The following is a 114,882-nucleotide window of genomic DNA, read 5'->3' on the forward strand; positions in this document are numbered from 1 at the left end:
GGGGCGGGCCGGGCGGGCGCCGAGAAGCGTCGGGTCGGCCTGCTTGCGCACCCGGGGTGCGGAGGGCGTGAAGCCGGGAGCGGGGGCAGCGGGAGGAGCGGGTGTTGCCTCGGTCGCGGCAGCCGGATGGGGGCCGCGGACCGGGGCCGGTGCGAAGCCGGGGGCCGGTGTCGTCCGGTCGACGTGCGTCGGTGCGAAGCCGGGCGCCGCAGCGACCTCGTGGGTGGGCACGAAGCCTGGCGACGGAGCGGTCGAGGCGCTGACCGAGGCGCCGAGGTCGCGTGAGGCGCCGACGGCCTGGCTCGGACCACCGGCGACACCGACACCGACTCCGAGCACGAACGCCGCGACGCGCCGCGCCAGGGCCGGGGTGAGGCGGTCGGCCCACCGACCGGCCGCGGCGCCTGTCCGGCCCGGCAGGTGGGAGCAGACCTCGAGGACGACGCCGAGGCAGAGCCATGCGGCGAGGGCGATCGCTGCCGACGCCGCCACGAGGGTCAGGAGCTCGGCGGTCGAGGCGGGTCCGGTCGCGTCGACGCGGGTCCAGGCCGAGAGCCAGGCGAGCCACAGCATCCACGCCGCTGCCGTGGCGACCGCGACCGCGAGGAAGCCGACGAGGACAGGTCGAGCCGACCTCCCGACCCGCGCCGTGACCGTCGGAAGAGCGTCTTTGGTGTTGTTTGATGCCGTTTGCATGTTTTTGACGATAGATGATGTGCATCGGTGTCGCAACGGGAAGGGTGCCGTCGACGGCTCTAGGCTCCCGCTCATGCGGTGGGACCGGCTCTTCGACGACCTCGAGGCACAGCTCGGAGCCGAGGAGCGCCGCGAGCGCGACTCCGAGGTGGCCGACCGCACCCGTCGCGAGCGGGCCTCTGTCGAGCTGGGTGCCCGGTTCGCCGCCGCCGTCGGTCAGGCCGTCCGGCTGCGCCTCGTCACCGGCGCCCATCTGGAGGGGGAGCTGCTCGACCTCGGTGAGGACTGGCTCCTGCTCCGGATGAGGACCGGCCGCGAGGCGGTCGTCCCCCTCGCTGCCGTCGTCGGGGCTCTCGGTCTCGCACCGCGCGCCACGGGTGCGCGGACGGCGCGCCGGTTCACCCTCGGCTACGCGCTCCGAGGACTGTCTCGGGACCGCGCGCACGTCGCGCTCACCGACACGAGCGGTCAGGTCGTCACGGGAACGATCGACGCCGTGGGCGCGGACCACCTCGACCTCGCCGAGCACGCGCTGGGGGAGGACCGCCGGCCCGAGAACGTGCGCGGACGGCATACGGTGCCGTTCCGAGCCGTCGTGCTCGTCGAGGCGCGCTGACCCGCGAGGGCGGTCCGGGAGACGCGGACGGGCTCGTCAGTCGTCGCCCTGCGCGCGAACGAAGTCGCGGGTCTGCGAGTACATCCGCTGGATGTAGTCCTCCAGCTCGGAGGTCTCGACGCGCCACTGGCCGCGGCCGCCGACCTTGATGGCGGGGAGCTCGCCGGAGCGCACGAGGGCATAGGCCTGCGCCGAGGAGATGTCGAGGATCTCGGACACCTCGGTGAGCGGGATGAACCGCTTGGCCACGGGCGTGCTCCTCGGGGCTGGTCGGACGGGGACGGGATCGCCGCTCCAGTCTGCCACGCAGGGCCACGGCCGCCTCGGCGCTCATCCACACGACACGACACCGTCGTTCGGGTTGGTCGACGCGGCGCCGGTTGTCCACAGGCGCACGATCTCGTCGCGCGTCGGGGCGCTGCGTGGGACACAATCGTCGGCGGGGGAAGAGCACGGCGATCCCTCATCCCTGCCCGACTGCCGAGTTCGACGATCCGGAGTCCTTGATGAGCGAGACCTCCACGCCCACCGCCCAGCGCCTTCGCCGACCCTCGTGGCGCGACAGCCGGCTCGTCGTCGGCGTCCTCCTCGTGCTCGCGTCCACCGCGATCGGTGCCTACGTCATGAGCCGCGCCGACGACCGCGTCCCCATGTATGCCGCGAAGTCCGGTCTCATGGCCGGCCAGCCGCTCACGGCCGACGACGTCGTCCGGGTCGACGTGCAGCTGGGGGACGCCGGGAGCGGCTACGTCAGCGCTGCCGGTGACCTGCCGGCGGACCAGGTGGCGTTGCGGGAGGTGCGTGCGGGCGAGCTCATCCCCGCCTCGGCCGTGGGTCCGCGGGACAAGGCGACGAGCCAGCCGCTGGCGCTCCAGGTCGACGCGACGGCGGCCTCGACGCTCCAGCCGGGTTCCGTCGTCGACGTCTACGTCAACCGGCCGACGGCACCCACCAAGGGCAGTGTCGGGACCGAGACGTTCGAAGGACCCGAGCTCACCCTCGAGGGAGTGACCGTCGTCGCGCTGTCGAAGGACGACGGGATGATGGGCTCCTCGGGCGACACCAGGCCGGTGCAGGTCATGGTCCCCAAGGAGACCGTGCAGTCGCTCGTCGGCGACGTCGACCTCGGCGCCAAGATCACCCTCGTCGCGGTTCCCGGCGCGATCGCGGCCCCCACGTCATGACGGTCGGCGTCGTCACCGGGGTCTCGCACCACCACGAGCAGGAGCTCGTGTCCGCGCTCGAGATCGCGTCGGGCGTGAGCGTCGTCCGTCGCTGTGCGGACGTCGCCGAGCTGCTGTCGACCGGCGCGTCCGGCGTGGCGGACCTCGCGGTCGTCTCCGCCGACTTCCGCGGCCTCGACCGCGATGCGCTGCGGCACCTCGCGGGTCACGGCGTGCGCGTGGCGGGGCTCGTCGCGACCGGCGACGACGCGGGCGAGGCGCGGCTGCGCCAGCTCGGGGTGCGGGTCCTCCTGCGTCCGGGAACCGAGCCCGAGGAGGTCGCCCGGACCCTCGTGGACCTCGCCGAGGGTGGGTTCGCGCCCGGTGTCGGTGGCGCCGCGGGGAGGGCCGGCGTGGCGGGAACGGGTGGCCGTGCGAGTGCCGCTGGCCCCTCGGCCGCCGATGGGGCGACCGGGGGGTCGGTGGTGAGCGACGACGAGCTCGCCGCGTGGCTCGGCGGCTCCGCCGGTGAGGGCGAACCGCACCCGTCCGGCGGGGCCGTGCCCAACCGCGGCGGGACCTCCGACGGACCCGGCTCTTGGGGTGACGACGGGGACGGCATCCCCCGACGCACCCGCATCACCGCCGTCTGGGGGCCGACCGGCGCCCCGGGGCGCACCACCCTCGCGGTGACGATGGCCGCGACGCTCGCCGCGCGTGGCGTCAGCACCCTGCTCGTCGACCTCGACACATGGGGCGCGAGCGTCGCCCAGGCGCTTGCGCTCATCGACGAGGCGCCGGGCGTGGCCGCGGCCGCTCGCGCCTCGGAGCAGGGCACCCTCGACCGGGCGTCCCTGTCGCGGGTCGCGCCCGAGGTGACGCCCGGGCTGCGGGTGCTCACCGGCATACCCAAGCCCGACCGGTGGCCCGAGCTGCGGGCCGCGGCGGTCGAGGACGTCCTCGAGAAGTCGCGTACGCTCGTCGGCCACGTCGTCGTCGACTGCGGGTTCGCGATCGAGGACGACGAGGAGCTCAGCTACGACACCGCTGCGCCGCGGCGCAACGCGACGACCCTCACCGCGCTCGAGTGCGCCGACGACCTCGTCGTCGTCGGGTCGGCCGACCCGGTCGGTCTCCAGCGACTCGTGCGTGCGGTGCAGGACGTCGGCGTCGTGCCGTCGCCGGAGCCGGTCGTCGTCGTCAACAAGGTGCGCGCGTCGGCCGCCGGGTCCGCCCCGGAGAAGGCGATCACCGAGGTCCTCGGCCGGTTCGCCGGGCTCGAGGACCCGCACTTCGTGCCGTGGGCGCCGGACGAGTGCGACGTCGCGTTGCTCGCCGGCCGCAGCCTCGTCGAGCAGCCCGGTGGCGGGCTCGTCGCCGCAGCCGTCGCCCGGGTCGTTGACGCGGTGTGTCCCGAGCACGCGGCACCCGACACCCGCGCCGGTCGCCGGAGCCGGGTGCGTCTCGGGAGGCGGGCCCGCCGCTCGGCCTGACGGGTCGGGAGCGTGAGGCCAGCACGCTCATGACGGTCCCCACAGTCCTCGTGGGCCGCACGACCGGACCTCGCGCATCTGACACGATGGGCTCGTGGCCGACCGGATGAGCACCCTCGACAGCAGCTTCCTCACGCTCGAGAACTCGTCGACGCCGATGCACGTGGGGTCGGTCATGGTCTTCGACGCCCCCGACGAGGGGTTCGACTACGACCGCCTCGTCGGCATCATCTCGCGCCGGATCGCCTACGTCCCGCGCTACCGCCAGCGCGTCCGCTTCGTCCCGGGACGTCTCGCGAACCCGGTCTGGATCGACGACGAGCGATTCGACGTCACCTACCACGTGCGCCGATCGGCCCTGCCGCGTCCGGGCGGCGACGAGCAGCTCGAGGAGCTCATCGCGCGGATCCAGCCGCGCCAGCTCGACCGCAGCCGACCGCTGTGGGAGGTCTACCTCGTCGAGGGCCTCGCCGACGACCGGTTCGCGATCGTCACCAAGACCCACCAGGCGCTCGTCGACGGCGTCAACGCGGTCGACATCGCCCACCTCATCCTCGAGGACTCCGAGACCCCGAGCACCGAGAGCATCGACGACACATGGCGCCCGAGCCGCGAGCCGTCGCACACCGAGCTCATCGTCAGCGCGCTCGCCGACACCGTGCGCGCCCCCAGCCAGATCATCGACACGGTCCAGTCCGGGATCACCGACGTCAAGGAGACGGCCGGGCGGGTCCTCGGCGCCGCCGGCGAGGTCGTCTCGGCCGTCGCCCGGGCCTCGACCAGCCCGGCCCCCGAGTCACCGCTCAACGCCCGCGTCGGGCGCGCCCGCCGGTTCGTCATGGTCGGCACCGACCTCGACGACTACAAGAAGGTCCGGTCCCGTCTCACCAAGGGCGCCTTCGCCGACGACGTCTCGATCAACGACGTCATCCTCGCGACCGTGACCGGCGCCTTCCGCACCTGGCTCATGACCCGGGGCGAGAGCGTGCACGGCGCGACCACGGTCCGGGCGATGGTGCCGGTGAGCACGCACGACGCCGAGAGCGAGATGGCTCCCGGCCGGCACCTCACCGCGTGCTTCGTCGACCTGCCCGTCGGCGAGCCCGGGGCGTCGATGCGCCTGCACCAGATCGCCTTCGCCATGCGCCAGCAGATGGAGGCAGGCCGGGCGGTCGACGCCGACACCCTGTCAGGACTGGGTGGCTTCGCCCCGCCGACGATGCACACGCTTGCCGCCCGCCTCGGGGGTGCGGTCTCGCGGCGGCTCTTCAACGTCGCCATCACCAACGTCCCCGGGCCGCAGCACCCGCTCTACATCGCGGGCGCACAGATGGCCTCGACCTACCCGGTCATGCCGCTCGGCCCGTCGAAGGCGCTCTCGATCGGCCTCACGTCCTACGACGGCGGCGTCTACTACGGCCTCTACGCCGACCGTGACGCCCTCCCGGACACCGACGTCCTCGGCCAGTCGATCGTCGACGCCCTGCAGGAGCTCCTCGAGGCCCCGCGCAGCCGAGCCCGCTGAAAGGACCCGCCATGCCCCTCGTTCGCGTCTACCTCCCGCTCGACGCCGGTGCGCTCGACACCCTGCGCCGCACCGGAGAGGTCGGACCGGCGCCGGTTGCCGGGCACACGGCGGTCGCGCCGAGCGCGCGTCCGGGCCTCGGCAACGACGACGAGGAACGCGAGTATGCCGCGTGGTCGGCTGCCGCCACCGACGCCGCCGCGCTCGCGCAGCGCGGGGAGCGGCGGGGCGTCGCGTCGGCGGACGTCGACGCCGCCGTCGTCAACGCGACAACCGAGGACGGCACAACCGTCGAGCTCGACAGCGTCGTCGCGCTGCCGCGCATCGCCTCCTTCCACATCGACGAGGAGCCGGGCGGCGAGGTCGCCGACCTCCTCTGGTACGACGTCACCGAGCTCGACGACGTCATCCGCCTCGTCCGCGGCGACGAGCCCACCACCTAGCGTCCGCAACTCTGGTGGCCAGGGCGTCATCCCTGCGGACGCAAGCGGAGGTGCCCGGCACGGCATACGCAGCGTCCGCAGATCTGGGGGTCAGGGCGCCAGACCTGCGGACGCAAGCGGAGGCGCGCGGCACGGCAGACGCGAGAGGGGGCGGCACGGCCCACCGCGCCACCGTGGGACGATGGGCCGACCCCCAGAACCCCACGAATCGAGGAAGACACCGATGGACGCTGTGACCCACGTCCCTGCCCCGATCAACGAGCCGGTCCGTGACTACGCGCCGGGCAGCCCCGAGCGCGCGGCCCTCGAGGTCGCGCTCGCCGAGGTCGGCAGCACGAAGTGGGACCTGCCGCATACGATCGACGGCGAGCGCGTCGAGGGACGTGGCGCGAAGATCGACGTGCGCCAGCCGCACGCGCACCGCTCGGTGCTCGGAACCCTCCGGGACGCCACGAAGGCCGACGCGCGCGCCGCCGTCGACGCCGCGAACGCCGCCGCCCCCGCCTGGCGCGACATGTCCTTCGACGACCGGGCCTCGATCCTGCTCAAGGCCGCCGACCTGCTCGCCGGCCCGTGGCGCGCGAAGGTCAACGCCGCGACGATGCTGGGACAGAGCAAGACGGCATACCAGGCCGAGATCGACAGCGCGTGCGAGCTCATCGACTTCTGGCGCTTCAACGTCCACTTCGCCCGCCAGATCCTCGAGGAGCAGCCGCCGGCCAACGCCCCGGGCATCTGGAACCGCACGGACTACCGCTCGCTCGAGGGCTTCGTCTACGCGATCACGCCGTTCAACTTCACCGCGATCGCCGGCAACCTGCCGACCGCGCCGGCGCTCATGGGCAACACCGTCGTCTGGAAGGCGTCGCACACGCAGGCGCTCGCGGCCCAGTTCGTCCTCGAGATCCTCGAGGAGGCCGGCATGCCGCCCGGCGTCATCAACCTCGTCACCGGTCACGGCACCGAGGTCTCGGACGTCGTCCTCAAGCACCCCGAGTTCGCGGGTCTGCACTTCACCGGCTCGACGCGCGTCTTCCAGCACCTGTGGCAGGAGATCGGCTCGAACCTCACGACCTACCGGCACTACCCCCGGATCGTCGGGGAGACCGGTGGCAAGGACTTCATCCTCGCCCATCCGAGCGCCGACCCCGACGTCGTCCGGACCGCCATGATCCGCGGCGCCTTCGAGTACCAGGGCCAGAAGTGCTCGGCCGCGTCGCGCGCGTTCATCCCGCGCAGCATCTGGAAGGTCATCAAGAAGGACCTCGTCGAGCTCACCGAGGGCCTGACGATGGGCAACGTCACCGACCTGTCGAACTTCATGGGGGCCGTCATCGACGACCGTGCGTTCGCCAAGCACAAGGCCGCGATCGACCGGGCCCGGGCGACGAGCGGCATCGAGATCGTCGCCGGTGGCACCTACGACGACTCCGAGGGCTGGTTCGTCCGCCCGACGATCATGGTCGGTGAGGACCCGAACGACGAGATCTTCACGACCGAGTACTTCGGTCCGCTGCTCTCGGTCCACGTCTACCCGGACCGCCAGTTCGGCAAGGTCATGGACACCATCGACTCGGCCTCGGCCTACGCGCTCACCGGCTCGATCATCGCCCAGGACCGCGCCGCCGTCGCCGAGGCCACCCAGCGCCTGCGCTTCGCGGCGGGCAACTTCTACGTCAACGACAAGCCGACCGGTGCCGTCGTCGGCCAGCAGCCCTTCGGTGGCGGGCGTGCCTCGGGCACGAACGACAAGGCCGGTTCGGCGCAGAACCTCCTGCGCTGGACGAGCCCGCGCTCGATCAAGGAGACGTTCGTGCCACCGACGAACCACACCTACCCGCACATGGGCGTCTGACGCCTCGGGGAAGCAGTCGAGAGTAGACGGATCCCCGCCTGGCGACGCGCCGGGCGGGGATCTGTCTACTCTCGACTGCTTCGGACGGGTGGGGCGGGGCGGGGGCGGGTCAGCCCACGCGGCTGTGGAGCAGGTCCGTCTCGGTCCGGGCGGCGTGCAGCAGCGGGTCGGCGGCGGCCTTCTCGAGCTTGCCACCGATGAGCGGCACGCCGGCCTTGAGCTCCCCGACGAGCTCGTGCACGGTGCCGGAACCCTTGGGAGAGAGGCGCACCGCTCCCTTGAGAGTCATCGGCGCTCCCTTGACATGGAGGTTGAGGTCGCCGGTGCGCGACCCGTCCGCGGCAGCCTGACCCCACGTCTGGACCTCGACCACCGTGAGCGTCTCGCCGACGAACGACCGTGCGATGTCGGGCAGGCCGTCGGTCGGCAGGACCCGCTCGGTCGAGATGACGGTGCGGTCACCGCTCGTCGACACGTCGGCCTTCCACGTCCCTGTCGTCGTCGCGTCGCACTTGGCGTCCTGGAACTCCTGCTCGCACATCTGCGCGAAGACGACGTCGGGCGCTGCGGGGTACTCGGCGCGGTGGGTGAACTTCACGTGCTCCTCCTTGGCGTGGTCCGGCCCGCCGATCCTCTCACCGCGGACCCGTCACCGACGCGCCACCGCCCGAACGCCGGCCCCTCAGGACACACGCAGGCTGCGGGCGAGGGCCTCGAGCTCGGTCGTCGACGCCGCCACCTCGGCGAGGAACCGGTCGCGTCGGCGGCGGTGCTGCGCGGCCACGGCGTCGAGCTCGGCCTGCACCTTCGCGACCGTGTCGGCGCGGCCGCGGGTCGTCGCGGCGTCGGCCTCGCCGGTGACGCCCCACGCCAGCCGGGCCCTCCCGGCCTCGACCGTGATGCCCGCAGCCGACGCCTCGTCGAGGACCGCGCGGGCGCGCGCCTGCAACGCACTCAGCTCGACGGCATACGACTGGAGGGCGGCACCGACCGCCTCGGTGTGACGCCCGCCGACGGTGAGCGCGTCGAGGGCCCGGCGGCCCTCCTTGCGCACGCGGACCGACGTCGAGGTGCCCCACACGTCCTTGAGCGAGGCGTATGCCGTCCCGCTGGCCTCGCAGGCAGCCGCCAGCTCGCGCGAGGCGCGGGTGGCCGAGGCGCCGAGGGCGGAGAGCGAGGCCGGGTCACCCGGCACGAGCCCCCTCACGGTGGGTCCCGCCGGGAGGAGTCGACGGTGGCCCGGACCTCGTCGCTCGCGGCGTCCTCCGGCGCGGAGCCGCCGCGGGCAGTGGCGCGGGAGTGGGCCAGGGCGAGCGTCGTGCGGTGCTGCGCGGCCACCTCGTCGACCGCACGGAGGAGGTCGACGACCTGGTCGACCCATCCGTCGACGGAGCGCTGCGGGTCGCTCTCGCCGAGGACGACGAGGCTCGCGAGGAGGTCGTCCTCGACGCTCGCGATGGTGGCGGACAGGCCCTCGAGGACGGTGCTCACCCCAGGCAGCGAGGGAGCTTCCGGGAGCCTGCGCACCTCGTCACTCTAGTGCTCACGTGCCCCACCTCCGACCCCTCATCCACAGGGTGCGGCAAGTGAGTAGTCTCGGTGCTGGACACAGTGCAGTGTCCCGCCGTGGCCATCGGCGAAGCCGCAACTCAAAGGATCTGCAGCGCACCATGACTGAGTCATCGGTCCACCCCCGATCGACCACACTGGACGCCATCGTCTCGGCTTTCGCCGGTCTCGACCCACGACCGGACGGCGCGGAGATCGTCGGACGCTACTTCCGCCACGTGCCCGACGAGGAGCTGAGCGCACGCCCTGCGCGCATCCTCGCCGGAGCGGTGAAGTCGCACCTCGACCTCGCCGAGAGCCGCACGCCCGGCACCGCCGCGGTGCGGGTCTTCAACCCGACGACCGACACCGACGGGTGGTCGAGCGCCCGCACCGTCATCCAGGTCGTCACCGACGACATGCCCTTCCTCGTCGACTCGGTCACCGGCGCCCTCGTGCAGCGCGACATCGACATCCACCTCGTCATCCACCCGCAGTTCCGCGTCCGTCGCGACGAGTCCGGACACCTCCTCGAGACCTGCGACGCCGACGACCCCGGCGTGCGCGAGGGCGACGCCGACGTCCACAACGAGTCGTGGATCCTGCTCACCGTCGACCGCGAGAGCGAGCAGACCGCGCGCGACCAGCTCACCGCCGTCCTCGAGAACGTGCTGCTCGACGTGCGCGAGGCCGTCACCGACTGGCCCTCGATGCGGACCCGCTGCCTCGTCATCGCCGCCGAGCTCGAGGGCACGCCGCCGCGTGGCGTCGACCCCGCGGAGGTCAGCCAGGCGGCCGCCTTCCTCCGGTGGATGGCCGACAACCACTTCACCTTCCTCGGCTACCGCGAGTACGCCCTCGAGGACACCGCCGAGGGAGACGTCATCCGGCCGCTGAGCGGCACCGGCCTCGGCATGCTCAAGCAGGACCCGCCGGCCGACAAGAAGATCGTGCCGCTCTCGCCCGAGTCGAGCCGCAAGGCCCGCGAGCGGGGCGTCCTCGTCCTCACCAAGGCGAACTCGCGCTCGACGGTGCACCGCCCGACCTACCTCGACTACGTCGGCATCCGCACCTACGCTCCGGACGGCAGCACGGCGGGGGAGAAGCGCTTTCTCGGCCTCTATGCGTCGACGGCCTACACCGAGTCGGTGCTGCGACTGCCCGTCGTCGCCGAGAAGGTCCAGTCGGTGCTCGAGCAGTCCGGGCTCGCGCCCGACTCGCACACCGGCAAGGACCTCCTCGAGGTCCTCGAGACCTATCCGCGCGACGAGCTCATCCAGGCGACGCCGGAGGACCTCTACGAGACGGCGATGGCCGTCACCCAGCTCCAGGAGCGGCGTCGCACCAAGCTCTTCCTGCGCGAGGACGACTTCGGCCGGTTCGTCTCGTGCCAGGTCTACATCCCGCGCGACCGCTACAACACCGGCGTCCGGACCCGCATGGCGGCGATCCTCAAGGACGCCTTCGGTGGCGAGAGCGTCGAGTTCACCGCACGCGTGAGCGAGCGCGCGCTCTCCCGGTTGCAGTTCGTCGTCCGGGTCCCCGTCGGAGAGCGCGTCCGACACCTCGACGAGGACGAGCGGGAGCGGCTCGAGCGCCGGCTCGTCGAGGTCAGCCGGACGTGGGCGGACCGCCTCGGTGACGGCCTGCGCGACCGCCTCGGCGAGGTCGAGGGCGACCGGCTGCTCGACCGGTTCGGGCGCGGCTTTCCCACGGCATACGAGGAGACGTTCTCCGTCGTCCAGGGTGTGGCCGACCTGCACCACCTCGACGGGCTGAGCGACGAGCGCCGCACGAGCGTCGCGCTATACCGCCCCGCCGACTCGCCCGAGGGGCTGCGCCGCTTCAAGCTCTTCCGCGTGGACCCGTTGTCGCTCACCGACATCCTGCCGATCTTCACCGACATGGGGGTCGAGGTCGTCGACGAGCAGCCCTACGAGGTGAACCGGTCCGACGGTGCGCAGCTGCACGTCTACGACTTCGGTCTGCGGGTGCAGGACCAGGAGATCTGGTCGGGCATCGCGCACGAGGACCTGCGCGAGCTCTTCGAGGGTGCCGTCCTCGCCGTGTGGGACGGGCGTGCCGAGTCCGACGGGTTCAACCAGCTCGTCCTCGCGGCGCGCCTCAGCTGGCGGCAGGTCGTCGTGCTGCGGACGGTCGCGAAGTACCTCCGCCAGACGCAGGCGACGTTCAGCCAGTCCTACTTCGAGGACGCACTCGTCGGGAACCCGTCGATCGCGGCCGACCTCGTCGCCTTCTTCGAGGCACGCTTCGACCCAGAGGCCTTCCGCGCCGACGAGGACGAGCAGCGCCAGGAGCGACAGGACGAGATCGCCGCGCGGATCACCGCCGCCCTCGACGACGTGAGCTCGCTCGACGAGGACCGCATCATCCGGTCCTTCCTCGCCGTCATGCGCGCGACGCTGCGCACGAACTTCTTCCAGCCCGCCGCCGACGGCGAGCCCCGCGCCTACGTCTCGCTCAAGCTCGACCCGACGGCGATCCCCGACCTGCCGGCGCCGCGACCGGCATACGAGATCTGGGTCTACAGCCCGCAGGTCGAGGGCGTGCACCTCCGGTTCGGGTCGGTGGCCCGCGGTGGTCTGCGCTGGAGCGACCGGCGCGAGGACTTCCGCACGGAGATCCTCGGACTCGTCAAGGCGCAGATGGTCAAGAACGCCGTCATCGTGCCGACCGGCTCCAAGGGCGGCTTCTATGCCAAGAAGCTGCCCGACCCGGCCGTCTCGCGCGAAGCGTGGCTCGAGGAGGGCCAGTCGGCCTACCGGACCTTCATCTCCGGCCTGCTCGACATCACCGACAACCGCGTCGGCTCCGAGATCGTCCCCCCGGAGCGCGTCGTGCGCCACGACGGCGACGACCCCTACCTCGTCGTCGCCGCAGACAAGGGCACGGCGACCTTCTCGGACATCGCCAACGGCGTCGCCCAGTCCTACGGTTTCTGGCTCGACGACGCGTTCGCGTCCGGTGGCTCGGCCGGCTACGACCACAAGGCGATGGGCATCACGGCCCGAGGTGCCTGGGAGTCGGTCAAGCGGCACTTCCGCGAGATGGGCGTCGACACCCAGACCGAGGACTTCACCGCGGTCGGCGTCGGCGACATGAGCGGCGACGTCTTCGGCAACGGCATGCTGCTCTCCGAGCACATCCGCCTCGTCGCGGCGTTCGACCACCGTCACGTCTTCATCGACCCCGAACCCGTTGCGGCACAGTCGTTCCGGGAGCGCAAGCGCCTCTTCGAGCTGCCGCGCTCGTCATGGGACGACTACGACCGCTCGCTCATCTCCGCCGGCGGCGGCGTCTTCCCCCGCTCTCTCAAGTCGGTGACGGTCACGCCCGAGATGCGGGCGGCCCTCGGGCTCGACGACGGCGTCACGACGATGACCCCGACCGAGCTCATCCACGCGATCCTGCTCGCGCCGGTCGACCTGCTGTGGAACGGCGGCATCGGCACCTACGTCAAGGCGGCGAGCGAGGACCACCTGTCGATCGGCGACCGTGCCAACGACGCCATTCGCGTCAACGGCAACGAGCTGCGCGTCAAGGTCGTCGGCGAGGGCGGCAACCTCGGCCTCTCCCAGCTCGGCCGCATCGAGGCCTCGCTGTCCGGCGTCCGGGTCAACACCGACGCCATCGACAACAGCGCGGGCGTCGACACCTCCGACCACGAGGTCAACATCAAGATCCTCCTCGGCGACGTCGTGCGCCGCGGCGACCTCACGACCGAGGAGCGCAACACCCTCCTCGCGTCGATGACCGACGACGTCGCCGAGCACGTGCTGCGCGACAACTACGAGCAGAACGTCCTCCTCGGCAACGCCCGTGCGCAGGACCTCTCGATGGTGCCGGTCCACCAGCGCCTCATGAGCTGGCTCGAGGAGCGCGGCGAGCTCGACAGGTCGCTCGAGTTCCTCCCGACGGACGCCGAGATCGCCAAGCGCGCCTCCGAGGGGCTCGGGCTCAAGTCGCCCGAGTTCTCGGTCCTCGTCGCCTACGCCAAGCTCGCGCTCAAGAAGGACATCCTCGCGAGTGACCTGCCGGACGACCCGTACTTCGCGGCGACCCTCGCTCACTACTTCCCGAAGGCACTGCGCGAGCCGTATGCCGCGGAGCTGGGTGAGCACCCGCTGCGCCGCGAGATCATCACGAACTCGGTCGTCAACTCGATGGTCAACCGAGGTGGCATCACGTTCGCCTTCCGCGCGGCGGAGGAGGTAACGTGCACGCCCGACCAGGTGGCCCGCGCGTTCATCGTCTGCCGTGAGGTCTTCGACCTGCGGGGCTACGTCAAGGCGGTCGAGGAGCTCGACAACAAGCTGCCGACCAAGGTGCAGACGGGTCTCTACCTCGAGTTCCGGCGCCTGCTCGACCGTGCGGTGCGCTGGCTGCTCGGTGCCCGGCCCAGCGGTCTCGACATCACGACCGAGGTCGAGCGGTTCGCCCCGGTCGTCGCGGACCTCGTGCCGCGCATCCCCGAGCTGCTCCAGGGCGGCGAGCGCGAGCGAGTCCTCGCGCAGACCGCCGCGTGGGAGGAGGCCGGGGTGCCGAGCGAGCTCGCGGCCCGCGCCGCCTCGCTGCTCGACAGCTACTCGCTGCTCGACGTGGTCGAGATCGCCTCGGACGTCGACCACACCGCCCACGAGGTGGCCGAGGTGTACTTCCGGCTCTCCGAGCGGTTCGGGATCGACGGGATGCTCAACCGGGTCGCCGGCCTGCCGCGCGACGACCGCTGGGACGCGCTCGCTCGCGGCGCCCTGCGCGACGACCTCTACTCCGTCCTCGAGTCGTTCACCCGCAACGCGTTCGAGTTCGCCAAGGACCTCGACGGCGACGGCGTCGTCACGGCCGACGAGCGGATCGAGGCGTGGGACGCGGCCGGCGACGGAGCCGTGGAGCGGGTCAGCAGCCAGCTGGCCGGCATACGGTCGCTCGAGAAGCCCAACATCGCTGCGCTCTCGGTGGCCCTGCGGACGCTTCGGTCCGTGGTCCGGCAGGGAGGCTGACGAGGTCACGCCCTAGGCTCGCCGCGTGAGCACCCTCGCAGAGTCCCTCCGGGCGTCGACGACCCTCGAGGACCACGACATCGAATGGGTCCACCTCGTCGTGGGGGACTGGCAGCTCATCGCGGACCTGTCCTTCGCGGACCTCGTGCTGTGGGTGCCGACCGGCCTCGACGGATGGCGCGCGGTCGCGCACGTGCGCCCCAACACCGGCCCGATGGTCTTCTACGAGGACATCGTCGGACGGTCGTCGGGGCGGTGGCGCGAACCCATCCTGTCCGAGGCCTACCGTCACCGGCGGATCGTCAACGGGCGCGAACCCGAGAGCCAGGGCGAGACGGCGGTGCGCGAGCAGGCGATCCCCGTCGTGCGCGAGGGACGGTCGCTCGCGGTCATCACGAAGCACAGCAACGTCGTCACTGGTCGCACGCCGAGCCGTCTCGAGCTGACCTACCGGCTGCTCGCCGAGTCGATGACGACGATGATCGCTGCTGGGGAGTTCCCGAGCACGGCGGCGCCGACGGGTGCGCGTCGAGGGGCGCCGCGTGTGGGTGACGGTGTCGTGCACCTCGACCTCGAGGGCACGGTCCTCTATGCGAGCCCCAACGCGATCAGCGCCATCCACCGGCTAGGCCACCGCGGTGACGTCATCGGCGAGGTGCTCGCGACGGTCGTGGCCGACCTGCTCCAGGCCTCGGGCTCGACGGTCGACGAGTCGCTGGCGGTCGTCATCACGGGCCGGGCCCCCTGGTGGACCGAGGTCTCGACGCAGTCGGCGAGCGTGAGCCTGCGCGCCATCCCGCTGACGCAGAACGGCACGCGGACGAGTGCCCTGCTGCTCCTGCGCGACGTGAGCGAGCTGCGGCGCCGCGAGCAGGAGCTCATCACCAAGGACGCGACGATCCGGGAGATCCACCACCGGGTCAAGAACAACCTCCAGACCGTGGCCGCGCTGCTGCGCCTCCAGTCACGCAGGGTCCCGGACCAGACGGCGCGCAACGCCCTCGACGAGGCCGTGCGTCGGGTGGGCACGATCGCCCTCGTCCACGAGACCCTGAGCCAGGGGATCGACGAGACGGTGAACTTCGACGAGATCGCACTGCGCGGGCTCCGAGCGGTCGTCGACGTCGCGGTCACCGAGCACCGCGTGGACTCCTCGGTCACCGGCTCGTTCGGCCGGATGCGCGCCGAGGACGCGACGTCGCTGGCGATGATCGTCTCCGAGCTCGTCCAGAACGCCGTCGAGCACGGGCTCGCGTCGCGCGGCGGGACGATCAACGTCCACGTCGACCGGGCGGAGGTCGATCCGGGTGTCGACGGCCTCACCGTGGCGATCACCGACGACGGCACGGGACTGCCCGCCGGCTTCCGTCCCGTCCTCGCCGGACTCGGCACGCGCATCGTCACCTCGCTCGTGCAGGACCTCCAGGGCAGGATCCGCTGGGAGCCGGCCACGCCACACGGCACGCGGGTGGAGTTCACCGCACGACTGCGCCCGCTCACGCGCTGAGCGGGCGGGCAAAGCAAACGGCCCCGCCGGGAGGCGGGGCCGTCATGTCCGGGCTGCGGTCAGCCTGCGCGGCGGGCTCGGGCGTTGCGACGCTTGAGAGCGCGGCGCTCGTCCTCGGAGAGTCCGCCCCAGACGCCGGCGTCCTGACCGGACTCGAGCGCCCACTTGAGGCAGGTGTCGACGACGTCGCAGCGGCGGCAGACGGCCTTGGCCTCCTCGATCTGCATGATCGCCGGGCCGGTGTTCCCGATGGGGAAGAACAGCTCGGGATCCTCATCGAGGCAGGCAGCGCGGTCGCGCCAATCCATGGGTGGTGCTCCTTGTCCGTGGAGTTCAGTGGTGCTGGCCGCTAGCGGGGGTGGAGCAGGGCCAACAGGAGGTTGCGCCCTTGCAAACCATCGGACGTCAACACGCAGACGTCCGAAGTGCCAGTCTAGACCCCGCTACCCAATTTGGACAGGGTCAGAACCGCAGAATCTGGGACGCCGCTGCGCCGCGAACGGCTTCCGTCAGGGGCAACGAGCGGCCTGCCGCAGACGTTCCGGCACGTGCGGTCCGCAGTCCGGAGCGAGACCGTGCCGACCTGGAGCTCCCGAGCCTCGCGGCCGCTCACGTGGAGGGCGCGCCCCGGCACGGGTGCCGTCCCACGCGGTGCGCTGATGCCGAACACCTCGCCGTCTCCCGGTGTGCGCGGCGCGAGGAGCAGACCACTCTGGGCCCGGGCCACCGCGGGGACGACGCCGCGGAACTGGGCCGCGACGGAGGTGATGGTGCAGGAGGCGACGACGAGCCCGCCGACGCGGTCCACGAGCGAGGTCAGCTCGAGCAGGGGCGCCTCGACGGGGGTGCCCTCGAGGCGGTCGGCGTCGTCGACGAGGACGACGAGGTCGGGGTGCGTGCGTCGCGCCGCGACGAGGGACCGCGGGTCCCACGGGTCGATGCGGAGGCAGCGGCCCTCTCCGAGAGCGCCCGCATTCGCCGTGCCCGCCTCCGTGGCCGTCTCCGTGCCCGACTCCATGCCCGTCTCCGTGCCGGCCGCCGTGCCCGACCCCGTGCCCGTCTCCATGGCGCCCGCCGCACCTCCACTCACGTCCGCCGCTGACTCGATGGCGGAAGCCACCGACCCGCCAGGCCCCTCGACGACGGCGACGACGCGCCCGGCCTCCACGGCTGCGACACCAATCGTCGCGAGGGTCGTCGAACGGCCCGTCCGCGGGTGGCCGGCGACGAGGATCCGGCGCCCGTCCCGGGCCGGGTCGAGGAGGGCGGCACCGCCGGTGTCCGCCGAGAGACCCACCACCAGTGCCTCTGGTCCGGCGGCAGGCCAGGGCACGACGGCCAGCTCGGCGCGGTCGATGCGCGCAGGAAGCCTGGGCACGGAAAAGGGCACGTCGCTCGCTGCATCCGGCACTGCCGCGACGGATCCGACGGCCTCGGCCACCGGGTCGCGGAGCGCGAGCTGGACCTCGACCCGGTCGCGCAGCCGCAGTGCCCGTCCGGGCGCACGGCTGGAGGGAAGGTCGCGCCGGGAGAGGCCGGCATACGTCGCGTCGGCCGGGTCGGCGAGGGGAAGCAGCAGCGTCTCCGTGACGACGGAGCCGAGCCGGCTCGAGAGGGCGCTGCGGTCCCCGGTGACGACGACGCGCAGGGTCGGATCGCCACCGCGCAGCAGGTCGAGGAGGTCGTCCTGCAGCCCACCGAGTCCGAGGTCCGGTGTGGGGTCGAGGCGCTCCCACCCGTCGACGAGGAGCAGCCCGGGCGGGGTCGCGTCCCCGGCCGAAGAACCTCGAGCACGCAATGCGGTGAGAAGGCGGCGCACGCGAGAGCCGTCGGCGGCGTGGACGACCGCCCCGACCTGGTGCAGAGCCTCGAGGTCGGCGAGCTCCCCCGTCGTGTCGAGGACCCAGGCGTGCCTCGGGCCGGGCTCGGCGAGGTGGGCGGCGAGCACCGTCCGCAGCGCCGCTGTCCGGCCCGACCGCGGACCTCCGACGACGAGCCAGTGCCCTTCGCCCGTGTGCGTCAGGACCTCCTGTCGCTGCTTCGAGGGCAGGTCCACGAGCCCGAGGCGGTCCGCTCCGACCCGGGCCAGGTCGACGCACTCGGGCAGCGGGGGCAGCCAGGGGCGGTGCGGAGAGGGCATGCCGGTCGTGGAGGCGGCGGTCCGCAGGAGTCGCACGAGTGGTGCCAGACCCGAGTCGGGCTCGTCGTCCACGTCGGATCCGTCGGCGGCACGGCGCCGACCGACCAGCCCGTCGGCCTCCCCGGCGCCCGGACCGCGCACGACGAGCCCCGTCGGCTCCCCGTCGGCGCCAAGGACACAGACCTGTATCCCTGCGTGCTCACTCGCGCCCCCGACCCGAGCGGCCTGGAACTCGACGAGGTAGCCGTCGCCGCCACGGGCGAGGCCCCGACCGGGCGTCTGGGGCGAGATGAGGGCGGCGTCGGCGGCGCCGACGACGTCGTGGGAGTCGGCCGCGTCCCGCACCCGCATGGCGATGCGAAGGTTGACGTTGGCGGCGATGTCGGGGGTGACAGCACCCGCCGGACGCTGCGTCGCGAGGACGAGGTGGACGCCGAGCGACCGCCCGACTGCGGCGAGGGCGACGACGCCGTCGACGAAGTCGGGGAGCTCCTCGGCCAACAGCCGGAACTCGTCGACGACGATGACGAGCCGCGGGAGCGGCGCCCTCGAGCCCGAGCCCGAGCCCGAGCCCGAGCACGACCTCGAACCCGAGTCCGAGCCGGCCGTCCGGTGGTAGTCGTCGTAGTCGCGCGCACCGGCCTCGGCGAGGACCCGTTCGCGCCGCGTGATCTCGGCCTCGAGGCTGACGAGCGCCCGGGCCGCCAGCCCCTCGTCGAGGTTCGTCACCGACCCCACGGTGTGCGGCAGGTCGGCGCACTCGCCGAACGCCGAACCGCCCTTGTAGTCGACGAGGACGAACGACATGTCCTCGGGCGAGCACTCGAGGGCGAGCGACGTGACGAGGGTCCGAAGCAGCTCGGACTTGCCCGACCCGGTCGTGCCACCGACGAGCACGTGGGGGCCGTCGCTCGCGAGGTCCACGACCCACTCGCCACCCGCCCGACGACCCAGCCGGGCCACCGGTCGGCCGTTGCCGGAGCGCCAGTGCGCCACGACGTCGTCGACCGCGTCGAGGGACCCTGCCCGTGCCGAGCCGCCGTCCAGCCAGCCGACGAGGTCGAGCAGGTCGACGACGTCGGGCAGCGCCTCGCCACCGCCGGAGGTGTCGACGAGGGGCGCCAGCGCCCGCCCGATGCGCTCGCCCCACCACGATCCAACGAGGTCGGGGACGAACGAGAGTACGGGCTCGGCCCCGTCGACGTCGAGCCGTGCGGACCCGTCGACACCCTGCCCGAGCCCGACCACCGCGTGGCACGAGCCGGGAAGGGCGCCGACGTGCCCGGCCCCGACGAGACAGCGCACGCCCAGGTCGCGGCCACGCTCGAGGAGGTCGAGCAGCTCGGGGTCGGCGTCGTCGGCACCGGAGAGCACGACGACCACCCGCGGACCGGCCACGGACCCCCCGCGCTCGCGCTCCTCCTCGCGTCTCGCCACGAGCTCCCGAACCACGCCGACGCACCTCTCGACCGACCCGTATGCCGTGGTGTGCGGCAGCCATCTCGCCCAACCGAGGGCGGTGGCGCCGGTCGGTTCGTGGACGACGAGCCGGAGGTCGCGAGGCGAGTGCAGGGTGGCGAGCTGGCCCACGAGGTGCCGCAGGACGGCCTCGACCTCTCGGGCGGGGCCGGCGACGCCGAGACCTCCGACACCGTCGAGGTCGACCTCGACGGGCAGGTCCCGCAGCAGCGGGTGCTCCAGGTCGCCCTGTGCCGGAGCCCATGCCGTGCGGGCCGGCAGCTCGCCGACCCCGACCCGCATGCGGCCGAAGTCGGAGGCGTTCGGCCTCCGCTCCCACAGCCGCGTGCCGGGGCCACCGGCGACCGCGAGAAGAAGGGCGGGGTCCAGCCCGGAGTGCCAGCGCTGCCGCCGTTCGAGGGCGAGGAAGCGGTCGAGCTCCGACCGTCGCTCGGCCAGGAGACGTTCGTGCGCCGCGACGTCTCGGGCGTGGTCGCGTCGGGAACCGAACCTGTCGGTGACGACGGACCCGACCACCATGAGCGGCGAGAGGAGGGCGAAGGCGAGCATCTGCGGACCGACGACGACCGCGAGCAGCACCGCGAACGGCAGGGGCAGCAGGGCCGCCAGCCACGGGATGCGCACGCGACGCGGGGCGCTCGGCGGGGTGGGGGAGCGGACGGTCGACGCGACCTCGGGCGGGAGCGTGCGCGGAGCCCGGTTGACGGCGAGCCGGCCGGCGCCGTCCGGGCGCGTGGGGGCGCACGCTCCGCCCGCGCGGTCGAGGCGGAGCAGCGACGACCCGACCGAGACGAGGTCGCTGCCGTCGACGAGGGCCTCGTCCGACTCGGTGCTCAGTGTCGTGTCACCGCAGCGTGTGCCGTTCGTCGAGCCGAGGTCGGTGATGCGAAAACCGTTGTCAGAAGGCGTGATCGACACATGGCGACGGCTGAGACGCTCGTCGTCGAGGCTGAGCCCGAGGCCGGCCGCGCGCCCGACGACGAGCCCGTCCCGGGGCAGCGCGTGGCGCCTCCCGGCGTCGGGGCCGCCGACGACGACGAGGTCGGTGGGGGTGGCCGGGGTCGTCGCCGGGCCGGGTGGCTCCCCGAGGACGAGGGTCGCGCCGTGCAGCAGCGGGGGAACGCCGAGGAGCGACGTCGCCGCAACCTCGACGCCCCGCGAGGTCACCCGCCCGACGTCGGTCCCGAGGGTGTCCGCGAGCAGCGGCAGGACCTCCGCGAGCGTCGTCCCGGCCGGCACCGCCACCCTGACGTCGACGGCGTCGCCACGACGTGTGGGCAGCAGGACGGTCAGGTCGAGCTCGACGGCGGTCTCCATGCCGAGAGGCTAGGAAGAAGCCGAGAAACCGCCGCAGGCTTTTCCACAGCCACCGCGCGACGACGCGAACGCGAGCAGCCTCAGGTCGGGTCGGTCACGGCATACACGCGCATGCTCAAGGGCGCCATGGCGACCTCCTCGCCGGCCGGGGTCGGCTCGGTGTGCTCGGGTCGCTTCCAGACGCTGTCCCAGAGCAGGCGGTACGCGGAGAGCCCCGGCGCCTTCGGCAGCACGACCGGCTGCTCCTCGCGTCCGCCGTGCAGGACGACGAGCACCGACTCGTGCCCGAGCCACGCGCCGTTGACGAGCATCTGGAGCGTTCGCTGGCCGGGGGCCGACCAGTCGCGCATCGCTTCACCGTCGGCGGCGTACCACGCGAGGTCGATCGACCCGTCCGCGTGGACCTCCTTGCCCTCGGCCCAGGTTCGCTGGCGCAGCGCCGGGTGCTCGCGGCGGATCGCGATGAGGTGCTTGGTGGTCGCGAGCAGGTCCTCCTGCCACGGCTCGAGGTCCCAGTCGAACCATGTCGTCGGGTTGTCCTGGTTGTAGGGGTTGTTGTTGCCGCCCTGGCTGCGCCCGAGCTCGTCGCCGGCGTTGATCATCGGGATCCCCGACGACAGCAGGAGCGTCCCGAGCAGGTTGCGCATCGACCGCCGCCGCAGCGCCAGCAGGTCCTCGTCGTCGGTCGGCCCCTCGACCCCGTGGTTCCACGACCGGTTCCCGTTCGAGCCGTCGCGGTTCTCCTCGCCGTTGGCCTCGTTGTGCTTCTCGTCGTATGCCGTGAGGTCGGCGAGCGTGAACCCGTCGTGGGCGGCGACGAAGTTCACCGAGGCTGTGGGGCCGCGGTCGCGGGTGCCGAAGAGGTCACGCGACCCGGCGAGCCGGGTGGCGAGGTCCTGCACGCCGTGCGCGACCTGGCCCGGCCCCGACGACCGGTGGTCGCCGAGCCAGAAGTCACGCACGGAGTCCCGGAAGCGGTCGTTCCACTCCGAGAAGGGCGGCGGGAACTGGCCGGTGCGCCAGCCGTGCATGCCGACGTCCCACGGCTCGACGATGAGCTTGGTGCGGGAGAGGACCGGGTCGGTGCGCATGCCGACGAGGAAGGGGTGGTCGGGGTCGAACTCGTCGGTGCGGCCGCGGCCGAGCGCGACGGCCAGGTCGAACCGGAAGCCGTCGACGTGGCACTCCTGCACCCAGTAGCGCAGCGAGTCCAGCGCGAGCCGGCACATCACGGGGTGGCGCAGGTCGAGCGTGTTGCCCGTGCCGGTGACGTCGATGTCGCGCCCGCGCTCGTCGAGGCGGTAGTAGGCCCGGTTGTCGAGCCCGCGGAACGAGAGCGTCGGACCGGTGCCGTCGGCCTCGGCGGTGTGGTTGTAGACGACGTCGAGGAGGACCTCGAGGCCGGCGGCGTGGAGCAGCTTGACCATGCCCTTGAACTCGTCCACGACGCCCTGCGGGTCGGTCGCCGCGGCATAGGGCGCGTGCGGGGCGAAGAAGCCGAGGGTGTTGTAGCCCCAGTGGTTGGCCAGCCCCTTGCGCACGAGGAACGGCTCCGAGGCGAAGGCGTGCACCGGCAGCAGCTCGATGGCCGTGACGCCCAGCCCGACGAGGTACTCGACGGTCGCTGGGTGGGCGAGACCGGCATACGTCCCCCGAAGCTCCTCGGGCACCCCCGGGAGGGTCTTCGTGAGGTTGACGACATGGGTCTCGTAGATGACCGTCTCGCTGCGGGTCGTGGCCGGCGGCACGTCGTCGCCCCAGTCGAAGGACGGGTCGACGACGACCGAGCGCGGCATGTCGGGGGCCGAGTCCGTGTCCGACGGCGCCGTGCCGTCGCCGCGCCACTCCTCGTCGTCGACGACGTGGCCGAAGACCGACGGGCCCCAACGGACCTCACCCTCGATGGCGCGCGCGTAGGGGTCCATGAGCAGCTGGGCCGGGTTGTGCCGCATGCCCTGCTCGGGATCCCAGGCGCCACCGACCCGGAAGCCGTAGCGCTGGCCGACCCCGACGTCGGGCACGAACCCGAACCACCATCCGTGGGCATGGTCGACGAGCGGCACTCGACGCTCGCTCGCGCCCTCGGAGTCCCCGGTGTCGAAGAGGCACAGCTCGACGGAGTCGGCGTGCCCGGCGTAGACGCAGACCTCGATCCCGCCGTCGTGGAGGGTGACGCCCGGGGCCGGCGGCAGGTCGGGGGCGACCCGCAGCGAGGGGGCGGCGGCAGCGGACGTCACGGGCGTCATGCCCGGCAGCCTATTGACCACCACCACCCGGCCGCAGCGTCCAGTCCTCCCGCGCGAGTCGTCCGCAGGCCGTGACAAGGTGGACCCATGAGTGATCCCACCTCCCTCCCGAACTTCCCGCCGCCGGCGAACGAGCACCCCCTGCGCGGTCGCGTCCTCGACGTCCTCGTCGACGCCGGCGCCCAGCCCAACATCGACACCGACGGCGACGTGGCCTACCAGGCCAACGACCAGACGATCTTCGTGCGCGTCACCGAGGGCGACCTGCCCGTCATGCGCGTCTTCGGCCAGTGGACCCTGCCCGAGGAGGTGGCGAGCGACGCCGAGAAGGTGTCCGCGACGTGCAACGAGGTCAACCTCTCGCTCAACTGCGTCAAGACCGGCGTCGCCAACAACACCCTCGTCGTCACGAGCGAGCACCTCGTCGTCCAGGGCGCCGACGTCGCCACGCTCGTGCAGGTGAGCACGTCGATCATCCTCTCGGCGGTCCAGCTGTGGCACGAGCGCGCGCTCGGCCTCGAGCCCGGACAGGGCTCCCAGACGCAGGCCGACCAGGACGGCGGTCAGTCCGGCCCCGACGCCAACGGCTCCACCCCCGGCCAGGGCAGCTGATGTCGTCGGCGGCCCCGGTCGTGCGCCTCGAGGTCGAGGACGGCATCGGCGTCATCCGGCTCGACCGCCCGCCGATGAACGCGCTCGACGCCGACGTCCAGCGCGGCATCATCGCCGCCGCGGAGGAGGCCACCGAGCGCAAGGACGTCTCCGCCGTCATCGTCTACGGCGGCGAGAAGGTCTTCGCCGCCGGCGTCGACATCAAGCAGATGGCCGACTGGTCCTACACCGACATGGTCGACCACTCGCAACTCTTCCAGGACTTCACCCGCGCGCTCGCGCGGATCCCGAAGCCGACGGTCGCCGCGATCACCGGCTATGCCCTCGGCGGGGGCTGCGAGGTCACCCTGGCGTGCGACTTCCGCATCACGGCGAGCAACGCCAAGCTCGGCCAGCCTGAGGTGCTCCTCGGCGTCATCCCCGGCGCCGGCGGCACCCAGCGCCTCGCCCGTCTCGTCGGCCCGGCCAAGGCCAAGGACCTCATCTTCACCGGCCGCTTCGTCGACGCCGACGAGGCGCTCGCGATTGGCCTCGTCGACGCGGTCGTCGATCCCGGTGAGCGGGGCTCGGAGGCCGTCCTCGCTGCCGCCAAGGACATGATGAAGAAGTATGCCGGCGGGCCGGCCTACGCGATCCGCGCGGCCAAGGAGGCGATCGACTCCGGTCTCGAGGTGGACCTGCAGAGCGGGCTCGAGATCGAGCGGCTGCTCTTCGCCTCGGTCTTCGCGACGAAGGACCGTGACGCCGGCATGCGCTCGTTCATCGAGAACGGACCCGGCAAGGCGACCTTCGAGGGAGCCTGACCCACCACCGACGGGCAGCGACGTGCCCGGGGCGTCCTGACGGGCGTTCCGGGCACGTCCTTCGTGCGGGGCTCGGCCGGATGGGTCAGCAGTGCACCTTGGTCGACTGGACGATCTCCTCGACGAACTCCTCGAGGCCCTCGACGCCCTCGTAGAGGTGCGCGCGGATCCCGAGGATCTCGGCCGACGCGATGCTCGCGCGCGAGGTGTCGACGTAGGCCATCTGGCTGAAGAGGAGCTGCGTCCGCAGGGCGGCCCGGCTGAAGACGTCGGGGTCGGGCTTGGCGAGGCCGATGTCCGCGCTGCACACCCACCCGTCGACCTCGTCGGTGAGGCCGAGCCGCTCGAGGTCCGCCTCGAGCCGGCTCGTCGCGTTGACGAGGAGGATGACCCGCACCCGCGACCGGGCCCGGCGCACGACGGCGAGGGCCTCGGCGTCGACGCTCCCGGACGGGCTCATCCACTCCTCGACGGCGGCCCTCGCCTGCTCCCCGTGGCCGCTGACGATCTCGTCGGCGACCGAGTCGCGCCACGCCCGGTCGTCGAGGTCGCCGGTGAGCGCGCGGTCGAGCCCTCCGTGCGCGCTGGCCGCCGCGGCGAGGGCACCCGCAGGCAACCCGTATGCCGTCTCGACCGAGGGGGTGAGCGCGGAGTCCCAGATCCGCAGCACGCCGTCGAGGTCGAGAAGCAACGCGGTGATCACCGTCTCGCCTCCCGGCTTCTTCGGGTACCTGACGAGTCGATGGTCTCTCACTCCCCCGGTCGGGAGGGCTTTCGGCGTCGGGCAATCTCCCGGGCAGTCCGTGGTGGGGCTGTGCCCACCATCACGCCGGGAGGATTCTTCGGAGGGCGAGCACCCGGCATACGCTCGGACCTGGACCAGTAACCAGTCCGGAAGCCATCCCAGAGAAGAGGACGAGGCACGCATGAACATCGTCGTCTGCGTCAAGTACGTGCCCGACGCACAGTCCGACCGCACCTTCAACGAGGCCGACAACACGACCGACCGCGAAGGCGTCGAGGGCCTCCTGTCGGAGCTCGACGAGTACGCCGTCGAGGAGGCGCTCAAGCTCGCCGAGGCCGGTGAGGGCGAGGTCACCGTCGTCACCGTGGGCCCGGAGCAGGCCGTCGCCGCCGTCAAGAAGGCGCTGCAGATGGGTGCCGACAAGGCCGTCCACGTGAGCGACGAGGCCATCCACGGCTCCGACGCCGCCGCGACGTCGCTCATCCTCGCCGAGGCCGTCAAGAAGGCGGCGGGCGGCGAGACGCCCCAGCTCGTCCTCACCGGCATGTCATCGACGGACGGCGTCATGGGCGTCGTGCCCGCGATGCTCGCCGAGCGCCTCGGCCTCCCGCAGGTCACCTACGCCTCCGAGCTGACCATCGACGGCGACAAGGTCTCGATCCGCCGCGACGGCGACGCCGCGTCCGAGACCATCGAGTCGACCCTGCCGGCTCTGGTCTCGGTCACCGACCAGATCAACGAGCCGCGCTACCCCTCGTTCAAGGGGATCATGGCCGCGAAGAAGAAGCCGGTCGAGACGTGGACCCTCGCCGACCTCGGTGTCGACGCCGGCCAGGTCGGCCTCGACGCCGCCTGGACCAAGGTGACCGCGTTCGCCAAGCGCCCGCCGCGCGAGCAGGGCCAGCTCGTCACCGACGAGGGCGACGGTGGCACCAAGCTCGCCGAGTTCCTGTCCGCCCAGAAGTTCCTCTGAGGAGTACGCACCCATGGCTGAAGTTCTCGTCCTCGTCGACCACGCCAGCGGCAAGATCCGCAAGGCGACCGCCGAGCTCCTGACCCTCGCCCGCCGCCTCGGCGAGCCCTCCGCGGTCTACGTCGGCCCCAACGCCGAGACCGCGCAGGTCACCCTCGCCAAGTACGGCGCCCACAAGGTCTACGTCTACGACGCGGCCGACGCCCTCGAGTACCTCGTCGCCCCCCAGGTCGAGATCCTCACCGCGGTCGTCGAGAAGACCTCCCCGCTCGCCGTGCTCATCCCGAGCAACGCGGCCGGCAAGGAGATCGCTGCCCGCCTCGCGATCCGCACGGAGTCCGGTGTCATCACGGACGCCGTCGACGTCAAGCCCGGTGGCGAGGGCGTCGAGACCACGCAGTCGGTCTTCGCCGGCTCCTACAGCGTGACGTCGACCGTCACCAAGGGCACCGCGATCGTCGCGGTCAAGCCCAACTCGGTCGCCATCGAGCCGGCCCCGGCCGCCGGTGAGGTCGAGAAGGTCGACGTCACCCTCTCCGACGCCGCCAAGGCCGTTCGGATCGTCGAGTCCAAGCCCAAGGCCGCGACCGGTCGTCCCGAGCTCACCGAGGCGGCGATCGTCGTCTCCGGTGGCCGCGGCACCGGTGGCGACTTCGGCCCGGTCGAGCAGTTCGCCGACAGCCTCGGCGCCGCCGTCGGCGCCTCGCGCGCCGCGGTCGACGCCGGCTGGTACCCGCACAGCAACCAGGTCGGCCAGACCGGCAAGCAGGTGTCGCCGCAGCTCTACGTCGCCGCGGGCATCTCCGGTGCCATCCAGCACCGCGCCGGCATGCAGACGTCGAAGACGATCGTCGCCGTCAACAAGGACGAGGAGGCCCCGATCTTCGAGCTCGTCGACTTCGGTGTCGTCGGTGATCTCTTCACCGTCCTGCCGCAGGCGACCGAGGCCGTGAAGAAGGCCAAGGGCTGACCCACCCCGCCTCCGACCTGTTGCCCGTTCCAGCGCGTCATCGGCACCGTCCACCGGTGCTGGGAGCCGCTGGAACGGGCAACATGTCGTTCTGGGGGGACGAACGTAGGATTTGCTCGTGAGCGCGTACTTGGACCATGCCGCGACGACCCCCATGCGGACGTCGGCGCGCGAGGCGTGGGTCGAGCAGGCGCAGCGGGGCGGCAACCCGTCCTCGCTCCACACCTCAGGCCGCGCCGCCCGTGCCGTCGTCGAGGAGTCCCGCGAGCAGATCGCCGACGCGCTCGGCGCGCGCCCGTCCGAGGTCGTCTTCACCTCGGGGGGAACCGAAGCGGACAACCTCGCCGTCAAGGGCACGTATGCCGCCCGCCACCGGTCCGTGGGTGCCACCCGTCTCGTGGCCAGCGGCATCGAGCACCACGCGGTCCTCGACCCGGTCCAGCACCTCGTGCGGCGCCAGGGCGCCGAGGTCTCGTGGCTCGAGCCCGACCGTTGCGGCCACATCGCCGTCGACGACCTCCGCGCCGCCCTCGACGGTGCCGGCCCCGACTCGGTGGCGGTCGTCAGCGTCATGTGGGCCAACAACGAGGTCGGCACCGTCCAGCCCGTGGCCGAGCTCGCGGCGGTCGCTCGTGAGGCAGGCGTGCCGTTCCACACCGACGCGGTGCAGGCCGTCGGCCAGCTGCCCGTCGACTTCGCGCAGAGCGGCGCCGACCTCCTCACGGTCTCGGCGCACAAGGTCGGCGGTCCCGTCGGCGTGGGCGCCCTGCTCGCCCGTCGCGACGCGCCCCTCGTGCCCCTCGTGCACGGTGGTGGGCAAGAGCGGCACGTGCGCTCGGGCACCCTCGACGCGGCCGGCATACGGGCGTTCGCGGTGGCCCTCACCGAGGCGGTGGCCGAGCAGGAGGTTGCGGCCGCCCGGCTCACGGCCCTGCGCGACCGGCTCGTCACCGGCGCCCTCGGCCTCGACCTCGGCATCACGGTGAGCGGCTGCTGGACCGCCGGCGACGCGACCGGGCGGCTCCCGGGCAACGCGCACCTCCTCGTGCCCGGGTGCGAGGGTGACTCGCTGCTCTACCTCCTCGACGCCGCCGGGGTCGAGTGCTCCACCGGGTCCGCCTGCCAGGCCGGCGTGCCGCGGCCCAGCCACGTGCTGCTGGCGATGGGCTACGAGGAGGCGGAGGCGCGCGGGGCGCTGCGACTCTCGCTCGGCCACACGTCGACCGAGTCCGACGTCGACGCCTTCCTTGCGGCGCTGCCGGCGGTGGTCGAGCGCGCCCGCCGCGCGAGCGGGGCGGCCTGATGCGGGTCGTCGCCGCGATGAGCGGGGGAGTCGACTCGGCCGTGGCCGCGGCCCGGATGCTCGATGCCGGTCACGAGGTCGTCGGCGTGCACCTCGCCCTGTCGCGCTCGGCGGCGACGCTGCGGGAGTCGGCCCGCGGCTGCTGCACGATCGAGGACGCAGGCGATGCCCGCCGCGTGGCCGACCGGCTCGGCATCCCGTTCTACGTCTGGGACATGGCCGAGCGGTTCCAGCGCGACGTGATGGACGACTTCGTCGCGGAGTACGCCGCAGGGCGCACGCCGAACCCCTGCCTGCGCTGCAACGAGTCGATCAAGTTCGCAGCGCTGCTCGACAAGGCGCTCGCGCTCGGGTTCGACGCGGTGGCGACCGGTCACTACGCGCAGGTCGTCGAGCGGGTGGCGCCGGACGGCGAGGTCGTGCGCGAGCTGCACCGGGCCGTCGACGCCGACAAGGACCAGTCCTACGTCCTCGGGGTTCTCGACGCAGACCAGCTCGCCAGGGCGTTCTTCCCGCTCGGCGACACGACGAAGCCGCGGATCCGCGAAGAGGCCGCCGCCCGCGGGTTCTCTGTCGCGAAGAAGCCGGACTCCTACGACATCTGCTTCATCGCCGACGGCGACACCCGCGGCTGGCTGACGAAGCACCTCGGCGAGCAGCCCGGTGAGGTCGTCGACGCCGGCAGCGGCGAGGTCGTCGGAACGCACCAGGGCGCCTACGGCTTCACCGTCGGACAGAGGCGCGGGTTGGGGCTCGACCGGTCGGCCCTCGACGGAGACCCGCGCTACGTCGTCGGCGTCGACGCCCCGACCAACCGCGTCCTCATCGGCACCTCCGACCTCCTCGGCGTCGACCTGCTCACCGCCGACCACGCCCGCTGGTGCGGGCCGGCGCCGACCGCGGAGGTCCGTGTCGGCGCGCAGGTGCGCGCGCACGGCGAGGAGGTCGCAGCGTGGGCTCGCGTCGACGACACCGACCCCGAGGTCGTCCACGTGCGGCTCGACGCACGACTGCGCGGCGTCGCGCCGGGGCAGTCGGTCGTGCTCTACGAGGGGACGCGCGTCGTCGGGTCGGCGACGATCGCCGCGACCGACCGCGCCCGGGTCACCGCCGGCTGACGCGGGCAGCTCCGAGCAGGCTGTCCGTTCGGCTGACGACGTGCGCGGGAGTCGAGTTGCGGACGCAAGCAGCGCGACGGGTCAGGGGAGACCGCAGGCGAGGGCCCGGACGGCGACGTCGGCAGCCGACTCGGGCAGGCCGGCATACCCGATGACGAGTCCGCGACGGTCCGACTCGACGGCGTAGGCCGAGAGAGGGTTGACCGCGACGCCGTGCCGCAGCAGCGACATCGCGACCTCGTGGTCGTCGACGTCGTCGCCGAGGAGCAGGACGAGATGGAGGCCGGCGTCGACGCCGCTGAGCCGGTGGTGGGGCAGGTGGCGGGAGAGGGCGTCGACGAGCCGGGCGCGACGGGCGGCGTAGGTGCGGGCGGCGCGGGCGTGGTGTGCCGCCAGGGAGCCGCCGGCGATGAACTCGGCGACCGCCTCCCCGGTCATCTCGTTGACGAGCAGGCCACGGCGCTCGAGCTCGGTGCGGATGCGGTCGCGCAGGTGGCGTGGGGGCGCGAGCCAAGAGACGCGCAGGGTCGGAACGAGGATCTTCGACGCCGTCCCCATGTAGAGGACGTGGTCGTCGGCACCCTCGAGGGAGCGCAGTGCGGGCAGCGGTGAGACGTCGTAGCGGAACTCGCCGTCGTAGTCGTCCTCGAGGATCAGGGCATCCGAGCTCCGCGCCCAGTCGAGCAGCGCCGTCCGCCGGACGACCGGCATACGGGCTCCGAGGGGGTACTGGTGCGACGGGGTGACGTAGACCGCGGCGTCGGTGCGGCGCAGCATCGCCGGGTCGAGGCCGTCGTCGTCGACGGGCAGGGCCCGCACGCGACATTCGCTGTCGGAGAACGCCGTCCACGCCTCGACGTAACCCGGGTCCTCGACGGCGACGCTGCGTCCGCGCAGGCAGAGCGCCTCGGGCAGTGCCTGGACGGTGGCGCTCACGCCGGGCGTGACGAGGAGGTCGTCGGGGTCGACGGCGATGCCACGGCTGCGCCGGATGTGGTCGGCGAGGACCGTCCGCAGCCGGGTGTGCGCGGGGCCGCTGTCCAGGTCGTTGGTCGGCACGAGCGAGGCCGCGTGCCGCCACGCCCGGCGCCACGCCGTGCGGTCGAGGAAGCCGATGTCCGGTCGCCCGGGACGCAGGTCGTGGCGCACCTCCGCACGCGCGGGCCGGGAGGGTGCTGGGCGGCACGGCGCCATCGGCTCGACCGACGAGAGCGCACCGGCACGGGCCGCCCGGTCGGCGCCCTGGGCGATCACGGCCCCCGACCCGGCGTGTGTCTCGATGAAGCCGGCCGACGCGAGCTCGTCGTAGGCCGCGACGACCGGTCCGCGCGACACCCGCAGCTCCGAGGCGAGGACCCGGGTCGAGGGCAGGGGGTCGCCCGGGCGGAGCCGTCCCTCGCGCAGCTGTGTGACGACGGCGTCGGCGATCCGGTGGCGCAGCGGCCGGTCGCCGTCGTCGAGGACGAGAGGCAGGTCGACCGGGCGGGCGGAACGCGGCATGCGAGGGACGATACTGGTCCTGTGCCGGTGGCGATAGTGGTTCTCGATGGAGGTCCACTTGCAGCCGAGGATGGCCTGCATGACGCACCTCTCCCTGCACCGGCACAAGGAGCGCGGCAGCACCGAGCGCGCCGTCCTCGACGCGATCCTCGACGACGTCCTGGCCGGAACCCTGAGCACGGTCGTCGACGGCCGGCCGTGGGTCGTGCCCATGCTCTTCGCGCGGCAGGATGACCGTGTCCTCCTCCACGGCAGCACGGGCGCGGGCGCGCTGCGGCACGTCGCCGCCGGCGCACCGGCCGCGCTCGCGGTCGTCGCCGTCGACGCGCTCGTCGTCGGCCACACGACCTTCGACTCGTCGGCGAACTACCGCTCCGTCGTCGTCCACGGACACCTCGAGCCGCTGGCCGACGACGAGCGACCGGCGGCGCTCGACGCGCTGTCCGAGCGGATCCTGCCCGGTCGCACCGCCGAGGTGCGCCCGATGACCCGGCAGGAGATGGCCAAGACCCTCGTCATGTCGCTGCCGATCACCGCCGGCGCGTACCTGACCAAGACCCGCACGGGCACGGCGAGCGCCCCGGACGAGGCGACCGAGGCGTGGCACGGGGTCGTCGAGCTGCGCACCGTCGCCCTCCCGCCGGAGCCCGCGCCGACCTCCGTCGCGGCCGAGGTCCCTGCGTCGGTCCGTGACTTCGCGGGTGCGAGAGTTCTCGCGTGACACACGTATCCGGAGTCGGCTCCTGGCCGGGGGAGTCCGCACGCGAGGCCATCGTCACGGTGCGCGACCTCCTCACCGACGCCGACGGCCTCGGCCTGCCCTACCTCCCCGAGCTGCCCGCCCGCGGTCCGGGGGCCGACGTCATCGGCCGGTCCGCGGCGCTGCTCGCCGACCTCGCCGTCGACCTCCAGCCGTCGGGCTGGCGCTTCACCGACCGACCGGGCCGCGACCACGCGCGCGCCACCTCGCTCTGGCGCCAGGACCTCGACGAGCTCGCCGAGGCCTACGACGGGTATGCCGGCCCGCTCAAGATCCAGATCGCCGGTCCGTGGACGCTCGCCGCGTCGATCGAACTCAACCGGGGCGAGCGCTCCGTCACCGACGAGGGCGCCCGGCGCGACCTCGTCGCCTCGCTCGCCGAGGGCGTGCGCCGCCATGTCGCCGAGGTGCGGCGCCTCGTGCCCGGTGCCGTCGTCACGGTGCAGGTCGACGAGCCGTCGGTCGTCGCGGTGCTGCGCGGCGAGCTGCCCACCGCCTCCGGCTACGGCCGGGTGAGGGCGGTCGAGCGCGTCGAGGTGGCGGCCGGCATACGGGAGGTCCGGGAGGCGCACGACGGTGACGTCGTCCTGCACTCGTGCCACCCGGCCGCGCCCGTCGACCTCCTTGCATCGACGGGTGTCAGCGCCGTTGCGCTGGACCTCACCGAGGCCTCGCCGCAGCGCTGGGAGCAGGTCGCCGGCGTCGTCGAGTCCGGGACGCGGCTGTGGGCCGGCGTCGTCCCGACGAGCGCGCCGGCCTCGACCGCCGACGCCGTGCGGGCGGCGACCGCACGGGTCCGCGACGGGTTCGCCCGGGTCGGGCTGCCGGTCGCGACCCTCGCCGACGTCACCGTGACCCCGGCCTGCGGACTGCCCTCGCTCACACCCCGGGGGGCCGTCGACGTTTCACGGGTGGCGGTCGCCACCGCCCGCGAGCTCACCGAGAAGGAGCAGGACTGATGTCACCCGTGCCCAAGGTTCCGTGGCAGGCGAAGTACCTCGCGCTCGTCCTCATCTGGGGCTCGAGCTTCCTCCTCATGAAGGTCGGGCTCGAGTCGCTGTCGGCGGTGCAGATCGCGGCGCTCCGGCTCGTGACGGGTGCCGCGACGATCCTCACCTTGCTGTGGATGCGCGGCGGCTCGCTGCCGCGCGAGCGGTGGGTGTGGGGGCATCTCATCGTCACCGGCCTGCTGCTCGGGACGATCCCCTTCACGCTCTTCGCACTCTCCGAGACCCGGGTCAGCTCGGCGCTCGCGGGCATCGGCAACGCGACGACGCCGATCGCGACCGTGCTCGCGACGATGGCCTTCCTGCCCGGTGCGCGCGCCACGCGCCCGAAGGTGATCGCGGTCGTCGTCGGCTTCCTGGGGGTCGTGACGATCATGCAGCCGTGGACCTCGGCCCGGCCCGACCTCGTCGGCTTCGGCATGGCCCTGGCCGGAGGTGTCTGCTACGGGCTCGGTTGGACCTACAACCGTCGCTTCCTCGCGGGCGCCGACCTCGGCGGGCTGAGCCAGCCGGCGGCGACGTTGCTCATGGGGTGCCTCCTCATGGTGCCGGTGACGCTCGTCTGGGGTGCGCTGCAGCCGGGTGGCGTCGGGTCGATCTGGGCCTACGACACCGCACGGCTCGGCACCTCGACGATCGAGGCGGGCAGCGACGGTGGCGGGTGGCCGTGGCTGCCGCTGCTCTGCATCCTCGCCCTCGGCATCATCGGCACCGGCGCGGCCTACATCCTCCAGTTCGACGTCGTCCGCGGCGCCGGGCCGGTCGTCGGCTCGACGATCACCTACCTCATCCCGATCGTCTCGGTGCTCCTCGGCGTGCTCGTCCTCGGTGAGGCGCTCGGCGTCTGGGAGGTCGTCGGCTTCGTCATCGTCCTCGCCGCGGCCGCGGTCATCAACGCCCCGGCGCGGCGGGTGGCCACGCCTGCACCGGAGGTCGCAGCGGCCGGTCGGCACGCCTGACCCGCACCGCGACCATCGGGTGTCGGGAATCCGGGGTCATGCACCTCGTGATGACCCCGGATCTCCGACACTCCCGCCGCTCCCGCCGCTCCCGCCGCTCAGGATTCTGCCGGCGCCTTCACCTCGCGCCGGAGGATCTTGCCCGTCGGGCCCTTGGGAAGCTCGTCGAGCAGCCACACCTGACGGGGGTACTTGTAGGCCGCGATCCGCTCCTTCGTGAAGGCGATGATGTCCTCGGGCGTGGCCGTCGAGCCCTCGCGCAGGGCGACCCCGGCACCGACCTGCTCACCGAGGAGCTCGTCGGGCACGGCGACGACGGCGACCTCGAGGACGTCGGGGTGCTGGTAGATGACCTCCTCGACCTCGCGCGGGTAGACGTTCATCCCCCCGCGCAGGATCATGTCCTTCTTGCGGTCGACGATGGTGAAGTAGCCCTCGTCGTCGCGGGTCGCGAGGTCGCCGGTGCGGAACCAGCCGTCTGGGATGGCCTCGGCCGTCGCCTCCGGGTTGTCCCAGTAGCCCTTCATGACGTTGTCGCCGCGGATCGCGATCTCGCCCACCTCGCCGTTCGCCACCTCGTTGCCGTCGAGGTCGACGACGCGCATCTCGCAGCCGGGGATGGCCAGGCCGATGGTGCCCGGCTTGCGCTCGCGGTCGGGCATGTTGAACGACGCGACCGGCGAGGTCTCGGAGAGGCCGTAGCCCTCGAGGATGACGCAGCCGAACTTCTCCTCGAACGCCTTCATCACCTCGAGCGGCATCGCCGACCCGCCGGAGGCGCAGGTGCGCAGGGACGAGGCGTCGAGCGAGTCCGAGTCCGGGTGGTTGAGGATCGCGGCATACATCGTCGGGACGCCCTGCATGACGGTGACCTTCTCGTCGCCGATGACCTTGATGGCGGCCGCCGGGTCGAAGCGGGGGATGAGGGCAAGCGATGCGCCGACCCGGACCGCGGCGTTGAGCCCCACGACGAGGCCGAACACGTGGAAGAGCGGGAGGCAGCCCATGATGACGTCGTCGGGGGTGATCTGCTGGATGACCTCTGCGCAGCGCATCGCGTTGAGCGAGACGTTGTCGTGCGTGAGCTCGGCGCCCTTGGGTCGGCCTGTCGTGCCCGAGGTGTAGAGGATGATCGCCGTGTCGTCACCCTCTCGCTCGGTGGGCTCGGTGATCGGCTCGCCGCCTTCGAACGAGCCCTCGACCGGCCCCATCGGCCCGCACGGGACGATCGTCGTGCCGGACGTCTGCGCTCCCTTGGTCGCCTCGTCGACGAAATCGGGCCAGACGAAGGCGACCTTGGCGCCCGAGTTCGTGAAGAAGAAGTCGATCTCACCGGCCTTGAGCAGCGGGTTCATCGGGACGACGACACCGCCCGCGAGCAGGGTCCCGAAGAAGGCGACGGGGAAGGCCGGCACGTTCGGCAGGATGAGCGCGACCCGGTCTCCGGGCTGGATTCCATTGGCGCGCAGCGCTCCTGCGAGCTTCGCCGCCATGCCGTGGAGCTGGCCGTAGGTGACGTCCTGCCCGTTGATCTTGAGCGCCGGGCGGTCCGGGCTCGACGTGGCGGTGCGGACGAGGTGCGATGCGAGGTTGGACTCTGCGCTGCCCATGGGCTGGCTCCTTTGCCGAGACGGGGTCGTCGGCCATTGTGGTCCGCGGGGCCCCCGCGTGGGGAGAGCGGCGCCTGAAAGACTCCTGAGCGTGATCACCCGCGACTCCTACCTCGCCTTCTGCGACGACGCCCTCGACGCGTATGCCGTCATCGCCCGTCAGCTGGGCGACTCCCGTGTCAACGCGGTCGCCCCCGGCGTCCCCGGCTCGAACTCGGCCTTCGCCCTCGTCGCACACGTCGTCGGCGTCATGGGCCGGTGGGGTCGCACCGTCAACCGCGGCATCGTCGTGCCTCGCGACCGCGACGCCGAGTTCACCGCGACCGGGACGGTCGAGGAGGCGCTCGCCCTGCTCGAGTCCGGCCGCGCCCGCTTCCACGAGGACGTGCGCGCCTGCGACCCGACCGCAGCGCCGGTGAACCCGCCCACGGGACGGGACGGCACGGCATACGCGACGCAGGGGGACGTCCTGCTCCACGTCTACGAGGAGCTCGCCCAGCACCTGGGCCAGCTCGAGGTGACGCGCGACGTGCTCCTCACCGACGAGGTGGACGACGCGGCGCCGTGACCTCGAAGGGGCGCGCGCGAACGCGGGTCCCCGCCGGCCTCCCGCGAACTAGGATCGGCGATCATGACGACCACGGCGCCCACGGAGGCCGCGGCGGCCTCCCTCACCGTCAACGGCACGCCGGTGCCGCTGGGCGACCGCGCGACGCCGCACACGACGACACTCGACTGGCTGCGCGACCAAGGGCTCACCGGTTCGAAGGAGGGGTGCGCCGAGGGTGAGTGCGGCGCGTGCGCCGTCCTCGTCGCCCGCCCGGCCGTCGACGGGACGAGCACCGAGTGGGTCGCGCTCAACTCGTGCCTGGTCCCGGTCGCCGCGCTCGACGGCCAGGAGGTCGTCACGGTCGAGGGGCTCGGCGAGCCCGGGCGGCTGCACCCGGTGCAGCGCGAGCTGGCGGAGCGGGGTGGGTCGCAGTGCGGCTACTGCACACCGGGTTTCGTGTGCTCGATGGCTGCCGAGTACTACCGGCCCGGCCGCGTCGACGCCGCTCACGGCGCCAATGACGGCGCCCGCGACGGCTCCTGCGGCCCGAACGGGTTCGACCTCCACGCGATCTCGGGCAACCTCTGCCGCTGCACCGGCTACCGGCCGATCCGCGACGCCGCCTGGGCCCTCGGCGCTCCCGACGAGTCCGACCCGCTCGCCGAGCGCCGCCGGACCGCCCCCACCCCCGCGCGACGCACCCACCTGCGCGCCGACGGTGCCGAGCTCGTGCGCCCAGCCGACCTCTCCGAGGCGCTGGGGCTCCTGCTGTCGCGGCCGGAGGCGGTGCTCCTCGCCGGCGCGACCGACCTCGGCGTGGACGTCAACCTCAAGGGCGCGCGGCCACCGCTCCTCGTCGCCGTGGACCGGCTGCCCGAGCTCCGTGGTCTCGACGTCGACGACGACGAGATCCGGATCGGCGCCGGGCTCACGCTCACCGAGGTCGAGCGCGGGCTCGCCGGCCGTGTGCCGCTGCTCGCGCAGCTCTTCCCGCAGTTCGCCTCGCCGCTCATCCGCAACGGCGCCACGCTCGGCGGCAACCTCGGCACCGCCTCGCCCATCGGCGACGCCGCGCCCGTGCTGCTCGCCCTCGACGCCGCGCTGGTGCTCACGAGCGCCACGGGGGAGCGGGTCGTGCCGCTCGCCGACTACTTCACCGGCTACCGGGAGAGCGTCCGCCGGCCCGGCGAGCTCATCCGCGAGGTGCGGATCCCCTTGCCCCTGGCCGCCACCAGCAACTTCCACAAGGTGGCGAAGCGTCGCGTCGACGACATCTCGAGCGTCGCGGTCGCCGTCGCGCTCGACCTCGTCGACGGGTCGGTCGCCCGAGCGCGCATCGGGCTCGGCGGGGTGGCGCCCACGCCGCTGCGGGCCCTGCGGACGGAGGAGTCCCTCGTCGGCCGTCCGTGGACGCGCGCCACCGTCGACGCCGCGGCAGCCGTCCTCGCGACCGAGGGCACCCCGCTCTCGGACCACCGCGCGAGCGCGCGCTACCGCAGCGCGATGCTCGGGCAGTCGCTCCTGCGCCTGTATGCCGTGCAGTCCCGTGAGCGCGAGGCGCAGCCGTGAGCCGCCTCTCGCAGCGACCCGACGACGCGGTCGTCGGGCAGGCGCTGCCGCACGAGTCCGCCGAGCTGCACGTCACCGGTCGGGCGCTCTACACCGACGACCTGCACCCCCGGACCAAGGACGTGCTCCACGCGTGGCCCGTGCAGGCGCCGCACGCGCACGCCCTCGTCACGGGGCTGCGCGTGGCGCCCGCCCTCGCCGTGCCCGGCGTCGTGCGGGTGCTCACCGCCGAGGACGTGCCGGGCACCAACGACGCAGGGATCAAGGGCGACGAGCCGCTCTTCCCGAGCGAGGTGTGCTTCCACGGTCACGCCGTCTGCTGGGTGCTCGGCGAGAGCGCCGAGGCCGCGCGCCGAGGTGCCCTCGCGGTCGAGGTCGACTACGACGTGCTCCCGTCGACGCTCACCCTCACCGAGGCCATCGCCGCCGAGAGCTTCCAGGGAGCCCAGCCGACGGTGCAGCGCGGCGACGCGCAGGCGGCGCTCGACGGTGCGGCGCACGTCTTCCACGGCGAGACCGAGATGGCGGGCCAGGAGCACTTCTACCTCGAGACCCACGCGTCGCTCGCGCGGGTCGAGGACGACGGACGGGTCTTCGTCGAGAGCAGCACCCAGCACCCCACCGAGACGCAGGAGATCGTCGCCCACGTCCTCGGTCTGCAGAGCTCCGAGGTCACCGTGCAGTGCCTGCGGATGGGTGGCGGGTTCGGCGGCAAGGAGATGCAGCCACACGGGTTCGCGGCCGTCGCCGCCCTTGGCGCACGGCTCACCGGCCGACCGGTCCGGGTACGGCTCAACCGCACGCAGGACCTCACGATGTCGGGCAAGCGCCACGGGTTCCACGCGACGTGGCGGGTCGGCTTCGACGACGACGGGCGCCTCTTGGCCCTCGAGGCCACCCTCACGTCCGACGGCGGCTGGAGCCTCGACCTCTCCGAGCCGGTGCTCGCCCGAGCCCTGTGCCACGTCGACAACGCCTACTGGGTCCCCGACATCCGGGTCACCGGACGCGTGGCCCGCACCCACAAGACGTCCCAGACCGCCTTCCGCGGCTTCGGCGGGCCGCAGGGGATGCTCGTCGTCGAGGACATCCTGGGCCGGTGCGCGCCGTTGCTCGGCATCGAGCCGCACGAGCTGCGGCGCCGCAACTTCTATGCCGACGGCCAGACCACCCACTACGGGCAGGTCATCACCCAGGCCGACCGCCTCGAGCGGGCGTGGGAGCAGGTCGCCGTGGACGCCGAGCTCGACCGCCGGCGCGCGGAGGTCGCGGAGTTCAACGCCACCCACGAGCACGCGCGCAGGGGGCTGGCCGTCACGCCCGTGAAGTTCGGGATCTCGTTCAACCTCACCGCCTTCAACCAGGCCGGCGCGCTCGTGCACGTCTACAAGGACGGGTCGGTCCTCGTGAACCACGGGGGCACCGAGATGGGCCAGGGCCTGCACACGAAGATGCTCCAGGTAGCGGCGACGACGCTCGGCGTGCCGCTGCGGATCGTGCGGCTCGCGCCCACCCGCACCGACAAGGTGCCCAACACGTCGGCGACCGCGGCGTCCTCGGGCGCCGACCTCAACGGCGGGGCGGTCAAGGACGCGTGCGAGCAGATCCTCGGGCGGCTCGCCGTCGTCGCGGGGGAGCGCCTCGGGGTGCCCGCCGAGGACGTGTCCGTCGTCGACGGCCTCGTCTCGGCCACGGGCACCGACGAGACGCTCACCTGGGCGGACCTCGTGCACACCGCCTACTTCGCGCGTGTCCAGCTGTCCGCCGCCGGCTACTACCGGACCGAGGGGCTGCACTGGGACTCGAGCGTGATGCAGGGCAGCCCGTTCAAGTACTTCGCGCACGGTGTCGCCGCGACCGAGGTCGAGGTCGACGCCTTCACCGGGATGCACCGCACTCTGCGGGTCGACATCGTCCACGACGTGGGCGACAGCCTCTCGCCGCTCGTCGACATCGGCCAGATCGAGGGCGGCTTCGTCCAAGGGGCCGGCTGGCTCACCCTCGAGGACCTGCGCTGGGACACGGGCGACGGCGAGCAGCGCGGCCGGCTCGCGACGGCCTCGGCGAGCACCTACAAGCTGCCGAGCATCGCCGACCTGCCGGAGGTCCTCAATGTCGCGCTGCTCGCCCGCGCCCACGAGGAGGGGGCCGTCTACGGCTCGAAGGCCGTCGGCGAGCCGCCGCTCATGCTCGCCCTCTCGGTGAGGGAGGCGCTGCGCCAGGCGTGCGCCGCCTTCGGCCCGCCGGGGACGAGCGTCGACCTGCCGAGCCCAGCCACGCCCGAGGCGGTGTTCTGGGCACTCCAGGGAGCCCGTGCCGGTGCCGAGCCCGACGGCGAAGTGGCCCCCGGGGTCGGGCCGACCCCGCCTTCACCCGACCCCGGCGCGCCCGTCCGTCGCCCCGAGTCCGAGGCCGCCGTCGACGACCTCGCGAAGCCCTGACCGTGCGCTGGCTGCGAGCCCTCGAGCAGCTCCGGGAGACCCGGGAGCCGGGCGTCCTCGTCACCGTGACGTCGGTCCGTGGGCACGCGCCGCGGGAGGCCGGGGCCAAGATGGTCGTGGGCCGGACGCGGGCATGGGACACCATCGGCGGCGGCAACCTCGAGGCGGTCGCCGTCGCCCGGGCGCGCGAGATGATCGCCGATGGGCGTCGGGCCCCCGAGTCCTTCACGTCGTCGCTGTCCGACCGGGCACCGTTCGAGCACGGCATGCAGTGCTGCGGCGGCGAGGTCGGCGTGCTGCTCGAGCCCGTCGTCGTGCCTCCCGTCGTCGCGATCTTCGGGATGGGCCACGTCGGCCACGAGCTCGCCCGCATCCTCGCCCGGCACGACGTCGACCTGCACCTCGTCGACACGCGTCCGGAGGCGCTGACCGAGGAGGCGCTGGCCCCTCTCGCCGACGCCGATGCGCGGGTGCACGTCCATCGGGTCCCCGTGCTGCCCGAGCTCGTCCTCGGCGAGCTGCCCACCGGGGCCCATGTCCTCGTCATGACCCACGACCACGCCGAGGACGCCGCCATCGTCGATGCCGCCCTGCGCACCACGGGCGTCGGCGACATCGGGCTCATCGGGTCGCGCGCCAAGTGGTCCCGGCTGCGGCACCGCCTCGAGACCGAGGGCGGCTTCGGCGAGGACGAGCTCGCCCGCGTCACGACCCCCATCGGGCTGCCGGGGCTCGTCGGCAAGGAGCCGGCCACCATCGCCGTGGGCGTGGCCGCCGACCTCCTGATGCGGTGGAGCCGTGACGGCGAGCCCGCGTCAACGGGGGAGTCCTCCACGGTGCGCTGAGCGTGCCGGACGGGGACCGTATGCCGGCCACCCGGCATACGCACGGGGGACCGTATGCCGGCCACCCGGCATACGGTCGGAGAACGGTGAGGCGTGTCCAAGGTTTGTCCAAGGTTTGGACGTAGTATGGTCGGGTGACCACCACCTGTGCCGCAGCGACGCTCGCCATGCTCGACGAGGTCCGGGCGGCTCCCTCGATCCTCGATGCGCTCGAGCTCGTCGACGAGGTCTCACGGGCCGCCGCCGGAGACGGCGACGCGGCCGTGCCCCCGCTCGCCGACGCCATCGAGGACGAGACCGACCAGGTGACGGCGATCGTCGCGGTGCACGCCGCCGCGGCTGGAGGCGCCGCGACCGCCGCCGCGCTCGTCGTCCGGCTGCTGGGCTCGCCCGTGGGCCACCTGCGCGAGCACGCCGCGTGGGCGCTGCGGTCGAGCACCCCGCTTCTCGAGGCCGTCGAGCCGCTTCGCGCGCTGCAGCAGGAAGGTGGCTTCGGGGGCGTGCTCGCCGAGTCCACCCTCGAGGCGTGGGGGCTCGCCGGGGGAGACGGATCGGACGGTCCGGGTGACGACAACGGGCTGGTTGCCAAGCCCACTGAGGCCGGCACCGACGCACCCTCGATCCGTTCGGGTCTCACGGTCGCCCAGCTCTTCCTTCACGCCGACGTTGACGGCAGCCTCCTGCAGAGCGGCAAGGGGGACACCGGCGGGATCGCGACGCTGCTCGTGCACCTCGGCGACGCCCTCGTCGCGGACCCGCGGGTCGACCGGGTGCTCACGCTCTCGCGCCGGCACGGGTCCGACGTGGTCGGGCACGACGGGGGCGTGCCCGAGGACGTCTCGGCGCCCGGTCACCACTACCTCGGAGTGCCGCTCCCGGGACCGGTCCGCTCCGCCGCCGACGCGTGGCCGCTGCACGTGGCGGTGCGCCGGGGTCTGCGGCGGGTGCTGCGGGCCGCCGGGCCCGTCGACGTCCTCCACCTGCGGATGGCCGAGGTCGGGTCGTGGGCCGCGGCCGAGGTGGCGGTCGAACTCGGCATCCCCACCGTGCTCACCCTCGCACCCGACCCGCACGCGCTCGTCGCCGCCCGAGAGGCGTCGGGGGCGCTCACCCGCGCCACGTTCGGCGCCGCGGACGAGGTCGAGCACCTCGTCTTCCGGATCCGGCTGCTGCGCGACCTCGCGGCGGGGGCCGCCGGCCTCGTGGCCTTCCCTCGTCCACGGTTCGAGCACGACCTGCGCACCCTGCTGCACATCGACCCCGACGAGCAGGCGGTGGCCGTCGTCCCGGAGGGCATCGACCTCGAGCCGATCGACCGGGCCGTGGCGGAGGTGGCCGCGGCCGACGAGGGTGGCACGAGCGCCATGGGCGTCGGCGGCTTCGGCGACGCAGCCGACCGGTCGGTCCACCGAGCGCTCGCCGAGCTCGACGCCCTCCTCGAGCAGCTGCCACACGCACGCAGGGCACTCCCGATCGCCGTCACCGTGGGCCGGTTGCACCGCGTCAAGGGCATGGCGACCCTCGTCGAGGCCTGGGCGAACGACACGCTCAGCGAGCGGTGCAACCTGCTCGTCGTCGGCGGCGACCTCGACGACCCGTCCGGTGACGAGGCCGAACAGCTCCACCGGATAGAGGCCATGGTGCCTCGCGCCTCCGCCGCCGAGAGCGGGCTGGTCCTCGCCGGCCACCGGCCGAACGGCGTGGTCGCCGCGTGGCTCGCGGCGGTGCGGTTCGGGCGGCCCGGTCTCAGCGCGCCCGGGGGCGTCTATGTCTCCGCGAGCCTCAAGGAGGAGTTCGGCATCGCCATCCTCGAAGCCATGGCGTCTGGGCTCGTCGTCGTCGCGCCGGACTCGGGTGGCCCGGCGACCTACGTCGACGACGGCGTGACCGGGCTGCTCGTCGACACGACCTCGCCGGCGCTTCTCGGGAAGGCCGTCGGGGCCGCGCTCGACCTCGCCTCGTCGCCGGACGCGCCCGTGCGCGCCGAGAAGGCGAGGGACGCCGTCGCCCGCGACTTCGGCATCTCCACGATGGCCGCCTCGCTCGTCGAGGTCTATGCGAAGGTCGCCCGGTGACCCTGCTCGTCATCAGCCCCGACTACGCCTCGCACCTGCTGCCGCTCGCGACCCTGGCCACCGCGTGGGCCGACGCCGGCGAGCGGGTCGTCGTCGCCACCGGGCCGGCGACCGATGCGATCGTGCGGCGGTTCGGGTTCGGGCGCGAGGACCTCCGTCTCGGGCGTGGCTCCAACCCCGGGGTGATCCGGGCGGAGGACCAGCCGCGTGGTGAGGACGACGCCCTGCGGGGCTTCTTCGAGGCCACGCGCCGCGGCGCCGTGCCGACCCTCACCTTCCAGGCGGACGCCCGTGGGAACGACCTGCTGTGGGAGCCGATGCGCGTGGCCCACGAGGTCCGCGACGTGGTGGAGCGCGTCCGTCCCGACCACGTCCTCGTCGACCACCTCGCGTTCGGCGCGCGTCTGGGGCTGACGGGAACCGGGGTGAGCCATGCCGACGTCGTGCTCGGGCACCCCTCGGCGCTCACGGTGGGTGACGAGGTCTACGGCCTCCCACCGGCGTGGCCGAGCCGGCTGCGGCCGGACCCCGAAGCCCTCGCCCACCTCCGGCGCCGGTGCGAGGTGGTGCGCGACGCCTTCACCGACCAGTGGAACGCCGTCCTGTCGGTGCTCGACCCGTCGGCGACGCCCAGCGAGGACGCCTTCGCCGAGACGGGCGACGTGCTGCTCCTCAACTACCCCGCCGAGCTGCACCCGCCGGAGCGCACGGCCCTCCTTCCACGACATGCCTTCCTCGGGTCGGCGGTGCGGACCGAGGAGCCCGATGCCGAGGTCGAGGACTGGCTGGCCCGTGACGACGCGCCCGTCGTCTACGTCAGCCTCGGCAGCTTCCTCTCGGTGCGCGGCGACGTCCTGGCGCGCGTGGCCGAAGCGCTCGCGGGCCTCGACGTGCGAGTCGCGCTCGCGTCCGGGTCGACACCTCGCGAGGACCTGGGGTCGATCCCGCCCTCGTGGCTCGTGCGCGCGGAGCTGCCGCAGGTGACGCTGCTCGCTCGGGCTGCGCTGGCCGTGTCGCACGGTGGCAACAACAGCGTGACGGAGGCGATGACCGCCGGTGTGCCGATGCTTCTCCTGCCGCTCTCCACCGACCAGTTCACCGGAGCGGCGGCCGTCGAGGAGGCCGGGCTGGGAGAGGCGCACGACCCGAACCGGGCCACCGTGGGCGAGCTGCGCGAGGCCGCCCGCCGACTGCTCTCGCTCGCGCCCGAGCCGTCGTCGCGACTCGCGCGGCTGTCGGCCGACCTGCGACGCACTCCCGGACCGGTGCGTGCCCGTCGGGCGCTCGAGGCAGGCCCGGAAGCCGGGGACCCGGCGGCCCACGTGGTCGGCACACCGGTCCGCTGACCCCACGATCCGGGCCGTCACGGACCTCCGCTGTCGGTGTCCTGCGGCAGGATGGGCGCGTGAGCGAGAGCGACGTGACCGACGAGATCGACGCGAACGGCGAGCCCGCCGCAGAGGTGCCGGAGGAGGCCCGTCACGAGTGGACCGACCTCGCCGAGCAGGCGGCTGCGCACCAGTTCGCCTACCACGTCAAGGACGCGCCGACGATCAGCGACGGCGAGTACGACGCACTCATGAAGCGGCTCAACGCGCTCGAGGAGGAGTTCCCCTCGCTGCGCACCCCCGACAGCCCGACGCAGTCCGTCGGCGGTGCGATCTTCTCGACCGACTTCCAGGCGGTCGACCACCTCGAGCGGATGCTCAGCCTCGACAACGCCTTCTCTCCCGAGGAGATGACGGAGTGGAACGCGCGGGTCACCCGTGACGCCGGCACCGGCTTCCACTACCTCTGCGAGCTCAAGATCGACGGTCTCGCCGTTAACCTCCTCTACGAGAAGGGGCGGCTCACCCGCGCCCTCACCCGGGGCGACGGCCGCACCGGCGAGGACGTGACCCTCAACGTGCGCACGGTGCACGGCATACCGACCGAGCTCAAGGGGACCGACGACCACCCGGTGCCCGACCTCGTCGAGGTGCGCGGGGAGGTCTACTTCCCGATCGAGGCGTTCGGCGAGCTCAACGCGCAGCTCGTCGAGGCGGGCAAGCCGCCCTACGCCAACCCGCGCAACACCGCGGCCGGGTCGCTGCGCCAGAAGGACCCCCGCGTCACGGCGACCCGCGACCTGCGGATGCTCGTCCACGGCCTCGGCAAGCGCGAGGGCTTCGACCTGACCCGCCAGAGCGAGGCCTACGACGCGCTGCGCGCGTGGGGTATGCCGGTCTCGAGCCACTACCGCGTCGTCGACACGATCGAGGAGGTCAACGCCTTCATCGTCTCGACGGGGGAGCACCGCCACGACGTCGAGCACGAGATCGACGGTGTCGTCGTCAAGGTCGACGAGATCGCCGTCCAGCGGCAGCTCGGTGCGACCTCACGTGCCCCGCGGTGGGCCATCGCCTACAAGTACCCGCCGGAGGAGGTCAACACGAAGCTCCTCGACATCCAGGTCAACGTCGGGCGGACCGGCCGGGTCACGCCGTTCGGGGTCATGGAGCCGGTCGTCGTCGCGGGCTCGACCGTCGAGCGCGCCACGCTGCACAACGCGACCGAGGTCGTCCGCAAGGGCGTGCTCATCGGTGACACCGTCGTGCTGCGCAAGGCCGGCGACGTCATCCCCGAGATCCTCGGCCCGGTCGTCGACCTGCGCGACGGCACCGAGCGAGAGTTCGTCATGCCGACCGAGTGCCCGGCCTGCGGCACGACGCTCGCCCCCGAGAAGGAGGGCGACAAGGACATCCGCTGCCCCAACAGCAGGTCGTGCCCGGCCCAGCTGCGCGAGCGGCTCTCCGGGCTGGCCGGGCGGGGCGCCTTCGACATCGAGGCGCTCGGCTGGGAGGGCTCGGTCGCGCTGCTCGAGTCGGGCGTGCTCACCGACGAGTCGACCCTCTTCGGGCTCGGCGCCGAGGACATCGCGCGGGTCCCGCTCTACACCCGTGCCGCGAAGAAGACCGACCCCGAGGAGGCCGTGGTCGACGGCCGCGTGCTGTCGGCCAACGGGGCCAAGCTCGTCGCCAACCTCGAGTCGGCGAAGGCGCAGCCGTTGTGGCGCGTCCTCGTCGGGCTCTCGATCCGGCACGTCGGGCCGACGGCCGCACGCGCCCTCGCCCAGCACTTCGGCTCGATGGCGGCGATCCGTGCGGCGAGCGTCGAGGAGCTCTCGGGCGTCGAGGGCGTCGGCGGAGTCATCGCCGAGTCGGTGCGCGACTGGTTCGACCGCGAGGGCAACGAGTGGCACTGCGCGATCGTCGACCAGTGGGCCGCCGACGGCGTGCGCATGGAGGACGAGCGCGACGAGTCGGTCGAGCAGACCCTCGCCGGGCTCACCGTCGTCGTCACCGGCTCGCTCGACGGGTTCAGCCGTGACGAGGCCAAGGAGGCGATCCTCGCCCGCGGTGGCAAGGCGTCGGGCTCGGTGTCGAAGAAGACCGACTACGTCGTCGTCGGCCCGGGCGCCGGGTCCAAGGAGGCCAAGGCGCGCGAGCTCGGACTGACGATCCTCGACGAGGCCGGATTCGTCACGCTGCTGGAGACCGGGTCGGCGGAACCGGCAGCCGAAGGCTGAGGCGGCCCCGCCGACAGGTCAGCGGCGGTCGCGGCCGTCGCCCCACTGCACCGAGTCGCCGAAGTCGGTCTCAATGACCGAGGCCGAGCGCCCGAACCGCTGCGCGCTTCCCTCGCTCACCGTGCGGGCCTGCGCCGAGTCCTCGCCGAAGGTCAGGGTCGCCGAACGGCGGACCTGCTCCGCGAGGTCGTCCTGGGCGGCGCGCACCGCAGCGATGATGCGGCGGCTCAGCTCCTCGCCGCCGTCCGCGCAGGCCGCGTCGCTGACGTCGAGGCGCGAGACGGCGCCACCCCCGGTCACGGACGCGGAGACGCCGTCGGCCTCGCCGCTCCCGATGAGCCGGTCGACCTCGGCGCGCCAGCGGAACGCCGCCTGAGCCTGCTCCATGAGCCGGGCGAGGTCGCCCGAGGCGAGGGGGGTGTCCTCGAAGAGGTGCGGGTCGAGGTTCGTCACGTCACCACGTCCCTTCGGTGGGTCGCGTCGCAAGTGGGGGAGTGTCGTCGCCGTCGTGCAGCGAGGGGTTGTCGGCGGCGACCTCGGCGTTGAGCGCACCGGTCGTGGACGCGTCGGCACCCCACATGTGCGACGAGGACGCGTCGACCTTGGCCCGCACGTCCTCGTGCGCCGCCGTGATGGCGGCGAGCACGGCGGGGCCGACGACGCGGCCACCGCGCGCGGCGACGATGTCGCTCACGGCCAGACCGGTGAGCACACCTTGCAGGTCGACCTCGGCGACCACCCGGCCGGCGGCGGCGGTCCCGCGGCCGGTGGTGGCCAGCACCTCGTCGCGCCACCGGTCGACCGTCGCCGGCCGCTCCTCCGCCTCGCTCGTCTGGGCCTGGATCCGCGCCAGGATCTGCTGCGCGACGTCGTCGGAGCTCATGACATCATCCTCACATCAGGACGGCGGGCAGTCTCGCCGTGGGGGTCGACAGGAGAGTGGGCGCATGGATCCGGCTCCCGAGGGCTCGAACGACATCTACGTCTGGTCGCTGACGTTCTTCGGCGTGATCTGGGCGCTCTTCGCGGTGCCGTGGGTGTTTCACCTCGTGCGCGCGGTGGCGGCGCACAACCCGTGGCTGCCGTTCGAGCGCAAACCGAGCGGTGGATACACCTTCATGGCGCAGAACCGCTGGTTCGCGGCATTCCGTGCACCGCAGCCCGAGGCGCGGACGACGACCGGGCTCGTGGTGCGCCACGTCGTCTGGCTCTGGGTCATCGGTGTCCTGTCCTACCTGCCGATCGACGTGCTCGTCCAGCTGCTCCGCCGCTGACTGACAACCCGACAACCCCACCGCCGACGAGGCCCGGTCAGTCGTCGTCGGTGCCGGTCTGACCCGCCTGCGATCCGGCGTTGACCGTCGAGTCGCGCCAGGGGAGGTTCCCGGGGATCTCGACGAGGTTGTCCCACGGAGTCTTGGCGTGGTCGCCCCGAGGTGGGGTCCAGCCGGGTGGGGGGCGCCAGGGCCCCGCCGGCACCGGTGCTCCCGGCGGTCCACCGTGCCGCGGCGTGTAGAGATGCGGGTTCGGGGTGATCTTGTTGAGGAAGCGCAGGATGTCGTCGCCGAAGCCCTTGAGAGCCTTGAGCAGGCTGGCGAGCTTGGTGCCCGACTTCGTGAGGGCGGTGACGTAGCGGGAGCACTTGCCGACGACGGAGGCGATGCGCGTCGCGATCTGGCTGCAGACCCACGGGATGAGGGTGCCGAGCGAGAGCACTGTCTGGGCAACCCAGCTGAGGATCGCCCCGACGAGCGAGGAGAGGATGGTCGCGCAGGAAGCTGTGGACGAACGAGACCACCATGGCCACGAGGTCCATCGCCTGTGCCGCGCCCTCGCTGCTGCCCTTGAGGCGTCGGAGTGTCGTGATGCGGGCGTCGGCCTGGGCTCGGTAGGACGAGATGGCATCGCCCGACATCCAGGCGATCTTGTCGAGCGAGTCCTGCCACGACTGCGCCAGCGGCTCCATGCCGCCCGCGATGTTGGCCCAGCTCTCGCCCTTGGCCGCCACCGACTCGGGGTTGCCGGCCACGTCGTTGAACCAGTCCTTGATGGGGTTGAGGTGGTCAAGGGCCCAGCCGATCCCTGCCGCGAGGAGGGACCCGAGCGGGTCGGCAGCCGTCGCGGCTGCGTCGAGCACGGTCGAGACACCGGAGAGCGCTGCGTCGACCCAGTTGCCCGAGCAGAGCGCGTTGATCGTCGTCGATCCGCTGTCGAGGATGCCGGCGCCGGAGAGGATGCTGCGCTCGGACGGTGAGGCGGCATAGGAGGGCCCGATGCTCGCACCCCCACCACCGCCACCACCACTGCTGGGAGCCGGGCCGATCACGGGAACCGTCGGCTTGAGGAGGAAGGCGGCCATGTCGTCGTCGACGTCGTAGCGGTCGGCCATGTGGTTGAGGCCGTTCTCGACCTGACCGGTGCCGGTGTGCGCGGCGTTGATCGCGTCCCACACCGCATCGACCGAGCCGGTGACGGCCCCGGGCAGCCCGAGGAGCCCCAGCAGCGCGCCATAGGCCTCGGCGTCCGGCGCGCCGGCGTCGCTCATGACGGCCAGGTTGCCCTGGACACCGCCGACGGCGGTGGCGTGCGTCCTGATCTGCTCCGTGTCGACGTTGAATGTCATCCGCGCTCCCTCTCGGCTGGCGCCGGCCCACCCCCGGTGGAGTGCGTCGCCTCGCCGACCAGACGATACTGAGGCGGTGACGGACGCTCAATGGGGAGGACTCCCCGCCCCGGTCGTGGTGCGACCTCCGACGTGGATGAGGTGGCTCGGGCCACCGCTGCTCCTCGGCACCTGGGTCCTCTTCCTCTCACCGGTCGTGCTCGCCGTCCGCGAACGGGACTGGATGGCACACGTGCGTGACTCCGGGCTCGGGGTGGGAGGCGCCCTCGTGGGGTGGTTCATCCTCGCCGTGCTGCTCGTCGTCATCCCGCCGGCGATCAAGGTGCTCCTCACCTACCGCACGGTCCTCGATGCCGGCGGTGTCGACCCTCCCTTGGGGCGTGCCCGGGTCGACCTCGGAGAGGTCCGGAAGATCAGGTGGGTCCCCCAGGGCGGCCCTGTCAACGCCGCCAACCGACCCGAGCGCTTCGAGGTCATCAGCGAGCAGTCGGGGCTCGTCGCGCGGGTGGCCCGTGGGGAGGCCGACTGGGGTGCAACCCAGGCTGTCCTGCGCCACTGGGCGCGTCAGCGACCCGAGATCGTCGAGGACGAGCCGACTGCTGCAGCCCTCGCGGGTGGGAGCATCGACTCGTGACCGGACCCCTCGACCTCGCTCCCACCGGCGCGCTGCGCGCCTCGATCAACCTCGGCAATGCGGTGCTCACCAACGGCTCGTCCGAGTCGCCCGGGGGCATCAGCGTCGACATCGCGCACGAGCTCGGCAGTCGCCTCGGCGTCCCCGTGGAGCTCGTGCTCTGGGACGCCGCGCGCAAGTCGGTCGACGCCGTTCGCGACGGCGAGGCAGACGTCTGCTTCCTCGCCGTCGACCCGGTCCGCGCGGAGGAGCTCGCCTTCACGTCGCCCTACGTCCTCATCGAGGGCGCGTATGCCGTCCGCGACGACTCGTCGCTGCGCGCGGCCGACGAGGTCGACCGGGACGGCATACGGATCGGGGTCAAGACGGGCTCGGCCTACGACCTCCACCTCACCCGCGAGATCACGTCGGCCGAGATCGTGCGCGGCCCCGACGGCATCGACGTCTTCGAGGAGCAGGGGCTCGAGGTGGCTGCCGGTGTCGCACAACCGATCGCGGCCTACGTCGAGGCACACCCGGGGCTGCGTGTCCTTGAGGGGGCGTTCATGCAGATCCCGCAGGCGGTGGCCGTGTCACGTCGCCACGACGAGGCGACCGTCGCGTGGGTGCGCGGAGCCGTCGACGAGCTCATCGACAGCGGGTGGGTCGCCGAGGCGCTGGCCCGGCACGGCCAGGACCCAGGACTCGCCGCCCCGGCTGCCGGTCACTGACCGAGCCGCCCCGCCATCGACGACCGTCGAGGTCGAGTTGCTCAGGAGCGGGGGAGTGATCCCGATGATCCTGCGTCGCTGGACGGACCGAGGCTGACCTCGAGCTCGGCCACGGTGACCTCGCGCGCGGCGAGGACGTGCTCCTCCGCCAGGGCGCCGGCGAGCGCCGGGTCGCCGGCCGCGACGGCCTCGATGATGCTGCGGTGCTCGGCGAGCGCGGCCTCCCGGCGCTCGGGCGAGGCGTTGCTGAACCTGCGGTAGCGCGCGAGCTGACCCTCGATCTGGGCGAGGACCCGTGAGGCCCAGGCGTGGTCGGCGATGCGCTCCAGCTCGACGTGGATCGCGTGGCCGGACTCCATCGCCCCGTTGGCGAGACCGGCGAGCGCCTCGTTGCGGTGCAGCAACGCCATGAGCCGGTCGACGTCCGCGGGCTCCGCTCGTTCGGCCGCAGCCGCCGCGACGAGACCCTCGAGTCGGGCGCGGACGGCATACAGCTCGGCGGCGTCCCGCGGGGTGAGCCGGCGCACGACCATGCCACCGGTCGGGAGCTGCTCGAGCAGCTCCTCGGCGAGGAGCAGGCGCAGCGCCTCGCGCAGCGGGGTGCGGCTCACCCCCAGCGACGTGGCGAGCTCGGCCTCGTTGAGGCGGCGTCCGGGCTCGAGCCGCATGTCCTGGATGCGGTCGAGCAGCTCCTCGTAGACGAACTGGGCGCCACTGCGCCGGCGGGGGCTCGGGTTCGTCGCCATGGGGGCATCGTGCCGGTGGAGTCGCGTCTTGTCTACTTGTATACAAGTATGCGAGTATGGCTCCATGACCTCGCGCACCGTCGAGCCCGCGGCACTCGCCGCCTTCCTCACCGACGTCACGCGCGCCCACGGCGTCCCGTGGGACGACGCCGCGCTCCTCGCGGACACGCTCCTCGTCGCCGAGCTGTGGGGGCACCCGTCCCACGGCGCCATCCGGCTGCCGTGGTACCTCGCGCGGCTCCGCAGTGGCGCGATGCGGGCGGTGACCGAGGTCGAGACGGTCCGTGACACGGGCAGCGTCGTCGTCCTCGACGGACACGACGGCCTCGGCCAGGTCGTCGCGCAGCGTGCGGTGGAGCTCGGCGTCGAGCGCGCGCGCACGCACGGCATCTGCGCGGTCGCCGTGCGCCGGTCGGGTCACTTCGGGACCGCCGCCTACTTCACGAGGTATGCCGCGGAGCGAGGCTGCGTCGCGATCCTCGCCACGAACGCCTCGCCGGCCATGGCTCCGTGGGGCGGGCGGACCAAGCTCGTCGGCACGAACCCGTGGTCGATCGCCGCGCCCGGGCCCGACGGTGACGTCCTCGTCATGGACATGGCCAACACGGCGGTCGCGCGCGGCAAGGTCTATGTCGCCGCCGACCGTGGCGAGCCGATCCCCGATGGCTGGGGAGCCCGGGCCGACGGGACGCCGACCACCGACCCTCGCGAGGCGATCGAGGGGCTCATCTCGCCGGTCGGGGGTGCCAAGGGCTACGTCATGGCGTTCATGTTCGACGTCCTGGCCGGGGTGCTCACCGGGAGCGCCTTCGGGTCCGACGTCGTCGGTCCCTACCGGCCCGAGGGCGCGAGCGGCGCCGGGCACCTCCTCATCACGCTCGACGTCGCAGCCGTGGCCGACCCCGACGACTACGCCGCGCGCGTGGCCGCCCTCGTGGCACAGGTCCGCGGCAGCGAGGCCGCTGCCTGGTCCGACGGCGTGCTCACCCCGGGCGAGCTCGAGGACCGCAGCCGGCGACGCGCGGAGGCGGACGGCATACGGGTCTCGGAGCAGACCTGGTCCGAGCTCACGACGCTCGCGGACGCCACGGGGGTCCCCCTGCCACCTGCCTTCGACACCACCACGACCAAGGAGCACGCATGATCTCGCTCGTCGTCCGCCTGGACGTCATCCCCGAGCGCCGCGAGGAGTTCCTCGAGGCCATCACGGCCAACGCGGCCTCGACCTTCGCGGACGAGCCGGGGTGCCTGCGCTTCGACGTGTGCCGGTCGCAGAGCGACCCGGACCACTTCGTCCTCTACGAGATCTACCGCGACGAGGCCGCGCTCGCGGCCCACCGGGAGGCGCCGCACTTCGGGCGGTGGCGCGAGGCCGTCGCGCGCACGGTCGTCCCGGGCAGCCAGGTCAACACCATCACCGAGCTCGTCGTCGCGCACCGTGAGACCGACAAGGCCGAGGTGGCGTCATGAGGATCCTCGTGCTGCCCGGCGACGCCATCGGGCCGGAGATCGCCGCCGCGACCGAGCGGGTGCTGAGGGCCGCCGACGACACGTTCGGCCTCGGCCTCGAGCTCGAGCACCGTGACATCGGCTGGGCGGCGCACGAGGCCGTCGGCGAGACGATGCCCCGCGACGTCCTCGACCGCGTCGGAGAGGTGGACGGCACGATCCTCGGACCTGTCTCGCACCTCGACTACCCCTCGCGCGCCGAGGGTGGCTGGAACCCGTCGGCGGCGATCCGCACGACCTACCGCCTCTACTCCAACATCCGCCCGGTGCGGAGCCTCCCGGACCTCACCGTCCTGCCTGAGCCGCTCGACCTCGTCATCGTCCGCGAGAACACCGAGGGGTTCTACAGCGACCGCAACATGGTCGCCGGGAGCGGCGAGTTCATGCCGGACGAGGACCTCGCCCTGTCGGTGCGCAAGGTCTCGCGGCGGGCGTGCAACGCCGTCGCCGAGGAGGCCTTCCGCCTCGCGGGTGGACGCCGTGGCCGTGTCACCGCCGTGCACAAGGCGAACGTCCTCACGCTCTCGGACGGGCTCTTCCTCGACGAGGTCCGGGCCGTGGCCGCGCGCCATCCCGAGGTCGAGCTGCGCGAGCTCATCGTCGACGCCGCGACTGCCCACCTCGTGCGCTCGCCGGGGGAGTTCGACGTCGTCGTGACGACGAACATGTTCGGCGACATCCTCAGCGACCTCGCCTGCGCGCTGTCGGGAAGCCTCGGCCTCGGCGGGTCGCTCAACGTCGGTGGCGGGGTCGCGGTGGCCCAGGCACAGCACGGCTCGGCACCGGACATCGCCGGACAGGGGGTCGCCAACCCGACCTCGCTCATCCTGTCGGCCACGATGCTGCTCCGCTGGTGGGGCCGGCGGAGCGGTGCCGAGCAGTTCGAGCGGGCTGCCGACGCCGTCGACGCGGCCGTCGACGCCTGCCTCACCGACCCCGCGACACGGACCCGCGACCTGCGCGGGAACCTCGACACCGACCAGTTCACCTCAGCCCTCCTCACGACGCTGGAGACCGCCCGATGACCGACCGCACCACGCCCGCCGCCCCCGAGGCGCCCAACCTGCTCGTCCGCCCCGACGACGTCGAGCCCTTCGACCGCGGCAACGGAGTCCGCACCATCCCCTACGTCGGGAAGTGGAACTGCGAGACCAACCGGGTGACGACCGGGCAGACCCAGTTCGCCGAGGGCACCGGCCTGCCGCTGCACAGCCACAACGTCGAGGAGTCGGTGCTCATCCTCGAGGGCGAGGCCGTCGCCGAGATCGACGGCGAGGAGTTCGAGCTCGTCGCCGGGGAGGCCACGTGGGTCCCGGCCGGTGTGCCGCACCGGTTCTACAACCGCGGCACCGGCACCATGCGGATCTACTGGGTCTACGGCGGTCGTGACGTCACGCGGACCATCACCGCGACCGGCGAGATCTTCGAGCACCTCTCCGAGTCCGACCGGGGCGGACTGAGCACGCCGTGACGACCGCGGACACCGTCATCGAGACCATCGACCCGACGACCGGGACGCCGCTCGCGACCCATCCGGTCATGGACGACGCCGCGATCGAGTCCGCCGTCGCCGAGGTGGACCAGGCCGCCCGGACCTGGGGTGCCTCCTCGGTCGAGGAGCGCGCCGCGTTCCTCACCGCGATCGCGGACTCCCTTGTCGCACAGCGGGACTCGCTCGCCGAGCTCATCACGTCCGAGATGGGCAAGCCCCTGCGCGAGGCGCGTGGTGAGGTCGACAAGTCCGCGACCACGGCCCGCTGGTACGCCGACAACCTCGAGCGCCTGCTCGAGCCCCGGCAGGTCGACGTGGGCGACGGCGCGCAGGCCTGGGTGACGCGCGAGCCCATCGGGCCCGTGCTCGCCGTCATGCCGTGGAACTTCCCGCTGTGGCAGGTGATGCGCTTCGTCCTCCCGGCGCTGGGAGCCGGCAACACGGTGCTGCTCAAGCACTCACCCAACGTCACCGGGTGCGCGCTGGCGATCGAGTCGCTCGTGCGCGACTCCGCTCCGGCCGGCGACGTTCCTCACGGCGTCCTGCGCACCCTCGTCGTCGACGAGCCACGCGTGCCCGAGGTGACCGAGCGGCTCGTCGCCGACCCACGCGTGGCCGGGGTGACGCTCACGGGCAGCAACCGCGCGGGAGCTGCCGTCGGCGCCGCGGCCGGTCGAGCGGTCAAGCCCTCGGTCCTCGAGCTCGGCGGGTCGGACGCGTTCGTCGTGCTCTCGGACGCCGACGTGCCGGCGGCCGCCGACGCCGCGGTGCGGGCGAGGTTCCACAACGCCGGTCAGTCCTGCGTGTGCGCCAAGCGGTTCGTCGTCGCCGCAGAGGTCGCCGACGCCTTCGTCGACCGCTTCCTCCTGGGCGTCGCCGGGCTCCGTGTCGGCGACCCCACCGACGAGTCCGTCGACGTCGGCCCGATGGCACGCGACGACCTCCGGACGGAGATCCAGCGCCAGGTCGACGCCTCGGTGGTCGGCGGTGCGAGGCTCCTCGCCGGCGGCTCGGCGGTCGAGGGTGAGGGATGGTTCTTCGAGCCGACGGTGCTCACCGTCGACGGCCCCGGCGTCCCCGCGTTCGACGAGGAGACGTTCGGCCCGCTCGCCGCCATCGTCGTCGCGAAGGACGACGAGGACGCGGCACGCCTCGCCGGCGCGACGGCATACGGGCTGGGTCTGTCGGTGTGGAGCGCCTCGACCGAGCGCGCCGTGGCGCTGGCGCGGAAGGTGACCACGGGCGCGGTCTTCGTCAACGCGGTCGTCGCGTCCGACGTGCGCGTGCCCTTCGGCGGGACCAAGCAGTCGGGCTACGGTCGCGAGCTGTCGGCCGAGGGCATGTATGCCTTCATGAACCAGCGGACCTACTGGGCCGCGCGCTGATAGCGCCGCTCGGGCCGGCCGGCCGAGCCGTAGCGGTGGCGGACGTCGGCCGCGCCCGACTCGACGAGGTACTCGAGGTAGCGGCGGGCGCTGCTGCGGGCGATCCCGACGGCCTCGCCGCACTCCGTCGCGGAGAGGCCGTCGTCGCCCGCGGTGGCGAGGGCGCCGCTGACGAGCTGGACGGTCTCGGCGCTGATGCCCTTGGGCAGCGACGTGCGTGAGCGCCCACTCGACCCGGTGCGGAAGAGCCGGTCGGCCTCCTCCTGCTCGACGGTCGTGCCCGGGTCCTGGCCGCGCATGCGGGCGCGGTGCCGCGCGTACTCGTCGAGACGACGGCGCAGCTCCTCGAGCTCGAACGGCTTGACGAGGTACTGGTAGACGCCCGACTGCATGGCCTGCCGCAGTGAGTCGAGGTCTCGGGCGGCGCTGATGACGATGACGTCGCAGTCGACGCCGATGCCGCGCAGCCGGCGCAGCACCTCGAGGCCGGTGAGGTCGGGCAGGTAGACGTCGAGCAGCACGAGGTCGGGCCGCTTGTCCTTGACCATCGCCAGCGCCTGCCCGCCGGTGCTCGCGACGCCGACGACCTCGAAGCCGTCGAGCCGGGCCACGGTGCTCGAGTGCAGGCGCGCGACCATGAAGTCGTCGTCGACGACGACGGTGCGGATGGGGACGGCCTCGGACGTCATCAGGCCGTGGGGAGGCTGACCGTGAAGACGGCACCGTCGTCGTTGCTCACGCTCACCTCTCCTCCTCGCTTGGTGCAGACCATACGCACGAGGGCGAGCCCGATGCCGCGCGAGGACCCGGGTTCGGCGTCCTTGGTCGAGTAGCCGCGCACGAAGAGGGTGCCCGTGTCGTCGGTCGGGACGCCGGGACCGTTGTCGCGCACCGTGAGCCGCACCGCGCCGTCGTCCGGACCGAGCAGCGCCACGCGGACGCGCCCGCTCACCTCGGGCACGGCGTCGAGGGCGTTGTCGACGAGGTTGCCGAGGATGGTGTTGAGGTCGGTCGAGAGGTCGCCGTCGAGACGGGCGAGCCGGGAGTCGTCGTCGAGGTCGAGGGTGATGCCGCGCTCGGCCGCCTGGCGCGACTTGGCCATGAGCATCGCCGCGACCGCGGGGTCCGCGACGGCCGTCCCCACGCGGGCGGTGAGCTCGGCCTCGTCGGCGGTGATGTGGCGGATGTAGTCCTGCACGTCGTCGTACTCCTCGAGCGCGATGAGCCCGGCGACGACGTGCATGCGGTTGCTGAACTCGTGTGCCTGGGCGCGCAGCGAGTCGGTCGTCGCCCGGGTGACGTCGAGGTCGCGCTGGAGCTCGAGGAGCTCGGTGCGGTCGCGCAGGGTCGCCACGTGACCCACGAGCCGGCCCTGCTGGCGCACCGGCATGACGTTGGCGGTGACGAGCCGGCCGCGCACCAGCAGCACCCGGTCGACCGAGGACACCTCGGACTCGTCGGAGACGCTCACGGTCGGCCCGCTGCGCAGGCGCCGGTCGGGGAAGAGCGAGAGCAGGGCCCGGTCCGCGCCGAGCTCGGCGAGGGAGTGCCCGGTCGAGCCCGCCTGCGGGATCGAGAGAAGGGTCGCGGCCTCGTCGTTGAGCAGGGTGACCCGTCCCGCGAGGTCGACAGCGAGGAGGCCCTCCTTGATCCCGTGCAGGACGGCCTCGCGCTGCTCGACGAGGCCGGCGATCTCACGCGGCTCGAGGCCCAGCGTCTGTCGCTTGACCTTGCGGGCGAGGAGCAGCGAACCGAGGACGCCGATGACCCCGGCGAGCCCGAGGTAGGTGAGCAGGTTGGGCGTGATCGTCGCGAGGTCGTCCCACACCGAGGGGGACGGCCGGGTCACGGCGACGACGCCGACCGGCTCGAGCTCGCCGGCGACGATGACCGGCGCCATCGCCATGATCGTCTCAGGGTCGTCGTCGTCGTTCTCGCCGCCGAGCCACGAGCTGCCCTCGAACGCGTCGGTCCGGGGGAGGCGTCGCAGGGGGTCGTCGGCCGCCGCGGCGACGACGCGGCCGTCGCTCGTCCGGGCGAGGTAGACGCCCTCGGAGTCGGACAGCGTGCGGGCGGACTCGAGCGCCGCCACCGCCTGCGACATCCACGCCTCGCCCTGCGAGCCGAGCACCTGGCGGACACCGGGCTCCTGGGTGACCTGCTCGGCGACCTGGCGGGCGCGGCGCACCTCACGGTCGGTCACGCCCTCGCCCTGCTGGGCGACGGACAGCGCGCCCACGCCGACGAAGACGATGCTCACGATGAGCATCTGGGTGGCGAGCATGCGACCGGCGAGGGTCTGCGGCCACAGACGGCGCATCAGCGCACGCACGCGTCCTGCTCGTCCTCTCGCCACACGACGATTGTGCCGGTGCCGGGCGCGAGCCGGCCGCGGGGCGTGAGCACAAAGAACTCAACGGTGTCTGTGCCCGCAACCGTGACACCGGGCCCGACACCCGCGACCGTTGGCTGCGACGCACCTGCCGACGCACCCCAGCCGACGCATCCCACGCACCCCTCGACAAAGGAGTCCCCCGTGCGCATGACCACCCTGGTTCGCAGCGCCACCCTCACGGCGGCCGCGGCCCTCGCCCTCACCGCCTGCGGCGTGAGCAAGACCGACGACGCCGAGTCCGGCTCGGGATCGAGCAGCAGCGCCTCGGCCGAGAAGCTCTCGGGCCTGCGCATCATGGTCCCGAACTCGCCCGGCTCGGGCTACGACCAGACGGCCCGCGCCGTCTCGGCCGACCTCCAGTCCGCCGGTCTCAGTGGCTCGATCGAGGTCTTCAACCAGGCCGGTGCCGGCGGCACCGTCGGCCTGTCCCGCCTCGTCAACGAGAAGGGCAAGGGTGACCTGCTCATGCAGATGGGCCTCGGCGTCGTCGGCGCCTCCTACAGCAACAAGACGGAGGCCAAGCTCACCGACACCACGCCCATCGCCAAGCTCATCGAGGAGTCCGAGGCGATCGTCGTCGCGAAGGACTCGCCCTTCAAGACGCTCGACGACCTCATCAACGCGTGGAAGGCCAACCCGGGCGCCGTGCCCGTCGGTGGCGCCTCCAACGTCGGTGGCCCCGACCACCTCACCCCGATGCTCCTCGCCAAGACCGTCGGCCTCGACGCCAAGAAGGTCAACTACGTCGCTTACGACGGCGGTGGCGAGCTCATGACCGCCGTCCTCGGCAAGAAGCTCGGCTTCGCCGCCACCGGCGTCAGCGAGGTCGTCGAGCAGGCCAAGTCCGGTGACGTGCGCGTCCTCGCCGTGACGAGCGACAAGCCGGTCGAGGGTGTCGACGCCAAGCCCCTCAAGGACCAGGGCGTCGACCTCACCTTCACCAACTGGCGTGGCCTCGTCGCCGCCCCGGAGATCTCCGACGCCGACAAGAACAAGCTCATCGCGGCCGTCACGGCCCTGCACGGCACCGAGGAGTGGAAGAAGACGCTGGCCGACAAGGGCTGGACCGATGCCTTCGTCCCCGGCGACGAGTTCAAGACGTTCCTGACCTCCGAGAGCGACCGCGTCGCCGGCGTGCTCAAGGAGCTGGGTCTCGCCTGATGAGCGACCAGGTGCAGAAGCGGGGGGAGGGGCGCTCCGAGTACGGAGTGTCCCTCCTCCTGCTGGCCCTCGGCGTCGTCGCCATCGTCGACGCCCTCGGCCTCATCGAGCGGGGCGCCCGCGGCTTCATGACCGCGCGGACCGTCCCCATGTTCGTCGGCGGCCTCCTCATCCTCTGTGCCGTTCTCCTCGCGGTCGACATCGCCCGCGGTGGGCGCGGTGAGCAGGAGGAGGGCGAGGACGTCGACCTCAGCCACGGCTCCGACTTCCGGACGGTCGGTCTGCTCGCGGTGGCCTTCGCCTTCAACGCCGCCTTCATCGACCGGCTCGGCTGGCCGATCACCGGTGCGGTGCTCTTCTTCGGCGCCGCCTTCGCCCTCGGCAACCGTCACTACGTTCGCCTCGCGGTGATCTCGGTCCTGCTCTCGGTCGTCACGTGGTACGGCTTCTTCCTCGGCCTGGACGTCAAGCTCCCGGCCGGGCTCCTGGACGGGATCCTCTGACATGGACGGCATCAACGCCCTGCTCGAGGGGATGTCGTCGGCCCTGACGCCGATGAACCTCCTCTACGCCTTCCTCGGTGTCCTTCTCGGCACCGCCATCGGCGTCCTGCCCGGCATCGGCCCGGCCATGGCCATCGCCCTGCTCCTGCCGCTCACCTACACCCTCGAGGTCGAGCAGGCGATCATCATGTTCGCCGGTCTCTACTACGGCGGCATGTACGGCGGCTCGACGACCTCGATCCTGCTCAACACACCGGGCGAGAGCGCATCGGTGATGACGGCGATCGAGGGCAACAAGATGGCCAAGGCGGGTCGCGGCGCCGCCGCCCTCGCCACCGCGGCCATCGGTTCCTTCGTCGCCGGCACCATCGCCACCCTCTGCCTCGCGCTGCTCGCGCCCCAGGTCGTCAAGTTCGCGATCCAGCTCGGCGACCCTGACTACCTCGCCGTCATGGTCTTCGCGTTCGTCGCGGTGACGACCGTCCTCGGCTCGTCGAAGATCCGTGGCTTCGCCAGCCTCGGCCTCGGCGTGTGGATCGGTCTCATCGGCATCGACCAGACCTCCGGCCAGCAGCGGCTCACCTTCGGCATCGACCAGCTCTCCGACGGCATCGACGTCGTCGTCGTCGCCGTCGCGGTCTTCGCGATGGGCGAGGCGCTGTGGATCGCCGCGCACCTGCGCCGGGCCCCGGCGCGGATCATCCCCATCAAGGGCCGGCTCATGACCCGCGAGGACCTCTCGCGCTCGTGGAAGCCGTGGCTGCGCGGCTCCGCGATCGGCTTCCCCTTCGGTGCGATCCCGGCCGGTGGTGCGGAGATCCCGACGTTCCTCTCCTACATCACCGAGCGCAAGCTCGCGAAGAAGCCGGAGGAGTTCGGCAAGGGCGCCATCGAGGGCGTCGCCGGGCCCGAGGCGACCAACAACGCCTCCGCCGCGGGCAGCCTCGTCCCGCTCCTCACCCTCGGCATCCCGACGACCGCCACGGCGGCCGTCATGATCCTCGCGTTCCAGACCTACGGCATCCAGCCCGGTCCGCGGCTCTTCGACGAGCAGGGCCCGCTCGTGTGGACGCTCATCGCGAGCCTCCTCATCGGCAACGCGATGCTCCTCGCGCTCAACCTGCCGATGGCAGGCCTGTGGGCCAAGCTCCTGCTCATCCCCAGGCCCTACCTGTATGCCGGCATCCTCATGTTCGCGTCGCTCGGCGCCTACGCGGCCAACGGCACGGCGTTCGACCTGTGGCTGCTCCTGCTCATCGGCGGACTGGGCTTCGCGATGCGGCGCTACGGCCTGCCGGTGGTGCCGCTCATCGTCGGCCTCATCCTCGCCCCGCGGGCCGAGGTCTTCATGCGGCGCGCACTGCAGATCAGCGACGGGCACCTCTCGGGCCTCGTCAACACGCCCTTCTCGAAGGTCGTCTACGCGCTCGTCCTGCTCGTCGTCCTCGTGCCGCTCGTCTGGGGCCAGGTCAGGAAGCGCCGCACCCCGCCGGAGGACCCGACCTCGGGACCCGACGGCACCCGCCTGCAGCAGCACGCCAACAGCGAAGGAGCCTGACATGCCGGTCATCGTGGGGTTCGTGCCCACCAAGGAGGGGCGTGCGGCGCTCGACGCGGCCGTCGTCGAGGCCCGCAGCCGCGGCAGCCGGCTCCTCGTCGTCAACGCGAGCACCGGGTCGGCCTCGGCCGACAACCGCTACGTCGACGACGCGCAGCTCGACGACCTGCGCGCCGAGCTCGACGCGTCCGGTCTCGACTACGAGATCTCGCACGCCGTGCACCGCAAGGACCCGGCCGAGGTCCTCGTCGACCTCGCGGATCAGACCAACGCCGAGCTCATCGTCATCGGGGTGCGCCGGCGCACGCCCGTCGGCAAGCTCCTGCTCGGCAGCCAGGCCCAGCAGGTCCTCCTCGACGCCGAGTGCCCCGTGCTCGCCGTCAAGGCGCCGCGCTAGCGAGAGGTCCTCGCCGCCGCGGCACCCCCTGCCAGGCCGCGGCGGCAGGCGCGAGGACCGCGCGGCCCGGAGCCGCCCACGACACCCGTGGGCGGCTCCGTCGCGTCGCACCCCCTGCCGCGGGAGACCCACGGGTTAGGGTCGCCCGGTGGGGACCGACACGGAGCTCGTGCTGCTTCTGTGGGCCGCGCGCGCCTTCGCGATCCTCGCGTTGCTCGGTGTCCTCGCGGTGCTCGGCTCGGTGTGGTGGACCCTCGTCCTACCGGTGCTCACCGAAGCGAGGCGTGCTAGGACGGCGGGGGACTGGTGGCTGCCGTTCACCGAGCGGCCGGACGGCGGCTGGGGCCCGCTCGCCGCGAACCGCTGGTGGAGCGGGATGCGTGCCAGCACGCGCGGCAGCACCGGTGGTCTCGCGGTGCGGTGGGGCTTCTGGTCGCTCGCCGCGGTCGGCCTCACCCTCGGCATCGGCCAGTCCGTGTGGCAGCTGGGCCGGTTGGCCGCACTCGCACTGAGCTGACGCCGGACACCGGACGTCGGGTGAGCGGCCGCCGGAGCCGCGACGAGGCATCGATCACGGAGTCCTAGACTGGCGCCCATGGCTGAACTCACCCGCGACGACGTGGCGCACCTCGCCGGTCTCGCCCGCATCGACCTCTCCGACGCCGAGCTCGACAGGATGGTCGGCGAGCTGGGCGTCATCCTCGAGTCCGTCGCCGTCGTCCAGCAGTCGCCGATCGAGGGCGTCGAGCCGATGAGCCACCCGATGCCGATCGTTAACGTCACGCGACCCGACGTCGTCCGGCCGAGCCTCGGCGCCGAGGCCGCCCTCGCGGGCGCCCCCGAGGCCGACCAGCAGCGCTTCTCCGTCCCCCGCATCCTCGACGAGGACTGAGCGAGCGACGGCGGCTCCCGTATGCCGTGAGGTGAGCTCCCGGCATACCCCTTCCGTTTCCTTCCCCGCACGACGCAGACCCAGACCGCAAGGACCGACGTGACCACAGACCTGACCCGCGCCAGCGCCGCCGAGCTCGCCGACCTCCTGACCTCCGGGGGGACGAGCTCGGTCGAGGTGACGCAGGCGCTGCTCGACCGGACCGACGCCGTCGACGGCGACGTCCACGCCTACCTTCACGTCGACCGCGAGGGCGCCCTCGCCACCGCGCGCGACATCGACCAGCGACGGGCCGCCGGGGAGCAGCTCCACCGGCTCGCCGGCGTGCCGATCGCCGTCAAGGACGTCATGACGACCAAGGGCCTGCCGACGACGTGCGGCAGCCGGATCCTCGAGGGGTGGATCCCGCCCTACGACGCGACCGTCGTCACCCGCATCAAGGCCGCGGGCATGCCGATCCTCGGCAAGACCAACATGGACGAGTTCGCCATGGGGTCCTCGACCGAGCACTCGGCCTACGGCCCGACGCGCAACCCCTGGGACCTCGAGCGCATCCCCGGCGGCTCCGGTGGTGGCTCGAGTGCCGTCGTCGCGTCGTTCCAGGCGCCGCTCGCCACCGGCACCGACACCGGCGGCTCGATCCGCCAGCCCGCGGCTGTCACCGGGACCGTCGGGACCAAGCCGACCTACGGCGGCGTCTCCCGCTACGGCCTCGTCGCCCTCGCGTCCTCGCTCGACCAGGCCGGCCCGTGCACGCGCACCGTCCTCGACGCGGCGCTGCTCCACGAGGTCATGGGCGGTCACGACCCGATGGACTCGACGTCGATCGACGCCCCCGTGCCCGCCGTCGTCGAGGCCGCGCGCCGCGCGGACGTCAAGGGGATGCGCATCGGCATCGTCCGCGAGCTCACCGGCGAGGGCTTCCAGGCCGGGGTGCAGCAGCGCTTCGAGGAGTCGGTCCAGCACCTTGTCGACGCCGGCGCCGAGGTCGTCGAGGTCTCGTGCCCGAGCTTCACCGCGGCGCTCGCCGCCTACTACCTCATCCTCCCGTCGGAGGCGTCGAGCAACCTCGCGAAGTTCGACGCGATGCGCTACGGCATGCGCGTGCTGCCCGAGGGCATCGACGACCCCAGCGCGGAGCAGGTCATGGCCGCGACGCGCGACGCCGGCTTCGGCGACGAGGTCAAGCGCCGCATCATCCTCGGCACCTACGCCCTCTCGTCGGGCTACTACGACGCCTACTACGGCTCGGCGCAGAAGGTCCGCCGCCTCATCGCCGACGACTTCGCCAAGGCCTTCGAGACGGCCGACGTCCTCGTCTCGCCGACCGCGCCGACGACGGCCTTCCGCTTCGGCGACAAGATCGACGACCCGATGGCGATGTACCTCAACGACATCGCGACGATCCCCGCCAACCTCGCCGGCGTCCCTGGCATGTCGCTCCCGAGCGGCCTCGCGGACGAGGACGGCCTCCCCGCGGGCTTCCAGATCCTCGCGCCGGCCGCCGCCGACGAGCGCCTGTATGCCGTCGGCTCGGCCCTCGAGCAGCGGCTCCACGCCGCGTGGGGCGGGCCGCTGCTCGACCGCGCCCCCGACCTCTCCGCCGCCACGAAGGGTGCGTGACCTGATGTCGACGCAGATTGACACCGAAGCCATCATCGCCTGGGACGAGGTCCTCGAGCACTTCGACCCGGTGCTCGGGCTCGAGGTGCACGTCGAGCTCGGGACCAACACGAAGATGTTCTGCGGGTGCGCCACCGAGTTCGGCGCCGAGCCCAACACGCAGGTCTGCCCGGTCTGCCTCGGCCTTCCCGGCGCCCTGCCGGTCGTCAACGAGAAGGCCGTCGAGTCGGCGATCCGGATCGGGCTCGCGCTCAACTGCGAGATCGCGCAGTGGTGCCGGTTCGCGCGGAAGAACTACTTCTACCCGGACATGCCCAAGAACTTCCAGACCTCGCAGTACGACGAGCCGATCGCCTTCGAGGGCTTCCTCGACGTCGAGCTCGACGACGGCTCGACGTTCCGCGTCGAGATCGAGCGGGCGCACATGGAGGAGGACACGGGCAAGTCCCTGCACGTCGGCGGGTCGACCGGTCGCATCCACGGCGCGACGCACTCGCTCGTCGACTACAACCGCGCGGGCATCCCCCTCATCGAGATCGTCACCAAGCCGCTGCGCGGCGCGGGGGAGCGCGCGCCCGAGGTGGCCCGCGCCTACGTCGCCACCCTGCGTGACCTGCTCAAGGCGCTCGACGTCTCCGACGTCAAGATGGAGCAGGGCTCGATGCGCTGCGACGTCAACCTCTCGCTCATGCCCAAGGGCACGACGACGCTCGGCACCCGCACCGAGACCAAGAACGTCAACTCGCTGCGCTCGGTCGAGCGCGCCGTCCGCTACGAGATGTGCCGCCACGGCGCCGTCCTCCGGGCCGGGGGCTCGATCCTCCAGGAGACGCGCCACTGGCACGAGGACACCGGCATGACGACCTCCGGCCGCCCGAAGTCCGACGCCGACGACTACCGCTACTTCCCCGAGCCCGACCTCGTCCCCGTCGCGCCGTCCCGCGAGACGGTCGAGGAGCTGCGCGCGACGCTGCCCGAGCCGCCGGCCCAGCGCCGCAAGCGCCTCCAGTCCGACTGGGGCTTCAGCGACCTCGAGATGCGCGACGTGCTCAACGCCGGGCTCGTCGACCTCATCGGCCAGACCGTCGAGGCCGGTGCGACCCCTGCGGGCGCGCGCAAGTGGTGGTCCGGTGAGATCGCCCGTCGCGCCAACGCCGAGGGCACCGACGTCGCCTCGTATGCCGCGGAGCGCTCGATCGTCCCGGCGCACGTCGTCGAGCTCGAGGGCCTCGTGTCCTCCGGCCGGCTCAACGACTCGATGGCCCGGCAGGCCTGGGAGGGCGTGCTCGACGGTGAGGGCACCCCGACCGAGGTGGCCGACGCCCGAGGCCTCGAGCTCGTCCAGGACGACGGCGCCCTCGAGGCGGCCGTCGACAAGGTCATCGAGGCCAACGCCGACGTCGCCCAGAAGGTCCGCGACGGCAAGGTCCAGGCGGCCGGCGCACTCATCGGTCAGGTCATGAAGGAGATGAGGGGCCAGGCCGACGCCGGCAGGGCCCGCGAGATCATCCTCGCCAAGCTCACGAGCTGACCGCCCACAAGCAGTCGAGAGTAGAGAGAGTCCCGCCTCGGTACGACCGAGGCGGGACTCTCTCTACTCTCGACTGTCGGGTCCGGCGGGCGGGTCCGACTGGTGGGGCGTCAGCGGCGGCCGCCTCCGAGCAGCCCGCCGAGGATGTCGATGATGGACCCGCCGGCCGAGCCCTGCGTCTGCTGGGTCGGCGCGGGTGCCTGCTGTGTCGCCGTGCCGCCACCGAGCGCGCCGCCGAGGACGTCCTGGAGCATCGAGTCGAGCGAGCCCGGACCGCCCTGCGCCGAGTTGTCTGGCGAGGTCTGCGGCGTCGTGCCGCCACCGCCAAGACCGCCGCCGCCCTTGAGGACCTTGTTGGCGAGGTAGGACAGGACGATCGGGGCGAGGATGGGGATGAGGCGCCGGATGAGTCCGCCGCTCGCGCTCGACGACGATCCGAGCGCGGAGTAGACCTGCTCCTCGTTGGACCCGAAGATGTGCGATGCGATCTTCTCGCCGTCCTGCTGGTCGACCTGGTCGAGGTCCACCCCGCCCTGGAGGAGGTCGTCGTCGTGCTGACCGAGGGCTTCGACGATCGAGCTCGCACCACCCGGGTCCTGCGCGTTGGCCTGGAGCCCGCCGAGCAGGGCGGGCAGCGCGGCCTGGGCGGCCTGCTGGACCTCCTGGGGGTCGGCGCCGACCTGCTGGGCGAGCCGGTCGAGGGGAAGGCTCTGGAGGATGTCGTCAACTGCAGCCATGGGCGGTGCCGCCTCTCTTCGGGGCGGTGGGCGACGGTGCCCACCGCATCCCGCCAACGTACTCACGCCGGGGCCGCGCGGGGGGTTTGTCACCCCACGGGCACCCTCAGCACCCGGTCGTCGCCGGACCGCGGGTCGCCGCGGAAGGTGTTGCTCGTCAGCACCCACAGCGTGCCGTCCGGTGCGGTCACGGCATCCCGCAGGCGACCGAACCTGTTCTCCAACAGGCGAACCGGCTCACCGGTGCGCCGTGGTCCCGACACCGGTACCTTCCACAGCGACTCGCCCCGCAGGGCCGCCATGTAGACGGCGCCGTCGGCGCCGACGGCGATCCCGCTCGGCGATGCGTCGTCGGTCGACCACTGCGCGACCGGGGCGACGAAGCCCTCTCGCTGTTCGATCCCCTCCACCTCGGGCCAGCCGTAGTTCGCGCCCGCTGTGATGACGTTGAGCTCGTCCCACGTGTTCTGCCCGAACTCGCTCGCATACATCGTGCCGTCCGCGCCCCACGCGAGGCCCTGCACGTTGCGGTGCCCCATGCTCCACATCGGGCTCCCCGCGACGGGGTTGCCCGGGGCCGGCTTCCCGTCCGCCGTGACGCGCAGGATCTTGCCGCCGAGGTTGCTCCGGTCCTGCGCCCGGTCGGGCTGGGCGGCGTCACCGGTCGCGACGTAGAGGAAGCCGTCCGGTCCCCACGCGATGCGCCCGCCGTTGTGGTTGCGGGCCTTGGGTATGCCGGTGAGCACCGGTGTCATCGGCCCGAACCCGCCTGCCCCGAGGGTCGTCCGCACGACGCGGTTGTCGTCCGCCGACGTGAGGTAGAGGTGGACCGTCGAGTCCTCGGCGAAGGTCGGAGAGACGGCTACGCCGAGCAGGCCGCCCTCGCCGCCTGGGTCGACGCCGGGCACGGTCCCCACGGTCGTGCGCCGTCCGGTGGGGGAGACCCGCACGACCTCGCCCTCGTCGCGCAGGGTCACGAGCGCGTCGCCGCCCGGGAGGAACGCGACCGCCCACGGCACGTCGAGCCCGGTGACGACGTCGCTCGGCGCACCGGCCGGGACCGTGCGGCTCGGTGACGCGGTGCCGGACGACGATCCTGACGACGAGCCGGTCTGGGACGGCGAGCCGGTCTGGGACGGCGCGCCGGTCTGGGACGGCGCGCCGGTCGGCGGGGACGCCGAGGACGAGCCGTCCGGGGGCGTCCCCGCACCGTCGGACGCGTCGTCGTCGGCTCCGCCGCACGCCGTGAGGGCACAGGTGAGCCCGAGGGCGACGAGAGCGGTCAGCGGGCGGTGACGGGACGGCATACCCGATCGTGCCCCGAAGCGGCTGCCGAGGGCGAGGCCGCGACGTGGACTCCCAGCAAGTCCGCAGGAGAGGTTCGCCTAGGGTCGGGCCCATGGTCGTCGTCTCGTTCCCCGATCCCGTCCTGCGCGACGCCGTCGGCGAGGTGCCCGGCGTGGAGGCCGTCCTCTGGGACCCGGCCGGCGACGAGACGCCCGACGGCAGGATCGAGGTCGTCGTCGCTCCCTACCTCGGCGCAGCGTCGGCACTCGGGTCGGTGGCGCAGCTGCCCGATCTGCGGCTCGTGCAGCTCCAGTCGGCCGGGTTCGACGGGGTGCTCGAGGTCGTGCCCGAGCAGGTGGCGGTCGCCAACGCGGCCGGCGTCTACGACGCCGCCACCGCCGAGCTCACCGTCGGCATGGTTCTCGCCTCCCTCAGGGGCATTCCCGACGCCGTGCGCTCGGGTGACGAGGCCCGGTGGGTGCCGCTCGGCACGCGGACCTCGCTCGCCGACCGTCGCGTGCTCGTCGTCGGATACGGGTCGGTCGGCAGGGCGATCGCGGTGCGGCTCAGCACTTTCGAGGTGTCACTCACCGCCGTCGCGTCGCGTGCGCGCGCGGGTGACGAGATCGTCGACACGGTGCACGGGATCGACGAGCTCGAGCGGCTGCTGCCCGAGCACGACGTCGTCATCGTCATCGTCCCGCTCAACGACGCGACCCACCACCTCGTCGACGACGCCTTCCTCTCGACCATGCCCGACGGGGCCCTCCTCGTCAACGTCGCACGCGGACCGGTCGCGGACACGGACGCCCTCGTCGCCCACGCCGGACGCCTCTCGCTGGCCCTCGACGTCACCGACCCCGAGCCGCTGCCCGACGGTCATCCCCTCTGGACCGCGCCCGGCGTCCTCATCACCCCGCATGCCGGCGGCAACACGACTGCGCTGCTCCCGCGGATGTCGGCGCTGCTGCGAGACCAGCTCACGCGGCTCGCCGCCGGCGACGCGCCGCACCACCTCGTGCGTGACGATGTCAAGACCTGACATCGGCGCCGAGCAGGAGCAAGATCGAGTCATGACCTCCGCTGCTGAGGACCGGACGCTCGTCCTCGTGCGCCACGCCAAGGCCGAGCAGGGTGGCTACGACGCGGACCACGAGCGCGAGCTCACCGACCGCGGCCAGCGCGACGCGGTCGCCGCGGGGCGGTGGCTGTGCGACCAGGGGATCGGCGTCGACGAGGTGTTCTGCTCGACCGCCGTCCGGGCGGTGCAGACGTGCGAGGGAATCTGGAGCGCCGGCTGCTCCGAGGCCGACATCCGCGAGGAGCACCGGATCTACGACGCATCGGCCGACCGGCTCCTCGAGGTCGTGCGCGAGGCCGACGACGACGCCAACGTCGTCATGCTCGTGGGCCACGCGCCGGGCATCCCGGCGCTCGCGTCGATCCTCGCCGAGGGCGACGGCAGCGAGCAGGCGCACGAGCTCATGAGCCGCGGTTACCCGACCGCCGGGGTGGCCGTCCTGCGGTTCTCGGGCCGATGGGGCGACCTCGCCCCGGGTGTCGCGCGGCTCGACCGCTTCCACGTCGCCCGCGCCGAGCGCGAGCCGGCCGAGGGCTGACGCCGGCGGCTCTGAACCTGCGGGAGCGTCACATCACCGAGCGCAGGGCGGCGATGGCGCCGCGCAGGTAGCGCTCGACGACGACCCGCTCCTGATCCGTGAGGGCGTTGTCGGTCTCGGCGAGCGAGGTGAACATCGGTGCGAGGAGCGCGAAGATCTCACGGCGCCCGGACTCGGTGACGACGACCTCGGTGCGCCTGCCGTCGTCCGCGCGTGGGCGGCGCTCGGCGTGGCCGCGCGCGACGAGGCGGTCCACGACGCCCGACGAGGCGGCCGACGTCACGCCGAGGACCCGGGCCAGCTCGACCGGGCCCATCGGCGTCGAGGAGAGGTGGCGCAGGGAGTGCAGCTCGGAGACCGACAGCCCACCGCGTCGCGCCACCGCCTGCGGCGTCTGCGCGGCGAGCGCGACGAGCTCCTCGAGCGCCTCGAGCGAGGGGGAGTGCTCGTATGCCGGCGCGACCGACCGCGCGGTCGTGCGCTCCTCGGGCGTTGGTCCCCCACGGACGCCGGCGTCGCCGGTCGACACCGGATGGCGGGTTGTCGACGCGTCTCGACGTTCGATAATATCGCTCACCTACTTAGTAACTTGATGAGTTACTGACCGAACTACTCTATCGAAGGACGGCCATGCGCGCGTTCTCTGCACTCGTCACCCGGCGTTGGGTCGCCGGCATCGTCGCCCTCCTCGCCCTGCTCGGAGCCGGCGCCGTCATCGGCGTCGTCGGCCAGGCGGAGCGGGGCCCGACGGCCAACGTCATGCTTCCGCTCGGGTCGGACAGCCGGGCCGCGGCCGAGCTGCGGGACCAGCTCCCCGAGGACCAGGGCTCGGCCGCCGTCGTGCTCTTCAGCAGCGACTCGGCCCTCAACCAGGAGCAGCTCGGCGCGGTGCAGCGGATCGCGCGCGGGCTGCCGGGGGCCACGGGCGCCCCGCCGGTCGTGGCCGATGACGGCACGGCCGCCATCGTCGTCGTGCCGGTCGCGGCACAGGACAACAACGAGAACATCGATGTCGTCGCCGACCTGCGCACGGCGGCGAAGGCCGACCTGCCCGACGGTGTGACCGCCCAGGTGACCGGACCGTCCGCCATCCAGGCCGACCTCGGCGCGGTCTTCGACGGCGCGAACTTCCGCCTGCTGGCGGCGACCGCCTCGGTCGTGGCCCTCCTTCTCATCGTCACCTACCGCAGCCCCGTGCTCTGGCTCGTGCCCCTCACCGTCGTCGGCGTGGCCGACCAGCTCGCCGCGACCCTGGCCACCCGCACCCTCGCGGCCTTCGACGTCCAGTGGGACGAGTCGACGATCGGCATCCTCTCGGTGCTCGTCTTCGGTGCGGGCACCGACTACGCGCTCCTGCTCATCTCGCGCTACCGCGACGAGCTGCGGGTCATCGAGGACCGTCGCGAGGCGATGGCGCACGCCCTCGCCCGCACCTCGGAGGCCGTGCTCTCCAGCGCCACCACCGTCGTCCTCGGCCTGCTCACGCTCCTCCTGTCCGTCTTCCCGACGACCAGGGGCCTCGGCCTCGCCTGTGCCGTCGGTGTCGTCGTCGCGGCAGGGTTCGTCCTCGTCGTCCTGCCCGCCGCACTCGTCGTCTTCGGCCGCTGGATCTTCTGGCCCAAGGTGCCGCGCACCGGTCAGGCGAGCCTCGCCGACTCTCGCTCGCTGTGGCGCCGCGTCGGTGACGCGGTGAGCCGCCACCCCGCCCGCTTCGCCGGCGTCACCGTCGTCCTCCTCGCCCTCGCGGCGGCGGGCCTGACCCAGATCCGCACCGGGCTCGACGGACCCGACCAGTTCCTCGAGAAGCCCGAGGCGATCGCAGCGGGGGAGCGGCTCGCCGAGTCGTTCCCCGCGGGCTCGGCCGACCCCGTCATCGTCGTCTCCCGCGGCGTCGAGGCGAGCACCCTCGACTCCACCGTCAAGGGCGTCGAGGGCGTGGCGTCGACCCGGGTCGTCGCGAGCGCAGGTGGGGTGAGCGAGGTCCAGGCCGTCCTCGAGTCGGACCCGGGCTCGGATGCCGCCGAGCAGTCGGTCCGCGACATCCGGGCCGCGGTCGCCGACCTCGGCGAGACCCACGTCGGCGGGACCGACGCCGAGGCCATCGACGAGTCCGAGTCGACCAGCCGTGACCGCGTGCTGATCTTCCCGCTCATCCTCGGGCTCGTCCTGCTCGCCCTCGGCGCTCTGCTGCGCTCGGTCGTCGCCCCGGTCGTCCTCGTCGGCACCGTCGTCGCGACCTACCTCGCGAGCCTCGGCATCTCGTGGGTGCTCTTCACCCAGGTGTTCGGTTTCGAGCGCCTCGACAACAGCGTCCCGCTCTTCGCCTTCGTCTTCCTCGTCGCCCTCGGCGTCGACTACAACATCTTCCTCGTCACCCGTGCCGCCGAGGAGGGCCGCACGCACGGGCCCCGCGAGGGCATGCTTCGCGCCCTCGCGGCCACGGGAGGCGTGATCACGAGCGCGGGCATCCTCCTCGCCGCGGTTTTCGCAGTCCTCGGCGTCCTGCCGCTCGTCGTCCTCGCCCAGCTCGGCGTCGTCATCTGCGTCGGTGTGCTCCTCGACACCCTCGTCGTCCGCACGGTCCTCGTCCCCGCGATCGCTCTCGTCCTCGGGCACCGCTTCTGGTGGCCGCGCCGTGTCGGCGAGGCGCCAGCCCGTTCCGAGCAGCGCGACGCCAGCGGCGAGCCCGACCTCGCCCTGGCCGAGAGGTGAGATCGGCGTCCCACCCCGTGGACGCGCGTCCTAGAGTTGCCGCATGAGCGACGCGCCCGACATCAAGCCCCGTTCACGCGACGTCACCGACGGCCTCGAGAAGACCGCGGCACGCGGCATGCTCCGGGCCGTCGGCATGGGTGACGACGACTGGGTCAAGCCACAGGTCGGGGTGGCCAGCTCGTGGAACGAGATCACGCCCTGCAACCTCTCGCTCGACCGGCTCGCGAAGGCGGTCAAGGACGGCGTGCACTCCGGCGGCGGCTACCCCCTCGAGTTCGGCACGATCTCGGTCTCCGACGGCATCTCGATGGGTCACGAGGGCATGCACTTCTCGCTGGTGTCGCGCGAGATCATCGCCGACTCGGTCGAGACGGTCATGAACGCCGAGCGCCTCGACGGCTCGGTCCTGCTCGCCGGCTGCGACAAGTCGCTGCCGGGCATGCTCATGGCCGCCGCGCGCCTCGACCTCTCGTCGGTCTTCCTGTATGCCGGCTCGATCCTTCCCGGGATCGCGAAGCTCTCCGACGGGTCCGAGAAGACCGTGACGATCATCGACGCCTTCGAGGCGGTCGGCGCCTGCGCCGCGGGCAAGATGTCGCGCGAGGACGTCGACGCCATCGAGCGCGCCATCTGTCCCGGCGAGGGCGCCTGCGGTGGCATGTACACCGCCAACACCATGGCCTCGGTCGCAGAGGCCATGGGCATGTCGCTGCCCGGCTCGGCGGCGCCCCCGGCGACCGACCGCCGCCGTGACGGCTTCGCCCGCAAGTCCGGCGAGGCCGTCGTCGAGCTGCTCCGCAAGGGGATCACCGCCCGACAGATCATGACCAAGGAGGCCTTCGAGAACGCCATCGCCGTCGTCATGGCCTTCGGCGGCTCGACCAACGCCGTCCTCCACCTCCTCGCCATCGCGCACGAGGCCGAGGTCGACCTCACCATCGGCGACTTCCAGCGCATCGGCTCGCGGGTGCCGCACCTCGCCGACGTCAAGCCCTTCGGCCAGTTCGTCATGACCGACATCGACCGCGTCGGCGGCGTCCCGGTCGTCATGAAGGCGCTGCTCGACGCCGGCCTCCTCCACGGCGACGCCCTCACCGTCACCGGCCGCACCGTCGCCGAGAACCTCGCCGACATCCGCCCGCCGGACCCCGACGGCCACGTCGTGCGCGCCATGGCCGAGCCCATCCACCGCACCGGCGGCCTGACGATCCTCAGCGGGTCGCTCGCGCCGGAGGGAGCGGTCGTCAAGTCCGCCGGCTTCGACACCGACGTCTTCGAGGGCACCGCGCGCGTCTTCGACGGCGAGCGCGCCGCGATGGACGCGGTCGAGCAGGGCAGCCTGCGGCCCAAGGACGTCGTCGTCATCCGCTACGAGGGGCCCAAGGGCGGCCCGGGCATGCGCGAGATGCTCGCCGTGACCGGCGCGATCAAGGGCGCCGGGCTGGGCAAGGACGTCCTCCTCCTCACCGACGGCCGCTTCTCCGGTGGCACGACCGGTCTCTGCGTGGGGCACGTCGCCCCGGAGGCGGTCGACGAGGGCCCGATCGCCTTCGTCCGCGACGGTGACGGCATCCGCCTCGACGTCGCGAACGGCACGCTCGACCTGCTCGTCGACGACGACGAGCTCGCCCGCCGCCGCTCCGAGGGCGTGACGCACCCGGAGCCGAAGTACACCCGCGGCGTCCTCGCGAAGTACCGCAAGCTCGTCGGCTCGGCGAGCCGAGGCGCAGTCTGCGACTGACCCGGCACACCGCCGACGTCATGCGATGCCGGGACCGCTCGGGGCGCTCGCCGTCCCGGCATCGCACCCAGTCGGAGGGGGAAGTGCCCGGATGGTGGGATGTGTCGTCTCACACGTTGACACAGGCACGGCCGGGCGAGAGAGTCGTCCTGTGTCCCGACTCCTTGTACTTCCCACGGCGCCCGGCCCCTCCTGACAGGTCCGGCCAGGCGCCTCCCTCCGTCGTCCCCACCGCAGGGGACGGGAGGGTTTTTTTGTGGCCGGGCACGGGAGCCGGGCCCGCACGAACCGCACGACAACTCCGACCGAAGATGGTGACGACGTGAGCGAGACCCAGGCAGCGCCCTCCCCGGCGCGGCTGGCCCAGCAGGCACGGGCGAAGGCGCCCCTCCAGGTGACGGGGGCCCAGAGCCTCGTCCTCTCGCTCGAGTCCATGGAGGTCGACACGGTCTTCGGCATCCCCGGCGGCGCGATCCTGCCCGCCTACGACCCGCTCCTCGACTCGGTCAAGGTCCGCCACATCCTCGTGCGCCACGAGCAGGGCGCGGGTCATGCCGCCGAGGGCTACGCCTCCGCCACGGGCAAGGTCGGTGTCTGCATGGCGACGTCGGGTCCCGGTGCGACGAACCTCGTCACCGCGCTCGCGGACGCGCACATGGACTCGGTCCCGATCGTCGCCATCACCGGACAGGTGGCGAGCGCCGCCATCGGCACGGATGCCTTCCAGGAGGCCGACATCCGCGGCATCACGATGCCGATCACGAAGCACAACTACCTCGTCACCGACCCCGCCGAGATCCCGCGCGTCATCGCCGAGGCGTTCCACATCGCCTCGACCGGCCGGCCGGGCCCGGTGCTCGTCGACATCAGCAAGGACGCCCTCCAGGCCAAGACGACGTTCGCGTGGCCGCCGCGCATCGACCTGCCGGGCTACCACCCGGTGACGCGTCCGCACGCGAAGCAGATCCGCGAGGCGACCAAGCTCATCGGGGCCGCCGAGCGCCCGGTGCTCTACGTCGGTGGCGGCGTCATCCGCGCCGACGCATGCGAGGAGCTGCGCCAGTTCGTCGAGCTCACCCGCATCCCCGTCGTCACGACCCTCATGGCCCGCGGCGCCCTCCCCGACAGCCACGAGCTCCACCTCGGCATGCCCGGCATGCACGGATCAGTCGCCGCGGTGACGGCCCTGCAGAAGTCCGACCTGCTCATCACCCTCGGCGCCCGCTTCGACGACCGGGTCACCGGTCAGCTCTCGACGTTCGCGCCCGAGGCCAAGGTCATCCACGCCGACATCGACCCGGCCGAGATCTCCAAGAACCGCAAGGCCGACGTGCCGATCGTCGGATCCTGCAAGGACGTCCTCGTCGACCTCATCGAGTCGGTCGACAGCGAGATCGACGCGGGCCACGGCGGCGACTACGCCGAGTGGCGCGAGCGGACCCAGGGCTGGAAGCGCGACTTCCCCGTCGGCTACACCGAGCCGGAAGGCGGCACGCTCGCCCCGCAGTACGTCCTCGAGCGGCTCAGCGCCCTCGTCGGCCCCGACGCGGTCTACGTCGCCGGCGTCGGCCAGCACCAGATGTGGGCCGCGCAGTTCGTCCAGTACGAGCGCCCGCGCGCCTGGCTCAACTCCGGTGGCCTTGGGACGATGGGGTATGCCGTGCCCGCCGCCATGGGTGCCCAGGTCGGCGAGCCCGGCCGCACGGTGTGGGCGATCGACGGTGACGGCTGCTTCCAGATGACGAACCAGGAGCTCGCCACCTGCGTCATCAACAACATCCCGATCAAGGTCGCCGTCATCAACAACAGCAGCCTCGGCATGGTCCGCCAGTGGCAGTCGCTCTTCTACAACGAGCGTTACTCCAACACCGACCTGCACACGTCGGCCGACGGCACGCGCATCCCCGACTTCGTCAAGCTCGCCGACGCCTACGGCTGCGCCGGCCTGCGGTGCGAGCGTCCGGAGGACGTCGACGAGACGATCCGCCAGGCGATGGCGATCAACGACCGGCCCGTGCTCGTCGACTTCGTCGTCCACCGAGACGCGATGGTGTGGCCGATGGTGCCCGCCGGCGTGAGCAACGACGCGATCCAGGTCGCCAAGGACACTGCGCCGCAGTGGGACCGCGAGGAGTCCGAGGCGATCCCGCAGGACGAGGACGCCGACCACAGCGAGCCGGCCGACCAGGAAGGTGGCAAGTGATGTCCCAGCACACCCTGTCGGTGCTCGTCGAGAACAAGCCCGGTGTCCTCGCCCGTATCGCCGGCCTCTTCTCGCGACGGGGCTTCAACATCCACAGCCTCGCCGTGGGCCAGACCGAGCACGACGAGATCTCGCGCATCACCGTGGTCGTCGACGTCGAGGACCTCCCGCTCGAGCAGGTGACCAAGCAGCTCAACAAGCTCGTCGAGGTGCTCAAGGTCGTCGAGCTCGACGCCGCCTCGGCGGTCCAGCGGCAGGTCATGCTCATCAAGGTCCGCGCCGACGCCGCGACCCGCAGCCAGGTGCTCGAGCTCGTCCAGCTCTTCCGCGCCAAGGTCGTCGACGTCGCCACCGAGTCGGTGACGATCGAGGCGACCGGCCACGCCGAGAAGCTCACCGCGCTGCTCGGGGTGCTCGAGCCCTACGGCGTGCGCGAGCTCGTCCAGTCCGGCATCGTCGCCATCGGTCGCGGCCCCCGCTCCATCACCGACCGCGCACTGCGCGGCGCCTGACCACACAAGCCGAGCACGCGGCATACGCCGCGGTGCCCTCCAGACCACATCGCACGACAACCCAAGGAGAAGTCCGAACCATGGCCGAGATGTTCTACGACGACGACGCCGACCTGTCGATCATCCAGGGGCGCAAGGTCGCCGTCATCGGGTACGGCAGCCAGGGCCACGCTCACGCGCTGAGCCTGCGCGACAGCGGGGTCGACGTCCGCGTCGGTCTCGCCGAGGGCTCCAAGAGCAAGGCCAAGGCCGAGGCCGAGGGCCTCACGGTCAAGACGGTCGCCGAGGCCACCGCCGAGGCCGACCTCGTCGTCATCCTCACGCCCGACCAGGTCCAGCGCACGGTCTACGCCGAAGAGATCAAGCCGAACCTCAAGGAGGGCGCGGCGCTGCTCTTCGGCCACGGGTTCAACATCCGCTTCGGCTACATCACGCCCGAGCCCGGCGCCGACGTCGTCATGGTCGCGCCCAAGGGCCCGGGTCACCTCGTGCGTCGTGAGTACGTCGACGGCCGCGGCGTGCCCGTGCTCGTCGCCGTCGAGCAGGACGCGTCCGGCTCGGCCTGGGACCTCGCGAAGTCCTACGCGAAGGCCATCGGCGGCCTGCGCGCCGGCGGCATCCGGACGACGTTCACCGAGGAGTGCGAGACCGACCTCTTCGGCGAGCAGGCCGTCCTCTGCGGTGGCGCCTCGCAGCTCGTCATGTATGGGTTCGAGACGCTCGTCGAGGCGGGCTACCAGCCCGAGGTCGCCTACTTCGAGTGCCTCCACGAGCTCAAGCTCATCGTCGACCTCATGATCGAGGGCGGCATCGCCAAGCAGCGCTGGTCCGTGTCCGACACGGCGGAGTACGGCGACTACGTCTCGGGCCCGCGCGTCATCGACCCGTCGGTCAAGGAGAACATGCAGGCCGTCCTCGCCGACATCAAGAACGGCGCGTTCGCCAAGCGGTTCATCGACGACCAGGACGCCGGCGCGCCCGAGTTCAAGGCGCTGCGCGAGAAGGGTGCCCAGCACCCGATCGAGGCCACCGGTCGCGAGCTGCGCAAGCTCATGTCGTGGGTCAAGAGCGACACCGACAGCGACTACGTCGAGGGTTCCGCCGCGCGCTGACGGCCCGCCCGTCCCGCTCCTCGGTCGAGGTAGGACGACACGCCGTGTCCCCAGAGGGGGCACGGCGTGTCGTGCACTGTCGACCTCTCGGCGCCTGCCTTCGAGCGTCGTCGTGCGGTGGTCGGTATGCCGTGGACTCGCGTCGCGTGCTCACGCCGGGTGGGCGTGGCGGCGGTGGCTCGCGGAGACCGCTGCGGCCGCTGCACCGAACAGGGCGACACCCGTCAGCGCGCCCAGGCCGATCTGGAGGTACTCCACGGCGTCGTCGTCGACGCGGATCATCGTCGCCGGACCCGGGAGGTCGGCCCTCGGGGCGATCTGTTCGCGGCTGACCCTGTTCTCCTCGCTGGTCGCTCCGACGCCCCGGTGCAGCGAGCTGTCCGACGGGGTCGTGGACCCGCTCCGGTCGTTGTCGAAGCGCGAGCTGTCGGCCGGGGTCCCCGCGCTGGGCAGAGGTGTGCCGGGGTCGGTGCGGGCCTGAGCCGGGGCGAGCGTGACGAGGCTCGCGAGGCCGATGGTGGCGACGGCGGTGGCCGCTCGCCGGGTGGTGGTGGTGGTGGTGGGGCGCATGGCGCGTCCTTTCGGTGGGGACCGGTCTCCCGGTCGGTGGAAGCCGACCCGGTCGGGTGCGGCACACGACCATGGGAGCGGGACCCGGTATCAGGCCAGAACCGGTCCTCACACGACGTCCCGGACCGGGTATCAGTCCGGTGTCGGCTGCCTGCCTTCTCGCCCGACGTGGCGGTCGCTCACGTCGGCGAGTGGAAGCGCCGGGGGAGGGGGACCGGCTGGGTCGCGAGCCACTCCTCGAACGTGCGACCGCCCACCTCCGCGTCGGGACTGTGTCGTGTCACATATCGGGCAGCACCATCCACATGCTGAACGCAGCCCTAGACTCGGCCTGCGCACAGCGAGGTGCCGACCACCCATCCCGCAACCCCCAAGGACCCCACGTGAGCAAGCCGATCGTCCTGATCGCCGAGGAACTCAGCCCGGCCACCATCGACGCCCTCGGGCCCGACTTCGAGATCCGTCAGACCGACGGCTCCGACCGCTCCCAGCTCCTCCCGGCCCTGTCCGACGTCGACGCCGTGCTCATCCGCTCCGCCACCAAGATGGACTCCGAGGCCATCGCGGCGGCCAAGAACCTCAAGGTCATCGCCCGCGCCGGTGTCGGCCTCGACAACGTCGACGTCCCCGCCGCCACCCAGGCCGGCGTCATGGTCGTCAACGCCCCGACCTCCAACATCACGAGCGCCGCCGAGCTCGCCGTCGGTCTCCTCCTCGCCACGGCCCGCAACATCGCCCCGGCCAACCAGGCCCTCAAGGGAGGCGCGTGGAAGCGCAGCAAGTACGGCGGTGTCGAGCTCCTCGACAAGAAGGTCGGCGTCGTCGGCTTCGGCCGCATCGGCCAGCTGGTCGCCGAGCGGCTCAAGGGCTTCGGCATGGAGATCCTCGCCTACGACCCCTATGTCTCGGCCCAGCGCGCCGGCCAGCTCGGCGCCCGCCTCGTCTCGCTCGACGAGCTCCTCGCCGAGTCCGACTTCATCACCGTCCACCTGCCGAAGTCGCCCGAGACCCTCGGCCTCCTCGGCAAGGACGCCTTCACCAAGGTCAAGCCGACCGTGCGGATCATCAACGCCGCGCGTGGCGGCATCGTCGACGAGGAGGCGCTCGCCGAGGCGCTCGCCGAGGGCCGCGTCGCCGGCGCCGGCATCGACGTCTTCGCCACGGAGCCGACGACCGAGAGCCCGCTCTTCGAGCACGAGTCGGTCGTCGTGACGCCGCACCTCGGCGCCTCCACCGAGGAGGCCCAGGAGAAGGCCGGCGTCGCCGTCGCCAAGTCGGTGCGCCTCGCCCTCGGTGGCGACCTCGTCCCCGACGCCGTCAACGTCTCCGGCGGCGCCGTCGCCGAGGAGGTCCGCCCCGGCATCGACCTCGTCGAGAAGCTCGGCCGCATCTTCACCGGCCTCGCCGGCTCGGTGCCCGTCCAGCTCGACGTCGACGTCCGCGGTGAGATCACCGAGCACGACGTGTCGGTCTGGGAGCTCTCGGCGCTCAAGGGTGTCTTCACCGACATCAGCGAGGACCCGGTGACCTACGTCAACGCCCCACTGCTCGCCAAGGAGCGCGGCTGCGAGGTCCGCCTGCTCACCGACCCGGTCTCCGACGAGTTCCGCAACGTCACGACGCTGCGCGGCACGCTCGCCGACGGCACGACGGTCTCGGTCGCGGGCACCCTCACCGGACCCAAGCTCGTCCAGAAGCTCATCGGCATCAACGGCTTCGACCTCGAGGTGCCGATCAGCGACCACATGGCCTTCTTCTCCTACAAGGACCGCCCGGGCGTCGTCGGTGTCATCGGCCGTCTCCTCGGCGAGGCCGACGTCAACATCGGCGGCATGCAGGTCGACCGAGACGACGCCGCCGGGGCCGCGCTCGTCGCCCTCACGGTCGACAACAAGATCCCCGCCGACGTCGTCCAGGCGATTGCTTCCGAGGTCGACGCGGACGTGCGAACCGTGGACCTCGTCGACTGAGCTCCGCTGTGCCACAGCGTCGCTGACGCAACCCCCGTATGCCGTGCGCTCACCTCCCGAGGTGGGCGCACGGCATACGTCTGCGCGGGTCGGTTGCGCGTTCGACGCCGGACTGTGCTTAGGGTTGCCCGTCAACAGCACCAAGACTCAGGAGGGTTTGTGAACCGTTCGGACCTCAAGAACAAGGTCGCCGAGAGCACCGAGCTCAGCGGCGCCGACGCCGACCGCGCCATCGGCGCCGTCCTCGACGCCATCACCGAGGCGCTCGTCGCGGGCGACAAGGTGTCGCTGCCGGGCTTCGGCATCTTCGAGACGCGTGAGCGCGCGGCCCGCACCGGCCGCAACCCGCAGACGGGTGAGGCCCTCGAGATCGCCGCGAGCACCGCTGCCGCGTTCAAGCCGGCGGCCGAGCTCAAGCGCAAGCTGGCCAAGTGAGCTGAGGTCCTCGGACCTCGACGGATGCCGTGCCTCCCACCTCGGTGGGGGCACGGCATCCGTGCGTCCGGGGGGTCTCCGGACGCGGGGCAGGTGGCTGGGTTGAGACGCCGTCTCAGTGCGTGGTCAGTGCCTTCCGGATAGTTGGACGTCCTCATAACCTCGAAGGCATGCAGCGGCAGGTACTCCTCATCGCCAGCCGCGGCGGGGTCCGGTAGTCAGCACCCTCGCCGCGGAGACCCCGCGACGCCGCTGACCGGCTCGCCCGCACCAGGGCTGGAGCCGACCCACCCCCACGTACGAGATGTCGAAGGACGAGTGTTTTCCATGAGCGAAGAAGCCAAGCAGGCCCGTCAGGCACTGCAGGAGTCCCTGGACCTGCGCGACCAGGACCACACCGACGCCTGACCCCAGCACCGACGACGTAGTGCCCGTTCCGGCCCCTTCCTAGCGACGCTCGCGTCGAGTGGAGCGGCCGGAACGGGCACTACGTCGTTCTGAGCGCGTCCGGATGGTGAGCCGGATGTCCCGGATCGCGAGATGACTTCCTAGGGTGATGACCATGACCGAGAGCAGTGCCGCCGACTCCGACCGGACCGACATCGACCTTGCCGTCATCGCCGGAGACGGCATCGGGCCCGAGGTCGTCGCCGAGGGTCTCAAGGTCCTCGAGGCGGTCACCGCCGGCAGCGGCGCGAAGGTGAGCTCGACGGCATACGACCTGGGCGCGAAGCGCTGGAACGCCACCGGCGAGACGCTGCCCGACAGCGTCCTCGACGAGCTGCGCGGCCACGACGCGATCCTCCTCGGCGCCATCGGCGACCCGAGCGTCCCGAGCGGCGTCCTCGAGCGCGGCATCCTGCTGCCGCTGCGGTTCGCGCTCGACCACTTCGTCAACCTGCGCCCCGCCAAGCTCTTCCCCGGCGTCGAGAGCCCGCTCGCCGTCGAGCGCGTCGCCCCGGATGGCATCGACTTCGTCGTCGTCCGCGAGGGCACCGAGGGCCCCTACGTCGGCAACGGCGGCTCGCTGCGCACCGGCACGCCGCACGAGATCGCCACCGAGGTGAGCGTCAACACGCGCTTCGGCGTCGAGCGCGTCGTGCGCGAGGCCTTCGCCCGCGCGCAGGCCCGCCCGCGCAAGCACCTCACCCTCGTCCACAAGCACAACGTCCTCACCCATGCCGGTCACCTGTGGCGCCGCACGGTCGAGGAGGTCGGGGCCGAGTTCCCCGAGGTCGAGACCGCCTACCAGCACGTCGACGCGGCGACGATCTTCCTCGCGACCGACCCCGGGCGCTTCGACGTCATCGTCACCGACAACCTCTTCGGCGACATCATCACCGACATCGCCGCCGCCATCGCCGGAGGCATCGGGCTCGCCGCGAGCGGCAACATCAACCCGTCGGGCGAGGCGCCGAGCATGTTCGAGCCGGTCCACGGCTCCGCGCCCGACATCGCCGGACAGGGCAAGGCCGACCCGACGGCCACGATCCTCTCGGTCGCGATGCTGCTCGACCACCTGGGTCGGACCGACGAGGCGGAGCGGGTCGAGGCGGCCGTCGCGGCCGACCTCGCCGAGCGGGGGAGCGCGGTACGCACGACGAGCGCCATCGGTGACGCCGTCGCCGAACGCCTGTCATAGGCTCGGCTGCAGCCGCAGCGAGCCCGTACCGCCCCGGAAGGACCCCGACATGACCGACCTCTCGTTCACCGTCGAACGACGTCAGGACCCGGCCAGCGACGAGCGTCGCGCCGAGATCCACGCCAACCCCGGCTTCGGGGTCCACTTCACCGACCACATGGTCTCCGCGACGTGGACCAAGGACGGCGGGTGGCACGACGGTCGCGTCACGCCCTACGGCCCGATCCAGCTCATGCCGAGCGCGGCGGTCCTGCACTACGCGCAGGAGATCTTCGAGGGCATGAAGGCCTACCGCCACGAGGACGGCTCGGTCTGGACGTTCCGCCCCGAGGCCAACGCCGCCCGCATGGCGCGCAGCGCCCGGCGGCTCGCTCTCCCCGAGCTCTCCGAGGCCGACTTCGTCGGGTCGCTCAAGGCGCTGCTCGCGGTCGACGAGGCGTGGGTCCCGCCGGCCGACGGCAGTGAGGCGAGCCTCTACCTCCGCCCGTTCATGTACGCCTCCGAGGCGTTCCTCGGGGTGCGCCCCGCCAACGAGGTGACCTACTCGGTCATCGCCTCGCCCGCGGGCCCCTACTTCGCCGGTGGCCTCAAGCCGGTCACGTTGTGGATCTCGCAGGACTACGCGCGCGCCGGTGCCGGCGGCACGGGAGCGGCCAAGTGCGGCGGCAACTACGCCTCCTCGCTCGCCGGACAGCTCGAGGGCATCGAGAACGGCTGCGACCAAGCCGTCTTCCTCGACTCCGCCACCCACGAGCTCATCGAGGAGCTCGGCGGCATGAACCTCTTCTTCCTCACCAAGGACGGCGAGCTCGTCACGCCCGAGCTCTCGGGCACGATCCTCGAGGGCATCACCCGCAGCTCGATCCTGGAGCTCGCCAAGGACGAGGGCCTCACCCCCGTCGAGCGCAAGGTGCCGATCCAGGAGTGGAAGGACGGCGTCGCCTCGGGCAACATCGTCGAGATCTTCGCGTGCGGCACGGCAGCCGTCATCACCCCCGTGGGCGAGCTCCGCTGGGCCGGGGGCACGGCACCCGCAGTGGGCGGCCCCGAGGGCGGCGAGGTCACCCGTGCGATCCGGTCGCGGCTCCTCGACATCCAGTACGGCCGCGCCGAGGACGCGCGCGGCTGGCTCACTCGCCTGGCCTGACCGTCGACGTCTTCCCCGGACGGGACGCCGAGCGCCAGCGAGGTGTCGCGTCCGTGGAAGACGTCGGGTGGGCGGACGGCATACGAGGTCGTCAAAAGGTGCACCGACGAACCATTGACGGCATACGTGGTTCGGGTGTTGTCTTTCCGTCACTGATGTCCCCGGGTCAAAGGGTCCGGGAACAGACCTTTGATGGAGAGTGCCATGGCGTCTCAGGTGGACAGGACTTCCGGATCCGCGCAGGGTGACCAGCACGACGACGAGGCGATGCTCGCCGAGCTCGGCTACAAGCAGGAGCTCCACCGCGGAATGAGCGGCTTCAGCAACTTCGCCGTCTCGTTCTCGATCATCTCGGTGCTCGCCGGGTGCATCACGACCTACTACCTGGCCATGGACGCGGGCGGCCCGGTCGCCATCTCCATCGGGTGGCCCCTCGTCGGCCTCTTCGTGCTCTGCGTCGCCATGGCGATGGCCGAGATCTGCTCGGTCTACCCGACCGCCGGCGGGCTCTACTACTGGGCCGGCAAGCTCGCGCGCCGCAACAAGCGGGTCTGGGCGTGGTACGTCGGCTGGTTCAACTTCCTCGGCGAGGTCGCCGTCACGGCCGCGATCGACTACGGCGCCGCGGTGACGTGGATGGCGCTGCTCAACCTCGTCTTCGGCGTCGAGGTCTCGCTCGCGTCGACTTTCGTCGCGTTCGTCGTCATCATCGTCCTGCACGGCCTGCTCAACACCTTCGGCGTCGACCTCGTCAAGCTGCTCTCCAACGTCAGCGCGTGGTGGCACCTCATCGGCGTCGCCGTCATCGTCGCCATCCTCTGGCTCGTGCCCGACCAGCACCAGAGCCTGTCGTGGACCTTCACCGAGTACCGCAACGCCACCGGGTTCGAGGGGGAGATCTTCGGGATCCTGCCCTACGCCTTCCTCGTCGGCCTGCTCATGGCGCAGTACACCTACACCGGCTACGACGCCTCCGCGCACGTCGCCGAGGAGACCAAGAACGCCTCGATCGAGGCGCCCAAGGGCATCGTCATGTCCGTCTGGGTCTCGATCCTCGCCGGCTGGGTGCTGCTCGTCTCGGTGACCGCGGCCATCCAGGACTACGACGCCCAGCGCGCCACCGAGACCGGGTTGCCGCCGGCCCAGATCTTCATCGACGCGGCCGGCGCGGGCCTCGGCAAGACGATGCTCTTCATCGCCGCCGTCGCCCAGTTCTTCTGCGGCATGGCGTCGGTGACGGCCAACTCGCGCATGTCGTACGCGTTCTCGCGCGACAACGCCCTGCCCGGCTCGCGCCTGTGGTCGCAGGTCAACCCGCGCACCGGCACGCCGACGAACTCGATCTGGCTCTGCGTCGTCGGCTCCATCATCGTCGCCCTCCCCGCGCTGTGGAGCATCGTCGCCTATGCGGCCGTGACCTCGATCGCCGTCATCGGGCTCTACATCGCCTACGTCGTGCCGGTCTTCCTGCGCCGCACCAACCCCGACTTCCGGGTCGGCCGCTGGAACCTGGGCCGCTGGAGCGCACCCATCGGCTGGATCGCGATCGTCTGGGTCGCCATCATCGTCGTGCTTTTCATGCTCCCGGCCTACGCGCCCGGCACGTGGGGAGACGCGACCTTCAACTACGCCCCTGTCGCGGTCGGCGCCGTGCTGCTCTTCGCGACGGTGTCGTGGTTCGTCGGCGGGCGCAAGCACTTCATGGTCGACGTCCCCGAGGGGCACGACACGATCCCGCCCGCCGAGATCTTCCGGTGAGCGCAGACCGATGACGTATGCCGTGGAGCCGGTCGCGTGACCGCGCCCCAGCCGGACGTGGGGCGGCTTCCCGAAGCCGTCCTCCGGCCGGCGACGGCCAACGTCTTCGAGACGACGGTCGAGCAGCTGGCGACGGCGATCCGGCTCGGCGTCTTCGTCGACGGCGAGCAGCTGCCGCCCGAGCGCGAGCTGTCGGAAAGGCTCGGGGTCTCGCGCAACACCCTGCGCGACGCGATCGCCGCGCTGCGGGACAGTGGGCTCGTCACGACCCGGCGGGGGAGGGGTGGCGGGACCGTCGTCACCTACGTCACGCCCGAGCCGGGCTCGGTGGCGACCGCGGTCCCGGTGCGACGCGGGGCCGCGCTGGCCGACGCCCTCGACTTCCGCCGCATCGTCGAGCCCGGGGCGGCCTGGCTCGCCGCACGGCAGGAGCTCGCGGGGGACCAGCGGGCCTGGCTCGCCGAGTCGGCCGCCGAGGTGTGGGCGACGGTCGACACCCCGGGCCACCGCATCGCGGACAGCCGCTTCCACCTCGCCGTCGCGACGCTGTCGGGCTCGCCCATGGTCATCGAGTCGGTGACGCGGGCGCAGGCCGCCCTCGGCGAGCTCCTCGCCGCGATCCCGGTGCTCCCGCGCAACATCACCCACTCGTGCGAGCAGCACGACGCCGTCGTCGACGCGGTCCTGCGTGGCGACGCGGAGGCCGCCCGTGCTGCCATGGAGGAGCACTGCGACGCGACCTCGGCCCTGCTCAGGGGACTTCTCGGATGACGTCACGGACGACGAAGGAGAGCGACACATGACCGGAACCATCCACGCCGGGGGGCCACGCCAGCTCACGCTGGACGACGTGCGCGCGGGGACGGCGAGCGGCGAGATCGACACCGTCGTCGTCGCCTTCACCGACATGCAGGGCAGGCTCACCGGCAAGCGGCTGCATGCGGCCTACTTCCTCGACCACGTGCTCGAGGGAGGCGTCGAGGGGTGCAACTACCTCCTCGCTGTCGACGTCGACATGAACACGGTCGACGGCTACGAGATGTCGTCGTGGGAGAAGGGCTACGGCGACTTCGAGCTCGTCCTCGACCTCGACACCCTGCGCCGGACCCCGGGCGCACCGCACTCGGTGACCGTCCAGTGCGACCTCGCCTGGCTCGACGGGTCCGGCCCGGTGCGGCAGTCGCCGCGCGGCATCCTCCGGGCGCAGGTCGACCGGGCCGCCGAGCAGGGGTGGACGGCCATCGCCGGCACCGAGCTCGAGTTCATCGTCTTCGAGGACACCTACGCCTCGGCGTGGGACCGGCGCTACGTCGGGCTCACCGGCGCCAACCGCTACAACGTCGACTACTCCATCACCGGGGGCACGGTCGTCGAGCCGCTCCTGCGCGAGATCCGCAACGAGCTGTATGCCGCCGGCGTCACCGTGGAGGGGGCGAAGGGTGAGTGCAACCTCGGCCAGCACGAGATCGGCTTCCTCTACGACGAGGTCGTGCGGACCTGCGACAACCACGTCATCTACAAGACCGCCGCCAAGGAGCTCGCCGCCAAGCACGGGATGTCGCTCACCTTTATGGCGAAGTACGACGAGCGGGAGGGCAACTCGTGCCACATCCACCTCTCGCTGCGCGGCCTCGACGGCGAGGTCGTCTTCGCCGACGACGAGCGCGACGGTGGCCAGAGCGAGCTGCACGACCAGTTCCTGGCCGGCGTTCTCGCGACGCTGCGCGAGCTGACCTACTTCTATGCGCCGAACATCAACTCCTACAAGCGTTTCGCCGCCGGCTCCTTCGCACCCACCGCGGTGGCGTGGGGACGCGACAACCGCACCTGTGCGCTGCGCGTCGTCGGCCACGGCGCCGGGCTGCGGATGGAGAACCGCGTGCCCGGTGGCGACGTCAACCCCTACCTCGCCGTGGCAGCGATGCTCGCCGGCGGGCTGCACGGCATCGAGAACGAGCTCGAGCTCGAGCCGATGTTCGAGGGCAACGCCTACAAGGCCGACGTCGACACGGTGCCGACGACGCTGCGGGAGGCCCGCGACCTCCTCGCCGGGTCGGCGGTCGCGCGGGCGGCCTTCGGCGACGACGTCGTCGACCACTACGTCAACGCGGCCGACGTCGAGCTCCGGGCGTTCGACGCCGCCGTCACCGACTGGGAACGCATCCGAGGCTTCGAACGACTCTGACCAAGTCGCACCAGCCCCGAACGTCGCACGACGCCGAATGTCGCACTACGCCGAAAGGAAGTCCGGACCACATGAGCACCACGCACGACGTCATCAACCCCGCCACCGAGGAGACGGTGCGCAGCATCGACCTCGTCGGTGTCGAGGAGACCGACGAAGCGGTCGCGCGCGCCGTGGAGACCGGCCCTGCCTGGCGGGCGCTCGCACCCGCCGACCGCGGTCGGCTGCTGCGCCGCTTCAGCGAGGTCGTCGACGGGCACCTCGAGGAGCTGGCCCAGCTCGAGGTCGACAACGCCGGCCACACGATCGGCAACGCGCGGTGGGAGGCGGGCAACGTCCGTGACGTCCTCGCCTACTACTCCGCCGCGCCCGAGCGGCTCTTCGGCCGGCAGATCCCCGTCGCCGGCGGCCTCGACGTCACCTTCAAGGAGCCGCTCGGTGTCGTCTCGGTCATCGTGCCCTGGAACTTCCCGATGCCCATCGCCGGCTGGGGTTTTGCACCGGCCCTGGCAGCCGGCAACACCGTCGTCCTCAAGCCGGCCGAGCTCACCCCGCTCACCGCGATGCGGCTCGGCGAGCTGGCCCTCGAGGCAGGCATCCCCGAGGGGGTCTTCACCGTCCTGCCGGGCAAGGGCTCGGTTGTGGGGGAGCGGTTCGTCACCCACCCCGACGTCCGCAAGGTCTGCTTCACCGGCTCGACGACCGTCGGCCAGGACATCATGCGCAAGGCCGCGGACCAGCTCAAGCGGGTCACGCTCGAGCTCGGCGGCAAGTCCGCCAACATCGTCTTCGATGACGCCGACCTCGACGCAGCCGCCGCGGCGGCGCCGATGTCCTTCCTCGACAACGCCGGCCAGGACTGCTGTGCCCGCACGCGGATCCTCGTGCAGCGCAGCGTCTTCGACGCGTTCATGGAGCGATTCGAGGTCGCGATGCGTGACGTGCGCGTCGGCGACCCGCACGACGAGGACACCCAGATGGGGCCGCTCGTCAGCGCCGGACAGCGAGAGACGGTGCGCGGCTTCGTCGAGGACTCCGACGAGACCGTCGACGTCGCCTTCCGCGGCAGCGCCCCCGAGGGTGCGGGCTACTGGTACCCGCCGACGGTCGTCCTCCCCGGGTCCACGAGCGACCGGGTGTGGCAGGACGAGGTCTTCGGCCCGGTCGTCGGCGTCATGCCGTTCGACGACGAGGCGGACGCGGTCGCCAAGGCGAACGACACGGCATACGGACTGTCGGGGTCGATCTGGACGCGCGACGTCGGGCGAGCGATCCGCGTGAGCCGCGCCGTCGAGGCGGGCAACCTCTCGGTCAACAGCCACAGCAGCGTGCGCTACTCGACACCCTTCGGCGGCTTCAAGTCCAGCGGCATCGGTCGTGAGCTCGGTCCGGACGCGCTCGACGCGTTCACCGAGGTCAAGAACGTCTTCATCAGCACCGAGAGCTGACTCTCACCACCACGGAAAGGCTTGGCACACATGGGAACTCGTCTCGAGGGCAAGGTCGCCGTCGTCACCGGGGGCTGCTCCGGCATCGGTCTCGCGACCGTGCGGCGCTTCGCCGAGGAGGGGGCGAAGGTCGTCATCGGCGACCTCGACGACGCGAACGGCGCGACCATCGCCGAGGAGGTCGGCGGCGCCTACGTCCACTGCGACGTCACCGACAAGGAGCAGGTCGACGCGCTCTTCGCGACGGCCAAGAAGCGGTTCGGCAGCGTCGACATCGCCTTCAACAACGCGGGGATCAGCCCGCCGGAGGACGACTCGATCCTCGACACGGACCTCGACGCGTGGCGCAGGGTGCAGGAGGTCAACCTCACCTCGGTCTACCTGTGCTGCAAGGCGGCGCTGCCCTACATGCTCGAGCAGGGCAAGGGCTCGATCATCAACACCGCGTCGTTCGTCGCCGTGATGGGTGCAGCGACCTCGCAGATCTCCTACAGCGCCTCCAAGGGCGGGGTCCTCTCCATGAGCCGCGAGCTCGGCGTCCAGTTCGCGCGCCAGGGCGTGCGGGTCAATGCGCTCTGCCCCGGTCCGGTCAACACGCCGTTGCTGCGCGAGCTCTTCGCCAAGGACGAGGAGCGAGCCGCCCGGCGGCTCGTGCACGTGCCGATGGGCCGGTTCGGCGAGCCCGAGGAGATGGCCAACGCGGTGCTCTTCCTCGCGTCCGACGAGTCGAGCTTCATCACGGCCAACACCTTCCTCGTCGACGGTGGCATCTCCGGCGCCTACGTCACCCCCCTCTGAGCCCGATGGCAGCGCGACCGCGTCGGCCCGTCATCGGTGTCACGTCCTACGTCGAACCCGTCGTGCGCGGGGACTGGACCGACCAGCACAGCGCCGTCCTGCCGCACGGCTACGTCGAGCACCTCGAGCGGGCCGGCGCACTCACCGTCATCCTGCCGCCGAGGCTCGACGCCGACGACGACCTCGTGTCCGAGGTCCTGACGCGGCTCGACGGCGTCGTCGTCGCCGGCGGCGCCGACGTCGAGCCGAGCCGGTATGCCGCCCTCCCGCACGAGAGCGTGCAGGACCCCCGACCCGACCGGGACGCCTTCGAGCTCGCGGTGGCGCGGGTGACGGCTCGCACGGGCATGCCGCTGCTCGGCATCTGCCGCGGCATGCAGGTCATGGCCGTGGCGGGAGGCGGCACGCTCGAGCAGCACCTGCCCGACCGGGTCGGCCACACGGCGCACAGCCCGTCGCCGGGTGTCTACGCCTCGCACCACGTCACAGCCGTCGAGGGCACGCGGCTCGCGTCGGTCCTCGGCACCGACGTCCTCGACGTCCCGACCTACCACCACCAGGCCGTCACCACGCACCCCAGCTACGTACCGGCCGCGTGGCACGAGGACGGGACGCTCGAGGCGATGGAGGACCCGGAGCAGCCGTTCCGGCTCGGCGTGCAGTGGCACCCGGAGGCCGGCGACGACGGCCGGCTCTTCGACGCGCTGGTGGACGCATGCCGGGAGTTCGGGGAGTTGGGGTGACACTGGAGCGGTGAGAGTTCCCGGACTGGCAGTGGCGGCAGGTGGCGTCGGCCTCGCGGCATGGCTCGTGAAGGCCGGCCGCCCGATCCCCGAGGCGATGGGCGGACGTGCCACGGGGTCGCGGGCCGCGCGGATGGCTGCGTCGCCGGAGTGGTCGAACGGCCGCTTCCGCAACCAGCAGCTGCGCTTCGAGCCCTCCTCGCGCACGCTCGCGGCGAGCGTCAAGGAGCTCGTTGCCGGGCGGCAGGAACGCCACCCGGTCGGCGACGTCCCGCTCGTTCGCGAGCCGCTCGACGCCCGCCCGGACGGGACCCACGTCACGTGGCTCGGGCACTCGACGGTGCTCGTCCAGGTCGACGGCGCCGCCGTCCTCCTCGACCCCGTGTGGAGCGAGCGGTGCTCGCCCTCGCAGCAGGTCGGTCCCAAGCGGCTGCACCCGGCGCCCGTCGCGCTGCGCGACCTGCCGCCGATCGACGCCGTCGTCATCTCGCACGACCACTACGACCACCTCGACATGGACTCGGTCAAGGAGATCGCGGACCTGTGGCCCGAGGCCCGGTTCGTCGTGCCGCTCGGCGTCGGGGCCCACCTCGAGAAGTGGGGCGTCCCCGCCGAGCGCACCGACGAGCTCGACTGGCACGAGGACACCAAGGTCGCCGGGGTCCGTCTCGTCGCGACCCCCGCGCAGCACTTCTCCGGTCGCGGGCTCTCGCGTGACGGGACGCTGTGGGCCTCGTGGGTCCTCGAGGGCGAGACCGGCAAGGTCTTCTACTCGGGCGACACCGGATACTTCATCGGGTTCGCGCAGGTCGGCGAGCGCTACGGCCCGTTCGACATCGCCCTCGTCCAGGTGGGCGCGTATGACGACGGCTGGCCGACGATCCACATGACGCCGGAGCACGGCGTCGAGGCGGCCGCCGACGTCCGCGCGCCGGTCATGGTGCCGGTGCACTGGGCCACGTTCAACCTCGCCTTCCACCCGTGGGGCGAGCCGGTCGAGCGCGTCCTCGTCGAGGCGCAGCGACGCGGCGTCGACGTCGTCGTCCCGCGACCGGGGGAGCGGCTCGACGTCTCCGCACTGCCGACCGAGCCGACCTACTGGTGGCGCTCCGTCACGTGAAACCCGCTCGTGCCAAGGGCCCGGCGCTGGTTGACTTCACGCGATGAGTGACGCACCCGGCTTCTACGAGCACCTGACCTTCAACGCGCCCCTCTCGGACGCCCGAGCCGACGCGCTCGCCTCGCGGCTGGCCGCTCGCTCGCCGAGTGACGTCCTCGACCTCGGATGCGGATGGGGGGAGCTGCTCGTCCGGGTCGTCGACCGCGCGCCAGGTGCCCAGGGTCTCGGCGTCGACACCGACGAGCGCCACCTCGACCGCGGCCCGCGCTGCCGGCCTCGGCCTCGCTGAGCGCGTCACCTTCGAGAACCGGCCCGCCGCCGAGGTCACCGAGCCCGCCGACGTCGTGGTCTGCATCGGCTCGTCGCACGCGTTCGGCGAGTCGGTGGCCGACGCGCTGCCGGCGCTGCGGCGGCTCGTCCGGCCCGGGGGCTGCCTCGTCCTGGCGAGGGGACGTGGGAGGAGCGTGGCCCGAGCGAGCCGCACCGCGTCTGGGACGACGTCGTCGCCCTGCCGCCCGTCGCCGTCCTGACCGATCTCGCCGTCGCCGCCGGCTACCGGCCGCTGTGGATCGAGACGGCGAGCGAGGACGAGCTCTTCGCGGTCGAGTCGGGCTACCTTGCCGACCTCGAGGAGTGGCTCATCCACCACGACGACGCCGAGGTCCGCGCCCGCGCGGACGAGCACCGCACGCGGTGGCTCCACGGCTACCGCAACGCCTTCGGGTTCGCCTACCTCACCCTCGGTGTGCCCGCGTACTCCTGACGCCCACCTCGCGTCGTCCACAGGCTCGACCCTTGTATGCCGTCGTCCACAGCTGCGCTCGGGAGTGCCCCTCGGCGTCGTCCGCCGATGCGATGCTGGGCGCTCACAGGACCAGCCGGGGGAGAGACATGGACAACAGCACGGAGACCGACCTCGTCGCGCTCGCGGTCCGGGCGCTGGCCGCACGTCGGGGCCGCGCCTTCGACGACGTCGCCGTCATGCTGGCCCAGCGCTGCGACAGCCCCGAGGGAGCGCGCTCGGTGACCAGCGCGGTGGTCGAGTCGCTCCGGGTCGCGACAGCGGGCGTCTGGGAGCGCGGGTGGCAGCCCGCCGACGTCCACCGGATGGCGGTGCGCGGGCTCGGCGCCGCCGAGCAGGCCGTCGTCCTCGACGTCGTGTCCGACGAGCTCGGCCGCTACGCCCCCACGACCGTCGACCCGCACTGGTGGTCGCAGCTCGAGGTGCTCGAGACGCGGGTGTGGTGGCCGGCCTCCCAGTCCTGGCTCGAGGCGCGACGTCGGCGCGGCACCGACTGGCTCACCCTCCTGACGACCGCCCTCACGGTCCTGCACCTCCTGCAGACCCTGCCCGGCATCGAGCGCCTGTCCCCGCTGCCCGGCACGGCGACGCCGACGACAGCCAGGGCGTCGGGGACGACGGCTTCCGGCGTCGGAGGAATCGGGACCGGCGGGAGCGGGACCGGCGCCGCCTTATCGGGTCACGTGGACTCCCGGGTCCTCGAGCGTGTCCGCATGCTGCTCGCCAAGGCGGAGTCGACGACCTTCGAGGCCGAGGCCGAGACCTTCACCGCGGGAGCCCAGGCCCTCATGGCACGGCACAGCATCGACGTGGCCCTCCTGTCCGAGCGTGAGCCCGACGCCGGTGACGGCGCGCCCAGGGGTCGGCGGATCGGCATCGAGACTCCCTACGACGGACCCAAGGCGTCGCTCCTCACCGCCGTGGCGGCGGCCAACTCCTGCCGCATGGTGTGGACCAGGGCGCTGGGCTTCGGCACGGTCGTGGGCTTCGAGAGCGACCTCGAGTCGGTTGGGCTGCTCTTCACCTCCCTGCTCGTGCAGGCCAACACCCGGATGCTCGCCGAGGGATCGAGGGCGGACCACCGGGGTCGCAGCCGAACGCGAGCCTTCCGCTCGTCCTTTCTCACGGCCTATGCACAGCGCATCGGTGAGCGGCTGCGGGAGGTCCGTGACGCCGAGACCGAGGCGGCCGCACCCGCGGCGAGGTCACGTGGGCAGGAGCTCGTCCCGCTGCTCGCGGCCCGGACCGAGAAGGTCGAGGCCACGGTGGGGAAGTGGTTTCCGACGGTGCGCACGAGGTCGACAGGCTCGGTGCGGGACGCCGAGGGGTGGCACGTCGGCCGGGCAGCAGCCGACCGCGCGAGCCTCGACGGGAGCGCGGTGCGCGCGAGCGTGGGACGGCGCCGGAGCGGCTGACGTCGGGTCCCGGCGCCACAGGTCGCGGTCCGTCGGAGGACGCGTCGCCGACGGCCGGTGAGGGCCGGACGCCGGGGCGTCAGGTCTGCGCGGGCAGGCCGGTGTCGCGGACGAGGTAGACCCACGGGAAGGCCCGTGAGCCGACGACCCATCCGTCCTTCTCCCACCTGCTGAGCGAGCCGGACCACAGCACCCGCTTGTGCTCCCACTGGTGCGGGGTCCGGACCATGCGGTGGCGCAGCATCCCCACGCCGATGGTGTGCCATCCGAGCCGTCCGGCGATCTCGAGCTCCGACATCTCGTCGAAGGCGGTGACCGGCCCGAGCCAGCGCTCCTCGGGCTCGAGGGCGTCCTCGCCGGAGCGGCCGAACCGCTGCTGCACGGCCTGACGGCTCATGCCGAGGACCGAGCCGATGGCGGCCCAGCTGTGTCCGTCGGCCCGCGCGGTCCCGACTGCCTGGGCAAGCAGGTCCCGCGCGGCGGACTCGGCCGACGCGGTGTGCTCGACGAGTGCGAGCGGGTCACGGCTCGGGGCCGTCGCGAGGACGGCCGAGCCCACCGCCTCGACGAGGCCGCGGTCAGCGCTCATCACGACTCGGGAGCCACGCGTCGTCGCCGAGCTCGTCCGCGGTGCCCTTGCGGAAGGTCGCCGAGCCGAGGAGGTAGGCACCAAGGACCATGAGGGCGATGCACGCCCCCTGGAAGAACCCCTTGTCGAACCCGTCGCGCCCGTGGGACAGTGCGAGGGCGACGAGACCGAAGAGCACGCAGAGCATGCCGGTCGACAGCGAGGTGCCCCGGCGGGGGCGGATGTCCGGTCGTCTCGTCATGGTGTCAACACTAGGTTGACGCGAGAGTGGCGTCAACTGGGGGTTGACGCTCAGCGCGTGATGCCCTCGCGCACCATCTCGACGGTCTTCGCGACCCGGTCGGCCCGGGTCTGCTCGCGCTTGGCCTCGGTGACCCAGCGGACGTAGTCCTTGCGGTGCGTGTAGGCCATCGCCTCGAACGCCTGTGCCGCAGTGGGATCCGCGCCAAGGGCGCTGGCGAGGTCGTCGGGCACCTCGACGATCCGCGGGGTCGTGTCGGCGGCGATGCTGAACGTCACCGTGTCGCTGACCTGGACCCCAGCCTCGGCGCGGGCCGCCTTGCTGAGTCCGACCAGGTTCTCCCCGCCCATGCGCGCCAGGCGCAGCCGGACGACGCGGTCCCCGATGGTCACCCTCACCGGGAACACCTTGGCTCCGTCGCCCGTCGCCGCGACCTGATCGTCGGTGAAGACGAACCCGCCGGCGGGCCCTCGGGCCTCGAGCACGGCCGTGAGGTGCAGCGTCTCTCCCTGGGAGGGAGCGTAGCGACGGGAGGTGGGCGGACGGCATACGTTGCACGGTCCCGCGCGAGTGGAGGATCGCAGGGACCGAGGCACCGGGGATCCTCCGACCGAACCGCGTGCCAGGGCTGCGCTCGGTATGTGGACGGGCCTTCCCACATGCTGGCCCCGCGTGCCACCCTCTCCTCGTGACTCCCATGTGCGTGGCCACCGCCACCGTCATTATCGACTAGCGCGACGAACACCCGTTCGTCGCGCAGACCTCCCACACCCGGGGGGTCTTTTTCGTGTGGTCGACGACGGTGAGCCGGAGTCACCACGGGGAAGGGTCCGGCAGCTCCACCCATGGCCGCCGGGCAGCACGCGCCGGTCGAGGACGACACTGGGACACGCCGAACTCACGACACGAGAACGATCGAGGCGAGACACGAATGAGCGACCTGCACGTCTACGACACCACCCTGCGCGATGGTGCCCAGCAGGAGGGGCTCAACCTCTCCGTGCAGGACAAGCTCACCATCGCGTCCCACCTCGACGAGCTCGGCGTGGGCTTCATCGAAGGTGGCTGGCCCGGGGCGAACCCGAAGGACACCGAGTTCTTCGCCCGGGCCGCCACCGACCTCACCCTCAAGAACGCGACGCTCGCAGCGTTCGGCGCGACGCGACGGGCCGGGGGCGCCGCGTCGACCGACCCGCTCGTGCGCGCGCTCCTCGACAGCCAGGCCCCCGTCGTCACCCTCGTCGCGAAGTCGCACGTCGGCCACGTCGAGCGCGCGCTGCGCACGACGAAGGCCGAGAACCTCGAGATGATCCGCGACACCGTGACGTTCCTCCGTGGCGAGGGGCGGCGCGTCTTCGTCGACGCGGAGCACTTCTTCGACGGGTATGCCGTCGACCGCGCCTATGCGATCGAGGCGCTGCGTGCTGTCTTCGAGTCCGGCGGCGAGGTCGCCGCGCTCTGCGACACCAACGGCGGCATGCTGCCAGGTCAGGTGTGGGACGTCGTCACCGACGTCACCGCCGCGCTCGGGCTCGGCTCCGGCCCGGACGGTGGGGCCGCCGGCGACGCCCGCCTCGGCATCCACTGCCACAACGACACCGGCTGCGCGGTCGCCAACTCGATGGCCGCGGTCGACGCCGGCGCGACCCACGTGCAGGGGACGATCAACGGCTACGGCGAGCGCACCGGCAACGCCAACCTCGTCACCGTCGTCGCCAACCTCCAGCTCAAGGTCGGCCAGCAGGTGATGGAGCCGCACCGGCTCCAGGAGGCGACGCGGATCAGCCACGCCATCAGCGAGATCACCAACGTGCCGGCCTACAGCCGCCAGCCCTACACGGGGGCGAGCGCCTTCGCGCACAAGGCCGGGCTGCACGCGAGCGCGATCAAGGTCGACCCCGACCTCTACCAGCACCTCGACCCCAAGCACGTCGGCAACGACATGCGGATGCTCATCTCCGACATGGCCGGCCGTGCCTCCGTCGAGCTCAAGGCCCGGGAGATCGGGATCGACCTCGACCCGCTCAAGGACGAGGACAGCGCCCTCGTGCAACGCGTCCTCGCCACGGTCAAGGACCTCGAGCTGCGCGGCTACACCTTCGACGCCGCCGACGCGAGCTTCGAGCTGCTGCTGCGGCGAGAGATCGAGGGGTCGCTGCCCGACTTCTTCGAGGTCGAGTCGTGGCGGGTCATCACCGACAGCCAGTCCTCCGGCGCCGCCCTGTCCGAGGCCACGGTCAAGCTCACCGCCGGCGGCAGGCGGGTGCTGCGCACGGGTGAGGGCAACGGACCCGTCAACGCGCTCGACCACGCCCTCCGGCTCGCGCTCGCGACGGCATACCCCGAGATCGAGCACCTCGAGCTCATCGACTACCGCGTCCGCATCCTCGACGCCGCCCACGGCACCGATGCCGTGACGCGGGTGCTCATCGAGACGAGCGACGGCGAGACGACGTGGGAGACGATCGGCGTCGCGGCCAACATCCTCGAGGCGAGCTGGATGGCGCTCGTCGAGAGCGTCACCTACGGCCTGCTCCGCGCCGGAGTCCCTGCCCGCTGACGGGGCCTGCGACGATGTCCGCATGAGCGGACCGGGCAGCAACCTCGTGGTGCGCCCCGGTCCCGGCCTGCCCGGCGGTCTCGTCCTCGACGTCTCCGAGCTCGTCGAGCGCTTCAGCAGGTCGTCCGGGCCCGGCGGTCAAGGGGTCAACACGACCGACAGCAGGGTCGAGCTCGAGTTCGACCCTGCGGCCTCGACGTCCCTCTCGGCGACCCAGGCGGCACGCGTCGTCGAGGTGCTCGCCGACTCGCTCGTCAAGGGGCGGATCGTCGTCGTGGCGTCGGAGCACCGCTCGCAGCTGCGCAACCGGGCCGCTGCCCGCGAGCGTCTGGCCGCTCTGCTGCGAGAAGCCCTCGCGCCGCCGCCCCCGCCGCGGCGACCGACCCGGCCGACGAAGGGCTCACAGCGCCGGCGTCTCGACAGCAAGCGACGGCGCGGTGAGCTCAAGTCCGGGCGGGGGCGGGTCAGCCCGGAGTGACGTCGGGCCGACCCTGAACCCTCGTCAGCGGCCGGAGAGCACCTTCACGTCCTCGGCCTTGACGTAGCCGAAGCGGTGCCCGATCCAGACCTGGAGGTACTCCTGCTTCCCCGTGATCACGGTCTTGTCGCCGGGGAGCGAGTTGTCGAAGGACTTCGCGTAGTAGTAGTCGGCCGGGACGGTGGTGTCGGCGACGACATAGCGCTGACCCGGCTCGAGGGTGAGCACCGAGCCGTCGGGCGCAGTGACCGTGGGCTGCCCCTGGTAGGGCACCGGCGTGCCGGCATACGCGGAGGCCTCGGGATAGGCGCGGGCGTAGACCGGGACCGACGGGCGCACGGCCTCGACGACCTCGCCCTGCGACGGGACGACGTTGGCGTCCTCACCCTTCGGGCTCTTGATCCACCCGGCCGAGCCGTCCCACCAGACCTTGAGCCAGTCACCCTGGCGTCCGGCGACGGAGAACTTGTGACCGGCGACGGCGCGGGCGTCACGGTCGGAGACGTGGTCGGTGGACCCCCACACGAGAGGCGCCGAGTCGCTCGGGGCCGTGCGGACGTCGACGTAGTTGGTGCCGAAGGACGGGCAGGCCCGGCCCGGCTGCGTCTCCGTCGCGAAGCACCCGGTGAGGGTCCGAGCGTTGTCCGTGAAGCCGGGCTTGACCGTGAACACCTGGCTGGGGCCGCTGCGGCGGTCGGGCTTGATGGGGGCGCCGAGCAGTGCCATGTAGTGCTCCCAGTCCCAGTAGGGCCCCGGGTCCCACTTGTAGTTGCTCGACATGAACTCCTCGTGGCCGACGACGTGCGCCCGGTCGAGCTGGATGCCCTTCTCCTTGGCGAGGTACGACACCAGTTGGGCCGAGGAGCGGTAGAGCGCCTCGGTGTACCACGTGCCGGGCTCGCCGGCCTTGCCCTCGTGCTCGACACCGATGGAGTGCATGTTGAGGTACCAGTTGCCGGCATGGGCGGCGACGTTGCGGGTGGCGACGTGCTGGTCGACATGGCCGTCGTTGGACCGGACGGTGTAGTGCCACGACACGAATCGGTTCGGCTCGGCCTCGCCCTTGATGAGCCTGGTGCAGACGTCGTAGGTGCACTCGGTGTTGTGCACGACGAGGTAGTCGATCGACAGGTCCTTCTCGCGGTCGGCGAGGTCGTAGTTGACGTACTGCGTGACGGCGGGTCCGGTCCGGCGGTACTGCGCCTCGACGACGTCGCAGTCGACCGTCGAAGGGCACTCCAGCTCCTGGACGCCGGGCTCGAGGACCCGGTCGTCCGACACGGCCGCGGTGTCGAGCGTCGCGCCCGGGTCCGCCACCAGCGTCACGGTGTCACCGAGGTCGGTGGTCTCGGTGGCACCGGTTCGGATCACGTCGAACACGAGGCCGGCGTAGTTCAGGGCCTCCTGCCGGTCGGCGGTGCCGGCATACCGCGCGACCGCCTTGCTCCACCCGGCCGGGCCCTGCGCCGTCGTGCCGGGTTGGTACGACGCCAGCACGGCAGCCGCCCCACAGATGTTGGCGACCGGATCGGTGCGCAGCCGCTCGGCCGACAGCCCGGTCCGCTCCTGCGCGACGAGCAGCGTGCCCGCACGCGTGGGCAGCCCCGTGGCGGAGTCACCCTTGTCCGGTGCGGACACCGGGGTCACCGGTCGGTCGGTCAGGTGCATCACGCCGTAGCCGCCGGACACACTCGGCTGCCCGGCATGGTGGCTCCACCGGCCGCCCAGGTAGCCGACCCCGAGCAGCACGTCCTCCGGGACGCCGCTGACCTGCGCGGCACGGGCGAAGACCGACTGCGTGTCGTCCGCGCCCGTGAGGCAGGCGCCCCAGTCCGTGGCCGAGGCCGTCGAGGTGCTGCTGAGCGTGAGTCCGGCTGCGGCCAGCGTCGCCGCCAGCGCCCCCGCCCCGAACCGTGAAAACCTGCGCGCCATCGTCGCGACCCTTCCAGCAAGGTCCCGGGGGAGTCCCGGGCGATGGGACTATCCAACGCCGTGGAGCCTTTCCGCGTCAATGGTTGACGAAGCAAGCCGACGCGGGCAGCCGACGCGACCGGCTCAGTCCGCGACGGTGTCCAGCACGTCGATCAGCCTGTAGCGCAGGGCGTTCGAGCGCTCGGCGAACTCTCGCTGACGCTCGATGTATGCCGTCTTGCCAGCGGCCGTCTCGATCCGCACGGGCTCGACGTCGTAGCCGGAGAGGTCGTAGGGGGAGGCCTGCATGTCGAGCAGGCGGATCTGCGACGCGAGGTCGAAGCAGTCCATCGTCAGCTCGCTCGGCACGAGCGGCGACAGCTTGGTGGCCCACTTGTAGGTGTCCATGCCAGCGTGCAGGCACCCGGGCTGCTCAAGCTCGCTCTGGGACTCCCGGGTGGGCTGGATCGCGTTGCGGGACAGGGCTTCTGGGGTGAAGAAGCGGAAGGCGTCGAAGTGGGTGCACGCGATCTGGTGCCGCTCGACGACCTCGTCGGTCGCGGCCTGGCCCAGGCGCAGCGGCACCTGCTGGTGGCGCACCCCGTCCTCGCCGGCGCGGTAGACCATCGCCCACTCGTGCAGCCCGAAGCAGCCGAGGCGGGCCGGTCGCGACACCGTCGCGGTGAGCAGCCCCTTGACGAAGTCCACGGCGCGCCCGCGTGCGGCGACGAAGGCGGCGACGTCGAGCTCGACCGACCCCTCGACGACGCGATAGTGCTTCCACGACGCCCGCTCCAGCGCGGCGGCCCCTTCGAGGCGCACGCCGGGACCCGGGTGCCACCGACGCAGCTGTGACGGCGTGGTGCCGTAGTAGGAGAAGAGGAAGTCCTCGACCGGGTGCGACTCGCCCCGTCCGCGCCGGGCCCGTTGGGCCGCCGTTGCCGCGTCGACCCTCTCGCCGTGCGACTCCGCACGCGCCGTCCACGTCGCGACGCCCAGGGTGGTGGGCTCGGTGACGGTCTCGGCGTTCATGGCCCGTCAAGCGTAGGGGAGCGTGCGGGGTCCGGATTCCACCCCGCACCGTGCTGCCTGTGCGACGATCCCGAGAGGCCCGCAGCGCCGCGGACCACGAACCCCTGGAGCCATCGCATGCGTCGAGTCCTCGCCATCGTCATCGCCACCCTCGCCGTCCTCGGGACGCCTGCCGCCGCCTCGGCGAAGCCGGACCCCAGTGCGGGCAGGGCGACCTCGTGGTACCTCGCACTGGGTGACTCGCTCGCCGCCGGCTACCAGCCCGGAGTGGGCGACGACCGCGACGGCGGCTACGTCGGCGGGGTCCTCGACGCCCTGCAGGACGACGCACCGAAGACGAAGCTGCGCAACCTCGCCTGCTCGGGCGCGACGACGACGTCGATGCTCGGCACCGACCGGTGCACCTACGAGGCAGGCACGCAGGTGGACGCCGCCGTCGAGTTCCTCAAGGCGCACAAGACGAAGGTCGACCTCGTGACGATCGACATCGGCGCGAACGACGTCACCCCCTGCGCCCGCGGGACGGTCGACGTCGCCTGCGCGATCGCGGCCGTCGGAACGGTGGACCGGAACCTCACGACCATCCTCGGCCGGCTTCGCGCCGCGACGGGCCCGGACACCCAGATCGTCGTCCTCGACTACTACAACCCGTTCCTCGCTGCGTGGCTGACCGGCCCCGCGGGCCAGCAGGTCGCCGGGCTCACGACGGTGCTCCAGGGCATGCTCAACGCCGCCGTCGCGCGCGCCGCCACCACGGCGGACGCCGACGTCGCTGACGTCGCCACGGCGTTCCGGTCGACGGTCACCACGCCGGTGGCGACGGCATACGGGACGATCCCGACGAACGTCGCCACGATCTGCGCGTGGACGTGGATGTGCACCCGCAACGACATCCACGCGAACGACGCGGGGTATGCCGTCCTCGCCGGCACCGTGGTCGCTCGCCTCGACTGAGCCCTCGCCGCCCGACTTCTTGCCCATCCGCGACACGGTCGCCGCCGCGAGCGTCGCAGATGGGCAAGAAGTCGGAGGACCTAGAGTGGGCGCGTGCGCATCGCGAGATTCACGACAGGTGAGGACCCGGCATACGGGCTGGTCGACGGGGCAGGCGAGAAGATCGCCGAGATCACGGGCGACCCGCTCTACCAGCGGATCGAGCTCACCGGCGCGACCCACCTCGTCGAGGACGTGCGGCTGCTCGCACCGGTGATCCCTCGGAGCAAGGTCGTCGGCATCGGCAAGAACTACGCCGACCACGCCAAGGAGATGGGCGGCGAGGCGCCGACGACCCCGCTGATGTTCCTCATCCCCAACACGGCCGTCGTCGGCCCGGGCGACCCCGTCGTCATCCCGTCGGTGACGCAGGAGGTGAGCTACGAGGGCGAGCTCGCCGTCGTCATCGGCCGCCTCGCCAAGGACGTGTCCGTCGAGCACGCGCTGTCGACGGTCTTCGGCTACACCGTCGCCAACGACGTCACCGCGCGCGACCTCCAGCGCAGCGACGGCCAGTGGGCACGGGCCAAGGGCATGGACACCTTCTGCCCGCTCGGGCCGTGGATCGAGACCGACCTCGACCCCGCCGCCTGCCGGATTCGCACCACGCTCGACGGCGAGGTCGTGCAGGACGGCCCGACGTCCGACATGGTGCACGACGTCGCGCAGCTCATCGCCTTCGCCTCCCAGGCCTTCACCCTGCTGCCCGGTGACGTCATCCTCACCGGCACCCCGGCGGGCGTCGGCCCGGTCGTCGCCGGACAGAGGGCCGAGGTCGACATCGACCAGATCGGTGCGCTGAGCAACCCCTTCGTCGCCGCCGACTGACGCCTGCCGCCGGGGCAGGAGGGCTGCGAGTCGGCCGCCCCGGACGGGAGCACGGTAGGTTCCTGGAAAAAGTTCGGGGCGAGGTGTCGTATCCGCCGTCGCCCGTTCGTGGAGGGGATGAACGACACCGCAGGACGCCAACGACGGCGACCGGTCGCTCACCCGTGAGAACCACATTCGAGGGGAACCACCATGGCTCAGTACCTGCTCTCCGTCCCCGGCAGCGTCGACGACGAGATGCCCTCGGACGAGGCCATCCAGCAGATGTTCGCCGACGTCGAGAAGTTCAACGACAAGGTCCGTGCCGCCGGCAAGTGGGTCTTCGCCGGTGGTCTCGAGCCGATCAGCAGCGCGACGGTCGTCGACGCGACCGGCGAGAAGCCGATCGTGACCGACGGACCCTTCTCCGAGGCCAAGGAGTTCCTCGGCGGCTTCTGGGTCATCGAGGCGGACGACCTCGACGAGGCGCTCCAGTGGGCCAAGGAGGGCTCGGCCGCCTGCCAGGGGCGCGTCGAGGTCCGGCCCTTCCAGGGCGAGTGACGACCTCGGACCACGTGCCGCAGGACGACCCCGCCGCCGGGCTCGGTGCGGACGCCGTCGCCGACGTCGTCCGCGCCGAGTACGGCCGGGTCGTGGCCGGACTCATCCGTCGCTTCGGCGACATCGGCCTCGCGGAGGACGCCCTCGGCGAGGCGATCGTCATCGCGCTCGAGCGGTGGCCGCAGGACGGCGTTCCGCCCAACCCGGCGGGGTGGCTCACGACGACGGCCGCACGCAAGGCGCTCGACCACCTGCGCCGCGAGAAGGTGCGCGACGAGAAGTACGCCGAGGCCGCCATGCTCACGGACACGACGCCACCCGAGCCCACCGGACCCGTCGCCGACGACCGACTCCGACTCGTCTTCACCTGCTGCCACCCGGCCCTCGCCGAACCCGCCCGCGTCGCCCTCACCCTGCGCCTGCTCGGCGGCCTCACCGTCGCCGAGATCGCCCGCGCGTTCCTCGTGCCGGAGACGACGATGGCCCAGCGCATCACCCGCGCCAAGGCCAAGATCGCCACGGCCCGCATCCCCTACCGCATCCCCGACGAGGCCGACCTCGCCGAACGGCTCGGCGGCGTGCTCGCCGTGCTCTACCTCGTCTACAACGAGGGCTACCTCAGCTCCGGGCCGGACGACGCGGACCGGCCGGACCTGGCGGAGGAGGCGATCCGGCTCACCCGGGCGTTGCGCTCGGTCGCGAGCGGCATCGGCTCCCCGCCCGAGGTCGACGGACTGCTCGCCCTCATGCTCCTGGCGCAGGCCCGCCGTCCCGCCCGCATCGCCACCGACGGCTCGCTCGTCACCCTCGACGAGCAGGACCGCACCCGGTGGGACGCGGACCTCGTCGACGAGGGGCACGCCCTCGTGCGCGGCTGCCTGGCCCTCAACCGACCCGGTCCCTACCAGCTCCAGGCCGCGATCCAGGCGGTGCACACGGACGCCCTCGACGCTTCGCTCACCGACTGGCGGCAGGTCGTCGCGCTCTACGACCAGCTGCTCGTCGTCTCACCCTCGCCCGTCGTCGCACTCAACCGTGCTGTCGCCGTCGCCGAGCTCGACGGACCACAGGTCGCGCTGAGCATCGTCGACGGCCTCGGGCTCACGGCATACGGGCCGTGGCACGCGACCCGAGCGGACCTCCTGCGCCGTCTGGGACGTCACGAGGACGCCGGACGCGCGTATGCCGCCGCGATCGCGACCACGGAGAACCCCGCCGAGCGTGCGTGGCTGGCTCGCCGGCGCGGCTCGCTGGGCTGAGCTACTTCTCGACGCGGAAACCGAGCTTGATGCCGACCTGTCAGTCGGCGACGCGGCCGCCGTCGCCGAGGTGGCCGCGGATCTCGGTGACCTCGAACCAGCCGAGGTTGCGCACGGTCGTGCTCGCCGACGTGACGGCGTTCTCGACGGCGGCCTCGAGGCCGTCGGGGGAGCTGCCGACGAGCTCCGAGATCGCATAGACGTGGTTGGCCATGGTCCGCCTCCGGGCGTCGCGGCCGGACGCCGGTCGCCCGGTCCTCCCGACAACGTAGACCCGGGGCAGGCACCGGCACGAGGACCAGGTCGCCGGGGTGTCCCTAGAATCGGCGCATCATGAGCGAACAGCCCGCACCCGCAGCCCGCAGCCCCCGCCTCCGCGTCGCCCCCTCGCCGACCGGCGACCCGCACGTCGGCACCGCCTACATGTCGCTGTTCAACCTCGCGTTCGCGAGGCAGCAGGGTGGGCGCTTCCTCCTCCGCATCGAGGACACCGACAGGGCGCGGTTCCGCGAGGACAGCGAGCAGCAGGTCTACGACACCCTGCACTGGCTGGGCCTCACGTGGGACGAGGGCCCGGACATCGGCGGCCCCTACGCCCCCTACAAGCAGAGCGAGCGGCTCGACACCTACCGCCCCTACGTCGACCGGCTGCTCGCCGAGGGCAAGGCCTACCACTGCTGGTGCACCGGCGAGCGCCTCGCGCAGATGCGCGAGATGCAGCAGAAGACGAAGCAGCCCACCGGCTACGACCGCCTCTGCCACGGCAAGAGCCGCGAGGAGCGGGCCGAGCTGCCCGGCTTCAGCGAGACACCGGTCGTGCGCATGTTCGTCCCGGACGACGTGCCGCTCACCTTCGACGACCTCATCCGCGGCACGGTGTCGGCGCCGCGCCCCGACGACCAGGTCATCCTCAAGGCCGACGGCTTCCCGACCTACCACCTCGCCGTCGTCGTCGACGACCACGAGATGGGCATCACCCACGTCGTGCGCGGCGAGGAGTGGATCAGCTCGACGCCCAAGCACGTCCTGCTCTACCAGTGGCTCGGTCTCGAGCCGCCGCGCTTCGCCCACATGCCGCTGCTGCGCAACGCCGACAAGTCCAAGATCAGCAAGCGCAAGAACCCGGCTGCCCGGCTCACGTGGTTCCGCGAGGAGGGCTACCTCCCCGAGGCGCTCGTCAACTTCCTCGCGCTGCTGGCCTACCCGCCGGTGACCGAGGACGACGGCACCGAGCGCGAGGTCTTCACCTTCCGCGAGTTCAGCGACGGCTTCGACTGGAGGAAGGTCAACCCGGTCGGGCCGATCTTCGACCTCAAGAAGCTCGACTGGCTCAACGGTGTCTACATCCGCGAGCTCTCCCTCGGCGACTTCACCTCGCGCCTCCTGCCGTTCCTCGAGCGCGACGAGGTGCTGTCGGGCAACCCGTCGCTCGGCGAGCTCGGCCGGCTCAAGGCGGTGGCCGAGCTCATCCAGACGCGCATCGCGCACCTCACCGAGGCGTCGGCACTCGTCCGTCCCTTCTTCGTCGCCGACGACGCCCTCGAGATCGCCGACGACGCCCGGGCCCAGCTCAAGGACGACGCCGGACAGGTGCTGGACGCGGCGCTCACGGCCCTCGGCGATCTCGACGACGCCGGCACCGGCGTGCTCGGGACGGACAGCGGCTGGAACGCCGCGGCGATCGAGGCCGCCCTGCGCGAGGCGGTCGTCGACGGGCTCGGCATCAAGCCCAAGTTCGCGTTCGGCCCGCTGCGCACGGCGGTCTCCGGTGCGCGGATCAGCCCGCCGCTCTTCGAGTCGATGGAGATTCTCGGCAAGACCTCCACGCTGGCGCGCCTGCGGTCGCTGCGCGACTCGCTCTGACCCGCCCGACGGACGTCTCGGCAGGCGATTTGGGCGCAAGGGAGCGGACGGGTAGTATCGCTCCTCGGTTCACCGGTGCGGACGACTTCGGTCGGAAGCGCCAGTGATACCCCCTTGGGGTATGGTGTAATTGGCAACACTACGGTTTCTGGTACCGTCATTCTAGGTTCGAGTCCTGGTACCCCAGCTTGGTCAATGTCCTTGTGGCACAGGCCGATTCGGAAGATCTGCTGTTCTGCGGTAGGCTTCCACCCGCTGTCCGGCTCGCGCCGAGCAGCAGCTAGGGCCCCGTTGTGTAGCGGCCTAGCACGCCGCCCTCTCAAGGCGGTAGCGCGGGTTCGAATCCCGTCGGGGCTACTCGCACCGAAGCCCCCGCCACCTCCAGGGTGGCGGGGGCTTCTGCGTGTGCGGACGGCCCGCGGCCGCGACGCCGTCAGGCGGAGTGCTGCTCCTCGGCCTGCTTGGCGTGGCGCGCGAGGACCTCGGTGAGCTTGTTGGCGCCGGCGATGACGGTGGCGGCGTGCAGTCGTCCGGGCTGGCGCGAGAGGCGCTCGATGGGGCCCGAGATCGACACGGCGGCGATGACCCGGCCGGAGGGGGAGCGAACGGGGGCGGACACCGACGCGACGCCGGGCTCGCGCTCGCCGACGCTCTGGGACCAGCCGCGGCGCCGGACTCCCGAGAGCGTCGTCGCGTTGAAGGCGGCGCCCTGGAGGCCGCGGTGGAGGCGGTCGGGCTCCTCCCACGCGAGCAGCACCTGGGCGGCCGAGCCGGCGAGCATCGTCAGGCTCGCGCCGATCGGGATGGAGTCACGCAGGCCGACGGGGCGCTCGGCCGCGGAGACGCAGATGCGGTGGTCGCCCTGGCGGCGGAAGAGCTGCGCGCTCTCGTTCGTGTGGTCGCGCAGCGCGCCGAGCACCGGACCCGCCGCGGCGAGCAGGCGGTCCTCGCCGGCGGCTGCGGCGAGCTCGCCGAGGCGCGGACCGAGGACGAAGCGGCCCTGCATGTCGCGGCCGACCAGCCGGTGGTGCTCGAGGGCGACGGCGAGACGGTGGGCCGTCGGTCGGGCCAGGCCGGTGGCCGTGACGAGCTGCGCGAGGGTCGATGGGCCGGCCTCGAGGGCGCTCAAGACGATGGCAGCCTTGTCGAGAACGCCGACCCCACTGGTGTTGTCCATGTCTTGATATTGCCGTCCCAAGCGGTGAGACGCAAGTTCCACGTTCCGGACGGCGTGCCAACCTCGGTCTGAGCGACGTCGCCGACGACCGGTCGACGACGTCCCGAACTCGTCTGTGGAGGTGTTGGCCGTGGGGAAGACCCTGGCGGAGAAGGTGTGGGATGCGCACGTCGTGCGCCGTGGTGAGGGCGAGCCGGACCTGCTCTACATCGACCTGCACCTCCTGCACGAGGTGACGAGCCCGCAGGCCTTCGACGGGCTGCGGCTCTCCGGCCGCCCCGTCCGCCGCACCGACCTCACCCTCGCCACCGAGGACCACAATGTCCCGACGACCCCGGGGCCGATCTCGGACCCGGTGAGCCTCACCCAGGTCCAGACCCTGCGGCGCAACTGCGAGGAGTTCGGGATCCGCCTCTACCCGATGGGAGACGCGGAGCAGGGCATCGTCCACGTCGTCGGGCCGCAGCTCGGGCTCACCCAGCCGGGCATGACGGTCGTCTGCGGCGACAGCCACACCTCGACCCACGGCGCGTTCGGCGCGCTGGCCTTCGGCATCGGCACCTCCGAGGTCGAGCACGTCCTCGCCACGCAGACCCTGCCGCTCAAGCCGTTCCGCACCATGGCGGTCACCGTCGAGGGTGAGCTCCCCGCCGGCGTGACGTCGAAGGACATCGTGCTCGCCGTCATCGCCAAGATCGGGACCGGCGGCGGTCAGGGCTACGTGCTCGAGTACCGCGGCAGCGCGATCCGGTCGCTGTCGATGGAGGCCCGGATGACCGTGTGCAACATGTCGATCGAGGCCGGTGCCCGCGCCGGCATGATCGCTCCGGACGAGACGACCTTCGCCTACCTCGAGGGCCGCGACCACGCCCCCAAGGGCGCCGACTGGGACGCCGCCGTGGCGAGCTGGCGCGAGCTGCGCACCGACGACGACGCCGAGTTCGACGCGGAGGTAGTGCTCGACGCCGCGTCCCTCACGCCGTTCGTCACGTGGGGCACCAACCCCGGCCAGGGCGCGCCCCTCGGCGACGCCGTCCCGGACCCCTCGCTCATGGAGGACTCCGACCGGCAGGCGGCCGAACGCGCGCTCGAGTACATGGGGCTCGAGGCGGGCACGCCGCTGCGCAACATCGCCGTCGACACGGTCTTCGTCGGCTCCTGCACCAACGGCCGCATCGAGGACCTCCGCGCGGCCGCCGAGGTGGTCAAGGGCCGCCGGGTCGCCGACGGCGTCCGCATGCTCGTCGTGCCGGGCTCGGCCAGGGTGCGGCTCCAGGCCGAGGCCGAGGGCCTCGACACCGTCTTCACCGAGGCGGGTGCCGAGTGGCGCCTGCCCGGGTGCTCGATGTGCCTGGCGATGAACCCCGACAAGCTCGCACCGGGGGAGCGCAGCGCCTCGACGTCCAACCGCAACTTCGAGGGACGGCAGGGCAAGGGTGGCCGCACCCACCTCGTCAGCCCGCTCGTGGCCGCCGCCACCGCCGTGCGCGGCACCCTCTCCAGCCCGTCCGACCTCGAGCCCGTCGCGGCCGGCTCGCTCGCCGCCCAGGAGGCCTGACATGGAAGCCTTCACGACCCACACCGGCATCGGCGTCCCGCTGCGTCGCAGCAACGTCGACACCGACCAGATCATCCCGGCCGAGTACCTCAAGCGGGTCACGAAGTCCGGTTTCGAGGACGGGCTCTTCGCTGCCTGGCGCACCGACGAGACCTTCGTCCTCAACGACCCCACGTATGCCGCGGGGTCGGTCCTCGTCGCCGGTCCCGACTTCGGGACGGGCAGCTCGCGCGAGCACGCCGTCTGGGCGCTCATGAACTACGGCTTCCGGGTCGTCATCTCCTCGCGGTTCGCCGACATCTTCCGCGGCAACAGCAGCAAGGCGGGCCTGCTCGCCGCGCAGTGCAGCCAGGACGACGTCGAGCTGCTGTGGAAGCTCCTCGAGAACGAGCCGGGCACCTCGGTCACCGTCGACCTCGAGTCGCGGACGGTCACGGCGGGCGACCTCACCGCTGCCTTCCAGGTGGACGACTACGCCCGCTGGCGGCTGCTCGAGGGCCTCGACGACATCTCGCTCACGCTGCGGCACGAGGGCGACATCACGGCATACGAGGGCACGCGACCCACCTGGAAGCCCGTCACGCTCTGAGTCCAACGGCGCGACACGCCGTCTGCGCGTGGGGAGTTGACGTCTCCTCGAACCGTGTCGGCCTGTGACTGGTGTGACTGGTGGGATGTCGTTCCCGCTTCCATCTAGCGACCGCATCGTGAGTCGTCACTCAACAGAATGTGTCAATTCCGCTGTGCAGCAGTGCTTTTCACGTTCATGGCTCCCGTGAGGGCGCGTGCTGGTGCGAGCGGCCCCCTCGGCGAGCCTTCGAGCGACGCCCTCCCAAAGCCCTTGTGGGACAACGGAACACGCTCCGAGGGTGGTGGACGTGCCCACTGAGCAGGCATAACGTCGTCGGCAGGTCAGGGAACCGCCTGGTCACACGCACATCGTCGGGTCGTCCGGCGGCACACACGATGGAGTCACAGTGAACAAGGGAGAACTCGTCCGGGAGCTCGAGAAGCGTCTCGGCAGCCGCAAGGCAGCGACCGAGGCCCTCGACGCGGTCCTCGACACGATCGTCCGCGAGATCACCAAGGGCGGCAAGGTCGGCATCACCGGCTTCGGCACCTTCGACCGGGTCGAGCGCGCCGCGCGGACCGGCCGCAACCCGCGCTCGGGCGCGAGCGTCCGGATCCCGAAGGCCAAGGCTCCCCGCTTCCGCGCGGGCGCCGCGTTCAAGGCCTACGTCAAGAAGCCCTCGACCCTGCCCAAGGCATCCCCGGCGGCCCAGCGTGCGAGCGCGGGCACGGCCACCGCCACGAAGGCGACCACCGCGAAGGCCGCGGCGCCCGCCAGGAAGGCGGCTGCGAAGTCGACGGCCACCAAGGCCACCGCGGCCAGGGCGACGACCGCCAAGAAGGCGGCGACCACCAAGGCGACCGCGACCAAGGCCGCCGCCAAGAAGACGGCGACCAAGGCCGCCCCCGCCACGAAGACGACCGCGAAGAAGGCGACCGCGACCAAGACCGCGACGAAGTCCGTCGCGAAGAAGGCGCCCGCCACGAAGGCGGCGACCACGACCAAGGCCGCCGCCAAGAAGGCTCCGGCGAAGAAGACCGCCACGAAGGCCGCGGCGACGAAGACGGCGGCCAAGAAGGCTCCCGCCACGAAGACTGCCGCGAAGAAGACGACGGCGAAGAAGGCACCTGCCAAGAAGCGCTGAACGAACCGACGCGAGAGGGCCGGCACCCCGACGGGGGCCGGCCCTCTCCGCTGCCCGGGCGAACGGGCATGCCGCTCATGGGGTCAGCGGATGACCTCGCCCTCCCCGATGCCGACGATCCAGAGGCGCGACACCTCGGTGCCCTCGACGTCGACGCTCACCCGCTGGCCCGGGCGCACGTGCCGCAGGGCGCTGGAGGCGAAGACCGCGCCGGGCCACGTCACGAGGCGGCCGTCGTCGAGCAGCGCGGAGCCGGAGCCGTCCTCGGCGAAGGTGTGGATGCTCGCTTGCACCCTCCGACGCTATCGCCCCAGGGCCGCGAGCGTCCGTGGACCCGGCCTGAGGTGCTCGACCGCCCAGCGCAGCGACACGTCGTCGTCGACGTCGTGGCGCAGCCCGGGCGCCTCGACGTCGAGCGGCACGTGGCCGAGGTCGAGATGCCGTGCGGCGCTGCCGGGACCGAAGGCGAGGGCGGGTCCGCGCCCCGTCGTCGTGCCGACGAGGGCCGTCCCCGTGCCCTCGGCGTCCGCGACGAAGAAGCTCGGGTGCGCGCTGCCATGGCGCAGGACGGCCTCGAGCTCGCCTGCCGTGAGGGCGGGATGGTCGCCGAGGAGGACCGCGACGTGGGTGCCCCCACGCCCGAGCGCCTCGCGCACCCCTGCGGAGCACGCGTCGTCGAGACCCGTCCCCGGGTCGCTCACGACGACGAACCCCTGCGAGATCGCGTATGCCGTCTCGCCGGGTTCCGCGGTGACGACGACGACGTGGCCGGTCCCGACGACGTCGGCGGTGACGGCGAGGGTGTCGTGGGCGACGGCGGCGACGATCGCGCCGTCGTCGAGCCCGCTGGCGTCGAGCGTGCTCCGCAGCCGGGACTTGGCCGCCGGGCCACCCTTGACGGGGACGACGACGTGCCACCGGGGCTCGGGCACCTGCTCCATGACCCGATCCTCTCCCGGCTGGCCTGCCTGCTCGACATCACCCCTTGCGCCGACCAAGATGTGCGCAGACTGCGCGCCCGGCCTCCCCGGCGCGCCCGCCACGTGCGCGGACCGACGGAAGGACTGCATGAGGACCGGGCCACGACACTCCCCGCCGGCATACCGGTTCGCGGTGACCGTCCTGCGACCCCTCCTCATGTCGCTGACCCGGCGGGCGTGGACGGGGGCCGAGCACCTGCCCCGCGACCGCGGCTTCGTCGCGGTGTCGAACCACATCTCGCACGTTGACCCGTTCGTCTTCGCGCACTTCCTCAACGACTCCGGCATCGTGCCGCACTTCCTCGGCAAGGTGGAGGTCTTCCGGATCCCGCTCATCGGCATGGTGCTGCGGGGGGCCGACCAGATCCCGGTCTACCGGGAGACGGGACAGGCCTCCGACGCCTACCGCGCGGCGGTGCAAGCCGTCGAGGACGGCAAGTGCGTTGCCATCTATCCCGAGGGCACCGTCACCCGCGAGCCCGACCTGTGGCCGATGCGTGGCAAGACCGGCGCCGCCCGGATCGCCCTCGAGACCGGGTGCCCGGTCATCCCGGTCGCGCAGTGGGGCGCACAGGAGATCCTCGGCCCCTACTCGCACCGCCCGAGCGTCCTTCCCCGGCACACGATGCAGGTGAGCGCGGGGGAGCCCGTCGACCTGTCCGACCTCCACGGACGTCCCGTGACCGCCGAGGTCCTCGCCGAGGCGACGGAGCGGATCATGGTGGCGCTCACCGCCCAGCTCGAGCCTCTGCGTGGCGAGACCGCTCCCGAGGGCCGCTTCGACCCGCGCGACCACGGCATCACCGTCACCGGCCGGCCGCGTGCCGTGAGGCCGAGTGAGCGTTCGGCCTCACGGCGGGCGTCCGACCCCGCACAATGGGCCGACGAGGTCGCCGGGCGCCGCCGCGACAGCGACGACGGCCGCACCACCGACACCAGCCCCGACGACGAGAGGGACCCCGCGTGAGCACTGCAGCGGTCTTCGGCACTGGCAGCTGGGGGACGGCCTTCGCGTCGGTCCTCGCCGACGCGGGCACCGAGGTGCGCATGTGGGGGCGCAGGCCCGAGGTCGTCGCGGCGATCAACGCGGGCTGCAACGACGAGTACCTTCCCGAGCTGCCCCTGCCCCACCGCATCACGGCGACGTCCGACCCGGCGGAGGCCGCCGCGGGCGCCGACATCGTCGTTCTCGCGGTGCCGTCGCAGACGTTGCGCGACAACCTCGCTTCGTGGGGCTCGGTCCTCCCGTCCGGTGCCGCCGTCGTCTCGCTCATGAAGGGAGTCGAGCTCGGCACGACGAAGCGCATGAGCGAGGTCATCGCCGACGCCGGTGGTGTCGACCCGTCGCGCATCGTCGTCGTGTCCGGCCCGAACCTCGCCCGCGAGATCGCGGTCAAGCAGCCCGCGGCGAGCACCGTCGCCTCGTCCGACGAGGCGGCGGCGCAGCAGGTGGCGGACGCCTGCGCGGCGGCCTACTTCCGCCCCTACACGAGCACCGATGTCGTCGGCACCGAGATCGCGGGCGCGACGAAGAACGTCATCGCGCTCGCCGTGGGCATGGCCGAGGGCCTCGGGATGGGCGACAACTCCAAGGCGTCGATCATCACCCGCGGGCTCGCCGAGACGACCCGCCTCGGCATGGCCCTCGGCGGCTCGCCCGCGACCTTCGCCGGTCTCGCGGGAGTCGGCGACCTCATCGCCACGTGCATGTCGCCGCTGTCGCGCAACCACAGCTTCGGCGTGCGTCTCGGCCAGGGCATGACCGTCGACGAGGTCGTGGCCGTGACGAAGCAGACCGCCGAGGGCGTCAAGTCGTGCACCTCGATCCTCGACCTCGCGCGCCAGCACGGCGTCGACGTGCCGATCATCGAGCAGGTCGACGCCATGATCACCGAGGGCAAGTCCGCGCAGGACGTCGTCGGCGCGCTGCTCTCGCGGCCGCGCAAGGCCGAGACCGGCTGACGCGGGCCCTTCCCAGCGCCGGCTGACACCGGCTGACGCCCTAGCGGCCGGTCGCGATGTCGAGCGCCGCCGACAGGTCGCGCCAGAGGTCCTCGACGTCCTCGATGCCGACCGACAGCCGGAGCAGGTCGTCGGGCACGGCCTCGGGCTCACCGGGCTGGCGCCGGCGCCGCTCGACCTGGCTCTCGACGCCGCCGAGGCTCGTCGCGTGCACCCAGACGCGCGTCGCCGCCGAGACGCGCTCGGCGGTCTCGGCGTCGCCGTCGAGCTCGATCGAGACCATCGCCCCGAACCCGGGGTAGCGGACCCGCGAGACGGCCGGGTGCCCGGCGAGGCGCTCGGCCAGGTCGGCCGCGTTGGCGCTCGCCCGCTCGAGCCGCACCGAGAGCGTCCGCATCCCGCGCAGCGCCAGCCACGTCTCCATCGGACCGGCGATCGCACCGTGGAGCTGGCGGTGCCGGCGCACCCGCTCGTGCAGCGCGCGGCCCGCGTCGTCGCGACCGGTGACGACGGCGCCGAGGAGCAGGTCGCTGTGGCCGGAGAGGTACTTCGTCACCGAGTGCACGACGAGGTCGGCGCCGAGGGTGAGTGGCTGCTGGAGCAGGGGAGTGGCGAAGGTGTTGTCGACAGCGACGAGGACCCCGCGCTCACGGGCCGCCGCGGCGAGCACCTCGACCTCGGCGACCTCGAGCAGCGGGTTCGTCGGCGACTCGAGCCAGAGCATGGCGGCGCCGTCGAGGGCGGCGACGACCCCGCCGGTGTCCGTGACGTCGACCTGGGTGACGACGACCTCGCCGGCCTCCGAGCGGTCGGCGAGGGTGACGAGCGTGCCGTTGTAGGCCGCGGTCGGCACGACGACCCGGCCTCCGTGGGGCACGAGGGAGAGGGCCGCCGCGACCGCCGCCATGCCCGAGGCGAAGACCAGGGCCTCTCCACCCTCGAGCGACCCGAGCGCCTCCTCGAACGCCGACCACGTCGGGTTGGCGACGCGGGCATAGCTCGCGGCGCCGTCCGCGTGGTAGGTCGAGCTGAGCGTGAGCGGGGCGCCGACCTGCTCGCCCGGCTCGCGCGCCACCCGGCCGAGAGCGACGAGGCGGGTGGCGGGGCTGAGGTCGTCGTGGTCCACGGCGTGAGCGTATGCCGGGTGCTCGCCTCCCCGGGATAGGGTCTCTCGCGATGGACACCGACTCCCAGACCCCGGACCCCGCCCCCGAGTCCCGCCGCCTGCGGGTCGCCCTCGTCTTCGGTGGCCGCTCCTCGGAGCACGCCGTGTCCTGCGCGACGGCGGCGAGCGTCATGTCCGCCCTCGACCCCGAGCGCTACGAGGTCATCCCGATCGGCATCGCCAAGGACGGCAGCTGGGTGCTCGCACCGGCCGACCCGGAGCCGTTGCGCCTCGCGCCCGGGCACGTGCCCGAGGTCGACGCGAGCGGCCCGGCGATCCTCGTGCCGACGAGCATGTCGGCCCGCCACCTCATCGTCCAGGAGCCCGGCGCCGCACCCCGCGAGCTGAGCGACGTCGACGTCGTCTTCCCGCTCCTCCACGGCCCCTTCGGCGAGGACGGCACGATCCAGGGGCTGCTCGACCTCGCCGACGTCCGCTACGTCGGCTCCGGCGTCA

The 114,882-nt window shown here is 72.2% G+C and carries 103 protein-coding genes, 2 tRNA genes and 1 pseudogene (1 of these 106 only partly in view); 75 read left to right on the forward strand and 31 right to left on the reverse strand.

Annotated elements, in window-relative coordinates; genetic code table 11:
• A pseudogene (locus tag N798_RS16495) lies at positions 1-696 on the reverse strand (hypothetical protein); the annotation flags it as partial.
• A 73-nt stretch (positions 697-769) separates the two neighbouring features.
• Here N798_RS16495 and N798_RS16500 point away from each other — a divergent pair.
• Complete coding sequence (locus N798_RS16500) at positions 770-1,312, forward strand: hypothetical protein (RefSeq protein WP_035950840.1); 543 nt, start codon at positions 770-772, stop codon at positions 1,310-1,312.
• Positions 1,313-1,348: 36 nt separating this feature from the next.
• Here the strand turns inward: N798_RS16500 and N798_RS16505 are convergent, their stop codons facing one another.
• Positions 1,349-1,561, reverse strand: coding sequence for a helix-turn-helix domain-containing protein (locus N798_RS16505; protein ID WP_035950843.1), 213 nt, complete (start codon positions 1,559-1,561; stop codon positions 1,349-1,351).
• Between the two features lie 257 nt (positions 1,562-1,818).
• Between N798_RS16505 and N798_RS16510 the strand changes: the two genes are divergently transcribed.
• From N798_RS16510 to pruA, 5 genes are all read left to right on the forward strand, one after another.
• On the forward strand, positions 1,819-2,496 hold the full coding sequence (locus N798_RS16510) for a CpaB family protein (protein WP_035950846.1): 678 nt from the start codon (positions 1,819-1,821) through the stop codon (positions 2,494-2,496).
• Entirely contained in the window at positions 2,493-3,968 is a 1,476-nt protein-coding gene (locus tag N798_RS16515) for an AAA family ATPase (RefSeq protein ID WP_035950849.1), read from the forward strand. Before N798_RS16510 ends, N798_RS16515 begins: the two co-directional genes overlap by 4 nt.
• 94 nt (positions 3,969-4,062) lie before the next feature.
• Positions 4,063-5,493: a WS/DGAT/MGAT family O-acyltransferase gene (locus tag N798_RS16520; RefSeq protein ID WP_035950853.1), complete on the forward strand. Its 1,431-nt coding sequence runs from the start codon at positions 4,063-4,065 to the stop codon at positions 5,491-5,493.
• Between the two features lie 11 nt (positions 5,494-5,504).
• A complete protein-coding gene (locus N798_RS16525; protein ID WP_035950856.1) occupies positions 5,505-5,936 on the forward strand; it encodes a DUF6912 family protein in 432 nt (143 codons plus the stop codon).
• A gap of 223 nt (positions 5,937-6,159) precedes the next feature.
• Positions 6,160-7,791: an L-glutamate gamma-semialdehyde dehydrogenase gene (pruA, locus tag N798_RS16530; RefSeq protein WP_035950858.1), complete on the forward strand. Its 1,632-nt coding sequence runs from the start codon at positions 6,160-6,162 to the stop codon at positions 7,789-7,791.
• 109 nt (positions 7,792-7,900) lie between these two features.
• On the opposite strand, the gene N798_RS16535 is transcribed toward pruA, so the two are convergent.
• The 3 genes from N798_RS16535 to N798_RS16545 all read right to left on the reverse strand — a co-directional run bounded on the left by N798_RS16535 (position 7,901) and on the right by N798_RS16545 (position 9,282).
• Positions 7,901-8,389: a DUF2505 domain-containing protein gene (locus N798_RS16535; protein WP_035950861.1), complete on the reverse strand. Its 489-nt coding sequence runs from the start codon at positions 8,387-8,389 to the stop codon at positions 7,901-7,903.
• 84 nt (positions 8,390-8,473) lie between these two features.
• Positions 8,474-8,986: a hypothetical protein gene (locus N798_RS16540; RefSeq protein ID WP_156971789.1), complete on the reverse strand. Its 513-nt coding sequence runs from the start codon at positions 8,984-8,986 to the stop codon at positions 8,474-8,476.
• Between the two features lie 8 nt (positions 8,987-8,994).
• Positions 8,995-9,282, reverse strand: coding sequence for a hypothetical protein (locus N798_RS16545; protein WP_035950867.1), 288 nt, complete (start codon positions 9,280-9,282; stop codon positions 8,995-8,997).
• Positions 9,283-9,461: 179 nt separating this feature from the next.
• Here N798_RS16545 and N798_RS16550 point away from each other — a divergent pair, with 179 nt between their 5' ends.
• Together N798_RS16550 and N798_RS16555 are read left to right on the forward strand one after the other, a co-directional pair.
• Complete coding sequence (locus N798_RS16550; protein WP_035950869.1) at positions 9,462-14,360, forward strand: NAD-glutamate dehydrogenase; 4,899 nt, start codon at positions 9,462-9,464, stop codon at positions 14,358-14,360.
• Between the two features lie 25 nt (positions 14,361-14,385).
• Positions 14,386-15,867 carry a sensor histidine kinase gene (locus N798_RS16555; RefSeq protein ID WP_035950872.1) on the forward strand — a complete coding sequence of 494 codons (1,482 nt, stop codon included), beginning with the start codon at positions 14,386-14,388 and terminating at the stop codon, positions 15,865-15,867.
• A gap of 59 nt (positions 15,868-15,926) precedes the next feature.
• Here the strand turns inward: N798_RS16555 and N798_RS16560 are convergent, their stop codons facing one another.
• The 3 genes from N798_RS16560 to glgX all read right to left on the reverse strand — a co-directional run bounded on the left by N798_RS16560 (position 15,927) and on the right by glgX (position 23,049).
• On the reverse strand, positions 15,927-16,175 hold the full coding sequence (locus N798_RS16560; protein WP_035938865.1) for a WhiB family transcriptional regulator: 249 nt from the start codon (positions 16,173-16,175) through the stop codon (positions 15,927-15,929).
• A gap of 125 nt (positions 16,176-16,300) precedes the next feature.
• A complete protein-coding gene (locus N798_RS16565) occupies positions 16,301-20,803 on the reverse strand; it encodes an FtsK/SpoIIIE domain-containing protein (protein WP_052117474.1) in 4,503 nt (1,500 codons plus the stop codon).
• An 80-nt stretch (positions 20,804-20,883) separates the two neighbouring features.
• The gene (glgX, locus tag N798_RS16570; RefSeq protein WP_052117475.1) at positions 20,884-23,049 is read right to left on the reverse strand and encodes a glycogen debranching protein GlgX; all 2,166 of its coding nucleotides are present in this window, start codon (positions 23,047-23,049) and stop codon (positions 20,884-20,886) included.
• An 87-nt stretch (positions 23,050-23,136) separates the two neighbouring features.
• Between glgX and N798_RS16575 the strand changes: the two genes are divergently transcribed.
• The gene (locus N798_RS16575; RefSeq protein WP_035950878.1) at positions 23,137-23,661 is read left to right on the forward strand and encodes a T3SS (YopN, CesT) and YbjN peptide-binding chaperone 1; all 525 of its coding nucleotides are present in this window, start codon (positions 23,137-23,139) and stop codon (positions 23,659-23,661) included.
• Positions 23,661-24,464, forward strand: a complete 804-nt coding sequence (locus tag N798_RS16580) for an enoyl-CoA hydratase/isomerase family protein (protein ID WP_035950880.1) — start codon at positions 23,661-23,663, stop codon at positions 24,462-24,464. Before N798_RS16575 ends, N798_RS16580 begins: the two co-directional genes overlap by 1 nt.
• A gap of 85 nt (positions 24,465-24,549) precedes the next feature.
• On the opposite strand, the gene N798_RS16585 is transcribed toward N798_RS16580, so the two are convergent.
• On the reverse strand, positions 24,550-25,167 hold the full coding sequence (locus tag N798_RS16585) for an HAD family hydrolase (RefSeq protein WP_052117476.1): 618 nt from the start codon (positions 25,165-25,167) through the stop codon (positions 24,550-24,552).
• 223 nt (positions 25,168-25,390) lie between these two features.
• On the opposite strand from N798_RS16585, the gene N798_RS16590 reads away from it, so the two are divergent.
• From N798_RS16590 to mnmA, 4 genes are all read left to right on the forward strand, one after another.
• Positions 25,391-26,182: an electron transfer flavoprotein subunit beta/FixA family protein gene (locus N798_RS16590; protein ID WP_035950883.1), complete on the forward strand. Its 792-nt coding sequence runs from the start codon at positions 25,391-25,393 to the stop codon at positions 26,180-26,182.
• Positions 26,183-26,195: 13 nt separating this feature from the next.
• On the forward strand, positions 26,196-27,152 hold the full coding sequence (locus N798_RS16595) for an electron transfer flavoprotein subunit alpha/FixB family protein (protein ID WP_035950886.1): 957 nt from the start codon (positions 26,196-26,198) through the stop codon (positions 27,150-27,152).
• Positions 27,153-27,270: 118 nt separating this feature from the next.
• Positions 27,271-28,455: a cysteine desulfurase family protein gene (locus tag N798_RS16600; protein ID WP_035950889.1), complete on the forward strand. Its 1,185-nt coding sequence runs from the start codon at positions 27,271-27,273 to the stop codon at positions 28,453-28,455.
• Positions 28,455-29,573: a tRNA 2-thiouridine(34) synthase MnmA gene (gene mnmA, locus N798_RS16605; RefSeq protein WP_035950891.1), complete on the forward strand. Its 1,119-nt coding sequence runs from the start codon at positions 28,455-28,457 to the stop codon at positions 29,571-29,573. Before N798_RS16600 ends, mnmA begins: the two co-directional genes overlap by 1 nt.
• An 81-nt stretch (positions 29,574-29,654) precedes the next feature.
• On the opposite strand, the gene pdxR is transcribed toward mnmA, so the two are convergent.
• The gene (gene pdxR, locus N798_RS16610) at positions 29,655-31,073 is read right to left on the reverse strand and encodes a MocR-like pyridoxine biosynthesis transcription factor PdxR (RefSeq protein WP_035951068.1); all 1,419 of its coding nucleotides are present in this window, start codon (positions 31,071-31,073) and stop codon (positions 29,655-29,657) included.
• 79 nt (positions 31,074-31,152) lie between these two features.
• Between pdxR and N798_RS16615 the strand changes: the two genes are divergently transcribed.
• From N798_RS16615 to N798_RS16625, 3 genes are read left to right on the forward strand one after another with little or no spacing between them, the layout of a single operon-like run.
• Positions 31,153-31,794 carry a pyridoxamine 5'-phosphate oxidase family protein gene (locus N798_RS16615; protein ID WP_035950894.1) on the forward strand — a complete coding sequence of 214 codons (642 nt, stop codon included), beginning with the start codon at positions 31,153-31,155 and terminating at the stop codon, positions 31,792-31,794.
• Positions 31,791-32,792, forward strand: coding sequence for a uroporphyrinogen decarboxylase/cobalamine-independent methonine synthase family protein (locus N798_RS16620; protein ID WP_035950897.1), 1,002 nt, complete (start codon positions 31,791-31,793; stop codon positions 32,790-32,792). The genes N798_RS16615 and N798_RS16620 overlap by 4 nt, the downstream gene beginning before the upstream one ends.
• On the forward strand, positions 32,792-33,799 hold the full coding sequence (locus N798_RS16625) for a DMT family transporter (RefSeq protein WP_052117478.1): 1,008 nt from the start codon (positions 32,792-32,794) through the stop codon (positions 33,797-33,799). Before N798_RS16620 ends, N798_RS16625 begins: the two co-directional genes overlap by 1 nt.
• Before the next feature lie 98 nt (positions 33,800-33,897).
• Here N798_RS16625 and N798_RS16630 read toward each other — a convergent pair whose 3' ends face one another.
• Positions 33,898-35,409: a long-chain-fatty-acid--CoA ligase gene (locus N798_RS16630; RefSeq protein WP_035950900.1), complete on the reverse strand. Its 1,512-nt coding sequence runs from the start codon at positions 35,407-35,409 to the stop codon at positions 33,898-33,900.
• 91 nt (positions 35,410-35,500) lie between these two features.
• Here N798_RS16630 and N798_RS16635 point away from each other — a divergent pair, with 91 nt between their 5' ends.
• The 7 genes from N798_RS16635 (at position 35,501) to ligA (ending at position 46,457) form a co-directional block, all read left to right on the forward strand.
• Entirely contained in the window at positions 35,501-35,977 is a 477-nt protein-coding gene (locus N798_RS16635; protein WP_035950903.1) for a DinB family protein, read from the forward strand.
• Positions 35,978-36,040: 63 nt separating this feature from the next.
• Positions 36,041-37,528, forward strand: coding sequence for a xanthine dehydrogenase small subunit (locus tag N798_RS16640; RefSeq protein WP_035950906.1), 1,488 nt, complete (start codon positions 36,041-36,043; stop codon positions 37,526-37,528).
• Complete coding sequence (gene xdhB / locus N798_RS16645) at positions 37,525-39,969, forward strand: xanthine dehydrogenase molybdopterin binding subunit (protein WP_035950909.1); 2,445 nt, start codon at positions 37,525-37,527, stop codon at positions 39,967-39,969. The genes N798_RS16640 and xdhB overlap by 4 nt, the downstream gene beginning before the upstream one ends.
• Positions 39,970-39,971: 2 nt before the next feature.
• Entirely contained in the window at positions 39,972-40,814 is an 843-nt protein-coding gene (gene xdhC / locus N798_RS16650; RefSeq protein WP_035950911.1) for a xanthine dehydrogenase accessory protein XdhC, read from the forward strand.
• A gap of 134 nt (positions 40,815-40,948) precedes the next feature.
• Positions 40,949-42,889 carry a glycosyltransferase family 4 protein gene (locus tag N798_RS16655; RefSeq protein WP_052117479.1) on the forward strand — a complete coding sequence of 647 codons (1,941 nt, stop codon included), beginning with the start codon at positions 40,949-40,951 and terminating at the stop codon, positions 42,887-42,889.
• Positions 42,886-44,235 (forward strand): nucleotide disphospho-sugar-binding domain-containing protein, encoded by a 1,350-nt coding sequence (locus N798_RS16660; RefSeq protein WP_035950912.1) that lies wholly within the window; start codon positions 42,886-42,888, stop codon positions 44,233-44,235. Before N798_RS16655 ends, N798_RS16660 begins: the two co-directional genes overlap by 4 nt.
• A gap of 59 nt (positions 44,236-44,294) precedes the next feature.
• Entirely contained in the window at positions 44,295-46,457 is a 2,163-nt protein-coding gene (gene ligA, locus N798_RS16665) for an NAD-dependent DNA ligase LigA (RefSeq protein WP_052117480.1), read from the forward strand.
• A gap of 18 nt (positions 46,458-46,475) precedes the next feature.
• On the opposite strand, the gene N798_RS16670 is transcribed toward ligA, so the two are convergent.
• Positions 46,476-46,910 (reverse strand): YbaB/EbfC family nucleoid-associated protein, encoded by a 435-nt coding sequence (locus tag N798_RS16670; RefSeq protein ID WP_035950914.1) that lies wholly within the window; start codon positions 46,908-46,910, stop codon positions 46,476-46,478.
• A gap of 1 nt (position 46,911) precedes the next feature.
• Positions 46,912-47,340 carry a hypothetical protein gene (locus N798_RS16675; RefSeq protein ID WP_035950916.1) on the reverse strand — a complete coding sequence of 143 codons (429 nt, stop codon included), beginning with the start codon at positions 47,338-47,340 and terminating at the stop codon, positions 46,912-46,914.
• Between the two features lie 64 nt (positions 47,341-47,404).
• On the opposite strand from N798_RS16675, the gene N798_RS16680 reads away from it, so the two are divergent.
• On the forward strand, positions 47,405-47,731 hold the full coding sequence (locus N798_RS16680; protein WP_035950918.1) for a hypothetical protein: 327 nt from the start codon (positions 47,405-47,407) through the stop codon (positions 47,729-47,731).
• Here the strand turns inward: N798_RS16680 and N798_RS18270 are convergent.
• Positions 47,689-49,002 carry a hypothetical protein gene (locus N798_RS18270; RefSeq protein ID WP_156971790.1) on the reverse strand — a complete coding sequence of 438 codons (1,314 nt, stop codon included), beginning with the start codon at positions 49,000-49,002 and terminating at the stop codon, positions 47,689-47,691. The genes N798_RS16680 and N798_RS18270 overlap by 43 nt on opposite strands.
• A 154-nt stretch (positions 49,003-49,156) precedes the next feature.
• Here N798_RS18270 and N798_RS16695 point away from each other — a divergent pair, with 154 nt between their 5' ends.
• On the forward strand, positions 49,157-49,714 hold the full coding sequence (locus tag N798_RS16695) for a hypothetical protein (RefSeq protein ID WP_156971791.1): 558 nt from the start codon (positions 49,157-49,159) through the stop codon (positions 49,712-49,714).
• The gene (locus N798_RS16700; RefSeq protein ID WP_035950928.1) at positions 49,711-50,424 is read left to right on the forward strand and encodes a transporter substrate-binding domain-containing protein; all 714 of its coding nucleotides are present in this window, start codon (positions 49,711-49,713) and stop codon (positions 50,422-50,424) included. The genes N798_RS16695 and N798_RS16700 overlap by 4 nt, the downstream gene beginning before the upstream one ends.
• A gap of 41 nt (positions 50,425-50,465) precedes the next feature.
• On the opposite strand, the gene N798_RS16705 is transcribed toward N798_RS16700, so the two are convergent.
• The gene (locus N798_RS16705) at positions 50,466-51,170 is read right to left on the reverse strand and encodes a GntR family transcriptional regulator (RefSeq protein ID WP_084100932.1); all 705 of its coding nucleotides are present in this window, start codon (positions 51,168-51,170) and stop codon (positions 50,466-50,468) included.
• A gap of 64 nt (positions 51,171-51,234) precedes the next feature.
• On the opposite strand from N798_RS16705, the gene N798_RS16710 reads away from it, so the two are divergent.
• Genes N798_RS16710 through N798_RS16730 form a run of 5 tightly spaced genes read left to right on the forward strand, consistent with a single transcriptional unit; the run spans position 51,235 to position 55,556 of the window.
• Positions 51,235-52,314, forward strand: coding sequence for an Ldh family oxidoreductase (locus N798_RS16710; protein ID WP_035950931.1), 1,080 nt, complete (start codon positions 51,235-51,237; stop codon positions 52,312-52,314).
• Positions 52,311-52,640, forward strand: a complete 330-nt coding sequence (locus N798_RS16715; RefSeq protein ID WP_035950934.1) for a putative quinol monooxygenase — start codon at positions 52,311-52,313, stop codon at positions 52,638-52,640. The genes N798_RS16710 and N798_RS16715 overlap by 4 nt, the downstream gene beginning before the upstream one ends.
• Positions 52,637-53,704, forward strand: a complete 1,068-nt coding sequence (locus tag N798_RS16720) for an isocitrate/isopropylmalate dehydrogenase family protein (RefSeq protein WP_035950937.1) — start codon at positions 52,637-52,639, stop codon at positions 53,702-53,704. Before N798_RS16715 ends, N798_RS16720 begins: the two co-directional genes overlap by 4 nt.
• The gene (locus N798_RS16725) at positions 53,701-54,150 is read left to right on the forward strand and encodes a cupin domain-containing protein (RefSeq protein ID WP_052117481.1); all 450 of its coding nucleotides are present in this window, start codon (positions 53,701-53,703) and stop codon (positions 54,148-54,150) included. The genes N798_RS16720 and N798_RS16725 overlap by 4 nt, the downstream gene beginning before the upstream one ends.
• Entirely contained in the window at positions 54,147-55,556 is a 1,410-nt protein-coding gene (locus N798_RS16730) for an aldehyde dehydrogenase family protein (RefSeq protein ID WP_035950939.1), read from the forward strand. The genes N798_RS16725 and N798_RS16730 overlap by 4 nt, the downstream gene beginning before the upstream one ends.
• Here the strand turns inward: N798_RS16730 and N798_RS16735 are convergent.
• On the reverse strand, positions 55,538-56,245 hold the full coding sequence (locus N798_RS16735; protein WP_035950943.1) for a response regulator: 708 nt from the start codon (positions 56,243-56,245) through the stop codon (positions 55,538-55,540). The genes N798_RS16730 and N798_RS16735 overlap by 19 nt on opposite strands.
• Positions 56,245-57,888, reverse strand: coding sequence for a sensor histidine kinase (locus N798_RS16740; RefSeq protein ID WP_052117482.1), 1,644 nt, complete (start codon positions 57,886-57,888; stop codon positions 56,245-56,247). Before N798_RS16740 ends, N798_RS16735 begins: the two co-directional genes overlap by 1 nt.
• Positions 57,889-58,092: 204 nt before the next feature.
• Between N798_RS16740 and N798_RS16750 the strand changes: the two genes are divergently transcribed.
• The 8 genes from N798_RS16750 to gatB all read left to right on the forward strand — a co-directional run bounded on the left by N798_RS16750 (position 58,093) and on the right by gatB (position 65,616).
• Positions 58,093-59,112 (forward strand): Bug family tripartite tricarboxylate transporter substrate binding protein, encoded by a 1,020-nt coding sequence (locus tag N798_RS16750; protein ID WP_371870456.1) that lies wholly within the window; start codon positions 58,093-58,095, stop codon positions 59,110-59,112.
• Positions 59,112-59,615 (forward strand): tripartite tricarboxylate transporter TctB family protein, encoded by a 504-nt coding sequence (locus tag N798_RS16755; RefSeq protein WP_035950950.1) that lies wholly within the window; start codon positions 59,112-59,114, stop codon positions 59,613-59,615. The genes N798_RS16750 and N798_RS16755 overlap by 1 nt, the downstream gene beginning before the upstream one ends.
• 1 nt (position 59,616) lies before the next feature.
• Positions 59,617-61,173 carry a tripartite tricarboxylate transporter permease gene (locus N798_RS16760; RefSeq protein ID WP_052117483.1) on the forward strand — a complete coding sequence of 519 codons (1,557 nt, stop codon included), beginning with the start codon at positions 59,617-59,619 and terminating at the stop codon, positions 61,171-61,173.
• 1 nt (position 61,174) lies between these two features.
• Positions 61,175-61,570, forward strand: coding sequence for a universal stress protein (locus N798_RS16765; RefSeq protein ID WP_035950952.1), 396 nt, complete (start codon positions 61,175-61,177; stop codon positions 61,568-61,570).
• Between the two features lie 148 nt (positions 61,571-61,718).
• Complete coding sequence (locus N798_RS16770) at positions 61,719-62,087, forward strand: hypothetical protein (protein ID WP_035950954.1); 369 nt, start codon at positions 61,719-61,721, stop codon at positions 62,085-62,087.
• 78 nt (positions 62,088-62,165) lie between these two features.
• Positions 62,166-62,462, forward strand: a complete 297-nt coding sequence (gene gatC, locus N798_RS16775) for an Asp-tRNA(Asn)/Glu-tRNA(Gln) amidotransferase subunit GatC (RefSeq protein ID WP_035950957.1) — start codon at positions 62,166-62,168, stop codon at positions 62,460-62,462.
• 99 nt (positions 62,463-62,561) lie between these two features.
• Positions 62,562-64,085, forward strand: coding sequence for an Asp-tRNA(Asn)/Glu-tRNA(Gln) amidotransferase subunit GatA (gene gatA, locus N798_RS16780; protein ID WP_035950960.1), 1,524 nt, complete (start codon positions 62,562-62,564; stop codon positions 64,083-64,085).
• Between the two features lie 4 nt (positions 64,086-64,089).
• Positions 64,090-65,616 (forward strand): Asp-tRNA(Asn)/Glu-tRNA(Gln) amidotransferase subunit GatB, encoded by a 1,527-nt coding sequence (gene gatB, locus N798_RS16785; protein WP_035951089.1) that lies wholly within the window; start codon positions 64,090-64,092, stop codon positions 65,614-65,616.
• Positions 65,617-65,726: 110 nt separating this feature from the next.
• Here gatB and N798_RS16790 read toward each other — a convergent pair whose 3' ends face one another.
• Both N798_RS16790 and N798_RS16795 read right to left on the reverse strand, forming a co-directional pair.
• Positions 65,727-66,353, reverse strand: coding sequence for a DUF937 domain-containing protein (locus N798_RS16790; RefSeq protein ID WP_035950963.1), 627 nt, complete (start codon positions 66,351-66,353; stop codon positions 65,727-65,729).
• Positions 66,354-66,442: 89 nt separating this feature from the next.
• On the reverse strand, positions 66,443-67,660 hold the full coding sequence (locus N798_RS16795; protein ID WP_035950966.1) for a PQQ-dependent sugar dehydrogenase: 1,218 nt from the start codon (positions 67,658-67,660) through the stop codon (positions 66,443-66,445).
• Between the two features lie 92 nt (positions 67,661-67,752).
• Between N798_RS16795 and N798_RS16800 the strand changes: the two genes are divergently transcribed.
• A complete protein-coding gene (locus N798_RS16800; RefSeq protein ID WP_035950969.1) occupies positions 67,753-68,682 on the forward strand; it encodes a 2-hydroxyacid dehydrogenase in 930 nt (309 codons plus the stop codon).
• 31 nt (positions 68,683-68,713) lie between these two features.
• Positions 68,714-69,259, forward strand: a complete 546-nt coding sequence (locus N798_RS16805) for a SixA phosphatase family protein (RefSeq protein ID WP_035950971.1) — start codon at positions 68,714-68,716, stop codon at positions 69,257-69,259.
• Between the two features lie 28 nt (positions 69,260-69,287).
• On the opposite strand, the gene N798_RS16810 is transcribed toward N798_RS16805, so the two are convergent.
• A complete protein-coding gene (locus N798_RS16810) occupies positions 69,288-69,788 on the reverse strand; it encodes a MarR family winged helix-turn-helix transcriptional regulator (RefSeq protein WP_084100935.1) in 501 nt (166 codons plus the stop codon).
• Positions 69,789-69,889: 101 nt separating this feature from the next.
• Between N798_RS16810 and N798_RS16815 the strand changes: the two genes are divergently transcribed.
• From N798_RS16815 to ilvC, 5 genes are all read left to right on the forward strand, one after another.
• A complete protein-coding gene (locus tag N798_RS16815) occupies positions 69,890-71,971 on the forward strand; it encodes an MMPL family transporter (protein WP_084100937.1) in 2,082 nt (693 codons plus the stop codon).
• Positions 71,972-72,014: 43 nt separating this feature from the next.
• Positions 72,015-73,715 (forward strand): dihydroxy-acid dehydratase, encoded by a 1,701-nt coding sequence (gene ilvD, locus N798_RS16820; RefSeq protein ID WP_035950974.1) that lies wholly within the window; start codon positions 72,015-72,017, stop codon positions 73,713-73,715.
• 358 nt (positions 73,716-74,073) lie between these two features.
• Positions 74,074-75,918 carry an acetolactate synthase large subunit gene (locus N798_RS16825; RefSeq protein ID WP_229708757.1) on the forward strand — a complete coding sequence of 615 codons (1,845 nt, stop codon included), beginning with the start codon at positions 74,074-74,076 and terminating at the stop codon, positions 75,916-75,918.
• Entirely contained in the window at positions 75,918-76,430 is a 513-nt protein-coding gene (ilvN, locus tag N798_RS16830) for an acetolactate synthase small subunit (RefSeq protein ID WP_035950980.1), read from the forward strand. The genes N798_RS16825 and ilvN overlap by 1 nt, the downstream gene beginning before the upstream one ends.
• A gap of 32 nt (positions 76,431-76,462) precedes the next feature.
• Positions 76,463-77,542, forward strand: coding sequence for a ketol-acid reductoisomerase (gene ilvC, locus N798_RS16835; RefSeq protein ID WP_268234567.1), 1,080 nt, complete (start codon positions 76,463-76,465; stop codon positions 77,540-77,542).
• A 150-nt stretch (positions 77,543-77,692) separates the two neighbouring features.
• Here ilvC and N798_RS16840 read toward each other — a convergent pair whose 3' ends face one another.
• A complete protein-coding gene (locus N798_RS16840; RefSeq protein ID WP_035950986.1) occupies positions 77,693-78,112 on the reverse strand; it encodes a hypothetical protein in 420 nt (139 codons plus the stop codon).
• A 383-nt stretch (positions 78,113-78,495) separates the two neighbouring features.
• Here N798_RS16840 and serA point away from each other — a divergent pair, with 383 nt between their 5' ends.
• From serA to N798_RS16910, 13 genes are all read left to right on the forward strand, one after another.
• The gene (gene serA / locus N798_RS16845) at positions 78,496-80,082 is read left to right on the forward strand and encodes a phosphoglycerate dehydrogenase (protein ID WP_035950990.1); all 1,587 of its coding nucleotides are present in this window, start codon (positions 78,496-78,498) and stop codon (positions 80,080-80,082) included.
• A gap of 159 nt (positions 80,083-80,241) precedes the next feature.
• Complete coding sequence (locus tag N798_RS16850) at positions 80,242-80,517, forward strand: HU family DNA-binding protein (RefSeq protein ID WP_035950995.1); 276 nt, start codon at positions 80,242-80,244, stop codon at positions 80,515-80,517.
• A gap of 556 nt (positions 80,518-81,073) precedes the next feature.
• Positions 81,074-82,159, forward strand: coding sequence for a 3-isopropylmalate dehydrogenase (locus N798_RS16860; protein WP_156971792.1), 1,086 nt, complete (start codon positions 81,074-81,076; stop codon positions 82,157-82,159).
• Positions 82,160-82,208: 49 nt separating this feature from the next.
• A complete protein-coding gene (locus N798_RS16865) occupies positions 82,209-83,306 on the forward strand; it encodes a branched-chain amino acid aminotransferase (RefSeq protein WP_035951000.1) in 1,098 nt (365 codons plus the stop codon).
• 204 nt (positions 83,307-83,510) lie between these two features.
• A complete protein-coding gene (locus tag N798_RS16870) occupies positions 83,511-85,064 on the forward strand; it encodes an amino acid permease (RefSeq protein ID WP_052117484.1) in 1,554 nt (517 codons plus the stop codon).
• A 36-nt stretch (positions 85,065-85,100) separates the two neighbouring features.
• Entirely contained in the window at positions 85,101-85,835 is a 735-nt protein-coding gene (locus tag N798_RS16875) for a FadR/GntR family transcriptional regulator (protein ID WP_052117485.1), read from the forward strand.
• Between the two features lie 28 nt (positions 85,836-85,863).
• Positions 85,864-87,249 carry a glutamine synthetase family protein gene (locus N798_RS16880; RefSeq protein ID WP_052117486.1) on the forward strand — a complete coding sequence of 462 codons (1,386 nt, stop codon included), beginning with the start codon at positions 85,864-85,866 and terminating at the stop codon, positions 87,247-87,249.
• Between the two features lie 71 nt (positions 87,250-87,320).
• Positions 87,321-88,697: an aldehyde dehydrogenase family protein gene (locus N798_RS16885; RefSeq protein ID WP_035951006.1), complete on the forward strand. Its 1,377-nt coding sequence runs from the start codon at positions 87,321-87,323 to the stop codon at positions 88,695-88,697.
• A 30-nt stretch (positions 88,698-88,727) separates the two neighbouring features.
• On the forward strand, positions 88,728-89,495 hold the full coding sequence (locus tag N798_RS16890) for a 3-oxoacyl-ACP reductase (RefSeq protein WP_035951010.1): 768 nt from the start codon (positions 88,728-88,730) through the stop codon (positions 89,493-89,495).
• A gap of 5 nt (positions 89,496-89,500) precedes the next feature.
• Positions 89,501-90,238: a gamma-glutamyl-gamma-aminobutyrate hydrolase family protein gene (locus N798_RS16895; RefSeq protein ID WP_035951012.1), complete on the forward strand. Its 738-nt coding sequence runs from the start codon at positions 89,501-89,503 to the stop codon at positions 90,236-90,238.
• Between the two features lie 10 nt (positions 90,239-90,248).
• Positions 90,249-91,358 carry an MBL fold metallo-hydrolase gene (locus N798_RS16900; protein WP_084100939.1) on the forward strand — a complete coding sequence of 370 codons (1,110 nt, stop codon included), beginning with the start codon at positions 90,249-90,251 and terminating at the stop codon, positions 91,356-91,358.
• Between the two features lie 43 nt (positions 91,359-91,401).
• On the forward strand, positions 91,402-91,647 hold the full coding sequence (locus N798_RS18545) for a methyltransferase (RefSeq protein WP_198030773.1): 246 nt from the start codon (positions 91,402-91,404) through the stop codon (positions 91,645-91,647).
• 602 nt (positions 91,648-92,249) lie between these two features.
• Positions 92,250-93,575 carry a DUF2786 domain-containing protein gene (locus N798_RS16910; protein ID WP_052117487.1) on the forward strand — a complete coding sequence of 442 codons (1,326 nt, stop codon included), beginning with the start codon at positions 92,250-92,252 and terminating at the stop codon, positions 93,573-93,575.
• Positions 93,576-93,654: 79 nt separating this feature from the next.
• On the opposite strand, the gene N798_RS16915 is transcribed toward N798_RS16910, so the two are convergent.
• Genes N798_RS16915 through N798_RS16925 form a run of 3 tightly spaced genes read right to left on the reverse strand, consistent with a single transcriptional unit; the run spans position 93,655 to position 94,890 of the window.
• Positions 93,655-94,164, reverse strand: a complete 510-nt coding sequence (locus N798_RS16915; protein ID WP_035951015.1) for a hypothetical protein — start codon at positions 94,162-94,164, stop codon at positions 93,655-93,657.
• Positions 94,154-94,405, reverse strand: a complete 252-nt coding sequence (locus N798_RS16920; RefSeq protein WP_035951018.1) for a hypothetical protein — start codon at positions 94,403-94,405, stop codon at positions 94,154-94,156. The genes N798_RS16915 and N798_RS16920 overlap by 11 nt, the downstream gene beginning before the upstream one ends.
• A gap of 50 nt (positions 94,406-94,455) precedes the next feature.
• Complete coding sequence (locus tag N798_RS16925) at positions 94,456-94,890, reverse strand: YdeI/OmpD-associated family protein (RefSeq protein ID WP_229708682.1); 435 nt, start codon at positions 94,888-94,890, stop codon at positions 94,456-94,458.
• 446 nt (positions 94,891-95,336) lie between these two features.
• On the opposite strand from N798_RS16925, the gene cimA reads away from it, so the two are divergent.
• Positions 95,337-96,965 (forward strand): citramalate synthase, encoded by a 1,629-nt coding sequence (gene cimA / locus N798_RS16930; protein ID WP_035951021.1) that lies wholly within the window; start codon positions 95,337-95,339, stop codon positions 96,963-96,965.
• 22 nt (positions 96,966-96,987) lie between these two features.
• Positions 96,988-97,443: an alternative ribosome rescue aminoacyl-tRNA hydrolase ArfB gene (gene arfB / locus N798_RS16935; protein WP_035951024.1), complete on the forward strand. Its 456-nt coding sequence runs from the start codon at positions 96,988-96,990 to the stop codon at positions 97,441-97,443.
• A 24-nt stretch (positions 97,444-97,467) separates the two neighbouring features.
• Here the strand turns inward: arfB and N798_RS16940 are convergent, their stop codons facing one another.
• Together N798_RS16940 and N798_RS16945 are read right to left on the reverse strand one after the other, a co-directional pair.
• On the reverse strand, positions 97,468-99,375 hold the full coding sequence (locus N798_RS16940) for a peptidoglycan recognition protein family protein (RefSeq protein ID WP_035951026.1): 1,908 nt from the start codon (positions 99,373-99,375) through the stop codon (positions 97,468-97,470).
• Positions 99,376-99,498: 123 nt separating this feature from the next.
• Positions 99,499-100,386, reverse strand: a complete 888-nt coding sequence (locus N798_RS16945; RefSeq protein ID WP_052117488.1) for a hypothetical protein — start codon at positions 100,384-100,386, stop codon at positions 99,499-99,501.
• A 117-nt stretch (positions 100,387-100,503) separates the two neighbouring features.
• Here N798_RS16945 and N798_RS16950 point away from each other — a divergent pair, with 117 nt between their 5' ends.
• The 4 genes from N798_RS16950 to N798_RS16965 all read left to right on the forward strand — a co-directional run bounded on the left by N798_RS16950 (position 100,504) and on the right by N798_RS16965 (position 104,006).
• Positions 100,504-101,340 carry an SGNH/GDSL hydrolase family protein gene (locus N798_RS16950; protein ID WP_052117489.1) on the forward strand — a complete coding sequence of 279 codons (837 nt, stop codon included), beginning with the start codon at positions 100,504-100,506 and terminating at the stop codon, positions 101,338-101,340.
• 93 nt (positions 101,341-101,433) lie between these two features.
• The gene (locus tag N798_RS16955) at positions 101,434-102,207 is read left to right on the forward strand and encodes a fumarylacetoacetate hydrolase family protein (protein WP_035951028.1); all 774 of its coding nucleotides are present in this window, start codon (positions 101,434-101,436) and stop codon (positions 102,205-102,207) included.
• Positions 102,208-102,399: 192 nt separating this feature from the next.
• Positions 102,400-102,747 (forward strand): YciI family protein, encoded by a 348-nt coding sequence (locus tag N798_RS16960; RefSeq protein WP_035951030.1) that lies wholly within the window; start codon positions 102,400-102,402, stop codon positions 102,745-102,747.
• Positions 102,744-104,006, forward strand: coding sequence for an RNA polymerase sigma factor (locus N798_RS16965; RefSeq protein ID WP_229708685.1), 1,263 nt, complete (start codon positions 102,744-102,746; stop codon positions 104,004-104,006). The genes N798_RS16960 and N798_RS16965 overlap by 4 nt, the downstream gene beginning before the upstream one ends.
• Positions 104,007-104,046: 40 nt before the next feature.
• On the opposite strand, the gene N798_RS16970 is transcribed toward N798_RS16965, so the two are convergent.
• Positions 104,047-104,220, reverse strand: coding sequence for a dodecin (locus N798_RS16970; RefSeq protein WP_052117490.1), 174 nt, complete (start codon positions 104,218-104,220; stop codon positions 104,047-104,049).
• Between the two features lie 119 nt (positions 104,221-104,339).
• Between N798_RS16970 and gltX the strand changes: the two genes are divergently transcribed.
• From gltX to N798_RS16985, 3 genes are all read left to right on the forward strand, one after another.
• Complete coding sequence (gltX, locus tag N798_RS16975; RefSeq protein WP_035951031.1) at positions 104,340-105,869, forward strand: glutamate--tRNA ligase; 1,530 nt, start codon at positions 104,340-104,342, stop codon at positions 105,867-105,869.
• 115 nt (positions 105,870-105,984) lie between these two features.
• Positions 105,985-106,056, forward strand: a tRNA-Gln gene (locus N798_RS16980).
• Positions 106,057-106,153: 97 nt separating this feature from the next.
• Positions 106,154-106,226: transfer RNA gene (locus N798_RS16985), tRNA-Glu, on the forward strand.
• A gap of 76 nt (positions 106,227-106,302) precedes the next feature.
• Here the strand turns inward: N798_RS16985 and N798_RS16990 are convergent.
• Positions 106,303-107,046 (reverse strand): IclR family transcriptional regulator, encoded by a 744-nt coding sequence (locus tag N798_RS16990; RefSeq protein WP_035951033.1) that lies wholly within the window; start codon positions 107,044-107,046, stop codon positions 106,303-106,305.
• A 130-nt stretch (positions 107,047-107,176) separates the two neighbouring features.
• Here N798_RS16990 and leuC point away from each other — a divergent pair, with 130 nt between their 5' ends.
• The 3 genes from leuC to N798_RS17005 all read left to right on the forward strand — a co-directional run bounded on the left by leuC (position 107,177) and on the right by N798_RS17005 (position 110,319).
• Entirely contained in the window at positions 107,177-108,604 is a 1,428-nt protein-coding gene (gene leuC / locus N798_RS16995) for a 3-isopropylmalate dehydratase large subunit (protein ID WP_035951034.1), read from the forward strand.
• A 1-nt stretch (position 108,605) separates the two neighbouring features.
• Positions 108,606-109,193, forward strand: coding sequence for a 3-isopropylmalate dehydratase small subunit (leuD, locus tag N798_RS17000; RefSeq protein ID WP_035951037.1), 588 nt, complete (start codon positions 108,606-108,608; stop codon positions 109,191-109,193).
• Positions 109,194-109,581: 388 nt separating this feature from the next.
• A complete protein-coding gene (locus N798_RS17005) occupies positions 109,582-110,319 on the forward strand; it encodes an HU family DNA-binding protein (protein ID WP_035951039.1) in 738 nt (245 codons plus the stop codon).
• An 83-nt stretch (positions 110,320-110,402) separates the two neighbouring features.
• Here N798_RS17005 and N798_RS17010 read toward each other — a convergent pair whose 3' ends face one another.
• Positions 110,403-110,612, reverse strand: coding sequence for a hypothetical protein (locus tag N798_RS17010; protein ID WP_035951042.1), 210 nt, complete (start codon positions 110,610-110,612; stop codon positions 110,403-110,405).
• Positions 110,613-110,621: 9 nt separating this feature from the next.
• Complete coding sequence (locus N798_RS17015; RefSeq protein WP_035951044.1) at positions 110,622-111,260, reverse strand: CofC family guanylyltransferase; 639 nt, start codon at positions 111,258-111,260, stop codon at positions 110,622-110,624.
• A 127-nt stretch (positions 111,261-111,387) separates the two neighbouring features.
• Between N798_RS17015 and N798_RS17020 the strand changes: the two genes are divergently transcribed.
• Both N798_RS17020 and N798_RS17025 read left to right on the forward strand, forming a co-directional pair.
• Positions 111,388-112,266, forward strand: a complete 879-nt coding sequence (locus N798_RS17020) for a lysophospholipid acyltransferase family protein (protein WP_308738194.1) — start codon at positions 111,388-111,390, stop codon at positions 112,264-112,266.
• The gene (locus tag N798_RS17025; RefSeq protein ID WP_035951047.1) at positions 112,263-113,261 is read left to right on the forward strand and encodes an NAD(P)H-dependent glycerol-3-phosphate dehydrogenase; all 999 of its coding nucleotides are present in this window, start codon (positions 112,263-112,265) and stop codon (positions 113,259-113,261) included. The genes N798_RS17020 and N798_RS17025 overlap by 4 nt, the downstream gene beginning before the upstream one ends.
• A 40-nt stretch (positions 113,262-113,301) precedes the next feature.
• Here the strand turns inward: N798_RS17025 and N798_RS17030 are convergent, their stop codons facing one another.
• The gene (locus N798_RS17030; protein WP_035951050.1) at positions 113,302-114,387 is read right to left on the reverse strand and encodes a trans-sulfuration enzyme family protein; all 1,086 of its coding nucleotides are present in this window, start codon (positions 114,385-114,387) and stop codon (positions 113,302-113,304) included.
• Between the two features lie 50 nt (positions 114,388-114,437).
• On the opposite strand from N798_RS17030, the gene N798_RS17035 reads away from it, so the two are divergent.
• Positions 114,438-114,882 carry the 5' end (the start) of a D-alanine--D-alanine ligase family protein gene (locus N798_RS17035; RefSeq protein WP_035951053.1) on the forward strand. 701 nt of this gene lie beyond the right edge of the window, so only the first 445 of its 1,146 coding nucleotides appear in the window; it begins with the start codon at positions 114,438-114,440; its stop codon lies beyond the right edge, outside the window.

Origin of the sequence: Knoellia flava TL1, from assembly GCF_000768675.1 — a bacterium.
Lineage (GTDB): Bacteria > Actinomycetota > Actinomycetes > Actinomycetales > Dermatophilaceae > Knoellia > Knoellia flava.

Coding starts and splice junctions, on each gene's coding strand:
- N798_RS16715 (WP_035950934.1), top strand. CDS start 52,311: ATGATCTCGCTCGTCGTCCGCCTGGACGTCATCCCCGAGCGCCGCGAG.
- N798_RS16800 (WP_035950969.1), top strand. CDS start 67,753: ATGGTCGTCGTCTCGTTCCCCGATCCCGTCCTGCGCGACGCCGTCGGC.
- N798_RS16860 (WP_156971792.1), top strand. CDS start 81,074: ATGACCATGACCGAGAGCAGTGCCGCCGACTCCGACCGGACCGACATC.
- N798_RS18270 (WP_156971790.1), bottom strand. CDS start 49,002: ATGAGCGACGCCGGCGCGCCGGACGCCGAGGCCTATGGCGCGCTGCTG.
- N798_RS17020 (WP_308738194.1), top strand. CDS start 111,388: ATGAGGACCGGGCCACGACACTCCCCGCCGGCATACCGGTTCGCGGTG.
- pdxR (WP_035951068.1), bottom strand. CDS start 31,073: ATGCCGCGTTCCGCCCGCCCGGTCGACCTGCCTCTCGTCCTCGACGAC.
- N798_RS16710 (WP_035950931.1), top strand. CDS start 51,235: ATGACCTCGCGCACCGTCGAGCCCGCGGCACTCGCCGCCTTCCTCACC.
- N798_RS16720 (WP_035950937.1), top strand. CDS start 52,637: ATGAGGATCCTCGTGCTGCCCGGCGACGCCATCGGGCCGGAGATCGCC.
- N798_RS16790 (WP_035950963.1), bottom strand. CDS start 66,353: ATGGCTGCAGTTGACGACATCCTCCAGAGCCTTCCCCTCGACCGGCTC.
- N798_RS16970 (WP_052117490.1), bottom strand. CDS start 104,220: ATGGCCAACCACGTCTATGCGATCTCGGAGCTCGTCGGCAGCTCCCCC.
- N798_RS18545 (WP_198030773.1), top strand. CDS start 91,402: ATGAGTGACGCACCCGGCTTCTACGAGCACCTGACCTTCAACGCGCCC.
- glgX (WP_052117475.1), bottom strand. CDS start 23,049: ATGACGCCCGTGACGTCCGCTGCCGCCGCCCCCTCGCTGCGGGTCGCC.
- N798_RS16945 (WP_052117488.1), bottom strand. CDS start 100,386: ATGAACGCCGAGACCGTCACCGAGCCCACCACCCTGGGCGTCGCGACG.
- gatC (WP_035950957.1), top strand. CDS start 62,166: ATGGCTGAACTCACCCGCGACGACGTGGCGCACCTCGCCGGTCTCGCC.
- N798_RS16565 (WP_052117474.1), bottom strand. CDS start 20,803: ATGGAGACCGCCGTCGAGCTCGACCTGACCGTCCTGCTGCCCACACGT.
- N798_RS16560 (WP_035938865.1), bottom strand. CDS start 16,175: ATGGATTGGCGCGACCGCGCTGCCTGCCTCGATGAGGATCCCGAGCTG.
- N798_RS16525 (WP_035950856.1), top strand. CDS start 5,505: ATGCCCCTCGTTCGCGTCTACCTCCCGCTCGACGCCGGTGCGCTCGAC.
- N798_RS17015 (WP_035951044.1), bottom strand. CDS start 111,260: ATGGAGCAGGTGCCCGAGCCCCGGTGGCACGTCGTCGTCCCCGTCAAG.
- N798_RS16675 (WP_035950916.1), bottom strand. CDS start 47,340: ATGAGCTCCGACGACGTCGCGCAGCAGATCCTGGCGCGGATCCAGGCC.
- N798_RS16950 (WP_052117489.1), top strand. CDS start 100,504: ATGCGTCGAGTCCTCGCCATCGTCATCGCCACCCTCGCCGTCCTCGGG.
- N798_RS16940 (WP_035951026.1), bottom strand. CDS start 99,375: ATGGCGCGCAGGTTTTCACGGTTCGGGGCGGGGGCGCTGGCGGCGACG.
- N798_RS16515 (WP_035950849.1), top strand. CDS start 2,493: ATGACGGTCGGCGTCGTCACCGGGGTCTCGCACCACCACGAGCAGGAG.
- N798_RS16755 (WP_035950950.1), top strand. CDS start 59,112: ATGAGCGACCAGGTGCAGAAGCGGGGGGAGGGGCGCTCCGAGTACGGA.
- N798_RS16630 (WP_035950900.1), bottom strand. CDS start 35,409: ATGGGCAGCGCAGAGTCCAACCTCGCATCGCACCTCGTCCGCACCGCC.
- N798_RS16760 (WP_052117483.1), top strand. CDS start 59,617: ATGGACGGCATCAACGCCCTGCTCGAGGGGATGTCGTCGGCCCTGACG.
- N798_RS16725 (WP_052117481.1), top strand. CDS start 53,701: ATGACCGACCGCACCACGCCCGCCGCCCCCGAGGCGCCCAACCTGCTC.
- N798_RS16510 (WP_035950846.1), top strand. CDS start 1,819: ATGAGCGAGACCTCCACGCCCACCGCCCAGCGCCTTCGCCGACCCTCG.
- N798_RS16910 (WP_052117487.1), top strand. CDS start 92,250: ATGGACAACAGCACGGAGACCGACCTCGTCGCGCTCGCGGTCCGGGCG.
- N798_RS16765 (WP_035950952.1), top strand. CDS start 61,175: ATGCCGGTCATCGTGGGGTTCGTGCCCACCAAGGAGGGGCGTGCGGCG.
- N798_RS16575 (WP_035950878.1), top strand. CDS start 23,137: ATGAGTGATCCCACCTCCCTCCCGAACTTCCCGCCGCCGGCGAACGAG.
- leuD (WP_035951037.1), top strand. CDS start 108,606: ATGGAAGCCTTCACGACCCACACCGGCATCGGCGTCCCGCTGCGTCGC.
- N798_RS16885 (WP_035951006.1), top strand. CDS start 87,321: ATGAGCACCACGCACGACGTCATCAACCCCGCCACCGAGGAGACGGTG.
- gatB (WP_035951089.1), top strand. CDS start 64,090: ATGTCGACGCAGATTGACACCGAAGCCATCATCGCCTGGGACGAGGTC.
- N798_RS16615 (WP_035950894.1), top strand. CDS start 31,153: ATGACGCACCTCTCCCTGCACCGGCACAAGGAGCGCGGCAGCACCGAG.
- N798_RS16990 (WP_035951033.1), bottom strand. CDS start 107,046: ATGGACAACACCAGTGGGGTCGGCGTTCTCGACAAGGCTGCCATCGTC.
- N798_RS16890 (WP_035951010.1), top strand. CDS start 88,728: ATGGGAACTCGTCTCGAGGGCAAGGTCGCCGTCGTCACCGGGGGCTGC.
- N798_RS16920 (WP_035951018.1), bottom strand. CDS start 94,405: ATGACGAGACGACCGGACATCCGCCCCCGCCGGGGCACCTCGCTGTCG.
- ilvN (WP_035950980.1), top strand. CDS start 75,918: ATGTCCCAGCACACCCTGTCGGTGCTCGTCGAGAACAAGCCCGGTGTC.
- N798_RS16960 (WP_035951030.1), top strand. CDS start 102,400: ATGGCTCAGTACCTGCTCTCCGTCCCCGGCAGCGTCGACGACGAGATG.
- pruA (WP_035950858.1), top strand. CDS start 6,160: ATGGACGCTGTGACCCACGTCCCTGCCCCGATCAACGAGCCGGTCCGT.
- N798_RS16580 (WP_035950880.1), top strand. CDS start 23,661: ATGTCGTCGGCGGCCCCGGTCGTGCGCCTCGAGGTCGAGGACGGCATC.
- N798_RS16500 (WP_035950840.1), top strand. CDS start 770: ATGCGGTGGGACCGGCTCTTCGACGACCTCGAGGCACAGCTCGGAGCC.
- N798_RS16895 (WP_035951012.1), top strand. CDS start 89,501: ATGGCAGCGCGACCGCGTCGGCCCGTCATCGGTGTCACGTCCTACGTC.
- N798_RS16550 (WP_035950869.1), top strand. CDS start 9,462: ATGACTGAGTCATCGGTCCACCCCCGATCGACCACACTGGACGCCATC.
- N798_RS16865 (WP_035951000.1), top strand. CDS start 82,209: ATGACCGACCTCTCGTTCACCGTCGAACGACGTCAGGACCCGGCCAGC.
- ilvD (WP_035950974.1), top strand. CDS start 72,015: ATGAGCGACGCGCCCGACATCAAGCCCCGTTCACGCGACGTCACCGAC.
- N798_RS16680 (WP_035950918.1), top strand. CDS start 47,405: ATGGATCCGGCTCCCGAGGGCTCGAACGACATCTACGTCTGGTCGCTG.
- N798_RS16640 (WP_035950906.1), top strand. CDS start 36,041: ATGACGACCACGGCGCCCACGGAGGCCGCGGCGGCCTCCCTCACCGTC.
- N798_RS16705 (WP_084100932.1), bottom strand. CDS start 51,170: ATGGCGACGAACCCGAGCCCCCGCCGGCGCAGTGGCGCCCAGTTCGTC.
- cimA (WP_035951021.1), top strand. CDS start 95,337: ATGAGCGACCTGCACGTCTACGACACCACCCTGCGCGATGGTGCCCAG.
- N798_RS16915 (WP_035951015.1), bottom strand. CDS start 94,164: ATGAGCGCTGACCGCGGCCTCGTCGAGGCGGTGGGCTCGGCCGTCCTC.
- N798_RS16735 (WP_035950943.1), bottom strand. CDS start 56,245: ATGACGTCCGAGGCCGTCCCCATCCGCACCGTCGTCGTCGACGACGAC.
- N798_RS16805 (WP_035950971.1), top strand. CDS start 68,714: ATGACCTCCGCTGCTGAGGACCGGACGCTCGTCCTCGTGCGCCACGCC.
- N798_RS16590 (WP_035950883.1), top strand. CDS start 25,391: ATGAACATCGTCGTCTGCGTCAAGTACGTGCCCGACGCACAGTCCGAC.
- N798_RS16840 (WP_035950986.1), bottom strand. CDS start 78,112: ATGCGCCCCACCACCACCACCACCACCCGGCGAGCGGCCACCGCCGTC.
- N798_RS16870 (WP_052117484.1), top strand. CDS start 83,511: ATGGCGTCTCAGGTGGACAGGACTTCCGGATCCGCGCAGGGTGACCAG.
- N798_RS16795 (WP_035950966.1), bottom strand. CDS start 67,660: ATGCCGTCCCGTCACCGCCCGCTGACCGCTCTCGTCGCCCTCGGGCTC.
- N798_RS16595 (WP_035950886.1), top strand. CDS start 26,196: ATGGCTGAAGTTCTCGTCCTCGTCGACCACGCCAGCGGCAAGATCCGC.
- N798_RS16815 (WP_084100937.1), top strand. CDS start 69,890: ATGCGCGCGTTCTCTGCACTCGTCACCCGGCGTTGGGTCGCCGGCATC.
- N798_RS16625 (WP_052117478.1), top strand. CDS start 32,792: ATGTCACCCGTGCCCAAGGTTCCGTGGCAGGCGAAGTACCTCGCGCTC.
- gltX (WP_035951031.1), top strand. CDS start 104,340: ATGAGCGAACAGCCCGCACCCGCAGCCCGCAGCCCCCGCCTCCGCGTC.
- mnmA (WP_035950891.1), top strand. CDS start 28,455: ATGCGGGTCGTCGCCGCGATGAGCGGGGGAGTCGACTCGGCCGTGGCC.
- N798_RS16880 (WP_052117486.1), top strand. CDS start 85,864: ATGACCGGAACCATCCACGCCGGGGGGCCACGCCAGCTCACGCTGGAC.
- arfB (WP_035951024.1), top strand. CDS start 96,988: ATGAGCGGACCGGGCAGCAACCTCGTGGTGCGCCCCGGTCCCGGCCTG.